This window comes from Shewanella marisflavi, from assembly GCF_002215585.1.
Classification (GTDB): Bacteria; Pseudomonadota; Gammaproteobacteria; order Enterobacterales; family Shewanellaceae; genus Shewanella; species Shewanella marisflavi.
Map to the genome: position 1 here is coordinate 1325272 of NZ_CP022272.1, position 115343 is coordinate 1440614.

Consider the following 115343-nt stretch of genomic DNA (forward strand, 5'->3'; position numbering starts at 1 on the left):
CTTGATTCGATATGCCGATATTGCCATGTACGTGTCTAAGCGAGAGGGACTGCAAAAACTGGTCTATTTCGAGCCCAAGATGCTTGAAGACAATAGCCAACAGCATACGGAGTCTTAACCTTGAGTTGTGCCAGCAAACCTTGAGGCTAACCTTAGGCCAGCATTAACTCGCAAATTGTTGTTCAAACATGAGTTCAAACTTGGCGCCACCTAAGCTCTTACTCTCATCTATGGATAGTGAGCCCTGATAGCTGTCCACCAAGTCACGCACTATGGCCAACCCGATACCATGGCCCTTTGCATAGGTGTCGGCGCGTTTTCCCCGTTCTAAGATGGTTTGCCGCTGAGCCGGGCTAATGCCTTGCCCATCATCTTCGACGCTGATAATGAGCTTGCCTGAGCGGCTTTCAACACTGAGTTCGACTCGTGATTGCGCGGCTTTACAAGCGTTATCCAGCAGGTTACCCAACATCTCGGTCAGATCGCTCTGATCGCCATAAAAGATATCTTGGTTATCAGGCACCTTGCCATAGTTCAGTTGCACATCAGGGTGGATCTTGACCAATGTACGCAGCAGTTTATCTGAGACTTGATTGACCTTAATCCCCAGATGCCAGGCGTTACCAGCCGCGCTCTGCGCCCGTTTGAGCTGATGGCCTATGGTGCGGTTAATCTGACTCACCTGTTCCTGTGAGGTCGCACTGAGATCTTTTTGACTTTGAATCACGGCTAAGGGGGTCTTCAGGCTGTGGGCCAAATCAGAAAGTGCATTACGATAGCGGCTGCGCTGGCGCTGCTCGGTACTGAGTAGGGTGTTGAGCTGTTTGGCCACATCCTGCAATTCGTTGGGGTAGTGACCGCTGAGCTGCTGCGCCTCGCCGCGCTGTACTTGTCCAAGCTCCTCTTTAAAGCGGGCCAGGGGTTTTAGTGTCCAGGCCAGCCAGGCAAATTGCGTCGCCAGCAAGACGGCCGTCAAGATAAACAGCCAGGTCCAGAGGTGTTGACTAAAGGCCTGTTGTTGCTGCTCGACACCAGCCAAGTCTTTGATGATGTGGACGGTAATGGGGGCACTTAATGATTGCGGCTCAGTCGGGGCAAAGCGCACGCTAAAGCTGTAGATGAGATGGGGTTTGCCTTCCACCGTTATATTGCCAAATTCGCTGCGTCCCACCTTAGGGTGTGGCAGTGGTGCTGTCAGGCTAAGGCCAAGAAAAGAATTAGATGACCAAAGGGGGGCATTGTCAGTTGCGCCGTCGCCCTGACGGTCGCTATCAGTTAGGTTATTGTTCTGACGAACAATAATGGCATAAAGGCCAGAGCCGATAACATTAAATTGATTTTCCAGCAGCGCCTCTGGCATATAGAGTTTGCCGTCTTCCATCTCAGTCACGGCTAATACCGAATAGAGGTAGGCGCTCAGCTGCTCATTGACGTTATTAAGCACCTGTTGTTTAAAGGCGTTATTAAGAGTAAAGCCGATGGTGGGTAACAGCAGCAGGATTAATAGCAGCGCGCTGATGATCAGGCGAACCCTGAGGGAGTTAAGTTTGCCCTGTGGGGCTCGCTGACTGCTCATGCAATGGCCTCGGCTTAGTTGTCGTTGTCCAGTGGTTTGAGGCGATAACCCTGGCCACGCAGGGTCTCAATCAGACCATACTGACCGTCTGGGTCGAGCTTTTTGCGCAGGCGGCGGATAAAGACCTCGATAACATTGGAGTCGAGATCGAAGTCCTGATCATAGATATGTTCGATAAGTATGCTCTTGGACTTCACTTCACCGATATGCAGCATGAAATACTCAAACAGTTTGTACTCTGAGCCGCTTAGACTCACGTTTTGTTCGCCAAATTTAATCTCATGGCTGCTGGTATTTAGGGAATAGGGGCCATTTTGGATTAAGGGACTGGACTTGCCTGCCGCCCGGCGGATCAGTGCCTTGAGGCGAGCGATCAGCTCTTCGGGGTGAAATGGCTTGGTTAGATAGTCATCGGCGCCAGCGTCTAACCCTTCAACCTTGTCCTGCCAGTTGTCGCGGGCGGTGAGTATCAGTATGGGATAGTCTATGCCCTGTTGCCTAAGTTGTGCGATGAGGGCGATACCGTCTAGTTTAGGCAAACCGACATCGATAATGGCTGCGTCATAGGGATATTCCTGACCCTGAAACAGACCCTCTTCACCATCGCTGGCGATATCTAAGGTGTAGTGGGCATCGAGCAGGTGCTGCTTCAAGTTTTCCTGCAGGGCTAAATCGTCTTCAACCAGTAGTAATCGCATTAGCGTGTCCTTTGTTGTTATTCAGGCTATTGCCTGCGCATCTGCCCGGTAACCGCGTCGATGGCGACATAGAAGACGACACCATCTTGGCTGAGCAATTTAGCGCGGTAGCCGGGATTGCCGTTGACTCGCGTCGATTGTACGCTGAGTACTTTGGCGTTATAGCGTCCCTTTACCATCTGTGTTGCCTGCTGACGATTCTTAACTCTTAGATTTTGATGAGTATTTTTTTGAGCAGCGATTAACATGCTGCTCGTCGACGCCGATATGCCCAAGCCAGAGGCATGCCCTTGCAGTGGCAATATCAGCGAAAGGGTAGCGAGCAAAATTAAGGCTGTTTTCATCAAAATCACCTGTGTTGAATTCTCCGAACAGTGTAAAAGATCCTATAAAAATAAGAAACATATGCCTTCAAACGCGATGTGAGTTAAGAGGTTGCGGGCAAAGGTTAGCAAGCATTATGGCTAGCGCCAGATGAACGCTACCTGAATGCTGTCATTGTCTCCATCTTATTGAATCGGTTAATTTTTAATGTTCAGCTTATGTTCATTTTCAATCCTTTCTAATGGCCTTAAGCAAGGCGAAAGCCATTTGATGGAGATTGATTATGAACAGATTCACGATTGAAAATAGTGCGGCCACGGCGGATAGCTCTCGCGTTGGCCTGGGAAAGCTGGCAAATGCTGTGCAGACAGCGGCCCTACTCGTGATGCTGGGCAGTGGCGCTGTGATGGCGGCGGATGATTGGGTAAGCTCTGCATCGGTCAGTGTGGCACAAGATCAGCAGACGTTGTCACAAGGTTTTAGCCGCGCCGCACAGGTGATGACTGACACCCAAAAGGCAAGCGCCGAACAGCTTAAGTTACAAGCGGTGACACCGGCGCAGCGCAAGACCCGTGATCAGGTGATTGCCGAGCGCCAGGCATCGACACAAGTCGCCGGTAAGACGTTAAAGTCGTCGGCCCAGCGGCTCGAGGCCGGGATTTACCATGAATTTGCTATCTACGAGGCCAGTAGTCGTCTGTTTGAAGATGTTGACTATGACGGCTTCTATCGCACCTTTAGTGTGACCTTCGATGCCGACGTGCATAGTTATTATCTGGGCGAGCATGCCAATGTTTATGCCGATCTCTATCTGAGCCGTAATGGCGGGCCTTGGGAGCTCTACCACACCACTGATGTATTCACTATTGTGGATGATGCCAGTGACGATGACTTTGAAGTGTTAACCACATTACATGCTGGCTATCCAACGGATCATTATGACGTGTTGATCGATCTCTATGAGGTGGGTTACAGCGATATCGTGGCGACCATCAGCAGCGACGATGTGGATGATCTCTATGGTTTGCCGCTAGAAAGCGCCGACCGCGACCAATATTTTGTCGATGAGGAAGTGGTGGTGAGTGGTGGTAGTCTTTCTATGGGATGGCTGGCGAGCTTGCTGGGAGTCGTGGGCATGAGTTATCTCAGACGTCGCCAGCAGGGCTAGTGGTCGCTTTTGTTCATTAGCTCATTTAATCACTGAATCCAATACTCGGCTAAACCAATCGGACAAGGCTAGATAATCATGAAAATATTGTGGTTATTTAGCCTGCGAATGAAGCAAATTTCACAAAATTTTGCCCATGACAGGCGTATATTACCTATCACTAGGTACACGTCTGTGAAATGGGGGAGACGATGACACAAGAGATTAGGGCCGAACAGGTGAAGGTATACAAGGTGTGGGACAAACCCACGCGTATTTTTCACTGGGTTAATCTTGCATTGGTTATGACGATGATTTTTATCGGCTTTGTGATGCTATTTAAGGGGGAAATAGGCATCAGCGGACTCGAGGCTAAGATAGGCTTGAAGACGCTGCATGTCTGGGTTGGTTACTTGTTTGCGGTTAACCTCACCATCAGGCTGATCTGGGGGGTTATTGGCAGCAAGAGTGCTCGGCTGAGTCAATGCTTGCCGGATCTCAAGGGGTTAGCCAAGTATAAGGCCAAGCTGGCTAAAGGGCAGTCACCTCAGTATTTAGGCCATAACCCTATGGGGCGTTTGGCGATATTTGCCATGATGTTATTGTTGGTGACCATAATGCTAACTGGATTGGTGCGCGCCGGAACCGATATCTATTATCCACCATTGGGCGGCGCGATCAGCGAGTATATCGCCCAGCCAGGTGTGGATGGTGCCAGCATTAAACCCTATGACGATACTGGCGTCGATGCGCAAAAAGTCGCGATCTTAAAACCTTTTAAGTCACTGGCTGGTGAGATACATGTGTATAGTGTTTATCTTTTGATCTTGATGATAGCCCTTCATGTGGCAGGGGTGATCGTTGCCGAGCTAAAGCATCAGCCAGGATTGGTTTCTGCAATGATCTCTGGCAATAAGGGTCTTACTAAGCCTGCCGAGGATGAGGAGCTGTAAACCTCTTGCCGGTCCAGCCACTATCCTATGGCTGAGTCCTATTTAAAATTTGCAGCTCAGGCTGCATTTTTTATGACCAGTCACTTGATCAGATTTGGGTGAGTTAACTCCGTGGTGGTATTTTGCACTAGGTGGAATTAAAGACTTAATTTTATGCGATTTTTGGTCTAGTATGTTAGCTACTTGTAAATGTTTCGTTTCCGGGGGAAGCATGAAGCGCGCATCTTTGCTGGCACTGTCTTTGGCAAGCCTTATCGCATCAGGATCTGCGATGGCGGTTGCCGATATCAAGGGATATTACTTAGGAGCCATGGCGGGGTATTCCCAGCTTGAGGCGGGAGATTTTGACGAGTCAGCCGTGAGTTACGGTCTCTATGGCGGTTACTACTTCAGTAAAAACTTCGCCTTGGAGAGCACCTATGTGCTGACCGATAATTTTGTCGATGTGGGTGATGTGAAGGCCAATCAACTATCGCTCGCCGCTAAGTTTCATCACTATTTTGATAATACCTATTCGATGTTTATCAAGGCGGGGATGGCGGCCACTAAGGTCGATGCCGATCTCGACTATGATGGTGATGGCTGGCTCTGGGGAGCAGGATTTAATATGGCGTTTAAAAATGGCGTCAATGTTCGTATCGCCTACGAGATGCTCTATACAGATCTTGATGCCAGCGGGCTTGAACAGCAGGTTGAAAGCGATTGGGGCAATGTCTATCTGGGCGTACACTACCAGTTCTAGTTCGAGAGGATGATGTAAAAAACGCAGCCAAGGGCTGCGTTTTTTGTGTTTGTTCGGCTCAATTGAGTGCGTTATTTACCCGGTAAGTATTTAAATCTGGCCATCTGTTCGCCGTGATGCTCGACGATTTTCGCGACCTGCTCATCACTCAATACCTGACGCCACTGATTCTTACTGCCTTGGCGGAAGAAGGATTTAGCGTTTTCATGTTTTTCGACGAATCCTCGCTTGGTTTCTTGAGCCTTGAGCTGGGCAAATGAGGAGTGCTTAATGGCATTCTTGAGTCGGTTGGGGTCTTTCTTTAGCCCGAGGAAAGACTCTATTTTGCGAAACACCTTCTTGGGGTTATCTAAGATATCTTCATAACGCAGGATCAGCTTGGCGTCTTCGGGATCTTGAGTCCAACTAGAGACATGCATCGACCAGGAGGTGATGACCTGGGGCACGTTTTCGGGTTCGTTGGGTGTGCCTGTCATCTCTTCCGCCATATAGGCGATGGTTTCATCTAGGCTGTAACCAAAGTAGTTAGCCATAGATACCGTCACATCCAAGGGGTTTCGCACGATATAGATGGAACCTGAAGTGACCGTGGAGTTATGCAGCGGGTGATCATTAAAGGTTCCCAGGTAGTTATGGGTCTTTACAAAGGTGGTGCCGTGGGCCTGTCTGGCGATATCGGCCTGCACTGTTGGTCTCAAGGCGCAGATCTCTTCCAGGCTAAGATCGGTTGTCTTGCGACCGTCCTGAAGATGGGCTTGAAAACGGTGTGCTGCTGACTCTGCGGTCGAGATAGTGTGCATTGTGTTGATATCTATCCCTTGCTCGGCATTTTGAATGTAATTCTCAAGAAACGCACGAACCCAAGTGTTGCCTGATTTGGGATAGGAGGCGACCCAAAGTATATTCCCCATCAATAAGTCCTTTCATTATTCTTATGACCAGCTGGACGTAGGTGTGTCCGAGTACAGGGATAAGAAACTACCGATTTGCCAGGCAAATGGCAAGGGAGAGTAAGGTAAGCCTTTCTTTGCTGTGGCGCTTTGCCTGCTAATTCATGGCTAACAGATTGGTTTCATGGCAAAGAGTGGTTATGCTGGATCTCTTTCGGACCATTTTTCGGCAAGGGAGTTAACAATGTTAGGCCAAATCATCCATAAGCCCAGTTTATTGGGCGCCCTGTTTGCTCTGACCGTGAGCCCTAGCCTTTGGGCGCAAGGCAACGAGTTGGCGCTGTCGGTCAAGCAAGCCATGCCGGTGCTCTCCAGTCTCTATCTCGAGCTGCATCAACACCCTGAACTTTCCTATCACGAACAGCAAAGTTCGGCGCGAATAGCCGCCGAATTTGACGCTTTAGGGATGTCGGTTACCCGTGATTTTGGTGGCCATGGCGTAGTAGGCATCTATCGCAACGGCAAGGGGCCGACCGTGATGATCCGCGCCGATACCGATGCCTTACCCATTGTCGAGGAGACGGGTAAAGCCTATGCCTCTAAGGTCACCACTCTAGACGCACAGGGCAATCAAGTTGGTGTGATGCATGCCTGTGGCCATGATGTGCATATGACCAATCTGGTGGGGACGGCTCAGCAGCTGATCAAGGCAAAGGATAAATGGCAGGGGACCTTGATGCTGGTGGCCCAGCCTGCCGAAGAGGTGGGCGGCGGGGCTAAAGCCATGTTGAAACAGGGACTGTTTAGTCAGTTCCCACTCCCTGATCATATTCTGGGGCTACATGTCAGTGCCTCTGTCCCTGCTGGTAAGGTGGCCATCGCCCCGGGTTATGCCCTGGCGAATGTCGATTCTGTGGATATCAGTGTCAAGGGGCGTGGTGGTCACGGTGCCTATCCGCATACAACGGTCGATCCTGTGGTATTAGCGGCGCGCATTGTGCTGGCGCTGCAAACTATCGTCAGCCGCGAGGTGTCTCCCTTGGCACCCAATGTGATCACTGTTGGTTCAATTCACGGTGGCTCGAAACATAACATCATAGGCAACGAGGTAAAGTTACAACTTACGCTACGTTCTTACGATCCTAAGGTGCGTGAGCAGCAGATCGCCGCCATCAAACGCCTTACTCAGGGGATCGCCAGCAGTGCAGGACTGGACGAGGCCGAGTGGCCAGACGTATACGTGCATCAAGAGGAGAGTATTCCCTCGACCTATAATGACCCGAATCAAACCGCCTTGGTGAAGGCGAGTATTGCTAAGCAGCTCGGGGATGACAATGTCTGGGAGGCGTCGCCTGTGATGGCTGGAGAAGATTTTGGCTTGTATGGTCTAACCCCAGAGAAGCGCCCCATTACCCTGTTTTGGCTAGGGGCTGTGCCTGCGGATGACTATGCCGCCAGTCAGGCATCAGGTGCGATTTTGCCCTCGTTGCACTCAAGTAAGTTTGCGCCCGACTATCCGGTGAGCTTGGAGGCGGGAGTACAGGCGATGAGCCGGGCGGCGATCGATCTGTTTAACCACTAGCAGCCAAGGGCTAGAGGCCGGGAGGTGAAATTCCCGGCCAGATTTAAAGAGTTAGGGGAGGGTTGGTGTATCGAAGCCGTAACTGGCCAGAATTTCTTGCCCTTGAGGCGACAGAATAAATAGCGCCAGTTCGGCAGCGTGAGGCTGTGCTTCTCGGATCACCGTCAAGCCATAGTTAGCCCCCACACTCAAATGGTCGGGCAGTTGCACTATGTTAAGAGGTTTTACTTCTTTCTGGGCCAGTACGGCATTGGTGCAGTAAGTCAGAAAAATGTCCGCCCGTTTGTTTTCCATCACCCAGGCATAAGGATTACGCCCCTTGGGAGGCTTGGCGCTGTCAGGGCCGCCCGTTAGCTGCAGCGCCTTTGCCTCAAGCCGTTTCTGGGCGCCGACAGATACCTGCTCCGCCCGTTCAAACACTTTAAAGGCGTAGTCGCCAGCGGGATCTGCCTTGGGGGTTGAGGTGCCCAGGCGTATCTTGTTATCTAGCATCTGGTTAAGCAGGTTATCGCTACTGAGCTCAACCTCAGGCTGGGCTAATGCGCAGAGTTTGTTGCGGGCAAACATCACCACATCGCCGCTCAGTGATGCCTGACTCAGGGTTGTTGGATGTTTCATGTTAGCTGAGGCGAACAGATCGACCTTTTCGCCAGATTCTATCCGCTTTCGCAGCAATCCAGAGGGAGCAAAATCTGCTGTCACCACTGCGTGAGTCTTGCCTTGATAGGCGCTAATTATTTCCGTCATCGCGGCTTTTAGGCTGCCTGCGGCGCGAAATTCGATTGCAGCATCGTGTGCGGCGAGGTGACTGCTAAAACCGGAGCCGGCAATGAAAAGTGTGCCCAGAATCCACTGATACTTCATGAAGAAAATTCCCTATTACTCATTGAATGCCATATCAAATCATCAGATAAGGGCAGCAGCAATTGCCCGAACAGAGATAAGTTAGACTTTGTCGCATGGATCGCTAAATTAAACTGGTGGCGAGACAAAATGTCGCGCACTAGAGGGAGTCTGTCTTGAGCTTCTTGAATTTGGGTTACTCATTCACGTTTGTCTTATGCCAGCAATTTCTTTATTCCCGTGCTTTGATTTTATCTACGAGCTAATTCGAAAGGTTTAGCCTCGAGCTCTCACATTTGAATGTTCGGTTTGCAATGACGCTGTGTCTGAATATACTACGCCCTTTATAAAATCCATTCTTTCCCTTTTTTATCAATTGGTTAAGTTTGTTTTGTGTGTTGGGTTTTCGCGTTAAAAGAGAGTTGTTATGTTTACATTTTCGACAAAAAAAATACTTATGGCCTTTATTGGAGTAACACTTGTTGCCGGGTGCGCAACGGGTAATACGCCTGAGGCGAAGAAAGCTAATGCTCGCAAGGAGACACAAGAGGCTCTAGGCAGCATCTATGCTCAGCATCCTGGTGCAAAAAAGGCGGTAGCTAACTCAATTGCCCATGTGGTTTGCACTGGTAGTAATAGCTACCTGTTTGCCTTGTCGACTGGTGGCGGAGTTTGTGTACTTAATGAGGGGGGTAAAAGCAGTTACTACCGTTTCGCAACTGGGGGCGTTGGCGCGGGTATTGGTTGGAAGCAGGTTGCCTTTGTACAAGCCTTTATGAAGCGAGATGCTCTGCAAAGATTTAAAGAATCAGGCTATGAGGGACAGGCACAGGCTGAAGCCAGTGCGAAATATAAGGAAAATGATGAGCAAGTATCCGCCAATCAATCTGTGGATGTCGATGGCGTAAAAACCTATCAGGTTAACCTGTTGGGGGCAGCAGCTCAGGCAACGGTGCAAGGTTATAAATACTGGCCTACCGATTTCAGTGAAGATTTTATGCAGAACAAAGGATAGTCTGATCTAAGGTCATGAGCGCCAAGGCTGACAGTCTTGGCGCCAGTTAATTTGTCTCAATCAGGTTAGCTTTGGTAAAGCAATAGGCCGATCAGTTGGCCAAAAAAAAATGCCGTCATGCCTAATAATCCGAGTACCGCCAGTGCTAAAAGAGGTTTTAACAGCTCTGGGGTGGCGCTCCATACCTTAATTAGTGAATTCATACTCATCCTTTAGTCACCTTCCCGGGAATGTATTCCCCGAGAGACTGTCCGTTCATCCTGCGTTATATATTAGCCTTAGATCTTGCCATAATAAAGTGGCATTTATGTTAAATCTTTTCTTGGTTTAACTATTTCATCAATGCCTTACCGCCAATGATCTTAAACGCTGGAACACCGCGTATCAGCGTGTCTCTGGCAAAACACTGATCGCATTGGGGGCAGTGACAGGGAGTATGGGTATCGTCCTCGATAATCCGCTCCTTAAAGCATTTTACCAAGGCGCCTTTACCCCCTTTACGATACTTAAACAGCCTGGATTTGCATTTGGCGCAAAAGATCTCGACCGTGCGCTCCGGTGCTTTCTTGTTGGGTCTTGCCATAGGTTTAAAAGATGATGAACTATGAAGCAAGGTTAACAGGTATCGCGGACTAACTCGAATGGCACCTTGGGATGTCGAGGTTTGTTTGCTTGTTAACCTTAACCTAACTTGGCTATAGTAGTGGCCTGGGTTCAAGGATTGACGTTACTTCATGATAAAAATAATAAAACCTCTATTAGTTACATTTCTCTTTTTACTTTTTTTGCTTGCTATCTCGGTTTATGTGGCGCTTCATTTAAGTCTGCCTAAGTTGTCTGGCGAGGTGAGCAGTAGCAAGATAGCGGCTAAGGTGACCATAGACAGAGATCGCCTTGGCACCGCGGTGATCCATGGTGAGAATCGCCAGGATGTCGCCTTTGCACTGGGCTTTGCCCATGGTCAGGACAGGTTCTTTCAGATGGATCTGCTAAGGCGAAATTCAGCCGGTGAGTTGGCCGAGTTATTTGGTGAGCCTGCCTTGGCGCTGGATAAGTCGCGCCGTTTTCATCAACTTCGTCAACGCGCAGAGCGTATCTATGGGCAACTGCCTACGGCTCAGCAGCAGTTGTTGCAGCGCTATGCCGATGGCGTCAATCAGGCGTTGGCCGCGCAGACCCTTAAGTCGTTCGAGTATCTGCTGACCCGCGCCAAGCCAGCGCCTTGGCAACCTGCCGACAGCCTGCTGGTGATCTACAGCATGTATCTGGACTTGCAAGGCAACAGCCTCAAGCGTGACCTGACTCTAGATCATATCGAGCGCCGCTTCGGCAGCGAAATGCGCGCCTTTATTACCCAGACCTCAAATTATCAGGCGGCGCTGGATAACAGTCTGTTTCCCTCTGATCCGCCGCCTGTCCCGAGTATGACCTCTTTGGCTGACACCTCTTTGGCCCAGCGCCTGGCGCTGATGATAGATGAGCCGATTGAGGTGGGCAGTAACAACTGGGCGGTTACCGGTGAGATGACCCACACCGCCAGTGCCATGTTATCCGATGATATGCACCTCTCCTTTGCCGTGCCCATCATCTGGTATCGGGCGCAGCTTAACTATCCTGATGCCAAGGGCAATGCCGTGCAGGTCACCGGAGTGTCGCTGCCTGGCGCGCCAGCTATAGTGGTGGGCAGCAACGGTAGACTGGCCTGGGGCTTTACCAATGCCTATATCGACACCGCCGATTGGGTGGCGCTGGACAGTGACGAGCCGCTTGAGGTGGTCAACGAGACGATCAAGCTACCAAAGGGGGAAGTGGACTTTGCCATCAAGCTGTCGCGCTTTGGCCCTGTGCTGCAAAAAGGCGAGCGAGCCTATGCGCTCGCCTGGGTGGCCCATCAGGATTATGCGGTCAACATGGAGCTGATGGCGCTGGAGCAGGTCGATAACGTGCCTGAGGGACTTGCAATGGCCAGCGGCTTTGGGATTCCGGTGCAGAATTTGATGTTGGCCGACAGTCAAGGTCACGCCGGATGGCAGCTGGCGGGCGCCGTGCCCGCCAGAACCTTGACCAGTGATGTCGCACTAACAAGCGAGCAGATTGAGTGGGCGAAGTGGCAGCAAAGGGATAGCGAGTTACCTTCGCGTCTGGATCCGCCCGGCGGCCGGTTATGGAGTGCCAACGCCAGAGTGATGTCGACCCATGACGCGCAGCGTTTTGGCGATGGTGGTTATGCCCTGGGGGCCAGAAGCGCGCAGATCCGTGACAGATTGCTGGAGCAGGAGAAATTCGATGAGGGCGATTTTTATCGGATTCAGCTCGATAACGAGGCGCGCTTCTATCGTCCCTGGCAGAGCTACCTGTTAGATGCTTTGATGCGTGAGCCCAAGCGCTTCGCCAAGGATATAGTACAGATCAGAGACTGGCAGGGCTGCGCCTGCGCCGAGTCTGTCGGCTTTACTCTGGTAAAAGCGTTTCGCAGTCAGATCCTTAACAGCGCCTTTGCCCCCATCGAAGCCGAGCTGGCCAAGGAGCAACTGAGCCTGGCGGTGCTAAAACGTTATCTTGAGCCTGGTATCTGGCAACTGCTCAAACAAGCGCCCAGCGACTGGCTACCCAAAGAGGTCGCCAGCTGGGATGAGTTAGTGATCGCCAGCTATGTCGCCGCCCGTGATAAGCTGCTTAGCCAGTACAGTGACGATGGCGAGCTGAGCGCGCTCAACTGGGGGCGGGTTAATACCCTGACGATACAGCATCCTTTTAGCCGTCAGATGCCGCTCTTGAGTCGTTTCCTGGATATGCCTCAGGTGGCGGGCTTTGGTGACACCTTTATGCCAGCAGTGCAGCGCAAAAGTTTTGGCGCCTCCCAGCGCTTTATCGTGCAGCCAGGGTATGAAGAGCGCGCCATCATGACGATACCAGGCGGTCAATCTGGTCATCCCTTGTCGAAATATTACCGCGCTGGATTTGGTGAATATGCTCGCGGCGCAGTCACGCCGCTTCTTCCTGCTGAGATAGAGGCGAGTCTGAGCTTAATCCCCAGAGAGCGTACACATTAGTCAGATGTAAAAGTCAGCCATAAAAAAGCCACCGCAAGGGTGGCTTTTTATGGCTGAAGGGAAGCGTTAAGCCAGTGGCTCAAGGGGTTTGTAGCGCAGCAGTTCGGCCGGTAGCTTGACCCCTTGTGCGCTGATGGCGTTGATACGCGCCAGATAGGCGGCGCCATACATCAGGTGTTTGGCCAGATCCACCGCGTGACGCTTGCTGTAGTCGTCCAGGTAGCTGCCCTTGGCCCATTGGTTGAAGGCGCCAAGTGCGGGGCCTGCCCAGATCTGATAGTCCATCTCACGGCCTTGCTCACCTGTGTTTGACCAGCGGCTAGACAGCCCCAGATACCAGCGGAAGATGAGCGCCATCTTACGCTTGGGGTTACCCTCGGCGCGCTCTATCTGCTTAGGATCGCGTTCATTAAAGTGAGCAACCGTACCGGCCCAGATCTCATCTAGGCTCGCGCGAAACACCTGCTTCTCCAGCTTGTCGCGCTCATCAACGGGTATCGCCTCTATCGAGTCGTAGCGGCTGTAAATCTCATACAGCTTATTGGCGCGCATAGGGAACAGGGTGCCACGCTTGACGACCTGTAGCTTAACGCCCATCTCAAACATGTCTGCGGCCGGAGCCATGGTGACATCCGCCATTTCGGTTGTGGCCAGCAGCTTACGGGTGTGGTCGCTGGCGCCAGCCTCGACACAGGCTTGGTTGATTGAGCCCGTGACTATGTAGGCGGCGCCCATGTTAAAGGTGGCTAGGGCCGCATCTGGGGTGCCAATGCCACCGCCACAACCAACGCGCAGGGGCGTCTCATATTGATACTTGGCCTGGATCTCCTCCTTAAGCGCCAGGATGGTGGGCAGCAGAGTCACCAGAGGACGGTTGTCTGTGTGACCACCTGAGTCAGCCTCGGCGGTGATGTCATCTGCCATGGGCACCAGTTGAGCCATCGCCATTTGATCATGGGTGATCAGGCCTTCATCGACCAGCTTTTGCAGCATCTTGACGGGCGCAGGTTGCATAAACTTTTCTGCGACTTCGGTGCGGCTCACCTTGGCAATCACCTTGTTGCCGATAATGACGTGACCGTTGGCGTCGCGGCTCAGGCCTGCGGCGCGGTAGTAAACGATTTGCGGTGTTAGTCCCAGAAAGGCAGAGGCTTCTACTGTGCGTACCTTGTGTTTAAGGAAGAGCTCGACGCTGCCGCGCTCGAGCGCTGGCTCGCTGGGGCTGTGGATCAGGTTAAACATGTAGGGGCCATTAGGTAGCGCGGTCTGGATACGCTCGATAGCCTGCTCGACCCGGCTTGGGATCAAACCTGCCGCGCCAAAGGAGCATAAGATCCCCGCCTTGCCCAGAGCGATCACTAACTCTTCCGATGAGATGCCGTTGGCCATGGCGCCGGCGTAGTAGGCGTATTTGACGCCGTGAACCCGGCGGAAGTTGCTGTCGCCCAGGCTCTCTGTGCCCAGTGCCGGGGTGAAGGCGCTGACAGGATGACCGGTTGCCTGCTCGCCGGTCGCCAGGCTGGCCTCTGTGGCGATACCTACGCCTTGGTCGCCATCGTTGACCACATAGCAGGCGCGGCTGAAATCTTTAAGCTGGCTCGCCATGGTGGCGCTGTCAAAGCTTATCTTGCTGTCGCTTACCTGCCATGGCCAAGGTGAAAGCTGCTCGTTTGCGGTAGTTGGATTCATTTAAACAAGAACCTTATTTTATGATGGCCGACTTAGGCAGTGCCTTGCACCTCTCCTAAGCCAGCCGCTTTTATTATGATTATTGGCTGAGCCGGATATCGGTCCGCTCAGTATCCCCTTAATTACTGCGCTTCTTCGATGCAGATCGCGATGTCGGTGATTTCGTAGATCCGCAGGCCATCCTTGCTCAGGCTGGCGTTACCTGTGATCACTCTCTTACCGGCTTCCTCTTTAATGGAGGTGATGCTGACATCCATCGACATCTGTTTGTTCAGTGGGTTTATCTGACCACGATACTTCCACTTGATATTGGAGAGGATCTGACCAAATTTCGGGTTGGTAAACCCGGTGCCCAAGTCTTTGCTGATGGCATAAGTCTGCATGGTTTCTATGATAGCTTCAACGCCTAATGAACCAGGCATTACAGGATCCTGATGGAAGTGGAACTGGAAGAACCAATCGCTAGGATCTATGGTGCGCTCGGCGTAGAGATAGCCCAGGCCGTGGGTGCCGCCGTTATCGACAATCTCGACGCTGTCGATAAAGTTCAGCTGACCGCCTGCTAGACGATAGTGGGGCTGACCTGTCGGCGCATTGAAGTGACGACTCTGTTTATCCAGCAGGTTGACCTTGATATCTGGTGCTATCCCCTTGGCCTGATGCCAAGGCTGAGTGACCTTACCATTGTCTAATCCCAGCTGATCTTTAAGCGCCTCGGCCTTGAAATAACCAAACACAGCTGTGCCGCGATAGAAGGGTTCACCATCTGTGCTCAGCTCGAAGCTAAAGCTCTGAATGATGTTGGTGCCAGCCATGACAGTGGAAAGTAGGCGTGAATCATTAACGATCGTCTTGCCGCGAAGATCCACCTGACGCAGCAGTTCGCCACTACCGTCTAAGTTACGGAAGAAGAGCTCGAGACCAGGGAAACCGAGTGTGGTGCCCATGTAGCCCGAGATAAAGCCGTTTGGCTGCAGGGCGATCTCCATCATCACAGAGTAGGGCATCAGCGCCTGATGGCTGTTGTTATCGAAATACCATGCATCCTTGGGGACCTCATATTCGGCAATACAGCTGGCAGGGCGCTTGAAGTCGCCGCGCTGGCCGTTAACCTCTATCACACGGGTGGTGAGCTGCAGATCACCACAAGGAGTGCGCGGCGGGATCATGCCGCGGTAGATAGCAAACTCTGGACCGAAGCATTTTTCGATATCGCCGGTGGCAAACTCGAACAGATGATACGGCGTAAAAGGCACAGTGTCGGGCACCCGGTTCGGGTAGTCAGGGATGACAGGCGCCTCCACATGCGTTAGCGGGATCACGCCCTTGTTAGGGGCGGCGTTGAGATCGGGGATCTGAGCCATCAGCGGTGCATTAGTCATCAGCGGAGCATTAGTCATCAGCGGGGCATTGGCTGATGCACCTTGACCGCTTTTGGCCTGTGAAGCGCCTTGCTTCGTCTCGAGAGCTGGGTAGCGGGTGCACTCAGATTCTTCTTTGATCATTACCCCCAGATTCTGGAAGTCCACCACCACCTTGCCATCAAGCAAGATATCGATATTCGCCTTGGCGTAAGGGCGTGGGCTAAAGCCTATCTCGGTCACTTCCATACGGTAGGTGAGACGAGCCGATTGCGGCAGCACCTGACCACGGCAACGTACCTTCTGCGAGGCATTCTCCAGTGGCTGGAAACGACCATTTTGGGTTTGGGTGTGCATGCCAAGGTGCAGCATGTAGAATTGCAGTAACTGGCCACAACCTTCGGCCATCAGTGAGCCGGCCATCACCTGGTCACCCTTGAAGTGACAAGGGAAGTACCAGTGGTTAGGCTCGAGCTGCTTATGGCCTTCGACCAGTCCAAGGCCCCAGGCGCCGCCGTTTCGTTCTACCTTGCTGACCTCTTCGATCATCAAGAACTTCTCGGAGGCGAAGCAGAGTGAGGGTTGCGCCGGGCCTGCGTGGGATGGACCGAAACAGCCTTGAATATCGGCCGACAAGAGTTTGTGGATCGCAGCATAATCAAATTGGCTGCGCGGACAGTCCAGGAGTGGATTAAAGGTCTGCTTAGCGGCGCGGCTGCGAGCCAGCAGCTCCTCTTCGGTGCGGATCACCCCTTTGCCGTCAGCCAGCTCGGCGTCGGTGAAGAAGCCAGCGCAGCCGCCATCCATCTTGAGGATCATGGTATCGCCAACGAAACATTCGTAGGAGAAGAAGAACAGCAGGGTATCGCCATTTCGGGCGAAGTTGTTGATCTTAATCTCATACCTTAGGGTATCGCCGCCGCGGGGTAGGTCCCCTAAGAAGGTGAGGGTACAGTCAAGCAGGCGATAGACTCGCTCGCCCTTGTTCTCGAAGTCTATGCCCAGGTAGCTAATTAGCATGAGGTCACACTGACCCGATTCCACCGCGACCGCCCAAGGGATCTGACCATCGACCAGGTAGGGGGCATCCACTGGAATGTCGTATTCCGTGGTCATGGTGCTGGGCTTATATTCGCCCAGTTTGGCATCAAGCTCTGTAACCCGTGATACCAGCAGATAATCTGTAGTGGGCAGGCGCACACGGCGTGAATAACTGTCGATGACGTCATACTCTGGGCCGAATACTTTGGCAATATCGCCCTCGGCGTATTCAACCAGATCATGGTAGTCCCAGATGCAGGGCTTATGGGCTGGAACTGGCGCGCGGTAGGGCGAGACCAGATCATGCCTTGGCCTGAGTGGCATCTGGGTGACGCTTGAGGCCGCAGCTGACGCCGATGGGCTACCTATGGCTTGGGCCAGTTGCTGCTTAAGCAGCAGGTCGGCCACTTTCAGGCCTGATTCACGGCTCTTGAGGAAAGCGAGATGGGCCTGACGGGCCTTTTGTTGATTGTCATGAAAGGCGCTGAGATCAGGGTTGCTGATCGGTGAGCCTGGTGGCTGAGCTGAATGCTGGGTCATAGTGGGTAAGTTACCTGTTGCATCGCCTGTCATCGACGGCGTGGCAAACTGTGATTCTTGAGTCGTGTTCGAATTAACCTGGCCTAAATAGCTTATAAGCTTGGCCACTTTTTTCGGTTTAGTCTGAACTTGTCCTTTGGCCGCGGCCAACTTATCTTGCAGCGCTGACAGTTGCGTCAGCGGCTGGGTCAGTATGTGGTCTATGATGCCGGGTCCACCCAGGGTGACCCGCTTGATCAGGCTACGCCCCTCATGGGTGGTGAGATCCTGGTCTAGCCTTTGGGTCAGCGCGCTGCGTTGGGCATGAGTTTGAGTAAGGTGCACCAAGGCGCTCTGATCTTCGCTGAAGTTGGCGACCAAGGCATTGTCCGCGTTTTCTTGTGTCATGCGCAGCAGTGTGGCGATAAGGCTGGTCATGCCGGCGGCGGCAAAGCTGTGGCCCAGTTGTTGGTCGCTCTGCACCAGACGAGCCTGCGCCGTAGGCAGCTGCGCTATCAGCTGTTGGGGCTGATGCTGGCTGCAAGGCGCCACACTCATCTCGACCAGTGAGATCTGATCGGCATCTGTGCCATTGAGGGTCAATAGCTCATCGCACAGGCGCGCTAATTGATGCTGAGGACCAAAGTTGAGGCTCTCTATCTTGCCATAGGCGCTTGCGCCACGCTGGCTTTGGTGAGATGAGGTTTCCAGCACCAGGGCGCCGGCGCCTTCCGCCAGTCGCCAGCCGTTTGGATGGCTCTGACTGGCCACGGGGGCGATAGCATTTTTCAGCATCACCTGCTCCAGGCTGCCACAGAGATCGACCGCGGCGATCACCACGGCATCAAGCTGCTCCTGCACCATGATATTTTCCGCCACATCCAGGGCGCGGCCCACAGATTGCTCGCCAGCGGAGATGGTGAAGGCCGGACCGCTGAAGTCCCACAGGGAGGCGATACGCGAGGCCATGATGTTGCCGATAAAGCTGGTGTATTGGTTTAGCTTGGCGGCGTCGAGCACGCTGTCCATGGCTAAGGCCTCAAGCTCACGATACTGGCTGTCACTCAGGCTGGCGCCCATGGCATCCAGACTCTGTTTGAGCTGAGTGTGCAGGTTTACCCGTCCGCGGAACTGGTGCAGTTCCAGCTCTGTCTCCATGGCGACCAAGACGGCCACTTTTTGCCCTGGCTGTAACGCTGCGTCGCGTATCGCTTCGTCGGCGACTTTCATCAGCATCAGCTGTTGGCCGATAAGGCGATCGTCTTCATTGGGAGGCAGTTTAAAGCGCAGAAAATCCAGCTCGAAGCTATCTACATAGGCGCCTTGGGGGGCCGAGTCGAGGCCAAATTGTGCTAGCAGTTCTGGGTGCTGATCTAACCCTTTCCAGCGCGCTGGTGGCAGGGGCACAAAGGCCTCTTGCTCTTGGCGAATACAGGTGTCGAGTGCGTTAATGCTGCCAAGAGGGCCAAGATGCGCCGCAATACCACTGATCACAAATTGCGGTGTCGAGCCGTTGTGACAAGGCGCAGTTAACTGCGGCGATGTCACTGTGGTTGAAGGCTCGCACTCTGTGGGCGTATAGGATTCTAACAACAGATGAGCATTACAGCCGCCGAAGCCAAATACCGACACCCCGGCTAATCGCGCCGCGTTATCGGCCTTAACTGGCCAAGGCGTCACCTGACTGGGCAGGGTATGAGCGCCAAATAGACCATTTGGCGATTCGATGGCCTCACTGAGGTTAATTCCTGGCGGTAACACGCCCTGACGCATGGCGAAGATCATCTTCATGATTCCTGGCATGCCTGCGGCGGTAAGTAAATGCCCGAGGTTGGACTTGGCCGAGCCTATCATGGGCGCGCTTGCACCTTCGAGCCTAGGGGCAAAAAATTGCTCCATAGAGGCCAGCTCTACCTTGTCTCCCAGCGGGGTGCCCGTGGCGTGGCATTCGATCACTTCGATATGTTTGGGATCGACGCCGCCGTCGCGATAGGCACGCTCGAAGGCCTTGACCTGCCCCTTACTGTTGGGGCTGAGCACAAACTGTCCCTTGCCGTCATTAGACAGGCCGATGCCGCTGACAATGGCGTAGATCTTATCATTATCACGCTCGGCGTCTTCGAGGCGTTTGAGTGCCAGTACCCCAGCGCCTTCTCCGGCAAACAGCCCCTTGGTATTACGATCGAAGGGGGCCGAGAAGCCATGCTCTGGGTAGGCGTGGAAGATGGAGAAGCCCATGTTAATAAAGAAAGGGTCGGCGCCGGAGACGGCGCCCGCCAACATAAGATCGGCCTTGCCTGTGTTGAGATAGTCGCAGGCTAGTTTCAGCGAATAAACTGAGCTGGCGCAGGCGGCATCCAGGCTAAGCTGAACGCGCCCAAGGCCAAGGGCATCGGCCACTAGCTTAGAGGTGTTGTGGGCAATAGCACCATTGGCAACGTCTAAGGTGGTGGCAGCCGGACTATGGGCGTTGTAGTCGCTCAGGCTGAAGTCTGGACAGGCCAGCTTCTGCTTAAGGGCTTTTTCTACCGCCTTATGGTAGAGGGGCAGAAACAACTCATTCGATTTTGCCGTAGGGAAAGAGAGGGTGCCCATGATGATGCCGCAGCGTGATAGCTGAGGAGAGTCCAGGGCAATGCCCGCATCGAGCAGGGCATTGCGACTGGTGTCCAGCGCCCACAGCAGGCTATCGTCCATCCCCTGAAGTTGTTCGGGCGGCAGCTTATAGCCATAGGGATTAAAGTGAAAATCTTCAATATACCCGCCCTTATCGCAGTAGAAGCGATCGGCCTCGCCCTGTTCGCCACGATAGTCGGCTAAATGGGCGCCGAGCTTGTCATCGCTGAGTTGGGTACGAGAGTCGCGTTTGTCGAGCAGGTTTTGCCAAAACTGCTTAGGGGTCTTGGCGTCCGGGTAGAGGTTTGCCAGACCCACGATGGCAATCTTGCCATGACCTCGGGTCTTGCTTGGCGCTTGTTTGGCAGAAGGCGCTTCATTTGAAGGCATTAGACTTCCTCTTGAAATAGGGTATTGGCGAGCGGGGGCTCACCTTGAGCGCTGCGCTGTTGCAGCTTAGCCAGTTCACGCTTGAGTCCCAGTTGCAGCACAGTGAGGCTGACGGGAACTCTGTGGCTGATCAGTGTGCCCAAGGCTTTGAGCAGGGTGATCACCTCGTTTGCGCCGCGGGCATTGACCGGCACGCTGACGTGGGGTGTCTCGCTGGCTTTTAGAATTTTATCTATCAGGGTGCAGTTTTGTCTGTCGGCACCGACCTCGACAAATAGCGCTGCGCCCTGATGGGTTGCGCTCTGGATGAGCGACTCAAAATCGAGGCGATGGCAGAAGGTCTTGGCTATCGAGGTCGCGATAGCTTCGGCACTCAGGGCCTGAGTCTCGTTGACGGCGCCATCTTGGCCATCGATGAGGCTGGCGGCGCTGATAAATTTGACCGGATGCTCGGCGGCTTCGGCCATGAGAGCCTGATGATAGAAGGCCTGCACCTGCGACTGCAGGCTTAAGGCCGGTGGCGTATGCATGGCGGTCACTCGATTGGCGGCTATGCCACGCTTACCCAGTTCCTGTAACAGGGCCTGGCAACTGGCCTGACAGCCAGCGATCACGCAGGTATCCCCCTGAGTGATGGCAAGATAGGCTCTGGGGTAACGCTCCAGCAAAGGCTGAATATCATCGCCTTGGCATCGCACCAGAAAATTGTTCCATTCGAGAGGGTCGTTCTCTGACAGTTGCCAGTGACGACGAACCGCCTTGAGCGGACCTGAGATCTCCTCGGTAAACAGGGGATCGCTCAGGGTCTTATCGATCAAGCTATGGGGATCTTGCCACACATCCAGGCTTGCCCACATGGCGGCTTCACCCATGGAGTAACCCAGGGCAAAGTGAGGCTGCACTGCAAATTCATCCACCAAGAGCTTGGTCAGCAGGTAGCTGGCGCCCACACCGGCAATAGCCATCTTGCTTAGAGGCATCTGCTGAGTGCCAGCCTTATCATCTTGATAGATCATATCGGCCTGCAGCATCGCCTTGAGATCTCCTTGCTGCTGCAAGCGGCTAAACAGGGCCGGAAAGTAGCTGTGCAGCTCATGCAGCATATCTGGGTAGATGGTGCCAACGCCGGGATAAACGAAGGCCAGCTTGGCCTGACCCAGCGGCGCGGTGCTGAAATAGCTACCCGATGGCGTACGGTATTCCCCTTTCTCCTTACAGATCTTGGCCAGCGCCTGGCTCATGGCGGTGATCTCCTGCCCAAGCGCCTCGATACTTATGGCCTGTAAACAGATCACAAAACGTGTCGGGCCGCTGGTGACAAAGGCATCGAGATTTTGCTGCATCAGCTCAATGATCGCCATCTCCCGCGCTAAGGGCTCGGTCTGTGATAAGGCGAGCTTATCCAAGGCCGCCGCCAGGGCCCATAGACCTTGGTTGAGCGTGGCTTCACTGCTACCGGGTAGCAGAAAGAACAGCTGGCTGGCCGATAGTAGCGAACGCGCCTTGAGCCGGCCTGTGCCCTGTGTCAGCACCATGGCCAGATGAGTTTGCGCTTTCCCTTGCTGAGGCTGGGTATTCTCCAGGGTAAGCGTCGCCACTCGCCCTTGATAGGGCTCGGTAAACCAATAGTGACGCCGAGTATCTGAACGCCTAATGGTTCGCTGAGCAATATCAGCGATCAGGCGACACAAGGCGTCGAAGCCCTTGTTCATGTCATTGATATGCGCTCTGCACTGAACACTATCCGGTTGGCGTTTGGCCTGTGCCAGCGCGCCTTGCAGTGCACTGCTCTGGCTTTGACCATATTGCAGCGCCGCCAGATGGGCATGAGGGTGCAGCTTGTGCTGCGCCGCCTTGAGCGCTGGCATCAGCAGCAATGTTTGCTGGGCGCCTTGCAGGCAAACCAGATCGCCTGTGGCGACCCAGCTCACTGCCTGCTCTAGTGTCTGAGCCAGCTTATTCTCAGTAAGGTCAGTCTCAGTTTGGTCAACTTGCAGCTCTCGAACTGGCTGATTGGCTAAGGTATCGGGCAAGGCTGCATCTTTTGGCAACAGCAAGAGGGCGACCCGCAGTGGGGTCGCGCCTTCGCTGTTAGCGTTAGCATTGCTTACCTTTTGGCCAAACTCCTGGGTCACTGCGTCGCCTCCTCGTTGGCCGTTTCACCGCGCGCGCCGTGTGGCACGAAAGCGGCATTGAGGGTTGAGCTTATGGTGATCCTGGCCCCTTTCATCAGGGCGCTCAGGCGGCCATCTTGATGGTAAAGCGCCACATCGGCCGTCAGGCTTCTGCGATTGCTCTTGACCACGTTCAGCTCGATATAGCCGGTTTCGCCGCCGTGCATCGGCTGCACACTGATGAACTCGTCGATGGCCGATGGCAAACTGGCCGCCCCATAGCTGAGCCTTGCCCAGACCAACATGGCTTGGAGCAAGAGATCCTCAGCAAAAGGCTGACAGCCTGCGCTGCTTAGGCTAGGTATAAACTCGCCGCAGTCGGCTTCGCGCACCTGGGGCAGGCTAACAGAGGCGATAAGGCCCTGCTCATCGAACTTAAGTACCTTATCTAATCCCTGCAGTCTTGGCCCATGAAACAGGGTGCCGTCACTGTAGAGCGTGCTGGCATCGGTGACCGCCTCGTTATTGTACTGCCCCTCGAAGGCCTTGATTGGCGCCGAGCTGTCCTCGCTATCCATCAAACAAAGGCTCGCCTGGTACTGCGGCCGTCCCTCGCTGCTTATTGAGGCCTGAATGGCCGTCAGGCTATCGCCCTTATATTCTGGGGTTAGCGTAAGCACTAAGGTTTGCGGCGCTTCGGTGTCGAAAATAATGCCTTTGAGCAGCTTATAGCTGCGCACCTTTACCGGGGCGCCAATGTGCGCCCGAGCGGCTTCACGCATCCATTGGATAGCACAAACCGTCGGTAATACCGGGTTACCGCCGATCACATGGTCTGAGACAAAGGCCATGGTCGCGGGCGTTAACTGGCGCGTTAAGGTGACAGGCGGCAGCGGATGCTGTGCGACGTGCACCTCATCCGCATCAGGCTTTTTTACTGAGCTTGCCTCATCGGCTTTAGCTGTGTTGCCTTGCATATCACTGCCTACCAGCAGCTGCGCGCCACTTGGGCTTAGCAACTTGGTGGCAAACAGCTCGGCACCCGCCTGCAGTGGGATCACATAGACGCCGCGCTCGACAAACATCTTCTTCAGCGCAGGATTGACCATGCCGCCATCCCAAGGGCCCCAGTTAAAGCTCATCACCTTGGTCTGCTCGTTTAACTGAGTCAGTTGCAGTGCCGCCTTGTTGAGGATCTCGTTCGCCATGGCGTAGTCACTCTGGCCTGTGTTGCCATAGAAACCCGCCGCCGAAGAGAAGAGGGCAACCAGTTTAAGCTGTGTCATATCAAGTACAGAGAGCAGAGCTTGTAAGCCTCTAACCTTAGTGCCATAAACACGCGCTAGCTCGTCGAGCTGCTTGTCTTGAATATGTTTATCGGCCAATACACCGGCGCCGTGGATAAGGCCTGTGATAGGGCTTATCTGGGTGATGATCCCCAGCGCATGGGTGATAGACTCGCTGTTGGTCACATCCATGGCGAGATATTCGGCCGATGCACCTACCGCCTCGAAGGCTTTCAGGGCGGCGTCAATCTCAAGGCTGCTCTTGATCGGCCAGATTAAGGCATCTATCTGCTTAGGCGTTGGCTTGTCACCGCTAGCCATAATATGGGCGATAGCAGCCTGCTTGAGTTGATCGACAGACTTACCTTGTGCCCAGCTTGGTCTTTCTGCCGCCGAGAGATGTTGGCTGCGACCTGCGAGGATAAAGTGCGACTGACAACGCTTGGCCAGCGCTAAGGCGCATTCGAAGGTCACCCCTTTTGCACCCCCGGTCACCAGTATTTTATCTGTACTGTCTAGGTTGGCGGCTTGGGTGTGTATCGCTGCCTGCCCTGGCTGTAAAGCGTGGCGGGACAATTGTCCGTCGGTATCGACACTGATACCCACCTCGCTAAGCTGGGTCTGTGCATCGAATAACTCAGCCACTATGGCATCGCCCAGCTGAGCGGCGCTCATCGTTGGGGCGAGATCCAGCGCGCGGCAGAACACCTCAGGCCACTCGTGGCTTAGTGTCTTAGTCAGGCCCGACAGTGCAGCCTGATTGAGCTCACTCTTGGCCAGCAGTTCAGGTGACAGGTAGCCGAAACCGCCATCGATACGGCTGACGCTGAAGAAACAGCGGCGTCCAGTTTGTTGACTCAGTTGACCATGCAGGTGCTTAGCCCACAGGAAGGCTGAGCTGAGATGGTTAAACCCTGTCTCGGTTAGCGAAAGCGCTGGCGTGGCCTCACTGTCAGCCATGGGCTGCAGGTGAACAAAGCCTTTGATAGCGCCATGCTCGGCTAGGATCTCAGCCATGCTCTCCTGAATGTCGGCTTCGCTTAACCCTTTTGGCTGCACGCTAGACACGGCGCTGCTTAGCGGTGACTGTGGCATCCCCTGAGGAAGTCGCACCACCACGACATTGAGCCCTTTGTTGCTGAGTTTCTCGGCCAGTACCCCGGCATTGTGACCATCATCTTGGATCACCAGGGTAGCATTGGCGGCGAAACCCTCGGCATCAGGCTTCGCCGCTTCAAGCTTTTTTAGCGCCACCTCGCTGTGAGGCGGTAACTCGACTAAAGGTTCGGCGGAGATGGCTTGCACCTGGTTAATCGTGGCGCTCTCCTCTTGCTTGCCTGTCGTTTCTGCCATAGCGCCCGCGGCGGCTTGTTGGCCATGATCGCCCGCGGCGGGCAGCTTGCTGTTCATGTAAGCGACGATTTCACCCAGAGTGCGGCACTCGGCCAGATCTTCTGGGTTGAGATCCGGTAGTCCCGGTAGCTCATCCTGAACTGTGCCTAAGATCTCGACCCGTTTAATTGAGTCGATGCCTAGGTCGGCTTCCATATCCATCTCAAGGGCCAGCATTTCAGTTGGGTAACCTGTCTTGTCGGCCACCACGCTCAGCATGGTCTGCTGCACCTGTGATGATGATAAGCCAGCTTGAGTTTGTGCTGTCGGCTGTTGGCTGGTCATAGCGCCCGCGGCGGCTTGTTGAACATGAGCGCCTGCAGCTGGCAGCTTGCTGTTCATATAGCTAACAATTTCACCTAGGGTGCGACACTCGGCCAGATCTTCTGGGTTGAGCTCCGGTAGTCCCGGCAGTTCGTCTTGAACTGTGCCTAAGATCTCGACCCGCTTGATAGAGTCGATGCCTAGGTCGGCTTCCATATCCATCTCGAGGGCCAGCATCTCAGTCGGGTAACCTGTTTTATCAGCTACCACGCTCAACATGGTCTGCTGCACCTGTGATGATGACAAGCCAGCTTGAGTTTGTGCTGTCGGTTGTTGGTTGGTCATAGCGCCTGCGGCGGCTTGTTGAACATGAGCGCCTGCAGCGGGCAGCTTGCTGTTCATATAGCTAACAATTTCACCCAGGGTACGGCACTCGGCCAGATCTTCCGGGCTGAGGTCTGGCAATCCTGGCAGCTCATCCTGCACTGTGCCTAAGATCTCCACCCGCTTGATAGAATCGATACCAAGGTCGGCTTCCATGTCCATCTCAAGGGCCAGCATCTCGGTTGGGTAACCTGTCTTATCGGCCACCACGCTCAGCATGGTCTGCTGCACCTGTGATGATGACAAGTCATTAGCAGGCGTAGCGCTTGCTTGTTGAATATGGGTACCTGCAGCTGGCAGCTTGCTGTTCATGTAGGCGACGATCTCACCCAGGGTACGACACTCGGCCAGATCTTCTGGGCTGAGTTCAGGCAGTCCTGGCAGCTCATCTTGTACTGTGCCTAAGATCTCCACCCGCTTGATAGAATCGATGCCAAGGTCGGCTTCCATATCCATCTCAAGGGCCAACATCTCGGTTGGGTAACCAGTCTTATCGGCCACCACGTTCAGCATGGTCTGCTGCACCTGTGAAGATGAAAGGCCGTTGACTGCTGCGGTGCTTGTTTGAGCTTGTACTGATGGCTGCGTGCTAATCGTAGCGCTCGATTGTTGACTATGAGAACCTGCGGCGGTTTGTTGAACAGGAGCGCCTGCGGCGGACAGTTTACTGTTCATATAGTCGACGATTTCACCCAGGGTGCGGCACTCGGCCAGATCCTCTGGGCTGAGTTCGGGTAGGTTTGGCAGCTCATCTTGTACTGTGCCTAAGATCTCCACCCGCTTGATAGAATCGATGCCAAGGTCGGCTTCCATGTCCATCTCAAGGGCCAGCATCTCGGTTGGGTAACCGGTTTTATCGGCTACAACGTTTAGCATGGTCTGCTGCACCTGTTCACTGCCCAGATTAACACTTGGCGCCATGCTCACTGGCTCAATGGCAGGTGATTGCGCAGGTGCCATTGGTTGAGGGGCGATAGGCTGCACAGTTTGCTGCACTTTAGCAGGTGTAGCCACTGGCGGATTAACCGTCGCTTGTACCTGAGGTACTGGCGTAACTGCTGGCGCGGCCGGCGGCACAGTGGCTTTTACTGGGGTTGGCGCCGAAGTCGATGCTGGCGTGAATGCAACCTGGCTAGGCGTGCTCGCCTGCTCAGCCACAGCTCCTTGGCTGAGCAGGCTTAAGGCGCTTTGATGGCTTTGGGCTTGCAGCTCAAGGAACTGGGTATGGCTCTGTAGTGTCTGGGCCTGGTGTTGGTGGAACTGCTCCATTGAACGTTGCAGACTCTCAGGGATCGCCACACCTGCGGCGGCCATTTGAGCTTGCGCCGTCATCAGCTGAGTGAAGGTGTCACCATATTGCTGAGGAATGGCGAGGAACTGCTGATGCAGCTGGGCCGTTTGTTGCTGCGCCGCGAAGAATTGGCTCAGGGCATCGCCATTGCCTGCTTGTAGCTGACTGCTTGCTTGGGTGTGGCTCTCGATGGCTGTTTGAGCCGGAGATACCTGCTGTGCTGGGACTGATTTTTCCACTATCTTCTCTACTTCTACAATTTTTTCAACTTCGACCAGTTTTTCCACTTCCACGATCTTTTCTTCGATCAGGGTATTGGAAGAAATAGTGCCTGCATGGAGTGACTTTTCCATCTTGGCTTTGGTCGCCGGACTAATATAGTTGGTCGCGTTGAGGGTGATGTTCATTGGCGATGCTGGCTCAATCGGCGCCGGCTCGGCGCAATAGGGATCCAGTTGCTCGAGCGCTATGCCGTTGACGGCCAGCTGAATCGCCGCCTGGCGAAGTTGCAGGTCGCTGTCGCCCTTAGGGTTAGGGTTTAGGCTGATGGTACTAATGGAGTCAAGCTGCTCGCTCAAGGTACCCTCGACCAATTTTTGCAGAATATTCTTAGGGCCAAATTCGACAAATATCCGCGCGCCATCGTCATACATCGCCTTTAACTGCTCGCTAAAGCGCACCGATTGCAGCATGTGCTGCTTAAACTCACTCTTGATGGTCTTGGCGATATTGGCATAGCGACCACCGCTGGCATTGGCATACACAGGGCGCTGCGGCTTAGTAAACTTCACCTTATCGATCGCCTTGGCAAAAGGTGCCTGTGCATGGCCCACGAGTGGGGTGTGGAAAGCGCCGGAAACTGGCAGGGCAATTGCTTTAAAGCCGAGTTCGCTCAGGGCGCTGGCAGCTTGTGCCGTGGCCTGGGTTGGACCTGCGATGACCAGTTGAGTCGGTGCGTTGTAGTTGGCGACCTTAACCCCCTCAAAGGCGGTAAGGGTTGATTCCAGTCGAGTCAGATCTTCGGCGGTTTTGGTGATGATGGCATACATGGCACCGCGATCGGCACCCTCGGCACTTTGGCTGGCCATGGCATCGCCACGGGCAAATGTCAGCTGGTAGTAGTCTTCCAGGCTGATCACGCCGCTAGCGCACAGGGCGCTAAGTTCACCAAAGCTATGACCGGCAAGCATATCGGCTTCAAAGCCCGCGGCGCTCAGCAGAGCATATTGCCCCATGGAGATGGCGCCGATGGCGCTCTGGGCATTAGCGGTATTGGTCAGTAGTGCCTCTTGTGCCTTGCGCTCCTCAGTCGTGAAGACTGGCACCGGGTACACCAGTTGCGACAACGGCGTCTTATCCTGGCTGGCAAACACCTTGTCGGCCAGTACAAATTGCTCGCGCATCTCAGGGAAGTGGCAGGCAAGCTCAAGCCCCATATTGAGGTATTGGGCGCCTTGACCGGCAAACAGGGCGGCAACCTTAGCCTCTGTTGGCGCGGCGCGGCGGTAATATACGCCTCCCGGTAGTGACCATTGTGCCTGGTCATCGCCTTGTAATTTGGCCTCGGCCTGACTCAATAGTTTATTGAGTTCATCTCTGTCTCGTGCAACCAGACCCAGTCGCGGCGCATCGGCCGTCAGGGCGCGCAGCGGGTGTTGCTTGGCCAGGATTTCCAGAGACTCACTTGCGTTTGCCGTTAACAACTGGCGCAGGTTTTTGAGCAGGTCAGCCTTATCGGCGCCGCTGATCAGTAAGCTTTGAGGCACGGCGCGCTGGCGGAATTGGGTCAGCTTGCCCTGATCTCGGCTATGTTCGCTCTGGTACTCTTCGAGCACAAAGTGGAAGTTGGTGCCACCAAAACCGAAAGAGCTGATCCCGGCGCGGCGTGGCGTGCCATCGGGACGCGGCAGCCAAGGGCGGGTCTCGGTATTGAGGTAGAAGGGCGACTGCTCAATATTTAGCTTAGGGTTAGGCAGATTCACATTGATAGTGGGCGGTAACACCTTGTGGTGTAGCGCCAGCGCCGCCTTGATAAGGCCAGCGGTACCCGCGGTGGACTTAGTGTGACCTATCTGAGATTTCACCGACCCCAGGGCAATATGTTGTTTGCTGTCGCAGCCTTCGCTAAACACAGAGGTCAGGCCGTTAAATTCGGCCACATCGCCAGCGGCGGTACCAGTGCCGTGAGCCTCGACAAGGCCGAGAGTGTGCGGCGCAAATCCCGCATCATCATAGGCGCGTTTCAGTGCCTTGGCCTGGCCTTCTGGGCGCGGTGCATAGATAGATTTAAACTTGCCGTCCGATGAGGCGCCAACGCCTTTGATCACCGCATAGATGCGATCGCCATCGCGCTCGGCATCTTCCAGACGCTTAAGCGCCACCATGCCAATCCCTTCGCCTATCATCATCCCTTTTGAATCGACATCAAATGGTTGTATCGTTTCGTTGGTGGTAAAGGCTGGGGTCTTGGAGAAACTCATGTACATAGAGGGTGAGTTATCTGTGCAGACGCCGCCGGTGATCATCATCTCAGAGCGGCCTTCTACGAGTTCGCTGAGCGCCATACGCATGGCGGCCAGAGAGCCGGCGCAGGCAGCGTCGACTACGCAGTTCATGCCGCCTAAGTCAAAGCGGTTAGCGATACGTCCGGCGATCACATTACCCAGAGAGCCGGGGAAAGAGTTTTCTTCCCAGTGGATATATTGATCCTGGAACTTCTTGATCAGCATCTCGCTGTCGGCGTCGCTGATGCCGCTGTGTTTAAACACCTTTTTGAGCACAGGATATTGCAATCTGGCATTGAGGCTGTGGCTGATCTTCTGACCACCGCCCACCCCTAAGGTGATACCTATCTTGTTTCTGTCATAGTCGCCAGGCAGATTAGCGTCGGCGAGCACCTCTTTGGCCACAATGAGGGACAACAGCTGCGAGGTGTCGGTGAGCTCCAAAATGTTGGGCGGCAGACCAAACTCCATAGGGTTGAAGTTAACCTCAGGCATGAAACCGCCACGCTTACAGTAGCTCTTATCGGGCGTGGATTTGTCGGCATCATAGTAATCTTCTGCCTGCCAGTGGGTGTCCGGCACCTCGGTAATGGCATCTATCTTGTCGCAGATAATATCCCAAAACTTGTTGAGATAGCGCGAGTTGGCAAAGATGCTGGCCATGCCAACAATGGCAACGGGCATATCTTTTAGACGCTTATTGAGTCGCTTGTCTTCGCTGTGCGTCGAGCTTGTTGTATCGGTTTGGCTCATTATGAGTCTCCGTTAACCACCTGAAGCTCAGGTGTTTGAATGTCAGCGCCGGGTGTTAGCTGTGCCATGGTGGCACCGGGGAAGCGCTGTAAAAATGTGTGGTAGTTGCGCACCAATAACTTACGCAGATGAAAGGGGCCAAAGCGCAGTACATGTTTAATGTAACGCTTGGTGGCCTGGGTATTACCGTCTTGATAGATATCTAAGTAGATCCAGTCACTATCGGGATCTATGCCCAGCAATACAGAATTTGGTTGTGCGTCTGTGAGCTGAGGCGGTAGCGTGAGCGAGGCCACCTGCAACACGCTGTCGCCATCTGCTTGGGGCAGGGCTAAGGTGCGAGCCAGTGTCTCTGGATTTAAGGTATAGGTGACTATGTCGCTGCCCTGAGCGATAGGTAGCTGGTTAAAATAGTGCTCGGGCACCTGAGGGGGTTCGATACTGCCGATGCGCGATACGCCATAACGTTTGAGGCAACGGGCGAGTCCAGAGCGTGACACATTGGGATTGATAAACTCCTGGGTCACCTTCAGTAGTCTGTCCAGGGGCATCTTAAGCTGATAGCGCAGGCCGACCACCACATACTCCTGCATAGGGGTCAGCGTGGTATTGAGGTGATGGGGCGTATTGGGTGTGTCGTTGATCGAGTCACGCCTGCGCCATTTACGCACCGTTGCCTCGCTGATATTGAGCACTTTTGCCAGCTGACTCACAGGTAGATCTGAGTCCTGAATAAAGCGTCTCATCTCGGGCGTGGTGGTGGCATTCTTGTGCCGGTACTCACTGGCGCTCAGTTTACCCCCGCTAGAATGGGTCTCGGCGGGTGGCGTCTTGTGATTGGGCTTTTCGCGCATAGATATTATCGGTTTCCATCAATAATCTATTGGGACAAATCATAAATCGGCCTATGTTACCGAGGACGAATTCCCCTAGGTATTTTCGCCTCTGGCCGTTTGTTCTATCGCTAATAGAGCAGCAGACTACAGTAGCTTGCTGACCAATACAATCACCTGGGACTTAAAAGTCATCAAAGCTACTATTTTGGCTTACACATGTTCACTATTTGTGACGAAAGTTGGCAAAATTCTTCCTGTGAGTTAAAGCGTGATCTCGATCAAAAGTCCTTGCTGTTTACAGGCCTATACTGGTTGTTAATAGACCGATTACAACTCTCTGTTTTTGTTTGCAGCTAACACGATTTTTAGTGGCAGGTAAGGAGGTCGTGGTGCTGTTACCTATTGGAATAACAGATCAAGGAGGCCAATATGGCTGAGTTTACCACCGAGCAGATTCGGAATCTGGCGGTGCTCGGACACACAGGGGCGGGCAAGTCCACTTTGTTAGAGGCACTGCTGTTTCAGGGAAATGCGATCACTCAAAAAGGCAGGGTGGACAAGGGCACAAATCATGCTGATTTCACTGCCCAGGAAAAAGACCACCGACATAGCCTAGAACCTTCCTTCCTCAATCTCGATTTCGACAATCATCACATCAATTTTATCGACACCCCGGGCCTGCCCGATTTCTTCGGCCGAGCGCTCTTACCCCTCAGCGGTGTGGAGTCTGTGCTCTTGGTGGTTAATGCCGCAACTGGCATAGAAACCATCACTCAACGTGCGTTCGAGGCCGCGAGAGCCCAGGGCAAGGTGGTAATGATCGCCATCAACCATATCGACGGCAATGGCGCCAATCTGCCTGGGCTGCTCGATGAGATCCAAACCAAGTTTGGCCATCGCTGCTTGCCGGTCAACCTGCCCAATGTGGCGTTGGATGATGTGATCGACTGTTATCTGCATCCGCAGCCCGAGTTGCAGGGCCAGGCGCTGTTTCACGATGTGGCCAGTGCCCGTGATGAGCTGGTGGATACTGTGCTAGAGGAAGATGATGAGCTGATGGCACTGTATCTGGAGCAGGGGGAAAACCTGACACCCGAGCAGTTACATGAGCCGCTGGAAACCGCTCTGCGGATGGGACACCTTGTGCCAGTTTGCTTTACCAGTGCCGAAGAGCAGGTGGGGATTGGCGCGCTGCTGGAGCTGATTATTAAACTCAGTCCTAATCCGTTAGAGGCCAACCCTCCGCAGTTTATCAAGGGACAGGGTGAGTCGGCATTGCCTGTGGATGTGACGCAATCGAGTGATGATCATGCCCTGGCGCATGTGTTTCGGGTGGCGATCGATCCCTTCTTCGGTCGTATGGGGGTCTTTCGGGTTTACCAGGGCACCATCTCTCTGGGGATGAAGTTGTTTATTGGTGATGGTCGTAAACCGATCAAGGTAAGTAACCTGTTTAAATTGCAGGGAGATAAGCAGATCAGCGTGACCTCAGCCGTGCCGGGCGATATCTGCGCCATCTCTAAGGTGGATGAGCTGACGGTGGGCGCCGTGCTTCACGACAGTCATGATGAAGATGAGTTTCATCTGCCTGAGCTGGTATTGCCCCAGCCGATCTTTGGTTTAGCGGTATCGGCCAAGCGCCGCGGCGATGAGCAGAAGATTGCCGAAGTGCTTAATAAGCTGGTGGTGGAAGACCCGAGTTTGCATATCGCCAAGAATGAGGCCGAAGGGCAAACCATATTACAAGGCCAAGGGGATCTGCATCTGCAAATCGCCCTTGAGAAAGCCCATGACCTGTTTAATGTCGACATGGAAACCGATGTGCCAGCCGTGGCCTATCGTGAAACCATCACCCGCAGCGCGACGGCGCGTTACCGTCATAAGAAGCAGTCTGGCGGCGCGGGCCAGTTTGGCGAGGTGGAATTAACCGTTGAACCTTTACCAAGAGGAACAGGGTTTGAATTTGTCAGCAAGGTGGTGGGCGGTTCGGTGCCCAGCCAATATATCCCAGCGGTCGAGAAAGGGGTCAAGGAGGCGATGAGTGGTGGCGCCTTGGCGGGTTTCCCGATGCAGGATGTACGGGTGTCTCTGCTCGATGGTAAACACCATAGTGTCGATTCGAAGGAGATCGCCTTTGTGATGGCAGGCAAGAAAGCCTTCCTGGAAGCAGTGCAGGCGGCCAATCCTGTGATATTAGAGCCCATTGTTGAGATGCAGGTACAGGTCGCCCAAGAGCACGTGGGCGATATTACCGGCGATATCAGCGCTAACCGCGGCATCATCTGTGGCACTCAGGCTCAGGGCAATGGCAAGGTGGAAGTTGAGGTTGAGGCGCCGCTGGCGACCGTCGACGACTACTCGACCCGACTTAAATCCCTCACCGGTGGTGATGGGCAGTTTGCCATGACCTTCAGTCGTTACGATGTGGTACCGGATCATGTGCAGAAGTCACTGATCTCTGAGGCCAGAAGCCATTAGCGGCTCGATGAGATCAGGAGCCATTAGCGGCTCGATGAGATCAGGAGCCATTAGCGGCTCGATGAGATCAGGAGCCATTAGCGGCTCGATGAGATCAGGAGCCCTTGGCGGATCTCTAAGGTAAAGAGCCCTTAGCGGATCTTTAAAACAAAGAGCCATTAGCCAATAAGGCATAGCCGTAAGGTCGAAGAGGAGGAGCTTGGCTCCTCCTTTTTTATTGCGCTTGCCTGAGCGGCCGATTAGGGTGCTTACTCACGGTAGTCGATGACGAGGAATTGGATGATGGTGATAAGCAAAGCGAGCGCCGAGCATTATCAGTGGGGTGATGAGTGTGATGGTTGGCATCTGGTGAAGCGCCCGGCGCTTAGTGTGATTCAGGAGCGGGTGCCGGTGGGGCGAGGTGAACAGCGCCACTATCACAGCGTGGCCGAGCAGTTTTTCTTTATTCTGTCTGGCTACGCGCTACTTGAGGTGGAGGGCGTTGAATATCGACTCTCGGCCCATCAAGGGCTACATGTCGCGCCGGGTCAAGCTCATTGCCTGCGTAATGGTGGTGAGCAGGTACTGGAATTTCTGGTGACATCGACGCCGCCAAGTCATGGTGACAGGGTAAATGTCTAAATAAAGACCTAAGTAAAGACCTAAGTAGAGGCCTAGAAATAAAGCGGCTCACACTTTCGACGGTTTCCTTTTAGGACAAGTAGTTATAGTCTATTTTTAATAAGCCAGCCTGGCACTTAGGCTATGATGGTTGGCAGTCATCGGGAGGTTTTATCATGGAAGGAGTAAGACCTTGGCGCTTTGGGTTATTGGGCCTTTTGCTAGGGCTCATGCTGTGCCTGGCACCAACAATAGATGCTCTAGCCAGCGATGAAAGTGTCACTGCCGAGCAGGCCCGTGAGATAGTGCGCCGCGCCGATGAACAGATGCGTGGTAATTCCAGTTACGTGGTGGCGACCATGAATATCGTGCGGCCGAACTGGACGCGCTCGATGAGTATGAAGAGCTGGACCAAGGGGCAAGATCTCTCCTTGGTACTGGTGACGGCGCCCGCTAAAGATAAGGGTAGTGTGTCGCTCAAACGCTACCGTGAGATGTGGAACTGGGTTCCCGCCATCGAGCGCATCATCAAGATAGCCCCCTCTATGTTGAGCCAGTCGTGGATGGGCTCTGATTTTACCAATGACGATCTGATCAATCAGTCATCCATTGTGGTCGACTATCGTCATCAGCTAGTGAAGCGCGAGGCGATTGAGGGCGACGATTGTTTCGTTATCGACGCCTTTGCCAAACCCGATGCGCCAGTGGTGTGGAGCCGCATCCGTTTATGGATCTCGACGTCTCATTATCTACAGCGCCGGGTTGAGTTTTTCGATGAGTTTGACGACTTGGTCAATACCCTGACAGCCTCTGATATTCAATCTATGGGCGGACGTATGTTAGCGGCCAAGATGGTGATGATCCCCGCCGATAAGCCGGGGCAGCGCACCGAGCTTATCACCCATGAGGCGGCCTTTGATTTTGAGATTGGGGATGACTTTTTCTCGAAGCAGCAGATGAAGGCGCTGCGAGACTAGCGTTACCCCAGCAACAGGAGACAGCTAAGCATGTTAATCAAGCTGGCATGGCGTAATCTCTGGCGGCAGAAGCGGCGTACCTTGCTGACCGCCTTTGCCCTGTCGTTGGCGCTGTTTTTATCGCTCTTTACGCGCAGTATGCAAGAGGGAAGTTATGAGCATAATATCGATAATAGCGCCCGCTTCTCCACTGGCTTGATCCAGCTGCAATCTCCCGAATTTGCCATTACAGAGAGCATCGAAGACTTGCTGCCCGGTGATGATGCGTTTATCGCGCCGGCAAAAGCCTTACCTCACATCACTTTTACCCTGCCCAGAATCGAATCTTTTTTGTTAGCATCGAGTGACGAGCGCTCTAAAGGGGTAATGGTATATGGCGTGCGCCCCGAAGCTGAAAATGCTTATTCAGGCATAGCGGATAAGTTGGTGGCTGGTGAGTACTTAACCCCGAAAGCGCCACAGGTGTTGTTGGGGCAGGGGTTAGCCGAGTACCTGAAACTTGGTGTGGGTGATGAGCTGGTGCTCTATGGTCAGGGCTACCATGGCCAGACGGCGGCGGGTGTCTACCTTATCGTCGGCATACTGCGTTTTCCCTTGGCCCAGCTGGACAATCAGCTGGTGTATATGCCGCTCAGTGCGGCGCAAGAACTGTTCTCGACCGGCGAACAGGTGACGCAATGGGTATTGCATAGCGATAGGTTGGATCAGGTTGACCAGCTGACGCAGCAGCTGTCGCACCACTATGGTAGCGCGGTGAAGGTGCGCGACTGGCAGTCGTTGGCGCCTGAGATGGCGCAGCAGATCGCCTTAGACAGGGCCGGCGGCCTGTTTATGATCTGTCTGCTATACCTTATCGTCGGCTTTGCCCTGTTTGCGACCTTGCTGATGATGACCTTGGAGCGCCGACGTGAATTTGGTGTCATGTTAGCCACCGGCATGGGGCGGTTAACCTTACTGCGTTTGTTGGTGATTGAGTCGGGCATGATCGCCTTGCTGGGTATGGCTATGGGCCTGCTGGTTAGCCTGGTAGTGATAGGTTACTTCTATTTTCATCCTATTTCTCTGACAGGTGAAACCGCCAAGATGATGCTGGAGATGGGCTGGGAGCCGGTGATCCCCATGAAGGTGTCCCTTAACCTGGTTGGTACACAAGTCTTGATTGTTTTGGCGCTGATGACGCTCTGTCTGCTCTATCCACTGTGGCGGACCCAGCGTCTCGTGGTGGTCGCGGCGCTTAAGGGAGGTGACGATGCCCAATAGAGCACAAACTCGTCTGCAGCCGCCCATGTTGCTCCTGCTGGCCTGGCGCAATTTATGGCGCAATCGCCTGCGTACCAGCATCATGTTGTGCGCCATGGTGGTAGGCTTGGTGGGCGTGGTGGTCATGATAGGCTTTCTGACGGGCATGTACGCCAACATGATCAATAATGCCATCGCCTGGCAGACCAGCCACCTGCAGTTGCACCATAAAGAGTATCTCATCGATCCTGACATCACTTCCCGAGTGACGGCTCCTGCCCCCGTGTTGGCTAAACTGGCTCAGCTTCCTGAGGTGACAGGCGTTTCGCCGCGATTCTTGGTGCAGGGGATGCTGGCCTCGCCTAGAGCGAGCCGCGGCATTCGCATCAATGGCGTGGACCCTGTCGCCGAGGCTCAAGTGACGCCCATCGCTGGCAACATTATTGAGGGCGACTGGCTCAACGCCACGGGACGCCACCCCATAGTGATCTCAGAGAAAACCGCTAAGCGGCTCAAGTTAAGACTTGGCGCCAAGGTGGTGCTTACCTTTAGCAATGCCGATAAGGCAGTGAGCGGTGCGGCCTTTCGGGTGGTTGGGCTGTATCGCTCGCCCTCTAGCAGCTTTGATGACGGCAACGCCTATGTGCGCCGGGAGGAGTTGTCGCAGATAGCGGGTTTGGATGGCGTACATGAAATCGCTATTCGCCTTAATGATGCCAATACCTTATCTAACAGCGCCGCTAAGGCGGTGGCGAAACAGCTGGCAACTGCGGTGGCCCATGAGGATGTCGTGCGCGACTGGCAGCAGATCCAGCCCATGTTGGCGACCATCATCGCTCAGATGGGCACCAGCAACGGTATCATTTTGTTGATCTTCATCTCTGCCTTGGGGTTAGGGATAACCAATATCATGTTGATGGCGGTGTTTGAACGAACCCGGGAGTTTGGCGTCTTGATGGCGATAGGTATGGTGAAGGGCAAGCTGTTTCGACTGATTTTATTGGAGTCTTTACTGCTGGGGCTTAGTGGCGCGCTATTGGGGCTGGCGCTGAGTATAGTGGTGATAAGGATACTGGCCCATACCGGCATCGCCCTGGGCAACATGGCCGAAGGCCTGGGCGCCTTTGGGGTGTCGACGACCCTTTATCCTCAGGTGTCGCCCGGCCAGTACCTGGCGACCCTGCTGATGGTGGTGATCGTCAGTCTGCTAGCGGCCCTCTATCCGGCGCGGCAGATCATAAAGCAGCGACCTGTGGATGCCATGTCGCAAAAGCACTAACACTATGACTACTGACGTTGAATATTGATGATGAATAGTTCTTGGAGTCGAATGAGATAATGACCATAGCAACCAAAGGATTAACCAAGGTTTATAACCCGGAGAGCGATTTTCCCGTCACCGCGGTTAAGCCGCTGGATCTGACCATAGCTCAGGGGGAGTTTGTTGCCATCATGGGGCCGTCTGGTTCGGGAAAAACGACACTGCTGAACATGATAGGTGGCATCGACAGTCCCAGCAGCGGCGCTGTGTTGATTGACGGTGAGAACATCGCTAAGTTGGGTGAGCAGGCATTAATCGCCTTTCGCCGCGATCACGTGGGCTTCATTTTTCAGGACTATAGCCTGTTGCCTGTATTAACGGCGCTGGAGAATGTGGAATTTGTCATGCAGCTGCAAGGGCGCAGCGAAGCCGAATGTCGCAAGCGGGCCACAGAGCTGCTCACTCAGGTAGGGCTTGAGAGTCAGATGCATAAGATACCGGCCAAACTCTCTGGCGGGCAGCAGCAGCGGGTGGCGGTCGCGCGGGCCTTAGCGTCTCGTCCCAGATTTGTAATGGCCGATGAGCCCACCGCCAATTTAGATGCCAAGAGCACCGCCGAATTACTGGATATCATGCAGCGATTAAACGAGCAGGAGGACACGACCTTTATCTTCTCAACCCATGATCCCAGGGTGATTGCCAGGGCGAAACGGGTCATTGTCTTTGAAGATGGTCAGTTGGTGGAGGACAGATGTCAGTGACGCGCAGCGCCTCGGCGCTGTTTGGGCTCTTGACCTTAGGGCTGGCCTTGCCATCGCTGGCATCGCCTATCCCGGGTGTCGCCCCTGAGGAGGCCTGGCAACTTGATGGTTATGTGAGTTACTTAGGCTCTGTCATTGACCCAGATAATGGTGACGCGCTGTGGGATAACCTGATACATCAGCGGCTTAATCTGGAATATCGTTGGGATGCAGGTGTTAGGATGAATCTGGGGCTGCGTAATCGCCTGACGGCGGGTGACTCGGCCCGATTGCCCGGTTATGGCGAGCTCTTGGGCTGGGATCCCGGCTACTGGGATCTGTCACTCAACTGGCTCGACAGGGATGGTTGGGTTGGTAATAGCCAGTTAGATCGCGCCTATCTTAGCTGGCAAGTCAATGCCGATTGGCAGCTAAGTGCGGGCAGGTTCAGAGTCAATTGGGCCATGAGCACCCTGTGGAACCCAAACGATATCTTTAACGCCTATTCGATTTACGATGTCGATTATGCCGAGCGCCGCGGAGTCGATGCCCTTAAGGTCAATCGCCGTTTGGGCGTTGCCAGTCACCTCGAGCTGGTTTATAGCCAGTCAGGGGAGCAGAACCATTACTACGCCGGTCGCTATCTCGGTCATTACTCGGGGTGGGATTGGCAGATTATTGCTGGCAAGGCCGCCGAGGATATCGTCTTGGGCTTTGGGTTTGCTGGCGATATTGCCGGGGCAGGGTTTCGCGGCGAATATAGTCATTTCGAGCCTCAAGAGGAGTTATCGGTTCAGTCAGGCCCTGATGTTGTGCCTTTGGGGAGCGTCACGCACTTCTCGAGTTCGGTGGCGACGTTAGAGCTTGATTACAGCTTTGCGTCTGAGGCCAATTGGCGCGTGTTTGGCGCCGCGCTCTATATCTCTGAACCCTTAGCCATAGATAATGCCTTGCTGTATCTGAATCTGCCGTTAACTGCGCGCACGTTGAGTTTTACGCCGTGGACCTTTTACCTGGAGACAGGTTTGGATCTGTCGCCGCTGAGCCGCCTTAATGGCGCAGTAAGCTATTATGATGACGGCTCCTATTTCTACGGCGTCACCTACCAGTATTCCCTGGCCGATGATTGGCAGTTAAGTGTGATAGGTCAGCGTTTCGATGGTTCGCCCGTTAGCCTCTTTGGTCAATCGGCGTCTACTTTGGGCTATCTGCAGCTCAAATGGAGTTTTTAGGGGAAGTCCTGTTTTTAGTGAAAGTGGTGTTCCACTTGTCCGAATGATACCCTTGAGTCGACGCTATTTTTGATGGATACCCCAGTTTTTGAACACCTCTCTCGCTTCTTCGCTGCCCGTTAACCTATACCTATGTGAGTTGTCACAGCCTATTGGCGAGGACACGAAGCAGGCGCTGCGCCAGTGGTTACCCCAAGATGAGCGCAATAAAGTAGATCGCTATCTGCAGCCTAAGGCTCGAGAGAAAGCGCTGCTGGTGAGGTGTTACCTGCGCGCGCTGCTCTCTGAGGTAGATGCGCGCCAGCAAGCCGATGCCAGTCTGGCAATTAAACCTGATGCATGGCGTTTCGATTATCTGGAGAAGGGTAAGCCTGTGTTAGCCAGTGATTGCGCCGAACGCGCGGGGCTGATATTTAACCTCAGCCATAGTGGCGACTATTTGCTGCTGGCTATCACTCAAGGAACTGATGCCTTGGCGTTGGGAGTGGATATCGAGCGAAAGCGGCAAAACACCAACATCCATGCCATTCTCAATCATTATTTTACCCCCCAAGAAACCCAGGCTTTGTTGGCTTTGCCCGAGCATCAGCAGCGGGATCGTTTTTTCGATCTCTGGGCGCTTAAGGAGTCGTATATCAAGGCGAAAGGAATGGGGTTGGCCTTATCCCTAAAATCTTTTTATTTTGAACTCGCTAGCATGCAATCTCAGACCTTAAGCTTTGTTGGGAGAGAGCCGCAAACGGCCGGTATAGCGCAGTCGGTAAGCCTGTTTTTGCAGGGGGATGAGGGGCGGGGTATTCCAGCAGGTCAATGGCAGAGCTGGCTCGGGCAACTTGAGCGGGAATATCGTTTTGCGCTTAGCATTAAGACGGAGCGTGAAATTACCTGGCATTGCCACAGCGTGGGTATCCAACAACTGCTGTTATCTTGTTAAGTTAAAAAAGCAGGAAAACCTCAGTTTTCCTGCAAAAGGGAGTATTGGCGGCCTGCCACCCCTTAGGGCGACAGGTTAAGGCTTAGTAGTTCGCTTGGAAGGTTAACCAGAGTTTGTCTGTGTCGTTAGAGAAGCCATAACCTTCATCGGCGCCGCTGAAGCTTGCGTATTTCACACCGACACTGTAGTGATTGAGGAAAGGATAGGTCGCCGATACGCCCCATTCCTTACCCATGTCCACGTCACCGTAGTCGGAATCGAATTTGTGGTATTTGGCCAGCAGCTTGAGTCCGGCAACTTTAGCCGTGAGGATAAGGTGGGTATCTATGATACCGTTTTCCCAGTTCCCTTTGCCGCCGAAGAGGAACTTATCTGTCCAACCGTTGAAGGCATGTAGGGTCGCCAGTGGGGTAATGAAGCCCGCCTTGCCATCGTCAGAACCTAGTACCTCGTAACCAATTTTGGCGCCAAAGAGATCCAAGTCCACTCCCGCCCCAAGTTTATAGTAAGCCGCTGAGTAGCTGACAGGGTTATCGCCGCCTTCAGACTGCTGGGCGTATTCAGCTTCATAGTTGAACTTTAGTTTATCGAGTTTGATATCGCCCGAGGCACGCAGACCATAGGTGTCGGTCGAGAAGGCTGCTACATTGACGTTGTCGATCAAGTAGGCGTAGCCACTGAGCTTGATAAACTCTAACCCTTTGTAGTTAACATTAACTAGGTGAGTCTTATTCTTGTGCTCATCTTTGCCAGAATCTTCGGCGAAGATGCGATTTACGTTATTCACATAGGCGTAGTAAGCCGTTAGTCCTGCAACCTCAGTGTTCTTCACCGAGAAAGCATCATAGGTCTGTTCATTTTGGCGGAAGCCAACACCACCGACGAAACGCTGGTTGTCGAGCAGGATGCGCTGACGACCATATTGGGCCAAGGTGTTAGCTGGGCCACGATAACCGATAATGGCCTGATTAATCTGTGTATATTCATAGTCGGCAATCAGAGGTTCGTCGTCGGTAGAACGCACATCGTCCACTTCAGCCAAGGCAAACAGCTTGTAGAAGTCACCAGTTTGATAGGTCAGGCGCGTGCGCAGTGTGGTTTGGTTTTGCTGGTCGACATCGGCTAGATCCACATCTTCATAGCGAAGGCGAAATTTCACTTTCACCTGAGAGTCATCGATAAAAGCCTTTTTTAGTGGGTCAACACTTTCTGCGCTGAGGGCTGAGGTTGAAAGACTGGCAAGTACGGCGAGGCTGAGGGCGTGAAGTTTCATTAATTGTAATCCTTTTGTATGGTCATTGCTCCTGGACTGTTATAGGTCTGCAAAAGGATTGATTTGTTGATCTAAAACAATGTTACATTGTGATTGATTTTTTCTGTTAATAATTGTGATAAAGATCATTAGCTTATACTTAATTAGAGGTATCTCCAAAGTGGTATGTGTGGCGGCAATTAAATAATTCTGCTTGTACTCTAATAGTGCAGTTGGAAGGGGGGCTTGCTTTTCATCTGCAAGAAAAGTGACTGTATGAGGGGAAAAAGGGATGGTGTGGATAAAAAACAGCCCGCTGTTGCGGGCTGCTGATTGCTATTGCCTTGCCAAACGATGGTTTTCCGGCGGATTTTCAAAGTCGCTACGATAAGGATTGATGTCTAAGCCGCCACGCCGCGTATAGCGGGCATAAACAGTCAGTTTAGCGCAGTGACACAGACGCTTGAGATCGACGAAGATCCGCTCGACACATTGTTCGTGAAACTCATTGTGTTGTCTGAAGGAGATCAGATAGCGCAGCAGTTTTTCTCTATCAATCTTGGGCCCTTGGTAGCGAATCATCACGCTGCCCCAGTCAGGTTGCGAAGTAATTAGGCAGTTTGATTTCAAAAGGTTAGAGGTTAGTGTCTCGGCCACTACACTCTTGTCATCAGTGCTATCGATAAGATAATCGCTGCTGAAATCGTAGTCATCGACTTCGATATCCAGATCGTCGATACAGGTTCCTGGTAGCTCGACCACTCGTTGATGAGCAAACTGTTTCGGCTCGATGATCTTAACCACTACTTCACCGCCAGCGCAGGCGGATAAATCTTTAGCCAAGGTCTGTTGCACCGCTTCGATAGACTCAAAACGAGTCTGGTTAAAGCTGTTGAGATAGAGCTTGAAGGATTTAGATTCGATCAAATTGTCGCTGTTAAAGTCGAGGATAAACTCGGCTATGGCGACCATGGGTTTGCCCTTGGCATTCAGCCAGGAGAGTTCATAGCCGGTCCAGATATCGGCGCCATGGAAAGGCAGGGTATCGCCTAAGGCTATGGCGTCACGATTGAGCTTGCGTGGTACACCCTGTAACAGTGAGGCATCGTAATTAGCCTGATAGCCAGTCGATTTGCCTAAGGTTAGTTGGGATAACGCGGGAGCGTCGTGATAAGGGTCATGAACCTGTGTCATCAATCGTTTTTCCATGTCAAAATAGAGGCACATTATACTTAAATTTTGGGTAACTGCTAAGTGTCTTCTTTGTCTGCGTTGGATCAATTTTTTACGCTTTATCATCAAGTCTATAGCGACAAACTGGGTGAGTCTCCTCGATATTATCCCTTGGGCGAAGCTTCTCCCTGTGTGCTTGAGTGTGATCTCGATAGGGTCACTCAATCGCCTGAAAACTCAGTGCAGTGGCAAGCGATAAAACGCGAAGATGAAGGTCAGTTTGACAATATTGAGCATGCATTATCCATGAAGTTGCACCCCAGTATTCAGCCATTTTATGGACGCTATTTTTCGGCTCCTGTGATGTTTGGCTCGGCATTTGGCGAAGGTGAGCTGTTACAGGCCTGGAATCAGCAAGATTTTGAGTATCTGCAGCAGAATTTAATTGGTCACCTTATGATGAAGGCGAAGTTAAAACAGCCGCCGACCTGGTTTATCGGTGTCCTCGGGGAGGGCGATGAGATGTTGGTGGTCGATAATGAAACTGGCGGCGTCTGGATAGAGGTGCCGGGTGAACTGCCCCATAGGCAACTGGCGGAAAGCCTGGATGCCTTCATTGAAGGCCTGACGCCTAGAGTGAGTCCAGCGCAAAAGCCTCTCGAGGAGTCGCTGCCTGAGACCGATCATCCTGGGATCTGGCAGCGATTAAAGATGATGTGGCGTCACCTGCGCCCCAAGAAGTAAGGGGTTAAGCAGGCTAAGTGCAGGCTAACCGTCTAGAGATGATCCCAAGAGATGTTGGAGACGATACGGCAGTTATCGCACTTGAAATGGAACAGATCTAACAGCGGCGATGGTTGAAGCCAGTCCGGATTACCGCAGCGCGGACAGGGTCTTTGTTGCTCAGAAGCCAGACTCTCACCACCCACTCGATACAGATAGTAATAGGTCGGGATTTTGGTGAGGTATTCAATGCGTCCGCGCAGATCCCAGCCGCGGCGAAACAGGTCACTGTCGCAGCGGCTCAGTTCATCGAGGGCGGCGAACTCTGCCTTAGTAGCGGCGGCCATCTGCAGTTCATCACAGGCTTGCCATTCGGTTTGCCATTTGATCACCCGTTTATGGTCGCCATTAAAGGTGGCCGGGATCTGATACAGAGGAATAGGCTGCAGCGTATCGCCGTTGCGAAGGGGTGAGCACATATGCACATAGCTGGTATAAAGCAGTTGCCAGCTAGGGGGCTCAGTGCTGCTAACTTCTGAGTTAATATCCTGGCCAATATACTTCTCTCTGGGGTGCAGCAGCTTAGCTTGAGTGAGTTCATCTAGGGCAACATTCACCCAGGGACTGTTGAAGCGCTTCGCCAGACTGCTCTTTTCTGGTAACAGCAGACGGACTCTAAACTCCCCCTCGTTAAACGCCACGGCAAATTCGCGTCCTAATACCTGACCGTTGGCTCGGTAGGCTTCGAGCAAACCGTTGATTGCACGTTCGGCTGCGGTGATCGTGGTGTTGTCAAAACACTCAAATCTGAGTTCTACCACGTGCATTAAGAAGCGTCCTCATTGTTGAGTCGCGCTTCAAGCTTGGCGATACGGTCCATTAGGGTTTCTTGATTAGCACTTAGGCGGCTGACTTCTTGCTGCAGCGCAGCGAGTGTGGCCTCCTCTTGAGGGGACTGTGTAGGCGCTGCAGGCGTGGCATTATTCAGTATTATGTTGGCGCGATCTTCGCTCGACATAGCCTTAAATCGTTGTAGGCCTTGTACCAGGATGGGCATGGGAAGAGAGTTACCCAAGCTCGCCTTAATCAGTGCCAGGCTGGGAGACTTACCAGCCAGACTTAATTTTTGTGCGGCGGCGAGCACCTGTTCGATAGGACTCATGGTTAAATTCCTTACTTTTTAGCATAGCTGACACACACTTAAGGATGAATTGTTCGTAACTTGTTGATATTTAAGTTTTTACTTTTTTGGCATAAGCTTTGCTTTATCTGTGTCCAGTTATAATAGATAAACAGGACGTGAAAGTGAAAACAAAATTAATAACCGCATTAGTCTTCGGTGCTACTAGTTTAGCGCTATCTGGGTGTGTATTAAACGTGGGTGAAGGCGACAAAGGCTGGAGCAGTGGAAACTCTTGGGAGCGTATTCAAGAGCAAAATCGTGCCAATTTGTCTAAATTGACACTGGGGATGAGTCGAGATCAGGTGATGACCTTAATGGGGACGGCAGACTTCAATGAGGCTTATACCAAGGAAGATAAGGCGATCAATGTGCTTTACTACCGTACTCAACGCACGCGCGGAGACGGCACCACAACCAAGGATGAGTGTACGCCAGTCGTGATTAGTGATGATCGCGTTGTGGGCTGGGGCGAGAAGGCCTACCACAATATGTAATGTAAGCAGCTAATTAAAAGGCAAGCCTTTCGAGCTTGCCTTTTTTGATCGGTCAATATCTTACATCTATATTGGTGTCAGCGTTTTTATCTTAATTGGAAACCTGATTAGGCGCGCAGCTGAGCGTCTAAGTGATCGATCACCTCTGTCCATTGGGCATCTTCGGCCAAGGCTTCGGCTAAGAAGTGACGCTGAGCGGTATTCCAAAAAGGAGCCTGCGCAATATGTACGCCTTGGGCGATCGAGTGTTGTTTGAGGAATTCCTCTATGGCGTCGGGGTCACTCGATAGCCCGAGTTGGTCAAATAGGGCGGCTAGATCCGGTGGTGTAATATCCATTTTTCCCTCACTTAATTAATTGAAGAGGCGCTCTCATAAGTATGCAATAAATTGATAAAGTGTCGAATCGATTAAAGTTTGCACTTTTTTACAAGCTTGTTACATTGAGTGTTGTTGATCTGAATCAAGGAATAACAGCAATGACGCCAACAGACATCCCACCTGTTCAAGAAACCTATAAAGCTGTCTATTTAACTGCTGAAGACCTAAGGGTTGCCGCTTCTATTCTCTACAATGCCTACCATGATGATCCCTTTTTTATCGCCGCTCTGCATAAGGGGGACAAGGCGCAATATGAGCAGAAGTTGCGTGGTGCTATCCGTGAAGAGTTACACACCCTTTGGCAGGAAGAGCAGGCGCTGATAGGTCTGTTTGACGAAGATCGCTTAATCGGCTTGGCCTGTATCGTAACTCAGCAGGTACCGCTGGGAGAGGCCAGATATTGGCATTGGCGACTCAAGATGCTGTTAAGTACGGGGTGGCAGTCGACCCAGGCTTTAATGAGAAAAGAATCATCGATTCTTGAGCATCTTCCTAGCACCCACTGCGGTATCTTGCAGTTTATCGCCGTGACCCCTATTGAGCAGAAAAAGGGGTTAGGAAAGCGCCTTATCCAGGCGGTGATGAGTTGGTGTGATGAGCAGCCTGAGTTAGAGGGAGTAGGTGTTTATGTGACCCATGATGAGCATACACACCTATTTTCAACCATGGGTTTTGCACCCATAGAGCGATTGACCATAGGCAGCGTAGAAGGTGAGCTGCTGTTTTACCGGAGTCCTGAAGTTGAGTAAGCAATATAAGAGTTTTAAGGCGTTTTATCCTTTTTACCTGTCGCAGCATAGTGATGCCAGATGCCGCGGGATGCACTATTTTGGTAGCCTCTTGGTGTTAGCTTTACTGCTGACGGCTCTATTATCATCCAGCTACTGGTTGCTCTGGTTATTGCCTGTTGTGGGTTATGGTGCAGCTTGGATTGGACACTTTGTGTTTGAGCGCAATAGACCGGCGACTTTCGAGTATCCCTTGTATAGCTTTTTAGCCGATTGGGTCATGCTGGTGCAGTGGTTAACCCGCCGTCGAGATCAATAGTTGTTTGAGTAAGCTCACATTTAGCCTGGCCTCTTGTGAGAGATCGCTTACAAATGTGTGAGCTATTTTCCAGATATCCTAGCTGTTTATGACTGAGGATAATGTTTATTCTTTTATTTTCAATAGCTTAAGCATCGAACTTTGATTGGTTAAGAATCAAGCTATTCACAATTGTTTCTTATGGCGTACATTTTTAGATTGGTCTGGTTATACTGAGTCCAAGTTAACCAGCTTGCTTTAATCACGCAGATATTGATGTTCTAGGAGATGAAAGTCATAGCGTGTCAGGGACGAACAAGGATATGGACGGTGGCATGGAATGACACCGCTATGGATGAATAAGCGTCAGGGATACTAAGAGCTAGCTGAAATAAAGGACTATAGTGCAGGATGCGCTGGATCCCATAGGATATGGGAGTGCGGTTAAATGAATTAACCGTCCAGGGATGATAAAGACAGGACGTTTCAGGAGTTTGGGAGACGGCAGGATGTCGATGTGATCAGGATGATGCAGGGAGCACGGCGAAAGCAGGAAGGCTTACACAAGAGTATAGAAAAGGCGCACTTTTATCAGTGCGCCTTTTCTATTTGTGGCCTTTGATCATATGTGATCAGCTCTGTTGTCTTTTGCCTTTAAGTTTTAGCCATTATAAATGCCCGTCATCGTGTGAGACATTTCTTACATTAATGTGCGACATAAAGCTGAAGGCAAGCTGATTATATCTGCATAAAGATATATTTTAAAATTATATCAATGGCTTATTTGATTTTGTTGATATGACAATCATGTGGCAGTGATTATAGTGTTTTGCGAGGTACTTTGTTTTGTTGCGGCCTTCGCTAGAATTAACAGTGTTCAGGGATGAATGGTTAGGGAAAGGTCAGGAAGACCTAAACATCATCAGGAAGATGATGGCAAGGATGGTACCAGGATGGACGCTCAAGGATGAGTGGTAACTAGGGAAGGTCAAACATTCACGGATGATTGAATTCTGCTCAGGATGGCAGATAACACGGAGTGTATGGAATGGAATCCCATGGAAGAAACTGGACATGCTTAAGGATTAAGCATACTTGGTAAATGGATCACCAAGCACAAGGAAGGTACCTTAGCACTGATAATAAGTACTTTAACGAGTATTTAAGTGTTAACAGGTACAAGGAATAAAGGGACCAAGGAAGATGCAAGGAGCATAAATTCGCAAGGATGGAGCAGGGAGCACTTTCATAGCTGGATTGCTTAGCGAAAAGATAGAAGGCGCGACTCATGATTGAGCCGCGCTTTTTCTTTGCCCAGAATAAGGCATTGTACGTGAAGACTTGTCTGGGTTATTTACAGCCGCCTGGCTTACAACCACCGCGACTGCCGCAGCCGCCACCAACCGAGCCTCTTGCCTCTGGGGCCTCAAGCCATTCCGGTTCCGGGAATATAGGCCATTGAATTTTTTCTACTTTCTTACCATGCATCCATATGTGCGCGCGATATTGATTAAGGCCGTCAGTACTAAATTCCAGCAAAAACTTTGCTTTCCAGGTCAAGCCGCTGCTGCCGCCTATGCTAGGACGGGCAGACTCCATGGCTATGGCCAGGAGTTGTACTCGCTGTTTTTTACATTCGCCGTTGGCAAAAAGGCGGCTTAGCTCTGCCATTTGTCTGAGTTGCCAGAAGAAAGCGGCAATGACCACCAAGGCGGCGATCATTAAAAAATCTGTCATCATGCTTTGGTTACCTTAAAGAGTCCGCCGATGGCATTGGCTAGGTTGGGACTACGCTCAGGATCTCTTAATGCCATCAAAAACTGAGTTCGTATTGCTGGAATAGCCACGATATCAGCAAAGATCTGATTAAAGAAGGCCTGTGGTTGTTTTGCTAAAGCTTCGAGATAGATCTTGCGAGTCTGATCGTCTTTTAATGCCGTCCAGTTTCTACCTGCGATGGTAACTAAGGCGACGTCATCTAACGCCTCTTGCTCATCTAAGTATTGAATCGCTTCTTGAGCCAATGCAGGCATAGAGGCTAAGGCGCGCAAATAATAGAGTCGATGTTCGCCGCTAGCCTGATAAAACTCACTAAGCAAGCGCTGAGCGAGGGGCTCGCTTAGCGTCAAATGTTCAAGCTGCTGACAGAGGGCAATTTTCACCTCAATGGCACTGTGATCAAAGGCGCTGAGTAGCTGAGCGTCGTGGTCAAGTTGATTGGCACGCACGCAGATATCAGCCAGGCCCTGTAAACCGACATCTTGCCACCGCTCAGGGGAAACCTGTCTTGACAGATATTGGTAGGCAAATTCATATTGCGCCGAAGCTGGCAGTCCTAACTGCTTACGTACCAAGGCATTGAAGAGCGCCAGCTTTTCTGCATTGGGTTTGAAAGCAAAAGGGTGGTTAGCCAGCTTATCTTGTTGCTCCTGAGAAAGTGTCTGAGTTGGGTCGCTGCCAAGGGCTTCGAGTACCATGCGAATAAATTGGGTTCTTGGTGCCGGTGACAGCAAGCCTCTCTCATCTAAAGGTAATTTGAGAAACCAGATGTAGTGTTGATTGGAGTTATCCCAGAAGACGATGGCAAACTGTGCGTGCCCCTGAATCGGCGACGGATAAGGTGCTGCCAAAGCTTCTATCTGAGAGAAGGCCATCATGTCGATATGCTGCACCCGACGGCCCAGATCATAGACTTGGAATTGAGTATTTGCCGTGCTGAGAAATTGAGTAAGGGTCGTGATTTCAGTCATTAGAATGCCGTTTGCTTACAGGGGACAGAATAAATGGCGCTTATTATAGGGAGAACTTAGGTGAGATGGTACAATTTCCCGAGAATTAGCCTGTGGTCACGCGGGCAAAATGGCGTTAATCATTATAGAGGTGAGTGTGTCTCTCTACAGCGAAAAACAGTTATGGCTTATCGAGTCGGAGTTAAAGCGATTGGAGCTTTGGCAAGAGACGCCACCTTCTCCAGAGGCGATGGCGGATCCGACGCCATTTGCCTGTGAGACGATGGCCTTTGAGCAGTGGCTACAATTTATCTTCTTGCCAAAGATGAGGGCGCTCATTGCAGCGCGAAGTGCACTGCCCACTAAGATTGCACTGGGCCCAATGGCCGAGCATGTATGGCAAGGTAGGGCAGAGATGGCTACGTTAATTAACATTATTATTCAATTAGATGAGCATTTGAGTGGATCCAATTAACCCAGCAGATTCAGCATTAGCGGCGACCGATAGGCCGGCCAGTACAGATGAAACGATAGCAGAGCAGGCTGCACCGAAGATTGAGATCCTCTACGAAGATGAGGACTTGGTGGTTATTCATAAGCCAGCAGGATTGTTGGTGCATCGCAGCTATCTTGCGCGGCGGGAGAAGTATTTTGCAATGCAGATGACCCGAGACATGGTGGGGTGTCATGTGTTTCCCGTCCATAGGCTAGACAGACCCACCTCCGGGGTACTCCTGTTTGCCAAGAGTAGTGAGATGGCGAATCAACTGTGCGAGCAATTCGCCACTAAATCAGTGGAAAAGCATTATCTAGCGCTTGTGAGGGGTAATATGCACACCGCTGGCCTGCTAGACTATCCGCTTAAACAGGAGCTGGATGAGCTTGGCGATAAAGATGTCGACCCAAACAAGGCTGCTCAAGAGGCACAAACCAGTTATCGGCCCCTGCTTAACAGTGAGATTCCTTACCCATCGGGGCGCTATGCTAGCAGTCGTTATGCTTTAGTGCATCTGACGCCGCATACTGGCCGTAAACATCAGCTTAGGCGGCATATGGCGCATTTACGCCATCCTATTATTGGTGACACCACCCATGGCGATGGTAAGCAGAATCGTTTTATGCGCGAGCATAGTGGCATTAATCGACTGTGGCTGATCGCCAAGAAGCTAGCTTTTAACCATCCCAGAACCGGCGAACGTATCAGCGTTGAAACTGAGTTGGAAACCGAGTGGCTTGAATTGTTTGCGCTTTTAGGTTGGGATGAGACGGCGTTAAGCGGCGAACAAGCTCAGTTGATCTGTTAGGCTCGATATTCTTAACGTAAATGGCGCCAGAAGGCGCCATTTTTTGCTATTTGGAGAGCACGCAGGCAGATGTTACCGCCTTAAGGGGCGTGACTCTATCCTCTGATGGATCAGTTTCTGAAGGGGGATGCGGGTTGAGAGAAAGGGATTGAACGGTTCGGAAATAACACATACGTCTGATGTGCGCGCTACGCTGAACATGCTTTAGATGTTTCTGTCGGCTCGAGTGTCGCATCTAATTGATCCTTGAAACTCAATAACCTAGTGTAGCTATCAAGCTTTCAATAAAGTATGTTTAGAGTATAAGTAAATATTGGGCTGAGGGCTAAGTAAAACATGAGAAAAGTGAATCTGGTTTTTGGAACTGTTTATGGTAATGCGCAGTTTGTTGCTGAAACCCTGCAGGAGGAACTGAACGCTGCCGGTGTAGAAGTGACCTTGATGGCGCCAGAAACTCTAAATGGTTTTGTTCCTCCTCAAGAGGAGTTATTGCTGGTGGTGACCTCGACCACAGGCCAAGGCGATCTGCCCGATGATATTAGCCCTTGGTTTGAAACGTTAAGGGGTGAGGCGCCCTACCTGCCAAAGTTGCAATATGGTGTGGTGGCCTTAGGAGATTCGAGCTATGAAACCTTCTGCAATGCCGGAATACGATTCGATGAACTGTTAGCTGAGCTAGGTGCAACCCGCATAGGTAAACTACTCAAAATTGATGCCTGCGAGACGATGGAGCCAGAGGTCGAAGCAAAAGCATGGTTGAAACAATGGACCCAACAAGTCAGCGACAGCAAGGCAGAGTAAGCCGCATAAGTCGTCAATGGTTTAAGTTTGCCCAGCGGCTGAGTCAATCTCTGCTGCTGCCCATTGCTATCTTGCCCGCTGCTGGGGTGATGATTGGCCTGGCGACTAACCCTATCCCTTTTATCTCCGCCGATGTAGCCACCCTAATGTGGACCGTGGGCAATCTAATCTTTTCCATGATGCCCATGTTGTTTGCGGTAACCATCGCCATCGGGTTTTGCCGGGATCAGGGGATAGCCGCCTTTAGTGCCGTGTTTGGCTATGGCGTGTTTTTTTCCAGCCTATCGGCGCTGGCTAAGATCCATCAACTGCCGACAGAGGAGATATTGGGTCAAGCCACCATAGATACTGGCATTGCAGGGGGCATGATTGTCGGTGCCTTTACCTGCCTTGCGGTCAAATACAGTGAGCGACTTCGTCTGCCTGCTGTGTTCTCCTTTTTCGAGGGGCATCGCTCGGCGCCGCTCCTTATGTTGCCTGTGGCAATGTCACTCGCCTACCTGTTTCTCTTGCTTTGGCCGCTTCTATCTCAGTGGATTGAGCAGATCTCTAATTGGACAGTTTATCAAGAGCCTGCTGCGGCATTTGCCGTCTATGGAACGGTTGAGCGTTTATTGATCCCCTTAGGATTACACCATATCTGGAATGCGCCTTTTTACCTGGAAATGGGGCAGTACTTTAATGGCGATGAATGGGTTCGTGGTGAGGTGGCACGGTATCTGGCAGGCGATCCTATGGCGGGTAATCTCGCTGGTGGCTACCTGATTAAGATGTGGGGCTTGCCTGCGGCGGCGCTGGCGATCTGGCGCTGCGCCGACAAGCATGAACGCAATCGGGTGGCCGGCATTATGCTTTCTGCGGCAACGGCCTGCTGGCTAACCGGGGTGACTGAACCAGTCGAGTTTGCCTTTATGTTTGTCGCGCCCCTGCTATTTATTCTACATGCCTTGATGACAGGTATTGCCTACGCTATTACCATCTCATTGGATATCCACCACAGCGTGGTATTTTCCCATGGCTTAGTTGATTTCAGTCTATTGCTGGCTCAGTCAAGAAATGTAGAATGGTTTTTGATACTCGGGCCCCTCACCTCTGTGATCTATTACCTTGTCTTTCGCGCGTCGATATTGGCCTTTAACCTGAAGACCCCAGGACGAATGGAGGCCGATAGCGGTCAGCGAGCAGGGCTTATCTCTATGATATCGGCCCTTGGCGGACAAGATAATATCCTTGAGTTGACAGCTTGCCTTACCCGACTGCGCATCAGTGTTAAACGCGCTGAGCTTGTGGATAAGGCTCAGTTAAACAAGCTAGGTGCTAAAGGCGTAGTCTTGGTTGGTCATGGCGTGCAGTTGGTCTATGGCACTAAAGCAGAGAGTATCAGGCGTTTATTGCAGCGCTATTTAGACAGGCACAAATCGTGAAAAATTGAAGATAGAGGTAGATAAAATGCAGCAGAGAGTGTTAATCACAGATTGTGCCGATGCGCCAGGGCTTATCACTAAGATCACTGGTGTCTGTTATGCTCACGGGCTCAATATCGTTAAGAATAGTGAGTTTGTTGATAATGCCCAGGGGCGTTTTTTTATGCGCACCGAGTTGGAAGGGACCTTCGATGAAGCGCAATTTCTTGCCGATATCGATGAGGTTCTGCCAGAGCAGCGACATCGAACCTTGGTGGCCAAGGGAACTAAACGTGTCGTGGTGATGGTAACCAAGGAAGCCCACTGTTTGGGGGATATCCTGATGAAGGCCTATTATGGTGGCTTAGATGTGGAGATCGCCGCCATCGTAGGTAACTATGACACCTTGAAACCTTTAGCTGATAAGTTTGATGTGCCTTTCTATGACGTGTCCCATGAGGGGTTGACACGTCATGAGCATGAACAGGCGATGTTGACCATTATCAATCAATATCAACCAGATTATCTGGTATTGGCCAAGTTTATGAGGGTGTTAACCCCTGAGTTTGTCGAGCAGTATCCCAATCGCATCATCAATATTCATCACTCTTTCCTGCCCGCCTTTATCGGCGCGTCACCTTATCGTCAAGCGTGGGAGCGCGGAGTGAAGATCATTGGCGCGACGGCCCATTTTGTGAATAACTGCCTCGATGAAGGGCCCATCATCAAGCAAGATGTTATTCCTGTCGATCATAGTTATAGCGCCGAAGAGTTAGCCAAGTGTGGCCGAGATGTCGAAAAAAGCGTGCTTAGCAAGGCCTTACAATTGGTGCTTCAAGAAGATGTGATAGTTTATGGAAACAAAACCGTGGTGTTTTAGTTTCTTAAGCAAGAAAAGAAGCAATAAAAAAGAGCCTTAAGGCTCTTTTTTTACGCTAAATGATAGGCTTAGTAGTTAACCGCTAGAATCTGATCGTCACCATAATTCATAGTGATATCTTTAATGGTTACCGTACCTAAGGTGTAACGTTCAATCTTGGCTGCGGTGCGATCAGCGCCGTTGCTCAGGGCAAACTGGTGGAAGCTCTGATCGTTACAAACCAGGCGAGGGAAGACGCGTTGCTTATTGATACGGTACTCTTTCAGTGTGCCGTTAAATTCAATCATGCTGTTACTTGCGCCAGCTTTGCAGACTGCAACTAAGGTTTTTTCCATCTGAGGCGACATGGCGGCTTGTGTAGAGAAGGCCAGTGGGGCTAAGGCGATGGTGGCAATCGTTAGTAACTTTCTCATTTCGTGCTCCTAGCATATTTTCGTTGGGATCGAGTATGAGTAAAGCGCGTTATTAAATGAAAAGCTGTTATCCATTTGTCGCGAAATGTATCGGTATGTGAGGAGTGGATCGGCATGTGTCTAGGCGTAACAGAATATGTCTGCATACCTCTTTAGGTATAAAAAAGCCAGGTGGATACCTGGCTTTTACGTTTATTGGCTGCGGAGATTAGTCGACAATACGCAGTAGTTCGTTGATACCGACCTTGCCACGTGTCTTAGCATCGACCTTTTTAACGATGATTGCAGCGTATAAGCTGTAAGTTCCGCACTTAGAAGGCAGGTTGCCTGACACGACTACAGAGCCCGCAGGAACACGGCCATAATGCACTTCACCAGTTTCACGGTCGAAGATACGGGTGCTTTGACCAATATAAACACCCATTGAAATAACTGAACCCTCTTCGACGATAACGCCTTCGACGATCTCAGAGCGCGCACCGATAAAACAGTTATCTTCGATGATGGTTGGGCCGGCTTGCAGCGGCTCTAAAACGCCACCGATACCCACGCCACCAGAAAGATGCACGTTTTTACCTATCTGTGCACATGAGCCGACGGTAGCCCAGGTATCGACCATAGTGCCTTCGTCAACATAGGCGCCTAGGTTCACGTAAGAGGGCATAAGGACAGTATTTTTACCGATAAAAGAACCCTTACGCACGGCGGCTGGCGGAACCACGCGAATCGCTTCCTGTTTGAAGCGGGCTTCATCATAGTCGGCAAACTTCATCGGTACTTTATCGAAGTATTTGGTTTCAGCACCATCGATCACTTGGTTGTCGAAGATACGGAAAGAGAGCAGTACCGCTTTTTTGAGCCACTGGTGTACATGCCACTGGCCGTCAATTTTTTCAGCGACGCGCGCTTCACCTGTATCAAGCAGGCTGATGGCTTTTTCAACGTCGGCGCGAACACTTGGTTCAACCGTGCTAGGGGTAATCTCTGCGCGAGCTTCAAAAGCTGCTTCTATACGTTGGCGTAAAGCCTCCATTAACGTCTCCCAATTATCATGAAATAGTTTGTTAATTAAACATGGTTTTGCGTATCGAGCGCCTTGACCAGTGCCTCACTGAGCGCCTCTTGTTGTGTCTCGTTCAGTTGCTGCCCATCGTCCGTTTGCAACATAAAGAAGTCTTCGGCGCGCTCACCTATGGTGGTGATCTTTGCCGCCAGCAAGGTAATCTGACAACGATAGAAAATATCCCCCACCTTAGCCAGTAGGCCAGGGCTGTCTAGGGCGATCAGCTCCATCATGCTGGTGCCTTGCTTGCGTGCGGGTAAGAAGCTGACCTGAGTCGGCACCCTGAAAGGCTTCATCTTACGGGGAAGCTTCTTAAACTTAGGCAGTTTTGCCGTATCACTGCTCAATGCTTTAACCAAGGCCTTTTTCAGTCCGTGGATACGCGAAATCTGCGACACCGGGCTGCCATCTTGCTCTAAAATGACGAAAGAATCCAGTGCATAGCCATCTTTTGAGTTCATAATACTGGCGTCATGAACGTTGATATTCTTGTTATCTAATACCGCCATCACTGTGGCGAACAGCTTGGGTTTATCTGGGCTGTAGATAAAGAGCTCGGTACCGCCCCGTGTGGTGTGTTTCGAGATTAAGACCAAGGCCTCGTCATGTTTATGTTTTAAGATGGCTTCGGCGTGCCAGGCGACCTGATTGGGCTGGTGGCGCAAGAAGTAATCGGCCTTGAATCGCTGCCAAAGTGTATCCAGGCTTTTTTCCTTGATGCCGCGGCGTAGCAGTTCTTTTTTCGCCTTGGCTTGGTGCTCCCGCACGCGGGCGCGAATATCCACCGGCTTCTCTTTACCTCTTGCCAGTACCCTCTGGGTGGAGAAATAGAGATCCCTCAGCAGTGAACCTTTCCAGTTGTTCCAAGTCTTTTCGTTGGTCGCGCAGATATCGGCCACGGTCAGGCAGTAAAGATAACTCAGGTGTACGGCGTCGCGCACGCGATCGGCAAATTCGGCGACCACATCGGGATCGGAAATATCCCGTCGCTGGGCGGTGACCGACATCACCAGATGATTTTCGACCAACCAGCTCACTAGACGGCCGTCGTGTTTGTTCAGTCCATGTAGATCGCAAAAGTCTTGGGCATCGACGGCACCGAGCTTACTGTGATCGCCACCGCGTCCTTTGCCTATGTCGTGGAAAATGGCGGCGAGCACCAGCAGACCCTTTTTAGGCAGTTGGTTGATCAATATCGACCCGAGGGGGAACTCATCTTTTTGCTCGGTTTGTGAGAAGCGCTCGATATTGAGCATCAGCCTGTGGGTATGCTCATCGACGGTATAGGCGTGGAAGAGGTCAAACTGCATCTGGCCTTCGATGTTGCGCCAAGCAGGCAAGTACGCCGATAAGATACCATGACGGTGCATCAGTGAGAGTGAGGCAATGCCTCGTGGATGGCGCAGGATTTCCAGAAACACCTTGCGACAGGCCTCGTTGTCCATCAAGGGCTCGGTCAGTGCACGTCTGGCGCGTCTTAGGCTGCGCAGAGTAGGGGCGTAGATCCCTTTAATATTAGAGTTACGCGCCACATGTAAAAACACCCGCATGATCTCGACAGGATCGCTGAACAGGTCTGTCTGAAGCGACTCGATAAAACCGCCGCGACGTTGGTACTCATCATCGATGGGCTGGATCTTAAGCTCTTTGGTGTGCCCCAAGGTGGCGCGCTTAAACAGCTGCAGCAACATCTGGTTTAGCTCCATCACCCGGCGCACGGTGCGGTAATAGCGCTTCATCATCTGTTCGACGGCTAGCTGGGTTTCATCTTTGTAGCCGAGTAACTCTGCGACCTGGCGCTGCAGATCGAACAGCAAGCGGTTTTCGTCGCGACCCGAAATCAGGTGCAGGGCAAAGCGCAGTTGCCACAGATAACCTTGACACTCTAGCAGCTCTTCAAGCTCGTCTTGCTCCAGAAAACCATGAGCGACCAGCTCTTCGGCGCAGCTGGCGTCAAAATAGCGCATGGCGACCCAGGTGATAGTTTGAATATCTCTTAATCCGCCTGGACAAGATTTGAGATTGGGCTCTAGGTCGAAGGCGCTGGCCTTGGCATGACGGGTCACCTGCTCATCGCGTTTGGCGACAAAAAATTCGCTGGCAGGCCAGAAATCCTGGGCGCGCACCATGTCATACAGGGTATTGAACATGGCTTGAGGGCCACAGAGCAACCTGGCTTCGAGTAGGTTAGTGGCTATGGTGATATCGTCTTTGCCTTGGGCTATGGTCTCATCCAGCGTTCTGACACTATGGCCGACCTCGAGTCCAGCATCCCAGAGGAAGGCGATAAACTGGCTCAGTTTCCCTTCATCAGAGGTGCTAAGGTTTGCTTGGATCAGAAAGAGTAGATCGACGTCTGACTGAGGGTGCAGCTCGCCCCGGCCATAGCCGCCAACGGCAATTAAGGCAACGGGGGAGGTATCGAGTTGATGAGCTTGCCACTGCTCAATTAGCAGTTCATCGACGAAGCGGCAGCGTTGATTCACCAAAGCGGTGACGGATTCGCCAGCACTGAAACGTTCGAGTAGTTCTTGATTTTGTTGTTTTAAGGCGTTTTTTGCTGTTAGCGCTGTGTTCATTGCAGTCCTTAACCTGAGAGCAAGAATAGCAGGCCGAGCAGCCTGCTATTCGAGTAAACCACAATTTAGCCTAGGGTGCGATTAGTGGTTGATGATGCGGGGGAAGTTTTCCTCTTCACGCAGGGTTAGCACCTCGACACCCGTTGGGGTGATCAGTAGCGTGTGTTCCCACTGGGCAGAGTTTTTGCCGTCAGAGGTGGTGACCGTCCAGTTGTCGTCTTTGTCGAGCACGCTGGTGTGGCGACCGGCGTTGATCATCGGCTCGATAGTAAAGCACATGCCAGGACGCAGTACCGTCTTGTCGTTGTTCTTGTAGTGCATTACCTGAGGCTCCTCATGGAAGCCCGCGCCAATACCATGGCCACAGTAGTCAGTGACTATGCTGTACTTCTCTAGGCCCGTCTTCTTGCTCTTCACATATTTTTCGATGATGGTGCCAATCTCGCCGAGCTTCATGCCAGGACGCACCTTTTTGATTGCCTCATAAAGACTCTCTTGAGCCACGCGGCACAGACGCTTGTCTTTGGCGCTGACATCACCGATCAGGAACATCTTAGAGGTATCGCCATGGTAACCATCTTTGATGACCGTGATGTCGATATTGATGATGTCGCCATCTTTAAGGGCGCGGTCGCTGGGAATACCGTGGCAGATGACTTCGTTGATAGAAGTACAGATAGATTTTGGAAAGCCGTGGTAGTCAAGCGGTGCCGAAATTGCGCCTTGCTCTTCCGTGTATTTAGCGCAGATATCATTGAGTTCATTGGTGGTCACCCCGGCTTTGACATAAGGGGCAATCATCTCTAATACCTCGGCGGCAAGTTTACCCGCCGCGCGCATTTTTTCGATCTCTTCGGCTGTTTTTATCACTATACTCATTAAGCTTTCTCTGTTGTGTCTGTCGTCAATTTTGAGACGCCTCGGGGCGCTAAAAATTTGTGTTGGCGTCGATATTATGGTATAAAGCGCGCCGTTATGTTTGACTCTTGTTGATGACATCGCTTGATGCATCATTAAAGAGTGAATGTGGCGGCCATTATACATGGCTATGACTAAATACTAAATCACACACGTATCGACACGTTCTTCGGGGTGCCTATTTAGGTCGGAGATATGGGATGCGTGGAGGTCTAACCCCTAATTTTTAAGGTAAAAAAATGACTACAGTTTCAATGCGCGACATGCTTCAAGCCGGTGTTCACTTCGGTCACCAAACTCGTTACTGGAACCCAAAGATGAAGCCTTTCATCTTCGGCGCTCGTAACGGTGTACACATCATTAACCTAGAGCACACTGTGCCTATGTTCAATGAAGCACTAGCGTTCATCAGCAACGTAGCATCTAAGAAAGGTAAAGTACTTTTCGTGGGTACTAAGCGCGCTGCAAGCGAAGCGATCAAAGAAGCAGCAATTTCTTGTGATCAATTCTACGTTGACAACCGTTGGTTGGGCGGCATGTTGACTAACTGGAAAACAGTTCGTCAATCAATCAAGCGTCTAAAAGACCTTGAAAGCCAGTCTGTAGACGGTACTTTCGACAAGCTTACTAAGAAAGAAGCGCTAATGCGCACTCGTGAGCTTGAGAAGCTAGAAAAGTCTCTTGGTGGTATCAAGAACATGGGCGGCCTACCTGACGTTATCTTCGTTATCGGTGCTGACCATGAGCATATCGCTATTAAAGAAGCTAACAACCTAGGTATTCCAGTTGTTGCTGTTGTTGATACTAACTCTTCTCCAGACGGCATCAACTACATCGTTCCTGGTAACGATGATGCGATGCGCGCTATTCGTCTTTACGTTGAGTCAGTTGCAGCGGCTGCTAAAGCAGGTCGTGGTCAAGACCTAGCTGTACAAGCTGAGCAAGACGGTTTCGTAGAAGCTGAATAATAAAGGCGAGATGAATTTCATCGCCCTTATTAACCAAAGATAGTTTATTGGTGAACAGGGGCCCTTAAGGCCCCTGTTTTTTCACATTTGATTTGTAGAGTTACCTATAGAGGATTTAACAATGGCAATTACTGCTGCCCAAGTTAAAGAACTACGCGAGCGTACTGGCGCTGGCATGATGGATTGTAAAAAAGCGCTAACTGAAACCAATGGTGACATTGAGCTAGCGATTGAAAACATGCGTAAGAGCGGTGCTGCGAAGGCTGCTAAGAAAGCGGGTAACATCGCTGCTGAAGGTACTATCCTGATCAAGCAAGGCGAAGGTTTCTCAGTACTTCTAGAAGTTAACTGTCAAACTGACTTCGTTGCAAAAGACTCTAACTTCCTAGCATTTGCTAACGAAGTACTGGATGTTGCTGCAGCTGGCAAAGTATCTATTGCCGACCTACAAGCTCAGTTCGAAGAAACTCGTGTTGCGCTAGTTGCTAAAATCGGTGAGAACATCAACGTTCGTCGCGTTGAGTACATCGATGGTGCTAGCCAAGCTTCTTACCGTCACGGCGACCGTATCGGTGTTGTTGTAACTGGTGAAGCTGACGAAGAGACTCTGAAGCACGTTGCTATGCACGTTGCGGCTTCTAAGCCTGAATACGTTAACCCAGAAGACGTACCAGCTGAAGTTGTTGAAAAAGAGAAAGCCGTTCAGATCGAAATCGCGATGAACGAAGGCAAGCCTCAAGAGATCGCTGAGAAGATGGTTGCTGGTCGTATGAAGAAGTTCACCGGTGAGGTTTCTCTGACTGGTCAAGCTTTCATCATGGAGCCTAAGAAGACTGTTGGCGAAATCTTAAAAGAGAAAGGCGCAACAGTAACTAACTTCATTCGTTTAGAAGTTGGTGAAGGTATCGAGAAGAAAGAAGAAGATTTTGCTGCTGAAGTTGCAGCGCAAATCGCCGCTTCTAAGGCGTAATCGCCAGTTGTAAGATACCCTAAAAACCGCAGCATTCGCTGCGGTTTTATTATGCCAATTAGATTACTGCACAGCGCACTTTTTTCGATATAATTGGCTCGTTACCCATCGGCATTTATCAGGATAAACAACTATGAGCACAAATCCAAAACCTGCTTTTCGACGTATTCTTCTCAAACTGAGTGGCGAAGCCTTAATGGGCGAAGAGGGCTTTGGCATCGATCCCAAGGTGCTAGATCGTATGGCACAAGAGATTAAAGAGCTGGTTGAGCTTGGTATTCAGGTAGGTGTTGTGATTGGTGGTGGTAACCTCTTCCGTGGTGAAGGCCTGGCAAAAGCGGGCATGAACCGTGTAGTGGGTGACCACATGGGCATGTTGGCTACCGTAATGAATGGCTTGGCGATGCGTGATGCGCTGCACAGAGCCTATGTAAACGCGCGTCTGATGTCAGCAATCCCGCTTAAAGGTGTCTGTGACGACTACAATTGGGCTGAAGCGATCAGCTTGCTCAAGTCTGGTCGAGTGGTGATTTTTGCGGCCGGTACAGGTAATCCTTTCTGCACTACAGATTCTGCGGCATGTTTACGTGGAATCGAGATTGAAGCCGAGGTTGTGCTCAAGGGGACTAAGGTTGATGGTGTTTACTCCGACGATCCAGTCAAAAACCCAGAAGCAGTAAAATATGATGAGATGGGCTATGGCGAAGTGCTCGAAAAAGAATTGAAAGTGATGGATCTTGCTGCATTTACCCTTGCAAGAGATCACGATATGCCTATCTTAGTCTTTAATATGAACAAGCCTGGTGCGCTTCGACGTGTTATTATGGGTGACCATGAAGGTACGCTTATTAGAAGTAGCCGTAAGACTGCCGAATAAATAAACCTGATACGAACGAATTAAAGGATATTAAACGTGATTAACGAAATCAAACAAGATGCCAAGAGCCGTATGGCGAAATGTGTTGAAGCGACTAAGAATCAAATGGCTAAAGTACGTACTGGTCGTGCTCATCCAAGTCTGCTTGATTCAATCAAGGTGCCTTACTATGGCTCGCTGACACCGCTTAAGCAGGTAGGCAACGTTTCTATTGAAGATTCTCGTACTTTGGCGATTACCGTTTTTGATACCACAATGATCGCAGCGGTAGAAAAGGCCATCATGAGTTCAGATCTGGGCCTAAACCCTATGTCTGCCGGTACGACTATCCGTATTCCACTGCCAGCATTGACTGAAGAGCGTCGTAAAGACCTGATCAAAGTGGTTCGCGCTGAGGCCGAAAACGGTCGTATCGCGGTACGTAACGTACGCCGTGACGCTAACTCTGACGTGAAAGCGCTAGAGAAAGAGAAAGAGTGTACTGAAGATGATGTACGTCGCACTGAAGATGAAATTCAGAAGTTTACCGATGCGCACATCAAGCAGATCGATGAGATCTTGGCGGCAAAAGAAGCAGAGTTGATGGAAGTCTAATCTCCCTGTTTCGTTACTAGAGTTCGCACGCCGTGTAGGGGTATACTACACGGCGTTTGCTATTTTTAAGGGTTGTAATAGATGTCAATCGAATCTCAATCTGGCTCTGAGTTATCTAATGAAGCACTCACAGAGTTAGTTAAACAGTCGATTCCCAAGCACGTGGCTATCATCATGGATGGTAATGGACGCTGGGCACAGGCGCAGGGTAAGCCTCGCGTTGTCGGCCATAAGGCTGGTGTGAAGACTGTTCGTCGTGCCGTAAGTATGGCGCGAGAGATGGGGATAGGTTCGTTAACCCTGTTTGCGTTTTCCAGTGAGAACTGGCGCAGACCCGAGAAAGAAGTCAGCCTCTTGATGGAGCTGTTTTTTACCGTGTTGCAGCGGGAAATCAAACTGCTGGATAAAAACGGTGTACGGTTAAACATCATAGGGGATACCAGTCGTTTTTCTGCCCGATTACAGAAGCAGATCGCCTCGGCGATGGAGAAGACAGCGAATAACGATGGCCTGATCCTTAATGTCGCTGCCAACTACGGTGGCCGCTGGGATATCATGCAGGCGGCGCAAACCTTAGCCCAAAAGGTGGAATCTGGTGAAATGAGCAGCAGTCAGTTCACCGAAGAGGCGCTAAGTCAGCATTTAAGCATGCAAAATCAGCCGGAAGTTGATTTAATGATTCGAACCGGTGGAGATTTTCGTATCAGCAACTTCGTGTTATGGCAGGCGGCTTATGCGGAGTTAGTCTTCACTGATGTATTATGGCCAGATTTTGACGAGCAAGCCTTTAAAGATGCGGTAGCCGTATTTGCTACCCGACAGCGCCGTTTTGGATTAACGGGTTCTCAAGTTGAGACTTTACAGGCTGAGTAAATAAGAATAGAGGGAAAGTTTTGCTAAAACTTAGAATAATAACAGCAGCATGGTTAATCCCATTGGTGATGGGGGCCATTTTCTTTTTCCCTGTGGAGTATTTTTCATGGGCCCTGGTTGCGGTGTTTCTGATTGCTGCAAAGGAGTGGGGGCGCATTATCGACAAGCGCTGTAATGTGACACAATGGAGTTTTACGCTAACCATAGGTATTTTGTTGGTGGCACTCAACCTTCTGGTGCCAGCACAAGAAGTCTGGTTTAAAGGTCAAATGCATCCCGTCTACCTGGCGATCACTTTGATTGGCGCCATGTGGTGGGCTATCTCACTGATATTGGTACTCACCTATCCTAAGAGTTCCGCCCTGTGGGCCAAGAGCCACATGCTAAAATCCATGTTTGGCCAATTGACCTTAGTTCCCTGTTTTACCGCGCTGATTGCGCTAAAAGCCCTGAGTTCGGCGAGTATGCCCTATTATGGCGGCGCCTTGGTCTTTTTGGTGATGCTCACCGTATGGGCCGCAGACTCTGGTGCTTACTTTGCCGGTAAGGCGCTCGGTAAACATAAGCTGATGCCGAATGTTAGCCCAGCAAAAACCCTTGAAGGGCTGATTGGTGGATTGGTCACTACTATGATTGTGGTTGCCGGCATCATGATGGTCTCACCCGAGCAAGAATTAGCCTTAGTCATAGGGGTAACCTTGTTTGTGGCATTGGTCTCGGCCCTTGGCGATCTGTCTGAAAGCATGTTTAAGCGTGTGGCCGACATCAAGGACTCGGGGACCATATTACCGGGTCATGGTGGTGTGCTGGATCGTATTGATAGTCTGACCGCGGCGCTGCCTATATTTACCCTTATTTATATCGCATTTTGGATGTAACCATGCAGAATATGGTGATTCTTGGCGCCACAGGTTCTATCGGTGCCAGTACCCTGAGTGTTATCGAGCAAAATCCTGAAGACTATTCGGTGCATACCCTAGTGGCGCACCGCAGTGTCGACAAGATGCTGGAGTTGTGTCTTAAACACAATCCATCGATAGCCCATATGGTCGACCCTCAAGCCGCTGCCGAATTGCAGCGTCGTTTACCGCCGCATATGGCGATAACTGTTTCATCGGGCGAAGATGAACTGGCAAGCATAGTGGCTTTGCCAGAGGTTGATACCGTGATGGCAGCAATTGTCGGCGCAGCAGGTCTACCTTCTACGCTAGCGGCAGTTAAGGCGGGGAAAAGGGTACTGCTGGCTAACAAAGAATCACTGGTGATGTCTGGGCGATTGTTTATCGATGCCATGCAAGCTTCTGGGGCAACCGTGTTGCCAGTCGATAGCGAGCACAACGCCATTTTCCAGTGTCTGCCAGAAATTGTGCAGCAATCTGTTGGTGTGTGCGATCTCACCTCGGCGGGTATTTCTCATATTTTGCTGACGGGATCTGGTGGACCTTTTCTCACCTCGGATCTTAATACCCTTAGCCAGATGACGCCCGATCAGGCGTGCAAACACCCTAACTGGTCTATGGGGCGTAAGATTTCGGTCGATTCCGCCAGCATGATGAACAAGGGGCTTGAGTATATCGAGGCGCGCTGGTTGTTTAATGCCACCAAAGCACAATTAAAGGTTGTGGTGCATCCGCAAAGCGTGATTCACTCAATGGTGCAATATAAAGATGGTAGTGTGCTGGCCCAGATGGGTAACCCGGATATGCGCACCCCTATTGCTCATTGCATGGCCTATCCAGAAAGAATTTTGGCCGGTGTTGAACCTTTAGATTTTTTCAAAGTCGGACAGTTAAGCTTTCTTGAACCCGATTTTACGCGTTTCCCCTGCTTGAAGTTAGCCATAGATGCCTGTGAGCAGGGACAGGAAGCCACCACTGTACTGAATGCGGCCAATGAGATGTCGGTAGCGGCTTTTTTAGCTGGCCAGATACGCTTCACCGATATTGCGCGGGTAAACGAGTATTGCCTGACTCAATTGGCGCAGCAGAGTTTAGACAGCATAGAAGATATATTGGCACTGGATACCCAGGCCCGCCGAGTGGCGAACGAATACCTGAACAGGCTGTAATAACGGCCTGGCTATAAGCAGAGATAAGGAGAGGAATGCTAGACTTTTTGTGGAACTTAGGCTCATTTATTATTGCCTTAGGAATGCTTATCACAGCCCATGAATATGGCCATTTCTGGGTGGCCAGACGATGTGGCGTGAAGGTCGAGCGTTTTTCTATCGGCTTCGGTAAGGCTATTTGGCGCAAAGTGGGCGCCGATGGTACCGAATATGTCGTGGCCATGATCCCCCTTGGCGGTTACGTCAAGATGCTCGATGAGCGGGTCGATACTGTGCCAGATGAATTGAAAGAGCAGGCGTTTAACCGTAAGTCTGTGTGGCAACGCATCGCCATAGTGGGTGCAGGTCCTATGGCCAACTTTGTGTTTGCCATTTTTGCACTCTATATCATGTATCTCATCGGTGTTCCCTCGATTAAGCCCGTCATTGAGTCGACTCAAATTGACTCGCCCGCGGCGGTTATTCAGGTAAACAAACCTTTGCAAGTGATTGCCGTTGGCGATCGCAGCGTGCGTAACTGGGAAGAGGTGACCTATGCCTTAGTAGGTCATATCGGCGATGACGCTATCGATGTGACTCTGGCGCCGCTGTCTGGCGTAATGGGCGAGGAGCGCACCTATAAGCTTGATACTCGCAACTGGAAATTTAATCCAGAGACAGAGTCTCCCATCACCTCTTTAGGGCTCAATGTTTTTAGGCCCGCTATCACACCTAAGTTAGGCCTTGTCGCTGAAGATGGTGCCGCCTACGATGCCGGCATTCGAGTGGGTGACACCTTAGTGGCGGTGGATGGCGAGCGCTACGGTGACTGGGATCAGTTTGTTGCCAAGATAAAAGCCTCTGCCGATAAGCCGTTGACGGTTACCGTCAGACGCGATGGCGAGCAGTTACGATTGAATGTGACCCCTAAAGCCAGAACCATAGAAGGTGGCAAGGTGGAAGGCGTGATAGGGGTTGCGCCCACTCAAGCTCCTTGGCCTGAAGAGATGCGTTTGCAACTCGAATATGGCGTAGGTGAATCCCTATGGGTGGCCGCAGATAAAACGTGGCAACTTGTATCGGTCAGCATTAAGATGATTGGCAAATTATTTACCGGTGATGTATCGGTGAAGAATTTGAGTGGACCTATCTCCATTGCGCAAGGAGCAGGGAATAGCGCTAACTATGGTTTAGTTTACTTTTTGGGATTCCTGGCATTAATCAGCGTGAACTTAGGCATTATTAATTTATTGCCTTTACCCGTGCTTGATGGCGGGCATCTGTTATATTACTTCATCGAAGTGATCACAGGCAGGCCTGTACCGGAAAAGGTGCAGGAAATTGGATTCAGATTTGGGGCAGCCTTGCTGCTAATGTTGATGAGTATCGCCCTTTTCAATGATTTTTCCCGACTCTGAGCAAGGACACACACATAATTAGAAGTGCTCTATGAGATTGAATAAAATTTTTGCCTCGATGTTATTAGTCGGTGCGTCTTTATCAGGGAAGGGTTGGGCCGACACATTCCAGCCTTTTGAAGTGACCGACATTCAGGTTAAGGGACTGCAACGCGTTGCGCTGGGTGCAGCTTTGCTCAATATTCCGATCAAAGTCGGTGATACAGTGGATGAGATGCGCCTGCAGCAGGCGATCAAGAGTCTGTATTCTTCGACTAACTTTGAGCATATCGAAGTCAGTCGCGACGGTAGCGTATTGGTGGTGACGGTCAAAGAAAGACCCACTATCAGCATTGTTACCTTTGAAGGCAACAAAGATATTAAGGACGAGCAGCTTCAAGAGAGTCTCGACGGCAGTGGCGTTAAGACGGGTGAGTCGCTGGATCGTACCATGCTCAGTGGTATTGAGAAGAGCCTGCAGGATTTCTACTATGGTGTGGGTAAGTATGGCGCCAAGGTTGAAGCCCAGGTGATCAACTTGCCACGTAACCGTGTCGAATTGAAGTTTAAGTTTACCGAAGGTTTGGCGGCTGAGATTCGCCAGATCAACGTGGTCGGCAATACAATATTTAGCGATGCTGAGCTGATCGGTATGCTAGAGCTGAAAGACTTTGTGGCGTGGTGGGATCTCTTTGGTGAGCGTCGCTATCAGAAGCAGAAGCTCCAGGCTGACCTTGAAACCATCAAGACCTTCTACCACAACCGGGGTTATATCCGTTTCGATGTGACCTCAACTCAGGTTGCTATGACGCCGGATCGTAAAGGCCTCTATATCACGATTAACGTCAATGAAGGTGAGCAGTATAAGGTTAAGGAAGTTAACCTGACTGGTGATCTCATGGGCCGTGAAGAGGTGATGCAGGCGATTTTGCCAATTAAAGCAGGTGACACCTATAACGGCGCAGACGTTACGTTTACCGAAGAGATGTATGGCAAATATCTGGGCCGTTTCGGCTATGCCTACCCTGAGGTGAAAACCTATCCAGAGATTGACGATGAGACCAAAGAAGTGGCCCTCAACGTTAATATCAAGCCGGGTAAGCGCGTCTACGTGCGTAGCATTAACTTCACTGGTAACCAAGTGACCAAAGATGAAGTGATGCGTCGTGAGCTGCGTCAGATGGAAGGCGCTTGGTTGAACTCGGCGCAGGTCGAGCAGTCCAAAGCCCGTCTTAACCGTCTAGGTTATTTTGAGACCGTTGATACACAAACCGTACAAGTGCCTGGCACGGACGATCTTGTGGATGTTGATTTTACCGTGAAAGAGCAGCCATCAGGCTCGTTTAACGCGGGTGTGGGTTATGGTACCGAATCAGGCTTAAGCCTACAGTTTGGTGTACAACAGAGTAACTTCTTAGGTACGGGTAACCAGGCCGGGATTAACCTCAATACCAACAAGTATTCTAAGAACGTCAATATTAACTATACCGACCCGTACTTTACCAAAGACGGTGTGAGTTTAGGTGGTAGCATCTACTGGAACGAGTTTGATGCGCAGGAAGCGAACCTTGAGCGCTATAAGAACAGCTCTTATGGTGTGGCGCTTAACTCAGGTTTCCCGATCAATGAATACAACCGTCTCAACGGTGGTATCGGTTATCGTCACAACAGTATTTCGGAGATCTCTGCCTACGAGCAGGCGCTGCGTTTCTACAACATCTACCGTGATGCTAACGATCCAAATGCTGATCTGTCGTTCGATAACTTTGAGCTAACCGCAGGTTGGTACCGCAGCACGCTAAACCGTGGTACTTTCCCAACCGATGGCTCATCACAGCGTCTGAGCGGAAAGATGACGATTCCAGGTTCAGATCTGCAGTACTTTAAGGCCGATTTTGATACCAGTTTTTACTGGCCAATCAACCGCAGCCACAGCTTCGTGCTCTTAACTAAGGCGCGTCTGGGTTACGGTAACGGTTATGGTCAGTATAATGATAACGATCAGATCCTACCTTTCTGGGAAAACTACTACTCGGGTGGTTCGAGCTCACTGCGTGGCTTTAAGTCTAACTCAGTGGGTCCGCGTTCATTCTATCTCTATCGTGGCAGCGAGCCTTGTTCGCCAGATCCAGCGGGTGATACTTGTACCTTGCCTGGGGATCCAAACCGTGTCACGGTAAGTGACGGTCGCTCTATTGGTGGTAACGCCATCGCGACGGCAAGCCTCGAGATGATTGTACCAACACCTTTCTTGGATGAGGCGTACACCAACTCGGTACGTACCAGCTTCTTTATTGATGCGGGTAACGTTTGGGATACTGAGTTCAACTATGACGCTTATCGCTTCCTACCTGTGGAGCAATTTGACAAATTAGAGGACTATTCCGATCCAGGGCGTATTCGTGCATCGGCAGGGATGAGCGTCCAGTGGTTGTCGCCTATGGGACCTATGGTATTTAGCCTTGCATGGCCAATCAAAAAATATGAAGATGACGATACAGAGATCTTCTCGTTCAACATTGGTAAAACTTTCTAAAGTAGAACTAATTTAATTTATAAATCATCGGCAAGTTTTGCTGATAATAAGGAGTTTATTTTGAATAAGATGTTTAATCGCGCAATGATGGTTTTGGTTCTTTTAGGTGCTCCTCTGGCGGCACAAGCTGAAAAAATTGCCGTAGTCGATATGCAGGCGGTTTTTGAGCAGCTACCACAGCGCGAAGAAGTGAGCAAAACACTGAAGACTGAGTTTGGCGATCGTGTTGCTGGTGTTCAGAAGATGCAAGAAGAGCTTCGTGGCATGCTTGAAAAGCAACAACGCGATGCAGCGCTGATGAGTGAAACACAAAAAACTGACATGTTGCGTCAAATGGAATCTCTCAAGGCTGAGCTACAGCTAAAGGGTAAGGCCCTTGATGAAGATATGCGTCGTCGTAACGGTGAAGAGCAGAACAAGTTGCTGGTTAAAGTACAAAAGGCGATCAGCGAGATTGCCGAGAAAGAAAAGTATGACGTAGTACTTCAGCGTGGCGCTGTGATCTATGTTAAGCCTGAATCAGATATCAGCAACAAGGTTGTTGAAGTCCTGAGCAAAGGCTAATACTCGATGACAAGTTATACATTAAGAGAGATAGCGACCCATCTTAATGCTGAGGTAAAGGGTGACGACACTTTGGTAGTTCATCGTGTCGCCACGCTGGAAAAGGCTCAGGAAGGAGAGATCTCCTTCCTGGCAAATGCGAAATACCAGAGTCAGCTAGCTGGCACAAGTGCATCGGCGGTATTGCTATCACCAAAGATGGCCGAGCAATTTGATGGCAACGCCGTCATCTTAAATGACCCCTATGTGGGTTTTGCTCGTGTTGCGCAGCTGCTCGATACCACCCCAAAGGCGGCCGAGGCGATTCACGCTACCGCCGTGGTCGATCCCAGTGCTCAACTGGGTGAAGGCGTGGCCATTGGTGCCAATGCAGTCATTGGTGCCAATGTTATCTTGGGTGAGAATGTTCAGATAGGTCCAGGCTGTGTCATCGGCCAGGATGTGATCATTGGTTCTAATACTATCCTCTGGGCCAATGTGACCCTATACCATGACGTACATTTGGGCACGGATTGTATTGTTCATTCGGGCACAGTGATCGGCTCAGATGGTTTTGGTTATGCCAATGAGCGTGGTCAGTGGGTTAAGATCCCGCAGACCGGTGGGGTACGTATCGGCAATCGCGTGGAAATCGGGTCTTCTACCAGTATTGACCGCGGCGCGCTGGATCATACAGAGATCCACGATGGTGTGATTATCGATAATCAGGTGCAGATAGCCCATAACGTGATTATTGGTGAAAACACGGCATTGGCCGGTAGTTCTACCTTTGCAGGTAGTTGTACCATAGGTAAATACTGTATCATAGGCGGCTGCAGTGCAGTGGCCGGGCATCTTTCGATTGCTGACGGTACCCACATCTCAGGTGGCACCAATGTGACGAGTGTTATTCGAGAGCCTGGTGTATACTCTTCTGCTACTATTGCGATGGAGAACAAGTTGTGGCGACGTAATACCGTCAGATTCAGGCAACTTGATGAGTTGTTCCAGCGCGTGAACAAGCTTGAAAAAAACGTTAAATCAGATGATTAACTGCCTGAGGGCAGCTAAGGAAGTTATTGAGTGTCAAATCAATTAAATACAATGGATATCAAAGAGATCCTGAAGTTTTTACCTCACAGGTATCCGTTTTTATTGATCGATAGAGTCCTGGACTTTACGCCAGGTGAAACACTGCATGCGATCAAAAATGTCACCATCAATGAGCCGTTTTTCCAAGGCCATTTCCCTGTAGCGCCCGTTATGCCAGGTGTCTTGATCCTTGAAGCTATGGCCCAAGCAACCGGTCTGTTAGCGTTTAAAACCATGAGCGACGTGCCTTCTAACGATACCTTGTACTATTTCGCCGGTATCGACAACGCTCGTTTTAAGCGTGTGGTCGAGCCAGGTGACCAACTTCATTTCGAAGTTAAAATGATCAAAGAGCGCCGCGGGATTGGCGTATTCACAGGTGAAGCTAAGGTCGATGGTGAACTAGTTTGTTCAGCAGAGATCATGTGTGCCCGCAGAGAGATAGCCAAGTGATTGATAAGTTAGCATTTGTACACCCAGATGCCAAAATCGGTAACAATGTTACCATCGGCCCTTGGACCTACATTGGCCCAGATGTAGAGATCGGTGACGATTGTCATCTGAGTTCCCATGTGGTGGTTAAAGGCCCAACGGTTATCGGTAAGGGTAACCGAATTTTTCAGTTCGCCTCAGTGGGAGAGGATTGTCAGGATAAGAAATATGCTGGCGAACCGACCCGACTCATTATCGGCGACAACAATGTGATCCGTGAGTCTGTTACCATTCACCGTGGTACTGTGCAGGATAACAGCGAGACCCGTATCGGCTCCAACAACCTATTTATGGCCTATGTGCATATCGCTCACGACTGTGTGGTGGGTAATAATGTGATTATGGCCAATAATGCCTCAATCGCCGGCCACGTACACGTGGGTGATTGGGCGATTTTGGGTGGCATGACAGGTGTGCATCAGTTTGTACATATCGGTGCCCATGCCTTTACTGCTGGTTGCTCACTCGTCCTGCAAGATGTGCCGCCTTTCGTGATGGCATCGGGTCAACCTGCTATCCCTCGTGGCCTGAACAGTGAAGGCCTCAAGCGCCGTGGTTTTTCTAAAGAGAGCCAACTGGCCGTGCGCCGTGCATACAAGACCTTGTATCGTAAGGGCTTGACGGTTGAAGAAGCGGTTGCCGCTCTGGGAGAAGATGCCCAGGATGAGCAGGTTCAGTTACTGATGGACTTTGTGGTCAACTCGAACCGAGGCATTATTCGTTAATCGGTCGCGTTAATCGGTATTAGTTATCGAAGAAAAGCTCGTGTTCACGGGCTTTTTTTATTTTCAGTAATAGCAATGACAGTAAGTTAGTGATCAGAAATAGCGCAGGAAAAACGCTTGAGAACAAAGCAGGATTTTTAGATAAGTAGTTATTCTACAATTAAAAATACTAATGCCGTTATCGAGCATTTTAACAAGCAAGAATGATCCATTATTTATTACGATTGGTATAAGCAAGTAACAGAAGATGAATCAGAGCAATCAAAAAGTCTTTGCCATGGTGGCGGGGGAGCTATCAGGCGATATTCTCGGTGCAGGCCTGATTAAGGCGCTGAAACAGCAATACCCGGATGCACGTTTTGTTGGCATTGGTGGCCCGCAAATGGACGCTTTAGGGTTTGAGTCCCTGTTTTCTTTCGAAGAGCTTGCAGTAATGGGGCTGGTTGAGGTGTTGTCACGCCTGCCGCGCCTGCTTAAGGTAAGAAAAACCCTCATTGAAGAGATCACCAGCTTAAAGCCTGACTGCTTTATTGGAATCGATGCGCCTGACTTTAATATCGGTTTGGAGTTGAAACTCAAGGCTCAGGGAATCAAGACGGTTCATTATGTCAGCCCTTCTGTTTGGGCCTGGCGTCCTAAGCGGATCTTCAAGATAGCCAAGGCGACCAACATGGTGTTGTCTCTGCTGCCGTTCGAGAAAGCCTTCTACGATGAACATAATGTGCCCTGTACCTTTGTTGGCCACACTCTGGCTGACGATATTCCGCTACAAAGTGATAAGCTCGCTGCCCGAGAAGTGCTGGGGTTAGATGCTCATGCCGAGTATCTCGCGATTTTACCTGGCTCGCGTGGCGGTGAACTTAAGCAGCTGGCCGAACCTTTTGTGCAGGCGGCGGTAAAATTAAGGCAAAAGTATCCTGACCTTAAGTTTGTGACTCCGCTGGTAAATGCCAAGCGCCGCGCTCAGTTTGAGCAGGCCCTTAAGGCCCACGCACCGGATCTCGACATTCATTTGGTGGAAGGCCAATCACGCACAGTGATGGCGGCTGCTGATGCAATTTTGCTGGCCTCGGGCACGGCGACATTGGAGGCCATGTTAGTCAAACGCCCCATGGTGGTGGCCTACCGCGTATCGCCAATAACCTACCGTATCGCCAAAGGAATGATGCAGATCGAGCATTATTCGCTGCCCAACTTGTTGGCTGGCAAAGAGATCATTCCTGAACTGATTCAGGCTGATTGCACTGCCGATAAGATAGCCGATGCTGTTGCCAAGCAGCTTGATGGCGATCATCAGCCGCTGATAGATACCTTTACCGCGCTGCATCATCAACTCAGATGTGATGCCAGCCAACGGGCCGCTCAGGCGGTTGTTACACTCGTTGAGGCAAAATAGATGGCTATATATAAAGATATTACCCAGGCGCAGATCGACGAGCTGTGCTGCGGATTTTATGCCGGCGTCGATGAGGTGGGCCGTGGTCCCTTAGTCGGTGATGTGGTGACGGCCGCCGTGGTGCTGGACCCCAATAAACCGATAGCCGGGCTTAACGACTCAAAAAAGCTGTCTGAGAAGAAGCGCGATGCCCTCTATGAGGCGATCTTGGCCAATGCGCTGGATGTCAGTGTCGGGCGCTGCTCACCACAGGAAATCGATGAACTCAACATATTACACGCCACCATGTTGGCGATGCAGCGCGCCGTGGCAGGCTTACGTGCCAGGCCCGATAGGGTGCTGATCGACGGTAACCGTGTGCCAGCATTTGAAGATGCGAGCCTTGAGGGACACGCAGTGATCAAGGGTGACGGCTTAATCCCGGCCATCAGCGCCGCCTCGATCGTCGCTAAAGTCGTGCGTGACCGAGAGATGGAAGTCCTGGATAAACGCTATCCAGAGTATGGCTTTGCTCAGCATAAGGGTTATCCCACCAAGGCTCATTTCGAGGCGCTTGAGGCCCATGGGGTATTGCCCGAACACCGTAAGAGTTTCCGCCCCGTCAAGGAGCGTTTAGACGCTTGTTAAATGGCGAAGTGCCCTCGGCCCGCGACTGGTGCCTGGGGCGCGACTCTGTTACTCTTTCAAGGCGATAACCTGCCGATAAAAAAAGAAATTAGCTAACTATGTCAGAACCTCGTTTCGTGCACCTGCGCGTCCACAGTGATTTTTCCATGTCTGATGGCCTTGCCAAGGTCAAGCCTATTCTCGCCAAGGCGACCGAATATGAGATGGCGGCGCTGGCGCTGACCGACAATACCAACCTGTGTGGTTTGGTTAAGTTCTATAGCGGCTGTCATGGTGCGGGGATCAAGCCCATCGTGGGTTGTGATTTCGCTATGCTGGTGCCGGGGTTTGACGATGAGTTTTGCTCGCTGACCGTGCTGGCGATGAACAATCAGGGTTATAAGAATCTCACCTTGTTGATCAGTGATGCCTATCTGCGTGGTCATGTTAAAGATAGGGCGGCGATCGACCAGGCCTGGCTTGAAAAATACAGCGAGGGACTGATCTTACTCTCGGGCGCCAAAGATGGCGATGTGGGTAAGGCGCTGCTTAAGGGAAACCGTGGCCAGGTCGAGTCCCTGGTGGATTTCTATCAAACCCATTTTCCAAATCGATACTACCTTGAGCTGATCCGTACCGGTCGCCCTGATGAAGAGCGTTACCTGCATATGGCGGTCGAGCTGGCGGGGCAGAAAGACTTGCCTGTGGTCGCCACCAACCAGGTGGTGTTTATGCAACCCGAGCAGTTTGAGGCCCATGAGATCCGTGTGGCCATCTCAGACGGCTTTACTCTAGCGGATCCTAGGCGACCTCGGCGTTACAGTGAACAGCAATATTTCCGCAGCCAAGATGAGATGTGTGAGCTGTTTGACGATATTCCCGAGGCGCTGCAAAACAGTGTGGAGATCGCCAAGCGTTGTAACGTCACCGTGAGGCTAGGAGAGTACTTCCTGCCTAATTTCCCCACGGGCGATCTCTCCATCGAAGACTTTCTGGTCGAGGTGTCCAAGAAGGGCCTTGAGGAGCGTTTGGAGTTCCTGTTTCCCGATGAGGCGGAGCGCGCCGAGAAACGCGGCGAATATGACGAGCGTCTTGATGTCGAGCTCACCGTGATTAATAACATGGGCTTCCCCGGCTACTTCCTTATCGTAATGGAGTTCATCCAGTGGGGTAAGGACAACGGTATTCCTATCGGGCCGGGGCGTGGTTCGGGTGCGGGGTCCTTGGTGGCCTATGCGCTGAAGATCACCGACCTGGATCCGTTGGAATTCGATTTGCTGTTCGAACGTTTCCTTAACCCCGAGCGTGTTTCCATGCCCGACTTCGATGTCGACTTCTGCATGGACAGGCGAGACGAGGTGATTGACCACGTAGCCGAACTCTATGGCCGCGACGCCGTATCACAGATCATCACCTTCGGTACCATGGCGGCTAAGGCCGTAGTGCGCGACGTGGGCCGTGTGCTTGGCCATCCTTATGGTTTTGTCGACCGCATCTCTAAGATGATCCCCGCCGAGCCGGGCATGACTCTGGCTAAGGCCTTCGAGGCCGAGCCAGCGCTGCCCGAGGCCTACGATGCCGACGAAGAGGTGAAAGATCTCATCGACATGTGCAGGGTGCTCGAAGGGGTGACCCGTAACGCCGGTAAGCACGCGGGAGGCGTGGTGATCGCGCCGACCGTGATCACCGACTTTGCGCCGCTCTATTGTGATGCCGAGGGGCACAACCCGGTCACCCAGTTCGATAAAAACGATGTGGAAACTGCAGGTCTGGTGAAGTTCGACTTCCTAGGGCTGCGTACCCTGACCATCATTGACTGGGCGCTGCAGATGATCAATCCGTATCTGGCGAAACAAGGTAAAGAGCCAGTGCGCATCGAGGCGATCGCCTTGGATGACCCGGCGTCTTTCCGCCTGTTGCAGCGCTATGAAACCACCGCCGTGTTCCAGTTGGAATCCCGCGGTATGAAAGATCTGATTAAGCGTCTGCAACCAGACTGCTTCGAAGATATGATCGCTCTGGTGGCCCTGTTCCGTCCGGGGCCCTTGCAATCGGGCATGGTAGATAACTTCATCGAACGTAAGCACGGCCGTGAAGAGGTCTCTTACCCCGATATTCAGTGGCAGCACGATAGCCTTAAGCCTATCCTAGAGCCGACCTACGGCATCATTCTCTATCAGGAACAGGTGATGCAGATCGCCCAGGTGCTCTCTGGCTATACGCTGGGCGGCGCGGATATGTTGCGTCGTGCCATGGGTAAGAAGAAACCCGAGGAGATGGCCAAGCAGCGTAGCATCTTCAAAGAGGGGGCGGAAAAGAACGGCATCGACGGCGAGCTGGCGATGAAGATCTTCGACTTGGTGGAAAAATTTGCCGGTTACGGTTTCAACAAGTCGCACTCGGCCGCTTACGCCTTGGTTTCCTATCAGACCCTTTGGCTCAAGACCCATTACCCGGCGCAGTTTATGGCGGCGGTGATGTCTGCCGATATGGATAACACTGACAAGATTGTTACCCTGGTCGATGAGTGTGAGCGCATGGGGCTGCCGCTGCTGCCGCCTGATGTGAATAAGGGCTTGTTCCGTTTTACCGTGGATGACGACCTTAATATCGTCTACGGCATCGGCGCCATCAAGGGCGTGGGTGAAGGGCCGGTAGAGTCGATTCTCAAGGCCCGTGAAGATGGTCCATTTGTGGATCTGTTTGATTTCTGTGCCCGGGTGGATCTGAAAAAGCTTAACCGCCGGGTGATTGAAAAGCTGATCTGCGCCGGCGCGCTGGATAACCTGGGGCCGCATCGCGCGTCCATGATGGCGACCTTGCCTGAGGCGATCCGCGCGGCCGACCAACATGCCAAGGCTGAGGCGATCGGCCAGCACGATATGTTTGGCCTGCTCAACAGCGAGCCAGAAGATAGCAAGCAGCAATTTGTTCAGTGTACCCCTTGGCCCGATAAGATCTGGCTCGAAGGGGAGCGGGAAACCTTAGGTCTATACCTGACAGGTCACCCGATCAATCAGTACCTGAAAGAGCTTAAACATTACACCTCAGGCAGGCTTAAGGATGTCCATCCTACCGAGCGCGGCAAGACCACTAAGGCGGCAGGCCTGGTGGTGGCGACGCGTGTGATGATGACCAAGCGTGGCTCTAAGATGGGGTTAGTGACTCTGGATGATAAGAGTGCGCGCCTCGAGGTGATGCTGTTTACCGAGGCCTTTGAGAAATTTGGCGAGCTGCTGGAGAAGGACAGAATATTAATCGTCGAAGGCGAAGTGAGTTTCGACGATTTCTCCGGCGGCAATCGCATGACGGCGCGTAACATTATCGACATGGGTGAGGCTCGCAGCCATTTTGCCCACGCGGTTGAGGTGGATCTGGACGGCGCCAGTGTGACTCCTGAGTGGCTCAGTCAGTTCCAGGCGGCCGTAGAACCTTGGAAAGCGGGCAGTGTGCCCGTGGTGATTAATTATGCCCAGCCGACGGCGAAGGCGCAGTTCAGGCTTGGGGATGAGTGGCGAGTGAACCCCACGGATGAGCTGATGTTGGCGCTTGAGACGTTGACCGGCTCAGATAAGGTCAGGATCCTCTTCTAAATGGCTATCGACAGCTTCTGCCCGTTTGATGCACTAAGCAAACTGGTTGCCCAGATAGCGCCGCCGGCTGGCACTAAGTTAGTGCTGGCTTACAGTGGCGGCGTCGACTCTGAGGTGCTTGCCTATGGGCTGAGCCAATTGAGCAAGGTAAAGAGCGAGCTCAGTTATCAGCTGGTGCATGTCCACCATGGCCTAAGTGATAATGCTGATGGCTGGCAGTCGCACTGTGAGCGGCGCGCCCGTGAATATGGGCTGCCAATTGCGGTGAAACGTGTCACTGTGGCGAGCGGCGCGCGTATTAGCCTGGAGGCAGCGGCGCGGGACGCCAGATATGCGGCGCTTAGGGAGGAGCTTAGCCCAGGTGATATCCTGCTCACCGCTCATCATCAGGACGATCAGCTCGAAACCTTGCTGCTGGCGCTTAAGCGTGGGCTAGGCCCCAAAGGCTTAGCGGCCATGGGAGAGGTGCAAGCCTTTAGCCCGGATAACCTAATGCTCAGACCCTTGCTTGGGGTTGCTCGCGCACAAATTGAAGCTTTCGCTAAGGCCGCAGGACTGACCCATATTCAAGATGAGAGCAATCTCGACAGTCGATTCGATCGCAACTTCCTGCGCCTTGAGGTGCTGCCGACATTGACCGCTCGCTGGCCCGCCTTTGCCGCGACAGCCAGCCGCAGTGCCCAGCTTTGCGCCGAGCAGCAGGCGTTGATTGACGAGGAGGTAAGCCTTCGCTTACCTGCCATGCTGGTAAGCGTGCCCCATGCTGAGTATCAGGTGTTAGATCTTAAGGCCCTGGCCAATGAGCGAGCGCTATGGCGACCTCATCTGCTGCGAGGTTTTATCGAGTATCGGGGCTTTGCCTTGCCCTCGGCGGCGCAGCTTGGCGAGATCCTTAATCAATTGCTGGCGGCGAAGGCCGATGCCCAGGTGGCGATCCGCATTAAGTCGATGCAGCTGAGACGCTTTCAGCATCATCTTTATCTGGATCCTGTCGTGCTTGAACCTAGAGTCGGGAGAAGGCTTACTGGTGTTGGCCCTCATCCCGATACGCCCGAGTTAAGCTGGCCAATCGATAGCCGATTGCAGCTGCGGGCGAGCTGGGCTGAGACTGGGCCCAGGTTAACCCTTAATGAATCTTTGCCTTTACGGCTGGCGTTTGGCGCACCTGGCGGGCTGCGCTGTCATCCGCATTCGCGGGATAAGGGAAGAGAGCTAAAGAAACTGTGGCAGGAGTTTGCCGTGCCGCCATGGGAGCGTAGTCGCGTGCCGCTGATATTCGCAGGCGATAAGTTGGTGGCCGCCGTGGGTTGTTGGGTCGAAAAGGGTTTTCTGGCCAGTGAAGGCGAAGGGGGCTGGCAGTTCACGCTTGCGTGTTCAACCTGGCCTATTGCTAACCCTTGACTCTGAGCCTCAATCTCAGGCCTCAAGCTCTAGCCTTAAGCAGGGGGCTTACCCTCGAAGCAGAAGCCCTCTAGGCAGGCAGCTTCAGAGCACAATCTTCAGTGCAGCGTCTTTGGCGTATAACCTTCAGTGTATAGTCTTCAGCGCTGAGTGGGCTATCTTTATGAGGCTTGATCGATACGGTAGCAACGACGCCCGGCTGCCTTAGCGTGATAAAGCGCCCTGTCGGCCCGCAAGTAAAGCGCCTCAGCATCCTTGTCTCCATGCCACTGAGCTGCCCCAAGGCTGCACTGTACCTGAAATTTGTTTAGCAGGTTATCCTGAGCCATTAGGGCGAGGATACGTTCACACAAGATTCTTGCCGCGGCGGCATCCCCCTCGACGATAAGCGTAAATTCATCTCCGCCGATGCGAAATGCCTGATCGCTATCTCTGATCGCTTGATTCAGGGTTTTGCCGAATTGACACAGCACCTCATCGCCTACCAGATGGCCATACTTATCATTCAGACTCTTGAAGTTGTCTAAATCCAGCACCACTAGTGTGATCGCATCATCATGGCGCAGTGCGCGGGCCATAACCTGCTTGAGGCTCTGTTCATAGTAGCGACGGTTACCCAGCTGAGTGAGCGAGTCGTGCATCGCCTGTTTCGCCATCTGTTGGTAGGCGATGGCATTGACCAGAGGGCTTAGCAGCAGAGATTGCAGCTGATACAGCAGCTCTGTCTGGGGCTTGACCAGAGGCGCCGACAGACGATAGGCGATCACCGCGTTCAAACCATCATGGCTAAGGTTTTGTTTTATTAGTAGACCTTGCTCAGTGCCCCAGCTTAGCTGATACTCTTTATAGACAAGGCTGACACCTTGAACTGGCAAGTATTGTCCCATGAGTTTGCCGTAGCAGGCAAAAACCGTCCGTGGATCTAGGCTCTCATGCAACTGTTGCATAACAGAAACCAGATTAGGGACACTGGCTGAATTGTGATGGTGATCTGGCTGATAGCGATATTCGTCAAACGAAAATTCTGTCGCTAAGGCAAAGTCCATAATCTTTACTCCACAATGTAACGGACCTGAGATAATGTTTGTAAAGCAAAAAACGTGCCTAATACTAAATGATGACTTTGTCTTTATTAGTCATTAAGTTAGTCTGTAAGAGGTGAGTTCTTTCGTGGTGACAGTATTTTGACTTCGGTGAAAACTTGACGCTTTGAACTCATGCTCTGCGGCGATATAGGGGAATCCGACCTGGTACTTGGTCGGTAGCAGATAATGGAGCGTTAATGGAACACGGCATACTGGTTAAGATCCTCTTGATGTTAATGATGGCTATCGTCGCGATTGCCCTCTTTAGACGTGCTGGGTTGCCGGCGATCTTGGCTTATTTGATCACTGGCGTGATCAGTGGTCCTTCCCTATTCAATTGGTTTACTCAGCAGCAGATCCACTCGGTAGCAGAGCTGGGGGTCGTACTATTGATGTTCTCCCTCGGTCTGGAATTCTCTCTGCCCAGGCTATGGGCCATGCGCCGCACCGTATTTGGATTAGGCTCAGCCCAGATGACGGTTACCGTCGTTTTAACCATGTGTATTAGCATGTTATTCGGGCTTAATCTTAGCGAATCTATCGTGGTCGGTTCGGCCATCGCACTGTCATCCACAGCCATTGTACTGAAACTCCTTAACGAGCGTGGCTGGCTCAGGCGTCGCCATGGTGAGTTGTCAGTTAGTGTGCTCTTGTTTCAGGATCTCGCGGTTGTGCCTTTGCTGATCCTTATGCCATTGCTGGCCTCCGATGGTGAGGTGTTAAGCTGGCAAGAGATCGTACTCGCTATGGGGGAAGGGGTTCTGGCCTTTATCGCCTTGATGGCCGTGGGTAAGTGGGCGCTTCCTAAGGTGTTTGATGAAGTGGCACGTTCGCGCTCCAATGAGCTGTTTGTGCTGTCGACCTTAGTGGTCGCTTTAGTCACCGGGGCATTAACTCAGTGGCTGGGACTTTCTATGGCATTGGGCGCCTTTATTGCCGGTATGCTGCTGGGCGAGAGCCAATACAAGCGTCAGCTAGAGGCTGACATTCGTCCCTTCAGAGATCTCTTGATGGGACTGTTTTTTATCTCTATCGGCATGTTGCTCGACTTTAGCCTGGTATTAGCCTTCTGGTGGCAGGTGCTGCTCTTGGTCGTGGCAGTGATCATCACCAAGGCTCTGATCGTTTTCGGTCTGTTGAGGGCGGCCAAGGAGTCGTTTCGTACCTCGGTGGCGACCGCCATTAGTCTGGCTCAGGTGGGGGAATTTAGCTTTGTCGTGTTGGCACTGGCGGTCAACTACCAGCTGTTGGAGATCACTGTCAGCACTAAGCTGGTGATGGTGGCGGTACTCTCTATGGCGGTGGCACCTTGGCTGGTGCGTCATAGCGTGGAGATCGCCAGACGTCTGCATGGGGCGAGATCGGCGCCGCTGGCCGATGGCGAGACGATACCGCCGATGGAACAGAGCAGCGAGCTGGTGTTGATCTTAGGCTATGGCCGGGTGGGGCAAACCATTGCCCGTTTTATGAAGAGTGAGGCGATCCCCTATCTGGTGCTCGACAGAGACCCGACAAGGGTGACCGAGGCGCGCCGGGCTGGTGAACCTGTCTATTTTGGCGATGTGGCCAAACGGGCGATCCTTAAGCAGGCGCAGATAAAGCAGGCCAAGCTGATTGTGCTCACTTTTACCAGCAGTCATGTGCTCGATGAAGTGTTACCCCTGTGTCGTCAGCTGGCACCAGAGGCCAAGATCTTGGTCAGAACCCGTGACGACGAAGGCATGGAGGCTTTGGAGGAAGCTGGCGCCAGCCAGGTGATACCTGAAACCCTAGAGGGCAGTCTGATGCTGGTCTCTCAGGTACTCTATCAATGTGGCGTCCCCCTGACCCGAATTCTTAAGCGCCTGGAACATGAGCGCCGTAATCACTATCAATATCTGCACGGTTTCTTCTCCGGCGAGGAAACAGATTTTACCCTGGAGCTGCTACATGCTGTCGCGCTACCCAAAGGGGCACAGGTGGTGGGTCAGCCGCTATCGGCTATTCCCTGGGAGCGACTTAGGGTAGAGCTGAGGGCGGTGCGCCGTAATGGTGCCGAGGTGGAAAGCCCTGAGCTGGATTGGCTAATTCGCCCCGGTGATATTCTGATCATTCTGGGTAAACCAAGGCGTATTGAGAAGGCCGAGCACTATCTGTTACAGGGCTAAACAGTTGTTATGCGGATGGTAAGACGTTATAGCTTGCTGATTTTGATCTCGCCCTTGCTGTTAGCACAGGCGCTGTGGGTCAAATGGCGAACACCTAAATTGCCCGAGCCTTCTGGCCCAAGACGCGGTGAACTCGGTGAAGGGCCAAAGTTACGTCTGTTGATTTTGGGAGATTCGGCCGCCGCAGGTGTTGGAGTGATGACTCAGCAGCAGGCGCTGGCGGGACAAGTTGCTACACGTTTGAGCTGTCATTATCGCCTCCATTGGCAGCTTGAAGCCAAATCAGGCATGACCACGGCGCAAACCCTGGCGGTACTTGAGCGCTGTCAGCTAGAGGTCGACTGGGTGTTAATCTCACTTGGGGTGAACGATCTGCTGTCGCCTTTAGGCGTCAAACGCTGGGTATTTAATACAGAGACATTGGTAGAAACCCTGCTGCAAGCCTCTCCCAGCGCCAAGATCTTACTGACTCCCTTGCCTCCACTTGGGCACTTTCCCAGGTTTCGTCAACCGTTAGCCGGCATGCTGCGTCGCCGTGAGGTGCTCTTTAATCAGGCATTAAGGGACTTTTGCCGTCGGCATAGGGCCTGTGAACTGCTCGCCTTGCAGCTGCCATTGACCTCAGATGCCTTGGCCTGCGACGGTTTCCACCCCAGCGCCATGAGTTATCAAGTGTGGGCTGAGGCCGCCAGTGACCAAATCTTAGCGCTACATCCCCGCAGCTAATCGATATTGAAGAAAGCTTTTATCTCATCGATTTGGCACATGGCATCTTGATAACCCAAGTTAATCAGCGCGCTACAGTAGGGCTGCTCAAACAACAGATAGGAGACGATACTCGAGTCCGATTGTTGATTGATGCCGATTAACCTCAGCAGCAGTTTGACCGCCATCGGCATCTCATGATAGTGCTGAGCGGCGATCAGGCTGAGATCTTCGCTGGGTTTTATCACTAAGGTGTTTATGGTCTTGAGCGACGCCTCATGTTTACGCTCCTTGGGGATCAGGTTGAGGGTGCTATTGATCCGCTGCAGGCGTTCCAGATCGCTATTTAGGGTGTCGGAGAAGATGGTATCGAGCAGGTGACCTGCGATAGTAGCCGTCTTAGGATGATGCTCAAACTCTTTGTGGACCTGCTTATGGGGGCTCTCTAAATTGATCACCATGATCTTCTCTGCGCCCAAATGAATAGGGCTGCTTAAGGGAGCCAACTGGTGCACCGAACCATCGCCATAATAGCCGCGATTAAGCTTGATAGAGGGAAACACCAAAGGAATAGCGGCACTGGCCAGCAGATGTTCTGTATTGAGATGCGTGCGCTGGCCACCTCGCCGGGCACGCTTCCACTCATCTATCTCCTTGGCTGCCTGAAAGAAGCTCACCGAACGTGAAGAGTTATAACAGGAGGTATCGACACTCAGGGCATGCAGGGCGCCGCTGGCAATATTGCGATCGATTCGTTCAAAGTTGATCAGGTTATTGAGCAGATCACGTAGCGGGTCGTTGTTGAACAGGCTGCCGGCATCGGTATTAATCTTTGCATCTTGCAGTCCCATCAATGCCATTTGCGCTAAATGAGAAAAGACGCCGCCGAAAGAGGAGCGGTAGACCTTGTGGGTGTTAAAGTGGCGCCAGACCCATTCGAGTTTGCGTACGCCGAGATGGAAACAGGAGGCGTGAGTCGCGATAGAGGTGCCATTGATGGCGCCAGCAGAAGTGCCGCAGATGATTTTGAAAGGGACGCCATGATTGCGGGGATAGAACTGAACTATCGCCTTGAGAACCCCTATCTGGTAAGCGGCGCGTGCGCCGCCGCCCCCTAACACCAATGCTGTTTTATCTGGCAAATGCGTTTCCCCTGTGTCCCAAAACTACCTGAGGCAAGCTCGCTCTATCGGGTTTATGCAACTTTATCTATTCGTACCTGTTTCGTGGGTAGCGTCCAAGACAGTGCTTCTTATTGATTAGAATATGTGAGCCCAGAATCTTGTTCAAGCAGGCCTATATGTCTGAACTTTTGCTCTGCTTTTGTGCGCCATTTTAGTCAAATAAGGTGAAATAGGCGGCGTTAACCTCTTCTCTAGCATAAATAATACGGTGGCAATCTAGATAATAAGTCTATATTGACCTGGGCTCAGATATCGGCTTTTCACCGCGATATATCTCTATCTACTTGTAATGTAAATGTTAACTGACAAAGCTGCACAGATACAATGATTTTGGGTCGGTTTGATAATCTTTAAGGTTCGCGTAGACTGAGGCTGAGTACATATGAGGGATCAAAAATGTTACAGCCACTAAAAATAATAATAGCTGATGATCATCCACTGTTTAGGCAAGCACTCGTTAATACCTTAACCACTCAATTCGATCAGCTGATGCTGTTTGAAGCGGAAACGGTAACGGCCCTGGATGAGATTTTACAGCAGCATCAGGATGCAGACCTGCTTTTATTGGATCTGAATATACCCAATGCTCATGGATTTAATACCTTAGTTAATATTCGCAACACCTATCCCCATATCGGGATTGTGGTGATCTCCGGCCAGGAAGATAAAGTCACCGTGGGCAAGGCGATGTCCTTCGGTGCGGCCGGTTTTATTCCTAAATCCTCCTCGGTCGAGCAGATGGTCAAGGCGATTAATGCTGTCATGGCTGGTCGGCAATGGACACCGCCGGGGTGTGACGATCTCAGCGCCATCACCCTAGACAGCGTGAGCAGTAAGATTGCCAGCCTGTCACCCCGTCAGCACAAGATCTTGATGATGTTTGCCGATGGTCTGCTCAATAAGCAGATCGCCTATGAGTTGGGTTTGTCAGAGGCCACCATCAAGGCCCACGCCAGTGCCATCTTCCTTAAACTTGGTGTTCATACCCGTACGCAGGCGGTGATCGCCATGAGCCAGCTCTATCTGGAAAAGACATCGCTAACCACAGAAGTGGAAGAAGCCTAGCTTTCGAGAGTAATGAAAATGCCCCGCAGTGGTTTAAGTCCGCTGCGGGGCGTTTGCTTTTAATCGCTCAGGGGATCCACCAGGCTATAATGGGGATTAGCTTGGGCCGAGTAGTTGTTATGCAGGCTATTGGCCAGGGTGGCGCTCATCACGGCGCGCAGGGCGATAGGCTTGATGATCTTACGCAGATAACCATAGCCCAGGGCCTTGGTGCGCTGCACCACCTCCTCGTCAATCGTAGCTGTGATCAGAATGGCCGGAATAGGGCGGCTGGATAGGGCTTGCAGCTCTGCCATAAGGTCTAGGCCATTGAGGTTATTATCCAGTTGATAGTCCATCAATACGATATCGATTTTACTGGCGAACTGGTTAACGCAGGCCTTGGCTTGCTGCGCCGAAGAAGCCGTATGCACCTGACACTTCCAGCCTTTTAATAACTCCTCCATGCCAGCCAGCACATTGGGGTCGTCATCGACGCACAGCACCCTGACGCCATTGAGGGTGAGAATATCGGGCTGGGTTGCTTGTTCATCTTGCTGCTGAGGTTTCACTGCAGCCAGGCTCAGGCTAAAGATACTTCCCTGATTGACTTTCGATGACAGGGTGAGTCTGTGTTGCATCAACTCGGCGAGTCCCTGAGCGATATTCAGCCCCAGACCCAGACCATTAACCCCTTCATGTCCCGAGTGCTGTAGGCGGGTAAATTGCTCGAAGATCACCGCCTGCTTGTCATCAGGGATACCTGGGCCATCGTCCACCACTTGAATGGCCACAGTGTCACCGTGACGGCGACACCCCAGCAGAATACGTCCACCACCGGCGTAGCGAAAAGCGTTGCTGATCAGGTTCTGTAAGATACGTCTGAGCAGCACCTTGTCGCTGCGTACCCAGAGTTTGGTCTTGATGCACTTAAAATCGGCCTGTGTGGTGCTGGCCATGGCGCTAAACTCCTCCATCAGCGAATCCAGTACCTCTTGCAGGGCAAACTCGGTGATCTCGGGCACCACAGTGCCTCCTTCGATACGCGACACTTCATTGAGATCCAGCAGCAACTCGTTGGCCACCTGTAGGGCATTATCGATATAGCCTATCTGCTGCTTCTGTTTGTTTGACAGCTGCCCGCCCTGTACGAACGCAGAGGAGAACAATCGCGCGGCCGACAGGGGCTGCAGCAGATCATGGCTACAGGCCTTGAGGTATTGGCTCTTCTTCTGATGCGCCTGCTCTACTTTTTGCAGCGCTTCGGCCAGTTCGGCGTTAGATTTGGCCAGCTGTAGATTCGCCTGTTCTAAGCGCTTGGTGCGCTCAAATACCCTGGCTTCTAAGTCTAAGTTTTTCTCCTTTAGCAACTTTTCCGCTTCGCGGTACATGCTGATGTCGGAGAAGATCATCACAAACCCTCCACCTGGGATAGGGTTACCCTGGATGCGTATTGTCTTGCCATCGGGCTGGATTCGCTCTGTGCTGTGGCGGCTGCCCTGGCGCAGGAAGTTGAGGCGCCGCTCAATCTGCTCATCCAAGTTAGGCACATAGCCCTTGCCAAATTTGAGGTTGTATTCAATCAGCTGCCTCACCGGGCAACCGATATAGACAAGATCATCGGGATAATTAAACAGGCTCAGATACTGCTGGTTCCAGGCCACCAGATTAAGATCTTTATCGATAACTGAGATCCCTTCACTGGCGTTTTCGATGGCGCTGTGCAGCACGCTGCGGCTAAATTCCTTACGGTGACTGGAGGCTTCCTCTACCAGTTGTGCCACATCTTCGATAGCGATATCACGCCCATGCAGGGCGCAAGAAAGCACTAAACGCGCCGACGCCGAGCCCATAACGCTGGCGAGCATATTTTCGGTGAAGAAGATCAGCGCTTGGTTATGGGCATTTTTATCTAAAATGGGCTGGGGCTGACAGGATAAAAAGGAGTAAAACCCCTGAGCCGCCTTGTCTTTGCCTACAAAGCGAGCCACCAGAAGTTCGAGTTCTGTTGGGTTCACATGCTTAGGTACGTCTGGCAGTGCCTTGTCCAGCTCAGGACGTTCGATAAAGTGACCTATCTGCATCTGCTCATGCACGCTCTGGCGGGTAAAGGAGGAGACCAACCAGATGGCCGTGACGTTGACAAACAGCCCCACCAGGGTGGATAGGGTGGTCATCGAATACTCACTACCGGCAAAGGGATGGCCGTAGAGCCCAAGTTGTGGCAGCAGGTTGAGCACCAGCCATAGGGCGAAGCCACTGGTGATCCCCACCAAGACACCGATCAGCGTGACCCGGCGCCACAAAAAGGCGGCAAACAGGGCGGGGCCGATTTGGGCTATGGCGCCAAAAGCCACCTCGCCAAGGGAGGCCAGGGTGTCGGGCGGGGCGATGAGAAACATGCCATAGCTCATAAATATCACTAACAATACCAAGGCTTTACGGATATTTAGCAGGTGCGAGCGAAACTTATGAAAGTCGTTGCTCTGGATATTGTTGATCTTAAAAAGGGTCGGGAAAACAATCTCGTTACTGAGCATTGTGCTTAGGGCGATGGTTGAGATGATCACCATGGAGCTGGCGGCCGAGATGGCGCCAAGAAAGCTAAACAGCCCCAGCCAGATATCGCCGCTGAATACCGGCAGAAACAGCACATAGGCATCGGCTTCCAGCGAGTCACCATAGAGAATGTTGCCCGCTTGCCCCAGTGGGGTAGCGAAGAAGGCAAACACCAGCACATACAGGGGAAAGGTCCAGCGACTCCAGAGCATATGTTTCTGCGATTTTAGCTCGACGATCATCACCTGAAACTGTCTTGGCAGACACAGAAACGCAGACATCACAATGATCAACAGGCCAAACAGCGAGATTAAATTGGGGTAAGTAAACTCATTTTCCATGGGATTGATCGCTGTCGCCTGACGCCAGATATCCATGGGGGAGTCGAAGAGAAAGAAGGAGACAAAGATCCCTATGGTGAGGTAGGCGATAAGTTTCACTAAGGACTCGAAGGCGATGGCCAGCATCATGCCCGGATGGCGCTCGGTTACATCGATAGCCCTTACCCCAAACACTATGGTGAAACCAGCGAGGATCAGGCTCACCACTAAGCCTAATTGCCAGGAGGAGAGCAGGTGGTCTTGGCGCAAGATCTCATAGGAGTTCACTATCGCCTTTTGCTGCAGCGCGATATAGGGCAGGGTGCCAAACAGGGCAACGAAGGTGACGACTACGGCCAAGAGGGGCGACTTACCAAAACGGGCCGCCAGCAGATCGGCGATGGAAGTGATATTGAGCTTAAGGCAGACACGGATCACCCGCTGAATAAAGGGCCAGGCAAAGATAAACAGCAGAATGGGCGCAATATATACGGGCAAATAGGAAAAGGAGTTATGGGCGGCCTGACCGGCGGTGCCGAGAAAGCCCCAGGAGGTACAGTAGACGCCTAGGGAGAGAGAGTAGATGATGGTGTGCTGTCCGGAGAACCACTTGCCACGGTACTTATCACCCAGAAATGCCATGATAAACAGCAGGCCGATATAGCTGATGCTGATGGCAACCAATAGCCAATTTGGGAACATCTATTACTTTTCCTATATTTTCAGGAGTTTATGTAAGCCATCCCGGCTGACTCCTTTTATTTTGTTATTCAAGTCAACATACCACAGTTGGCGCCAAAGTCGGCATTTCCCCACCATCGACTTAAGTATTAGTGCTGACGGCTTAAGCCTCAGGTCTTGCGCCTTTTGGTCTACTACCGCTGCATTACTACCTATTCCCAATTGAGGCCAAGCGGGCATTTCTCCATCTTGGAGGCAACCAAAAAAGGGGATAATCAAGATGATATCAACAATAAAAAAACTCACACTTGCAACTTCACTCGGCCTGATGGCCAGTTCTGCCATGGCCGGCTACGACTTTAATGTTGGTGACGATGGCAAGCTGTCCTTTGGCGGCTACCTTAAGGTGGACGCTCGCTATGTTAACGGCGATGTTGCCTATCGTGACTTCTGGATTGGTACGGGGGTGCCGCGCGAAGAGAGCGCGTCACAGTTCCGTATCTTCGCCAACGAATCCCGCTTCAATACCAAGTATGTTCATGGCGATGTGATGGGCTTCATCGAGATGGATTTTCTCGGTGGCGGTGGCAATCAGGTGGTGTCGAATTCGGCTAATCCGCGTCTGCGTCACGTCTTTATCAAGTACAAAGATCTTACCGTGGGTCAAACCTGGACCACCTTTATGAACACCAGCGCTATCCCTGAAACCGCTGATTTTGCTGGCGCTACCGTAGGTCTGGCTTTCGTGCGTCAGGGACAGATACGTTACGACATTGGCGGCTTCCAGGTCTCTATCGAGAACCCTGAGAGTCACGGCGGCGATACCGACAATGACGATCTGCCAGATGTGGTGGCCCGTTATAACTTCAAGGGTGATTGGGGTAACGTTTCTATCTCGGCCCTTGGCCGCAATCTCAATACCTTGGGTGGCAACAGTGAAACCGCCATCGGTGGTTCGATAGCCGGTCGCATCAACACCTTTGGTAAAGACGATCTGCGCTTCCAGTTCCACCAAGGTGAGGTGGGCCGCTACGTAGGTCTGGGCGTGACCAAAGATCTTATCGGTGAAGAGGTGGAAACCAGCACCTCTTACCTAGCAGCTTACCGCCACTACTGGACAGATACCCTGCGCAGTACCTTCCTCTATGGCCGCATCGAAACTGACGAGTCAGATGCCGACCGCAGCCAGTGGAGCGTCAACCTGTTCCAGAACCTGACCCCAGCATTGGCGGTGGGGATCGAAGTGGGTAACTTCGCCCTGGATGACCAGAACGTCGATTCCAACTACGCACAGTTCTCAATGCGATATGCCTTGTAAGTGCTCTTAGGGGAGGCTCTCTCCCCATTTTTTTTCCGTTTCATTTCGCCAGGGGCCATGCCCTTGGCTGCCACCGCCGAGACACCCAGGCATTGCCGTTTAAAGGAGTAGGGTTGTGAAAGATACCATTTTAAGTGTGGATCAGATCTCGCTGGCATTTGGTGGGGTAAAGGCCCTGACCGATGTGAGTTTCGAGGTCGAACGAGGCGCCGTGTTCTCGATTATCGGTCCCAACGGGGCGGGCAAGACCTCAATGCTTAACAGCATCTCGGGTCGCTACCGGCCTCAGAAGGGAACCATCCATTTCGATAACCAAGATGTGACCCATCTTAGACCCAATGCCCGCGCCGATCTCGGCATAGGGCGTACCTTTCAAAACCTGGCGCTGTTTGGCCACATGTCGGTGCTGGATAACATTATGGTGGGTCGTCATCACTTGATGAAGAACAACTGGCTTACCGGCCCCCTTTACTGGGCCTCGCCGGCACAAAAAGAGGAGTTGGCTCACCGTCGTCAGGTGGAGGAGATCATCGATTTTCTCGACATCTCCCATGTGCGTAAGTCCATTGCCGGCACCCTCTCTTATGGTCTGCGTAAAAGGGTAGAGCTGGCGCGTGCCATGGCGCTTAACCCTAAACTCATCCTGCTCGATGAGCCGATGGCGGGGATGAACCTGGAGGAGAAGGAGGATATGGCCCGCTATATCCTGGATCTCAACGAAGAGTTTGGCATTACCGTGGTGATGATTGAACACGACATGGGGGTGGTGATGGATATCTCCCATGAGGTGATGGTGCTCGATTTTGGTAAGAAATTGATCTCAGGCCTGCCCGAAGCGGTGATGGCTAACGAGCACGTGAGACAGGCCTATCTAGGCCTTGAAGATGACGAGCAATTACAAGAGGTTGGCTAATGACACAGGTAAATAATGCGTCGACGGCGCGGGCCTTCGACATGGGCGATCTCGATACCTTTCCCAAGATCTTACGCCACAATGCGGCCAATTGGGGTAAAGAGGTGGCCATGCGCGAGAAGGAGTTCGGCATCTGGACCGAATTCAGCTGGCAAGATTATCACAACCGGGTGAAGTGGATGGCGCTGGCCTTCGATCATCTGGGCATCAAAGCCGAGAGCACCATAGCCCTGCTCGGCGAGAATCGCCCCGAGTGGGTCTGGGGCGAGGTGGCCGCCCATGCGCTGGCCTGCTTCTCACTGGGGATCTATCAAGATTCGCTTCACGAAGAGGTGGCTTATTTGCTTAACCGCAGTGAGGCTCAGGTGATTGTCGCCGAAGATGAGGAGCAGTGCGATAAGCTGCTGGAGCTGGGCGACAGCATCCCCTCGGTGAAATATATCGTCTACTGCGACCCACGTGGTATGCGCAAGTATGACGACCCACGTCTCATCAGTGTCGAGGAGATCTATCGCCTCGGCCAGGAAGTGGATAACACCCAGCCGCGCCACTACGACAACCTGGTCGATGCGGGCAAGGCGGAGAACATCGCCATCTACTGCACCACTTCGGGCACCACTTCTAAGCCCAAGATTGTCTTGCTGCAGGGCAGCAAGTTTATCGACCACTGCTGCTCTTACCTCAGGGCCGATCCGCGTGCGCCGGGCGACAACTATGTCTCCGTGCTGCCGCTACCCTGGATCATGGAGCAGGTCTACGCCGTTGGCCAGGCGCTTATCGCCCGTCAGATCGTGAATTTCGTTGAAGAGCAGGAAACCATGATGGCGGATCTGCGCGAGATAGGCCCAAGCTTCGTCTTGTTAGCGCCTAGAGTGTGGGAAGGGATCCTCGCCGATGTGAAGGCGCGCATGATGGACTCGACCCCGCTCAAGCAAAAATTGTTCGACTTTGCCATGAAGCGCGCCGAGCAGCGACTTGCCGATGGCGGGCGTTCCAAGCTTGCCGACATCCTGCTGATGAAGGCGCTGCGCGATCGCTTAGGTTTTTCCTTCTTAAAATCGGCGGCCACCGGCGGCGCGGCTATGGGGCCTGATACCTTTAAGTTCTTCCAGGCGATCGGCGTGCCGCTGCGTCAACTTTACGGTCAAACCGAGATGTGCGGCGCCTACACCATACATGAAGAGCATGATGTGGATTACGACACTGTGGGGGTGGCCTTCGATACCGCCGAGCTTAAGGTGATCAACACCGATAGCGAAGGAGTGGGTGAGGTGATTGCCAAGACGGTAGGCATGTTCAACGGCTATCTGGGCGATCAGGCCGCTTATGACGAAGACGTCAAAGATGGCTGGATGCACACGGGGGACGCCGGTTACTTCAAGCCATCGGGCCATCTGGTGGTGATCGATCGTATCAAAGACTTAGCCAAGACCAGCCAGGGTATTCAGTACTCGCCGCAATATATCGAAAACAAGCTGAAGTTCTCCTCCTTTATCGGTGAGGCAGTGATCTTAGGTAAGGATAAGCCGTATTTGTCGGCCATCCTCTGTATCCGATTCAGCATCGTCTCCAAGTGGGCCGAGCAGCAGGGACTGGCCTTTACCAACTACACCAATTTGTCGAGTCTGCCCGAGGTCTATGAGCAGCTACAGGCCGAGGTGGAGCGGGTAAACGAGACCCTGCCTGATGCGCAGAAGATCAACAAGTTTATCTTGCTTTACAAGGAGCTGGACGCCGATGACGGCGAGCTGACCCGTACCCGTAAGGTAAGACGTGGGGTGATTGCCGACAAGTATGGCGAGATCATCGAAGCCATCTATGACGACCAGTCCCATGTGGATATCGACACAGTGATCACCTTCCAGGATGGCACTAAGTCGCGCATCAAAACCCAAGTTAAGGTGGCGACAGTGATCGCGCCAAGCCAGCCCATCGAGGGCGAGGCGAGTCAAAGGAGAGCATCATGAATTTTGAACTCTTAATTCAACTTATCATCAATGGCCTGATCGTCGGCCTCTTGTATGGTGTGGTGGGCATGTGTTTCGTGCTGGTGTACAAGTCGACCCAGATCGTTAACTTTGCCCAGGGGGAGTTTCTGCTGGTGGGAGCCTGGGTCTGCTGGGCGTTTCTGACCTATTTCCAGCTGCCGTTTTTTATCGGCTTTATTCTGACCCTATGCTTTATGGCGGTGTTCGGTATCTTGCTGCAGATGATAGTGCTACGCCCCATGATAGGTGAGCCCATTATCTCGGTGATCATGGTGACAATTGGCTTGTCTATCTTCTTCCAGTCGCTGACCAAGTGGATCTTTGGCGTCTCGCCCCAGAGCTACCCTCAGGTGTTCGATACTCAGTCCATCGCCATCTTCGGTCTGAACATAGAGCTGGCCTATCTGATGAGTACTGTGATCGCGATACTCATCATGGCGGCCTTCTTCATCTTCTTTAAATACTCCAAGCATGGTCTGGCGATGCGTGCCACCGCGTTTGACCAGCAGGTGGCACAAAGCCTGGGGATCTCGGTTAAGCAGGTGTTTGCCATGAGCTGGGGCATCGCCGCCACAGTATCGGCGACGGCCGGTGTGGTGATCGGCATGGTTAATGGCGTGTCAGACTCCCTCTCGACCATAGGCATCAAGGTGTTCCCTGCGGTGATCCTGGGCGGACTGGACTCCATCGTCGGTGCCATCGTTGGTGGTGTGGTAATTGGCGTGCTGGAAAACATCGCCGAGTTCTTCGACAGCCAGTGGCTGCATATCGGCAACATGTACGATATCGCGCCTTTCTATGTCTTGCTGGTGATTCTCTGGTTCAAGCCCTATGGCCTGTTCGGTACCCGTGATATCGAGCGAATTTAAGGAGTACGGCTGATGACACACCTAATTGCGTTCGACCTTATTGCAGCTCAAGGAGTTTTCTATGTCTAGTTTAGCGATGCGCCCGTGCGGGGATTTTCGCACCAGCTATAAAGCTGACAACACGATTTTTGAAACCAAGACCATACGCCTGGTGACCTTTTTGGTGATCGCGCTGGCCTGCGCCGCGCCCTTGGTACTGGATGGTTATTTTCTGACCCTGTTTATTCAGATCTCATATCTTGGCATCGCTGCACTTGGACTGAATATCCTGGTGGGCTTTACCGGGCAGATATCCTTAGGTCACGGCGCCTTCTTTGGCTTTGGCGCCTTCGCCTCGGCCTGGCTTAATACCAGCTTTAATATCCCTGTGGTGTTTTGTATCCCCTTAGCGGGCTTTCTCACCATGGCGGTGGGCATGATGTTTGGTATGCCAGCGGCGCGTATTAAAGGGCTTTACTTAGCCATCGCCACCCTGGCGGCCCAGTTTATCATTCAGGACTTCTTCGGCCGCGCCGAGTGGTTCTCGGGTGGTTCCTCTGGGGCCATGGCGGCGCCGGTCAGCCTGTTTGGTTTCGATTTCGACACAGATAAGAGCTTCTACTTTATCGCTCTGTTTGCCCTGGTGTTTATGTATATCTGGGGTTGTAACCTGATGCGTAGCCGTGACGGCCGCGCCTTCGTGGCGGTGCGTGACCACTATCTGTCGGCCGAGATCATGGGGGTTAAGCTCAACAAGTATCGCCTCTTGTCCTTCGGCATCTCCTCTTTCTATGCCGGTATTGGTGGCGCCCTGTACGGCCACTACCTGGGGTATGTCTCTGCCGAGGGCTTCACCATCTTAATGTCGATTCAGTTCCTGGCCATGGTGATCATCGGCGGTTTGGGCTCTATCAAGGGCACCCTGATGGGGGTGGTCTTTATGGTGCTGCTGCCCGAGGTGTTAGAGGGCATGGTGGGACTAATGAAGTACACCGACTTTGGCAATCTGCCCATGGTGACCGACGGTCTGGCCTATATCAAAGAGATGGCTATCGGCCTAGTGATCATCTTGTTCCTCATCTTCGAACCTGAGGGGCTGGCCCACCGCTGGGGACAGATTAAGAACTACTGGAAGTGTTACCCATTCGCCTATTAAGTCGAGCACTGATAAGGGCGAGGACAAATAAATTTGATGTAAAACCGACACAGTTTGAATAGCAATGAGCGTTGATCCTGGCTGTAGCGCTGCCTTAACCGCATTCAATCTAAATGGATCATGTTGAAGGAAGATAACGATGACTAAAAAAATATTACTTAGCACCACGCTTGCTTGTTTCGCCTTTGCCTCGGGGGCTGCCCAGGCCGAGGATAAGGTTTTTGTTGGCCACCTGGCCGATATGTCTGGCCCTACGGCCTTCGTGGGTAAGCCGTATGCCGACGGTGTGCGTGATGCGCTGGCTTATATCAATGCCAATGGCGGCATCGACGGCACTAAGCTGGAATATGAGACCATAGACTACGCCTACAAGGTGCCTCAGGCGATCGCCTCTTACAAGAAGTGGTTGTCGCGTGAAAACATGGTTGCCATGCAGGGCTGGGGAACGGCCGATACCGAGGCGCTGATCTCTTTTGCCGCCAAGGATAAGACGCCTATCTTCTCTGCCTCTTACTCGGGCCACTTGACCGATCCTCAGGGCAAGAACCCTAAGACGACTAAGCCTGCGCCTTATAACTTCTTCTATGGCGCCTCATACTCAGATGCCTGCCGCGGTCTGGTGCAGTGGGCGGCCGACGACTGGAAGGCCAAGGGCGGCCAGGGCAAGCCTAAGTTTACCCATATCGGCGCCAACCACCCTTTCCCGAACGCGCCTAAAGAGGCCTGCGCCGAATACGCCACCGAGTTGGGTTTCGACGTACAGCCCTCTGTGGTGATCTCCATGAAGCCGGGTGATTTTAAGGCTCAGTGTTTAAGCCTTAAGAGCTCGGGGACCAACTATGGTTATATCGGTAACCTGGGGGGCTCGGTGCAGTCGCTGATCAAGTCATGTGACACGGTCGGTACCGATATCCAGTTTATGTCTAACATCTGGGGCGGCGACAAGCTGGTGTTTAAGGCTGCCGGTGAAGGGGTGAGGAACTATATCTTCCCAACCATGACCCCCTTCTGGACCGATGATGTACCGGGTATGAAGCTGGTTCGCGAGATCTCTAAGATGTCTGACAGCTCGGGTCAAGAGGAGCGTCTGCACCACTATATTCGCGGCGTCTGCTCAACCTATTTCATGAAAGAGTCGATGGAGTGGGCCAAGGCCAACGGTGGCATTACAGGCGAGAACGTGAAGAAGGGCATGTACGTGCACAAAAACTGGGTGCCTAAGGGGCTAGAGGGCGTCTGCCTGGCTGCCACTTGGACACCGGAAGATCACCGTGGTATCAACCAGGTCAACATCTACAAGGGTAACTTTAACGATGGCGACATTAAGGTTGAGAAGGTTAATCAGGTGACCCTTGAGCGTCGCGTTGACTGGTTAGGCTATTAATCTCTTTTCCATCTGCCGGGTAAGCGAGTCTTGCCCGGCCCGCTTCTTGACCTTGGAGTTGTTATGACACAAGCAGTGCAGTTAAAGCCCGAGACACCACTTCTCTCGATCAACAATATCGAAGTGGTCTATGACGATGTGATCCAGGTGCTACGTGGCGTGAGTATCGATGTGCCACAGGGCGAAATCGTGACCTTGCTGGGGCCCAACGGTGCCGGTAAGTCCACTACCCTCAAGGCGATCTCTGGTTTACTTAAAACCGAAAACGGCGAGGTGTCTCGCGGTGACATTCACTTCATGGGCGAGCGTATCGATGTGAAAAACGCCGATGAGGTGGTGCGCTCTGGCCTGTTTCAGGTGATGGAGGGGCGCCGGATTATCGAAGATATGACGGTGATCGAAAACCTCAAGCTGGGGGCCTATACCCGCCGTGATGGTCAGGTGAACCAGGATATCGAGATGGTGTTCAACTACTTCCCGCGCCTCAAGGAGCGCACCGGGCTGGCGGGTTACCTGTCGGGCGGTGAGCAGCAGATGCTGGCCATCGGCCGCGCCCTGATGGCCAGGCCTAAGATGATTTGCCTGGATGAGCCCTCTATGGGGCTGTCGCCTCTGCTGGTGAAAGAGGTGTTTGGCATCATAGAGAAGATCAACCGCGAGCAGGGTATTACCATGCTGCTGGTGGAGCAGAATGCCAACTACGCCCTTAAGGCCGCCAACTATGGTTACATCATGGAGTCAGGCAAAATTGTGCTCGACGGCACTAAGGCGCAGCTGCTTAACAACGAAGATGTGAAGGAGTTCTATCTGGGGGGCGGTAACGAGACCCGTAAGAGCTTCAAAAACTTAAAGTCGTACAAACGCCGCAAGCGTTGGTTGTAGGGAGGCATGATGGCCGAGTATTACAAACCCGAAGAGACGCTCGCCCCAGAGCTGCGCGAGCAGCAGCTGATGGCGGCGCTGGCAGAGCAGCTCAGCCACGCCAAGGCAAACTGTAGCTATTACGCCGAGCTACTGGCAGATATTGAGTTGACCAGCATCGAAAGTCGCGAGGCGCTGGCGACCCTGCCCATTACCCGCAAGGCAGATCTTATCGCCCTGCAGGCCAAGCAGCCGCCCTTTGCCGGCATGACGCCAAACAAGCCGAGTGGGCGTATCTTCCAGTCGCCAGGGCCCATCTATGATCCCGAGTGTGATGGCCATGATTGGTGGCGTATGGGGCAAGCCTTTTTCGCCGCTGGGTTTAGAGCTGGCGATCTGGTGCAGAACTGCCTGTCTTATCACCTGACGCCAGGTGGCTTTATCATGGACTCGGGCGCGAAGGCCTGTGGCTGCACCGTGATCCCGGCGGGCCCAGGTCAGAGTGAGATGCAGCTGGATCTTATCGCCTCGCTTAAGCCGACTGGCTACTGCGGCACTCCTTCGTTTCTTAATATCTTGCTGGAGAAGGGCAAAGCTTTAGGTAAGGACACCAGCTCTATTACCAAGGCCCTAGTATCGGGCGAGGCGTTAACGCCCTCCCTCAAGGCCAGCTTCGAGGCGGCGGATATCAATGTTAGGCAGGCCTATGCCACCGCCGATCTCGGCCTGATCGCCTTCGAGAGCGTCTCGGGTGAAGGCCTGGTGGTCGCCGAAGGCATCATTGTCGAGATAGTGCGACCCGGTACCTTAACCCCTGTGCCTGAGGGCGAGGTGGGTGAGGTGGTGGTGACCAGCTTTAATCGTGACTACCCACTGGTGCGCTTTGCCACTGGAGACTTGTCAGCCATTTTGCCGGGCGCTAGCCCCTGCGGTCGCACTAATGTGCGCATCAAGGGCTGGCTAGGCCGCGCCGATCAGACCACTAAGGTGAAGGGGTTGTTTGTGCATCCCGAGCAGGTGGAGCGGATTCGCAGTCGTCATCCAGGCATTGCTAAGGTGCGCTTGGTGGTGAGCCGTCAGCAAGAGAATGATGTAATGCATCTGCTGTGCGAGGTGGACGAGGCGATGCGACCTCAGGTCGATATTAGCGCGGTGCAGGACTCGATCCGTGCCGAAACCCAGCTGTCGGGGGAGGTGGCCTTGGTGGCACCTGGTGCCTTGGCGGATGATGGGGTGGTGATCGAGGACCAAAGATAATGGTCTAGGCTTCGTCTAGCCTGACTTTGAGGATAATGCCCGGCCTTGGATGAGGTTGGGCATTTTTGTTGTTTAACTATTAACGTCTAACATCTACCGGAGTTTATGTTGGAAGGATATTTGAAGGTCGCACTTTCATGGCAATCTAGCGCCTGTCCGGCGGGGATCGTGCAAACACTATTTTGGCTCGCCACGAGCACTTCCTTGTGGGCTCTGCGAAATCATCCCTGATTTCGAAGGCCAAAATCGTGTTTGAACTGGGTATCTAACGTCTCTTCGATTTGGCGGTGTTGGTGTGTTTAAGGTATAAAAGCTAACTGATTTTTGCCCCAAAGCTTGTTAGGCAAGGGGTCGACGGAGTTGTAACGAATGGACTTTCTGGTCTGGTAATTTTCATCGCTACACCAGCGTAATGTAATTCACTACTCCCCAACCAAAAAAACTGGATAACTATACAGTCATATTAAAATCATAAGGATTTTGAACGATTTTCATCCGGTATTTGTGCGCGTTTTCACATTCTCGTTTAAGTTAACGAGATTAAAATCAACCATTTAATCTATTCGTTAAATAGATAATAGGTTTGGAAAACGCGCATGCGCGTTTTTGTAGATGGTATATTTGGAAAAATGCTGATAAGTTCATTATATACAGATAGTTAACTGTGCGCGTTTTCACTGGTCCAACGAGGTAAACGCGCATGCGCACTAATAAAATGTTATGTGCTCGGAGGGAATATGGAAATTCAGAAGGTCCTAAAATCTGACTTAGAGGCAGTGACAAGGCTTGTTTCAGAGGTCTCAGACAAGGATGTGCTTCCATTGTTTAATGAACAGGGAAAGCAAGAGTATAAGGACAGAGTTTTACCTGACCTAGTGACAACTTTTGACCATGAGAAGTTTTCATCTGTTAAGGCCGTATCAGGTGGGGAAGTCCTTGGTTTTGCTGCTTTACGTGATGGGAATTATCTAACACATTTATTTGTTGCTAATTCACAGCAAGGTTCAGGTTTAGGTCGTGCTTTATTGAATCATCTGCTCAATCAGACAGATGCTCGTGAAGTTAGCCTGCGTTCATCGGTGAATGCTGTTGAGTTCTACAATCGCAATGGTTTCATAGCAACAGGTGAAGAAGCCGAGTTCAACGGAATTAGGTTTGTACCCATGTCTTTAGTACGCACATAACAAGTGACTGTGGTGTTTAGTCAATATATTTATCCATTTTTTGCGCACCACAGTTCCTCGCTTTTAAGCATGGTATTCAAGATCACGATGAGCTTTCGCATGCAAGCTATCAGTGCTACTTTCGGCATTTTGCCAGCGGCTTTGAGACGCTGGTAATAGCGTTTAAAGACAGGATTACATTGTATGGCTGACATCATCGCCATAAACATGACTGTGCGTATTCTGTGGCGACCACCACGGATTCTGCGTTTACCCTTGTAAGAACCACTTTCGCGGTTCATGGGAGCGACACCAACTAGGGCGGCAATTTCTTTTCTGTTTAGTTTTCCTAATTCTGGCATTTCACTAAGCAGGGTGTAGGAAAGCACTTTCCCCACCCCAGGAACACTCGTCAATATTTCCGATTTGACGCGCCACTCTTTGACCTGGGCTACGAGCTTATCGAGCTTTTCCGTAAGTTTATCTATTTGCTGGTTAAGTGATTTAAGCAAAGTATTAATTGATTTATGAAGCTCTTTAGGCATGATTTGGAGACGATTTTTTTCCATCGTTGCCATTTCAAGTAGCTGGGTTCGTCTGATTAATAAGTCTTTGATTATTTGTGACTGTTCATCCGGAAGTTGCTTTATCTCAGGTTTAATGACTGCCGAAAATTGAGCGATGACTGAAGCATCAATTTTATCTGTCTTTGCCATGACACCGATAGCTTGGGCAAAGCGACGAACCTTGATTGGGTTGACGATAACAACAGGTAAATTAGCCTTATCACAGGCAAAGACAAAGGCATGTTCATAACGGCCCGTCGCCTCAGTGACGATACGTTTTACCGGATGCTGCTTAAGTACCTGAATGACTTTCTGGATATGCTCAGGGTCATTTGGGATAGATAAATGTAAGTCGAGTGGATGTAGAACTATATCGAGTTGTGACTTACCGACATCAACGCCGACATTGATTTCAGTTTGGTTTTTATAGTTGTTCATTATAAGCTTACTCTGCCTTGCTATACGGGCTCGAGGCCCCAATGACTGTTCGAGTTATTGCTAGGAGTTATGCAGCGCTACCCACTTGTTACCGGTCTCTCGTAAGAGGAGCCGCCATTCAATCGAGCTACTGCATAAAGACCCTCAACGGCCATTGAGGGTGGGCCTCCAATTTACCCTAAAATGGAACAGGATTAACCATACAAAGCATTTAAGAGTGATTCGCGACGCTTGGCAGTTTTGCTTCGCTCAAGTATAGCCAAGCGCCGCTCACACCTTAATGCGGCGTTAAATGGAAAAAGTAGAATGAAGGCGAATCTAAAACTGTGGGCACTATTGTTAGTTTCTCATTCGGCATTAGCGGTTATCCCTAGTTTTATTGTAGAGAACAAATGGACGGTATTTATCCCATATCATTCTGTATTTACGCCGTTAGAAATATTCAAAATTTTAGGTTTGCCTGTTTATGGTCAGGCTGGTGAAGATATGTTTATGGCACCAATCACTGTTTTAGGTTGGTGTTTGGTGGCCGCTTTGTGGCTAGTTATTCATTATGGTTTTGCTGTAGCTCTAAGCCATTTAACAAGGCGCTCAAGCAAGGACGGGCTAATGCCCGCTGCTTAGCTTGGCGTTACCAATACTTTTCCTAATCCTTCAGTCTACCTTTAGAGTGTTTGCGTTAGCGCATTTCTGTCCAGATACGGGTTAGTCTGGCTGAATCATTTCTGCCCTTCGGTATTGAAGTTGAACATCTAAATATTTTTGGGGATAGACTTTGACTTACCTTGCTCTAATCAATTTTAAACTGAATTTGTCTAGCAAACTTGTTAATGGAGTAAATCTCTGAATTTGTGTTTATGTGGCTGATATTTAGTGATTTTATTGTTTTTGTGCCGTATTCGTCATTTTGTTCTTTTTGGGCTGCCATGATTTTCGATGCAACTGTGTGTGTTGTTGAATAATTGAATATAATTTATTGGTGGTTATATCAGGCTAGGGAAAGGTAACGGGGTCATTTAACGTTACGTCAATTATCTTGTTGTATCTGATTTTCGGAGTATCTTAGTCAAAGACTATTAAGCGTTTATTGGTACTAAATGACACCGTCGATAGCTCTCTTGTTCTCCGCGATGCATGGTACCGGTAGTTCAAACCCAGGAAGGTTAAAAGGAGACATCTAGTATGAAACGATTTTTGGTCAACATAGCTTCACTGACGCTGTTGTTAAGTAGCTCTGCCCTCTTTGCGCAGAATGAAAGCGAGGTGACCCTATTTACTAACGTCAATGTATTCGATGGCATTCATGAAAATCTTATTCAGAACGCCAATGTTGTCGTCACAGGCAACCGAATCACCGAGATATCTACAGAGCCTCTCGCCGTCGCTGGCGGCAAAGTTATTGATGGTGGTGGTCGCACCCTGATGCCTGGGCTTACCGATGCTCACTTTCACATCATGCATGCCCATATTGCGAGTAGGCAAATTCTTGTCAATGACCTAGGTTATCTGACACTGGCGGGGGCAGAAGCCGCTGAAGCAACGCTAATGAGGGGCTTCACAACGGTTCGCGATCTTGGTGGCCCGGTTTTTGGCATCAAGAAAATGATTGATGAGGGCAGATATATAGGGCCTAGAATATACGCTTCTGGCGCTTATATATCTCAAACTTCCGGCCATGGCGATATGCGTTTTCCTACGTCGATACCAAGAAAAGAGGGCAGAGAGCTTCTTGATGCAGAAATTATGGCGTGGACCAGTATCGCTGACGGAGTCCCTCAGGTGCAAAGACGGGTACGTGAGAACCTAATGAGAGGCGCGACTCAGATTAAGGTTATGGCGGGTGGTGGCGTCGCTTCGTTTAGTGACCCACTGGATGTAATGCAATATACCTATGAAGAAATGAAGGCCGCTGTGGATACAGCAGCAACTTGGAATACTTATGTCACCGTGCATGCTTATTCCGATAATGCGGTTCGAGGTGCCTTGGAAGCTGGGGTTCAATGTATCGATCACGGACAGATGATGACCGAAGCCACGGCAAAACTGATTAAGAAAAAAGATGCCTGGCTGAGTTTGCAGCCTCTACTCAATGATGAAGATAGAATTGTCTTCCCAGAGGGCTCTTTCGAACAACAAAAAATGTTAGCTATGACCTCTGGAACAGAGAAGGCTTACGATTTGGCCAAAAAGTATGATCTTAAAGTTGCCTTTGGTACAGATTTGCAAAACGGCCCTGAGATTGCCGCTAAACAGGGTAAAGCACTGACTAAGCTAACAAGATGGTATGAACCATGGGAAGTGTTGAAAATGGCAACCAGTACCAATTATAAGTTGTTCAAAATGTCAGGCCCTAGAGATCCATACCCTGGTGAAAATGGTGTGATCAAGAAAGGCGCTTTGGCTGATATCCTTTTGGTCGATGGTAACCCGCTAAAGGACATCAAGCTGATTGCCGATCCTGAGAAGAACTTTGTCGTCATCATGAAAGACGGGAAAATCTACAAAAATACACTCAACTAATTGGTCTTAACCCTGGTCCTGTCGTAAAACTGCTAGTCATAGGTGGAGTTACGGCAGGTACCACTCTATTTCCGCAATAGACAGAATTCTGAGTTAAGTGATTTTGCCATACTTGTAGTTGTTCATATCTCGATAGTCTAGAAAATATCGCTGGCAACTTGTTGCCTAAATATGATTTGGTTTTTGATTGTTGCGGATACTGAAGTCGCTAAATCGAAGAGACTGATAACCAGATGTAGATACACTGGTGAGCCTGTGAAACAACGCCACTCTTTGACATTTATGTCAACACGGCGTTTATGAGTCCATGTACATCAGATCTTTTGCCAGAGCCTGCAGGATGTACTCAAACAAGATCCTTGTCTAACTGCCTGTGCTGCAGCCATTCCTCTCGTTTGTTAGCATTAAGCTAAGTTTACCCTCTCATAAGCGTATCTGTACGTGAGGTCATTTCTTCACACTGACTCTTTCACATCTGGCCCTTTCATATCTGACCCTTTCATATATGATCTTTAGGGATATGGGAAATGTCGGCGTGATCTAGGGAGCATCACCGACCCTGTACTCACGACATTGGTGAATCCATCCACTGCATCTGTGGCAGGCAATTGATACACAGCGAAGCCATGGTTACGGCTATCTTGCCAATCCGTAATGCGGCTAGATGCTAGAGCGTATTATCTCTCTACGCTTCTACTCTCTTAACTCCAATGTGACTAAATCGCCTTGATTTCGGTGACGATGGGAAGAGGTTTCGAGCGATATCGGCGTTGTCGTCAACGTATCCCCGATAAGTTGGTTTATACCCTGGTGACAATCACTTTCTAACCCATAGTAAGGCAGAGGCCAACCAGGAGATTATCGGCTGGTTTAATCGGTATTTGTAGCGCCTCTGTTTTTAGAGTCTCTGTTTTTAGAGTCTGTTTTTAGAACCTGTGCTTAGAGACCTTGTATTTAGAATAACTATTTTCGAGAGTTTATGTATAAAGAATTTAGTTTTAAAGAACTTTTTGATGACTCATGTGTAGAAATCTGTCGTTGTATTCTTTTCCCTATCAGATGATGATGTAATTTACAAATTTTTATGAAGTATCTTTAAATAATCAGGTGCCCATTAAAGGTGTGGTTGCAATATTGGTTTGGCGTGAATTTTTACTTAAATTAAAGGTTGAGGTTTTATAGGGGCTGTTTTCGCGATAAATCCAGTGTTGATTTTTTATGCCTTCATTTAAGAGGGGGTATTCACATTGACATTGATTTCATTCAATCCTTTTGAGAATGGAATAATCTATAGCGTTAATGCTGTGTCGGTGGGGTGTTAATGTATTTTCTTGGTTAAAATAGCTGATGCTTATTAAGGTGGTAATTAAGTTTGTGCCATCTTAGGTGGTATTCCTTTTGCATTTTAAAATCTTCTTGCTCAACCAGATTTAGTTATCACTAAATCATCTTAAATGTGGCTATTCCTTTTTGTTCCAGTTTCTATATAAATTCATACCCGCTTGCTCTAAGTTCAGGCATGACCTCTATCTCACTGTTTAATTCTCCCTTACTCCATCTTCATGTGGGTTAATCTTTTTAGTGTTTTAAAACAACCGCTTGATGTGTTATGGCGCACTTTGAATATAGTCGTTTAGGAAATTCATGACCCATACAACACTATTTATCTATGCAAGCTGTTAGGGGAGTTGGTTTGTCAAAACGCCAATGGATTTATCAGTAAATCAGCGTTAATTAATTAAGGTTTTGATGTAGTAAAAAAATCTTATGGATTTTTATAAAAACAAGATCCAGCTCATAAAATGACCAATGCCATTAGTGTAAGTTCAACCCGAATAAGTAACAAAGTTGTTAGCCATTATTTAAAGGTCTCATGAATTATGTCTACTTGGATTGTTTTGTTTTAACGGGCGTTAAATAAGCAGGCTGAAATATATATGACGTCGAGCGTAATAGGTCGGCTTACGACTCGATATATAAAGTAAATGCCGACAATCATAGCCGTTAACTGCGGTTTTAATTTTGGAAAAGACAATCGTTGAATTGAGTCTTTCAGATAAGTGCACCCTAAATAAAAGTGACGCTGTGAGTGACTGTTGTAGGCAGTGTTTTTTTAGCAGCCACTTTATTGAGTGTAACTGATGCTGAGGTAATAAAGACTTAAGCCTGTAATTTAGCGAATGAGTTAAATCCATAATTAAAGGTTAATAAAAATAAAATGGAGAAAGATGATGAGTAACACCAAAGTATCAGGATGCATAGGCTTGCTGGCCTTAATCCTAACGCTTCCGGCAAGCGCCGGAAAACCGATAGACAATGATGGAGATGGCTACAACGCCAATTTAGATTGTAACGACAACAACTCACTCGTCTGGGAGGTCAATTCTTGTGGCGTCTGCGAAGTTGAGCCCTTAAATGGCTGTAATGCTTCCAACCCGCACTCGGATTTGAGTTGGACCGACTACCCGACCGCTTGTATAGACTGCCACGATGGTGGGGTAGCGGGTTCACAGTATGAGGAGATGTTTGGCTCTACCCATTACCAATGGACGGGCGATACACCGGATATGGTTAATCAGGGCGGCACACTGCAAGGTAAGTTGACCAATGCGGTTAACAGCTATTGCATCAATATCGAGGGAGATTGGCCTGTTTGTGGTTCATGTCATGCTGGCCGAGGGGTCAAGCCTGGCGAAGGCGATACCAAAGCCAATGTCGACTGTTTGATGTGCCATAACAAGGATTACGCGCTAAACCGCGTCAGAAAGCCAGACGGCAGTATGGGGCCATCGGATGGTACAGCGCAGGCCACGCTTGATACTTATGTGCAAAATATTGCCGCACCGAGTAGAAGTAACTGTTTGAAGTGCCACGCCTATGCCGGTGGTGGTGATGGGGTGAAGCGTGGAGATATCTCCTCTGCATTGGTTGGCAACTCAGATATGCACTTTGATGTTCATATGAATGTCGCTGGGGCAAATTTGGAGTGTCAGGACTGTCATAAGTTTGAAAGCCACAGAGTGATAGGTAAAGGCTCTGATCTACGTCCGACCGATGATGTTGTTCGCGGTTCTGAAGTGACCTGTAGCAGCGGTACTTGTCACCAAGGTATGGATTCAGGTTCAGGACATGCGAGCTCAGGTCGTCGTGGTGAGCCCGATCGTCACGTGGCCAGAGTGGCTTGTCAGTCTTGCCATATTCCAACCTATGCCAAAGATTTAGGTGATCCTTCACACGTGCCAACAGAGATGCACAGAGACTGGCGTTTCCATCATGACGGTACACCAGCGGATGGTGTGTCAGGCTCAGGTCACCCCCATGTCGATAAGCTGGCAAACCAGACCCCAGAATTTAAGTTCTGGAATCGTAAGAGTGATAACTACTTACTGCATGACTTAGGGGTTATCGATCCTGCTACCGGCCGATACCCAACCTCTCGCCCTATGGGGGATGTGAACGATGGTAAGTTAACGCCATTTAAGTACAAGACCGCGACTCAGCCTATGACGGTTGCCGATGAGCGTATGATTGCCTTGGATACTTTCGAGTACATCAAAGGCTCGGGTGATGCGGTTACTGCAATCGAATCTGGTTTGGTCAACATGGGCTACCCTGTTAATGAACCCTACAAGTGGATAGAAACTGATACCTATCAGGTGATTAACCATGGTGTTAACCCAGCCAGTGATGTTGCGGCTTGTAGCCAGTGTCACGAGGAGACGCTGGATTTAACGACAGACTCTAAGCTAGATGCCTTGGGTTATCGCCTCAAGGGGCCGAAAGAGCAGGTATGTGCCCAGTGCCACGACGGTAGTAAAAACTTACCTCGTACTTGGGATCGCATGCACAATCATATTAATAAGGGCACCACTGGCATAGGTTGTAACTTCTGTCACGATATAGAACGTGTCGAGCGTAACCTATGTGATCCATGCGACTCCTCTTGTTCCATTGAATATGTCGATAACATTGCTTATCCGCATCAGTGTAATTAAATTAAGGTCGTTCAATAGAGAGTAATGAGTAAAAGGCTGGCACTGTGTCAGCCTTTTTTCTGCTGAAGATATTGTGAGTATTTAGCCTAGCCTTAATAGATATGCTGGGTAGATAGCCATGCAGGGCTGTGGTTTGCGCCAGCTTAAAGATTGTCGCCACGCCATCTGCATTTATGCTGCGATTTGAATATGTTATTGCTTTATAATGGATGGCTAAGCTAGAGATCGGATAAATATTGCACGGAGGCAATCATGCTAGGCGCTTCAATTAAACCCAAAATACCTCTGCTATTTCTTGTCAGTGTGTCCGTCTGGTGGGCGTTTTACTATCAGAGTGATGGCCCTTTAAATGATTATGGCGAGGCTAACTTTGAATGGCTCTATCTGCTCGATGCCCTAATCGTCGCGCCGCTATTATGTTTCTTCTGTATTAGAAACAAGAAGGATGCGCTCATTAAGGCGCTAGCGTTGCTTTGTCTTGGGGTATTGCTTGGTAGCTATATTGTGCCGGAGCAAAACAAGTTTATCTGGCATCATCTGGAGCAGGGACGTTATTTGGTCGTTGCCGTCATAGTGCTTTTCGAGCTAGTGGCGATAACGAGTGTTATCTTGGCCATAAGTTCGGCTCTTGGTCAGGGCAGAGATCCTGACCTGGCGATTGACGAGCCTATAACTCGAGTCCTTGGTACAGGTGCAATAGCCAATCTGTTACGTTTTGAGACTCGTATGTGGACCTACGCTCTATTTGCCTCTCGTATCGATAGGCATCATTTTAGCGGCACGCAGCATTTTACCTACCATCAAAAAGAGGGGGCGCAGAGTAATCTACTTGGTTTTATCTTAGTGATCGCCTTTGAGGCACTGCTGATGCACCTGTTGCTGCACTACCTCTGGTCGCCCTTGGCTGCCAACATTATCAGTTTACTAACACTGCTGAGCTTAGTGTTTTTTATTGCAGAATATCGTGCCCTGTCCAGACGGCCCATTTCTCGTTGTCGCAATGAACTCATTATTCGCTGCGGCCTCTCTTCGCCCATGGTGATCCCCCTTAGTAATATATTGCACGTCGCGCCCAACCAAGCCTTTGTTAGGCGATCAAAGCAGATTAAACGCTATAACTATGCTGGTACTCCCAATGTTGAAATCAGTTTAATCAGGCCCATGAAACAAGTAGAAAGGGTGTATCTCGGCGTGGATGACCCTGAGGGGTTTATCTTAGCCATGCAGCCTGAATAACCAAAGTATTCAACACTTTTAATCCATGAGTGGAGAGCTTGTTTGCTAAAGACGGGTCATCTTTCCAATCAATAATAAGTAGCAGTATTAATCTATATATGAGTATTTTTCTAAAATCTGCGCCGTGTTCGGGTGACACAGTGATGCTGCAGGGTTTTCCTGCCTATTTCCTCGCGCCACTGCCCGTGATGTCATCTCCTGGTGCTCCCTTGCTTCCCCCCGAGTTGATTCTGCGCCATGACGAGGTGACTCTGGATATAGGTCAGGGAAAGGCCGACAGGGATATTGCCTTTCAGGTGCGATGCGTCATCGGTTTTCTCTACCTGTTTAGCGCGATTTTTATCGCGGCGGGTCTGCAAGACGGTGAGCTCGAGCGACTGGAAACTATTCTTATCCTAATTGCTCTTTCAATCGGTTTATTGGTGTCTGGGTTGCTGTTTAGCTGGCAGGTGATGCGTCGTCGGCAACGCCCTATGATCCGCTTTAATCGGCAGCGGCGTGAGCTTTGTTATTGGAAGCCTGGTTGTGGCACGCCGCGCTTCGTGCCCTGGGAATCCCTCGTGGCTTATGTCTATGCTGGTGAGGCGCTGGGGGCGACGGCCATAGGTAAACCCATAAAGATGGATGCCCACAGTCTGCGTTTGGCAGAATATAGAGAGCAGGATAGATCGCTGCACTGTTTCTATAAGGGGGAGGGCAACATAATCGTTAACTTTGCCTTGGAAAATTGGGAGGCCATTCGGCGATTTATGGATGAGCCCAAAGAGTGCTGGCTAAGCGTGAAGCCCTTACCCGATAGGCAAAGCTTCCTCAATCGGCGCCGTGGCTTATGGCAGCGCTTTGTGGCTAATCCTAACAAGCGTTGGTTGCATATCAATCTGCGGGGTTACAGTGAGTCCTGGTTAGTCATGGGCTGCTACTATTTGATTCATATGATTTTTTGGTGGCAGGTGCCCTATCTGATCTCTGCTTGGTATTTGCGACTTGCGGTGTTCAGGCCCTGGCCGCAAGCCGTGCAGCAGTGGTGTAAGCCATTACCTGAGCACCAATGGGCTAAACCTAGTGAACAGTATCTAAAGGCGAGAGCGGCGTTTTTAGCCCGGAAAGAGCATCAATAAATGGCTCATAGGATTAAGGAAAGCATTACAAACTAAATAAAAACGCCCGGCATTTGCCGGGCGTTTGTGTAAGCGAACTCTTGTTTGAGCGAACTTGCGGGTCTTAGTTAGCAGACTTGATGAAGTCGACGATCTCCTCGAATGGGATCTCCTGCTTCTCGCCGGTGCGACGATTCTTGTATTCGAATACGCCGTTGTCTATGTTGCGATCGCCAATTACGATGACGTGCGGCAGACCAATAAGCTCCATGTCGGCAAACATCACGCCTGGACGCTCTTTACGGTCGTCGAACAGGACTTCGATACCGGCATCGTGAAGATCGCTATAGAGCTTCTCGGCCATATCTTTAACACGATGTGACTTGTGCATGTTCATCGGCAAGATACCCACCTTGAAAGGTGCGATGGCGTCTGGCCAGATGATGCCACGATCGTCGTGGTTCTGCTCAATGGCTGCGGCCACGATACGGCTCACGCCGACACCGTAACAACCCATCAGCAGAGTTTGTGCCTTACCGTTTTCATCCAGTACGCTGGCGCCCATGGCTTGTGAGTAGTTAGTGCCCAGTTGGAAGATGTGACCCACTTCGATACCGCGTAGCAAGCCGATAGTACCTTGACCACATGGGCTAGGCTCACCTTCGATAACGTTACGCAGATCGGCAACCTCTGCTTGTGGCAGGTCACGTTCCCAGTTGATGCCCACATAGTGCTTACCGTCTTGGTTAGCACCGGCTGCAAAGTCGCTCATCACGTTGACGCTGTGATCCACATACACAGGGATGGTCATGCCTACTGGGCCAAGTGAGCCAGGGCCTGCACCTAAGGCGGCGCGGATCTCAGCTTCGTCGGCCATCTCGAACGGTGAAAGTACCGCATCGAGTTTTTCAACTTTGACTTCGTTCAGTTCATGGTCACCGCGAACGATCACTGCAACCAGTGGTGTGTCTTCGCTGGCACCTTTAACGATAATGGTTTTCACCGTCTTCTCGATGGCGATACCGTGCTGCTCAACCAACTCTTCGATGGTCTTGGCGTTTGGCGTATCAATGACGCTCATTTCCATGGTGGCGGCGCCGCGTGGCTCGGTCGGTATTGGTGCCTCCGCCTTTTCGATATTGGCGGCGTAATCGCTCTCGGTTGAGTAGGCGATCAGGTCTTCACCACTGTTCGCCAGCACGTGGAATTCATGTGACATGCTGCCACCGATAGAGCCAGTGTCGGCCAGTACCGGACGGAAAGCCAGACCCATGCGGCCTAAGATGTTGCTGTAGGCGGTGTACATGGCCTGATAGGTATCATCCATGGTTTCCTGATCCAGATGGAAAGAGTAGGCATCTTTCATCAGGAATTCGCGTGAGCGCATCACACCAAAACGGGGACGGACTTCGTCGCGGAATTTGGTCTGGATCTGATATAGGTTCAGCGGCAACTGCTTGTATGAGTTAACCTCTTTACGAATGATATCTGTGATCACCTCTTCGTGAGTCGGGCCCAGTACGAAGTCGCGGTTATGTCTGTCTTGGAAACGTAGCAGCTCAGGGCCAAATTTTTCCCAACGGCCAGTTTCAACCCAAAGATCTGCCGGTTGCACCATGGGCATTAAGATCTCAACAGCACCTGCATTATTCATCTCTTCGCGAACGATCGCTTCGACTTTGCGCAGCACACGTAAGCCTGTCGGCAACCAGCTGTATAGGCCAGAAGCGTTACGACGTATCATACCGGCGCGTAGCATTAATTGATGACTGATCACCTCAGCGTTTGCCGGGGTCTCTTTTTGTGTTGAAAGCAGGTACTTGCTAACTCGCATTCCCAATATCCACTTGTGTTATGAAATAGGCCGACATTTTAGCACCCTGACGTTTGATGTCACCTAGTTTGTTGGCTCGACGCCGCGGGAGATTTGTGTCGGCCTGTCAGGATGGCAGCCCCATGTTGTCTGTTTATGCCGCAAGCTGGAGGTGATTTATACAAGGCCGAGTTTAGTGAGGTGTGATGAGTCGATATAAAGGTGTGATAAGCCGGCAGAGATGGCCTTTAAGAGCCGCCCCAAGGGGGCGTAGAAACGCGCTCGGTTATTATTGTCCCGAATGCGCGTAATCTAGAGCAATCACCGTGCGCTATTGCCTACCTCAGTGCTCACTTCACAGGTCACCTGGCAAGCAAAACCCGCTTAGATTAAACAGAATTTAACCTGAAACATTAACAGCTCCTAGTGATCAACGCGGATAAATGGCGTAAAGTACTGGGCTTTTCGCAAACTGTCTCTGGCCAGTAAAGTGGCCTGTAAAATGGCCTGTAAAAGGTAGACAAAAAATGGAAGTGATCGCGCAAATCTATCCCGATCGTATCGTGCTAAGTAAAGGCTCGCAGCAAACGGCCCTGTCGCCGAGTGCGCCATTTACGACGAGGCGTTTGCTGGTGGGCAATTTTGCCCCAGCCGAGCAGTGTCTCAAACAAGGGCTGACTGAGCTGGGTTGCCTTGGGCTGTTTAAGCGGCCAAAACTTGTCATCCAGCCGATGGCCATGTGTGAGGGCGGGCTGTCTGAGGTCGAGGAGCGCTGCCTGATGGAGCTTGGCCTGAGCGCCGGCGCCCGTGATGTCAGGATACAGGCTGAGTGATTATGCCAAGTTTCCGGCCAATGGACGCCGGAAAGAGCTGGCTGTATTCACCTGCCATTTAGGACAGTTATTTAGGCCGTTATTTTAAGGCAGTTATTTTAAAGGCAATTGTTTTTAAGGACAGATATTTAAGGATAGCCATGAAAGCAAAATATTTTATCGTCATCGCATTGATCTTAGGGGTCTTAGTGCTAGTGCCCAGACTCGAGACCACCTATCAGAAGGTGACTCTGAGCAATGATAAGGGCGAGACGGTGGAGTGCGAGGTCAACTGGACCGGCCTTGGTTTTGGTGACACGCAATCAGATAGCGACTATCAGCAATGTATTGATGATTATGTTGAGCAGGGATATGTGATCAGTCGTAACGAGAAACGGGTTGAGAAGGTCGGCGCCCAGCTGCTGAGTTTTTAATATTGGCCTTTTCAAATTGCCCCTAAGTACCAGACGCCAGACAAAAAAATGCCAGCCTATTCTAGGGAATAGGCTGGCAAAAGGCTAGCTGGGATCGCTAGTTGCAGTTGATCGCCTCATACAGTTCCTGATACATCATCTCGCGCATCTTGAATTTCTGTATTTTACCGGTCACCGTCATGGGATACTGTTCGACGAACTTGATGTATCTCGGCACCTTGAAGTAGGCAAATTTTTCGGTGAGGAAGTGACGTATTTCCTCTTCGGTGACGCTGGCCCCCGGTTGCACCTTGAGCCAGGCACATACCTCTTCACCATATTTCTCACTCTTGACGCCGAAGATGGCCGCATCTTGCACTTGCGGATGGGTGTAGAGCTTCTCTTCGATCTCCCTTGGGTAGATGTTCTCACCGCCGCGGATGATCATATCCTTGATGCGACCGACAATTTTGACATAGCCTTCGCTGTCCATCTCTCCTAAGTCGCCCGAGTGGAGCCAGCCTTCGGTGTCAATGGTAGCCGCTGTTTTCTCGGCGTCGTTCCAGTAGTATTGCATCACGCAGTAGCCACGGCTGCAGACCTCACCAGGCTGACCAACGGGTAGCACTTCGCCAAACTCATCGACTATCTTCACCTGGGTGTGGGCCAGGGCGCGGCCAACCGTAGTGACGCGTTTTTCCAGTGACGAGCCAATCTCTGTCATATTGTTGATAGGGCTGCACTCTGTCTGACCATAACCGATCAACACCTCTTTCATATACATGAGATCTTGCACCCTGCGCATCACCTCCTCTGGGCAGGTGGCGCCCGCCATAACACCTGTGCGTAGCGTGCTGAGATCGAAGCGTTTAAATTCTGGATGCTCAAGCTGGGCGATAAACATGGTCGGTACACCATGCAGCGCAGTGCAGCCCTCGGCTTCAACCACTTCAAGGGTCGTTAGGGGATCGAAGGAGTCGCTCGGATAGATAGCCGAGGCGCCAACAGAGATGCAAGAAAGGTTACCCAACACCATGCCGAAACAGTGGTACAGGGGCACAGGGATACAGAGCTTATCTTCGAGGCCTAAGCGCATCGCCTTGGCGACCAAGAGCCCGTTATTCAAGATATTGTGATGGCTCAAAGTAGCGCCCTTTGGGCTGCCCGTAGTCCCTGAGGTGAACTGAATATTGATGGCATCGAAAGGAGATAGCTGGGCGGCGGTATCTTTGAGCGCCTTGCGGTCGCTCTCGGTCAGCGGGCGCTTGAGATGGCTAAAATTGAGCATGCCGGGAGACGCCTCATCACCCATACGGATCACAAACTCCAGGCTCGGCAGGTTGGCCGATTCCAGTTGACCCGGTAAGCAGATATTCAGTTCAGGGGCTAGCTCGTAGAGCATGGAGAGATAGTGGCTGGACTTAAACTTTTCGGCGCAGATGATGGCGCGGCAACCCACATTGTTGAGGGCGTATTGCAGCTCCTCTGGGCGATAAGCCGGGTTAATACATACCATGATGGCGCCTATCTTGGCGGTAGCAAATTGGGTCAGACACCACTCGATATTGTTGGGTGACCAGATGCCGACGCGATCCCCTGGTTTTATGCCGATGGCCAGCAGACCCGCGGCCAGTTCGTCGATATGAGACTGGTATTCCTGGTAACTCCAGCGGATCCCTTGATGATGCATGACGATGGCGAGTTGGTCGGGGTGCTTTGCTGCCATCTCATCCAGGTAATGACCTATGGTTTGTTCGATTAGCGGCGTGCTGGTGTCGCCGTTAAATTGGCTCAGTTGTAAGGGAAGTTGGTTTTCAATTGCAGATGTCGTTACAGCAGACATAGAGCCTCCGTGCTTAGGGGGTGTCGATTGTGGTTTGATCACACACTACCCAAAGCCTCGGGGGACTCACAAGTGAAGATTGACCGATATAGACTAAAGAACTAAGGTCGGATAAGTCCGCTAAAGGCCCTGTAAATTGGCCTTTTTTATCAATAAAAACAAGATCAAAACAGGAGGCCTGAGCCTCCTGTTTCACCGTGTCATCTTAATGAGGGGACAGCTGCCAATTTAGCGACCATCTTGGGCGCGGCGGGTCTTAAAGTCCGACGCTTCGAGCCATTTTGGCCAGTCATCATTGTTGGCGAGCTTCTCTAGAATATCGCTGATCAGCGCTAGATCTTGCTCGACGCCACCTAGGGTCCAACTGGGATCATAATCGTCGGCGCCCTGGTGGTACTTGTGGGCGATATAGTCTGGATCTGTATCCCCCAGGCTCATAAACATCAGGCCGGGGACACCTTGTTTGGCCAGGGCGAAATGATCCGAGCGGAACATCAAACCGTTTTGCGGCCGTGGATCGGCCTTAACCCAACGGCCTTGGGCCTTGGCAGCGGCATCTAGATAGTTTTCCAGCTCAGAAACGCCTTCGCCATAGCGCAAGATATAATCGACTTTGTTGCCGACATTCATACCGTCTATGTTGAGGAAGGCAACCAGCTGCTTGGTGGCCACAGGTGCGTTTTCGGCAAAATACTGGGCGCCGATGAGGCCGGTTTCCTCGGCGGTAAAGGCGCTAAACAACATGGAGCGCGCAGGCGGCTGTGTCGCACTTAGAGACTTGAAGTGACGTGCCAGTTGCAATACGCCCGCTACGCCTGAGGCGTTGTCCACCGCGCCATTGT

General features: G+C 51.4%; 90 protein-coding genes (2 of these 90 only partly in view). 60 read left to right on the forward strand and 30 right to left on the reverse strand.

Annotated features, from left to right (window positions below; genetic code table 11):
- Positions 1-118, forward strand: partial view of a diguanylate cyclase domain-containing protein gene (locus CFF01_RS05905; protein ID WP_088904180.1) — the 3' end only. It extends 1196 nt beyond the left edge of the window; 118 of the gene's 1314 nt are visible here — the last part of the coding sequence; the start codon falls outside the window, past its left edge; its stop codon occupies positions 116-118.
- A 45-nt stretch (positions 119-163) separates the two neighbouring features.
- Here the strand turns inward: CFF01_RS05905 and CFF01_RS05910 are convergent, their stop codons facing one another.
- The 3 genes from CFF01_RS05910 to CFF01_RS05920 are packed head-to-tail and all read right to left on the reverse strand — an operon-like array spanning position 164 to position 2618.
- Positions 164-1576 (reverse strand): ATP-binding protein, encoded by a 1413-nt coding sequence (locus CFF01_RS05910; RefSeq protein ID WP_088904181.1) that lies wholly within the window; start codon positions 1574-1576, stop codon positions 164-166.
- Positions 1577-1590: 14 nt separating this feature from the next.
- On the reverse strand, positions 1591-2274 hold the full coding sequence (locus tag CFF01_RS05915) for a response regulator transcription factor (RefSeq protein WP_088904182.1): 684 nt from the start codon (positions 2272-2274) through the stop codon (positions 1591-1593).
- Between the two features lie 26 nt (positions 2275-2300).
- Entirely contained in the window at positions 2301-2618 is a 318-nt protein-coding gene (locus CFF01_RS05920; protein WP_198387130.1) for a PepSY domain-containing protein, read from the reverse strand.
- Between the two features lie 263 nt (positions 2619-2881).
- Here CFF01_RS05920 and CFF01_RS05925 point away from each other — a divergent pair, with 263 nt between their 5' ends.
- The 3 genes from CFF01_RS05925 to CFF01_RS05935 all read left to right on the forward strand — a co-directional run bounded on the left by CFF01_RS05925 (position 2882) and on the right by CFF01_RS05935 (position 5440).
- Positions 2882-3766, forward strand: coding sequence for a choice-of-anchor H family protein (locus CFF01_RS05925; protein WP_198387132.1), 885 nt, complete (start codon positions 2882-2884; stop codon positions 3764-3766).
- A gap of 191 nt (positions 3767-3957) precedes the next feature.
- Positions 3958-4698, forward strand: coding sequence for a cytochrome b/b6 domain-containing protein (locus tag CFF01_RS05930; protein ID WP_088904183.1), 741 nt, complete (start codon positions 3958-3960; stop codon positions 4696-4698).
- Between the two features lie 211 nt (positions 4699-4909).
- A complete protein-coding gene (locus CFF01_RS05935; protein ID WP_088904184.1) occupies positions 4910-5440 on the forward strand; it encodes an outer membrane beta-barrel protein in 531 nt (176 codons plus the stop codon).
- Between the two features lie 71 nt (positions 5441-5511).
- On the opposite strand, the gene CFF01_RS05940 is transcribed toward CFF01_RS05935, so the two are convergent.
- Positions 5512-6351, reverse strand: coding sequence for a sulfotransferase domain-containing protein (locus tag CFF01_RS05940; RefSeq protein WP_088904185.1), 840 nt, complete (start codon positions 6349-6351; stop codon positions 5512-5514).
- Between the two features lie 223 nt (positions 6352-6574).
- Here CFF01_RS05940 and CFF01_RS05945 point away from each other — a divergent pair, with 223 nt between their 5' ends.
- Positions 6575-7912, forward strand: coding sequence for a M20 metallopeptidase family protein (locus tag CFF01_RS05945; RefSeq protein WP_088904186.1), 1338 nt, complete (start codon positions 6575-6577; stop codon positions 7910-7912).
- Positions 7913-7963: 51 nt separating this feature from the next.
- Here CFF01_RS05945 and CFF01_RS05950 read toward each other — a convergent pair whose 3' ends face one another.
- Positions 7964-8776: a molybdate ABC transporter substrate-binding protein gene (locus CFF01_RS05950; RefSeq protein WP_088904187.1), complete on the reverse strand. Its 813-nt coding sequence runs from the start codon at positions 8774-8776 to the stop codon at positions 7964-7966.
- A 406-nt stretch (positions 8777-9182) separates the two neighbouring features.
- On the opposite strand from CFF01_RS05950, the gene CFF01_RS05955 reads away from it, so the two are divergent.
- Positions 9183-9770 (forward strand): lipid-binding SYLF domain-containing protein, encoded by a 588-nt coding sequence (locus CFF01_RS05955; protein WP_033537526.1) that lies wholly within the window; start codon positions 9183-9185, stop codon positions 9768-9770.
- A gap of 65 nt (positions 9771-9835) precedes the next feature.
- Here the strand turns inward: CFF01_RS05955 and CFF01_RS19125 are convergent, their stop codons facing one another.
- Positions 9836-9973, reverse strand: coding sequence for a hypothetical protein (locus CFF01_RS19125; protein WP_157704951.1), 138 nt, complete (start codon positions 9971-9973; stop codon positions 9836-9838).
- A 128-nt stretch (positions 9974-10101) separates the two neighbouring features.
- The gene (locus CFF01_RS19285) at positions 10102-10353 is read right to left on the reverse strand and encodes a hypothetical protein (RefSeq protein ID WP_088904188.1); all 252 of its coding nucleotides are present in this window, start codon (positions 10351-10353) and stop codon (positions 10102-10104) included.
- Positions 10354-10504: 151 nt separating this feature from the next.
- Between CFF01_RS19285 and CFF01_RS05965 the strand changes: the two genes are divergently transcribed.
- On the forward strand, positions 10505-12823 hold the full coding sequence (locus CFF01_RS05965) for a penicillin acylase family protein (RefSeq protein WP_088904189.1): 2319 nt from the start codon (positions 10505-10507) through the stop codon (positions 12821-12823).
- Between the two features lie 66 nt (positions 12824-12889).
- On the opposite strand, the gene pfaD is transcribed toward CFF01_RS05965, so the two are convergent.
- The 5 genes from pfaD to CFF01_RS05990 form a co-directional block, all read right to left on the reverse strand.
- A complete protein-coding gene (gene pfaD, locus CFF01_RS05970; RefSeq protein WP_033537530.1) occupies positions 12890-14512 on the reverse strand; it encodes an eicosapentaenoate synthase subunit PfaD in 1623 nt (540 codons plus the stop codon).
- 122 nt (positions 14513-14634) lie between these two features.
- A complete protein-coding gene (locus tag CFF01_RS05975) occupies positions 14635-20439 on the reverse strand; it encodes a hotdog fold thioesterase (RefSeq protein WP_088904190.1) in 5805 nt (1934 codons plus the stop codon).
- Positions 20439-22574 (reverse strand): PfaB family protein, encoded by a 2136-nt coding sequence (locus CFF01_RS05980; RefSeq protein ID WP_088904191.1) that lies wholly within the window; start codon positions 22572-22574, stop codon positions 20439-20441. The genes CFF01_RS05975 and CFF01_RS05980 overlap by 1 nt, the downstream gene beginning before the upstream one ends.
- Positions 22571-30427: a type I polyketide synthase gene (locus tag CFF01_RS05985; protein ID WP_088904192.1), complete on the reverse strand. Its 7857-nt coding sequence runs from the start codon at positions 30425-30427 to the stop codon at positions 22571-22573. Before CFF01_RS05985 ends, CFF01_RS05980 begins: the two co-directional genes overlap by 4 nt.
- The gene (locus CFF01_RS05990) at positions 30427-31281 is read right to left on the reverse strand and encodes a helix-turn-helix domain-containing protein (protein ID WP_033537532.1); all 855 of its coding nucleotides are present in this window, start codon (positions 31279-31281) and stop codon (positions 30427-30429) included. Before CFF01_RS05990 ends, CFF01_RS05985 begins: the two co-directional genes overlap by 1 nt.
- A 411-nt stretch (positions 31282-31692) precedes the next feature.
- On the opposite strand from CFF01_RS05990, the gene fusA reads away from it, so the two are divergent.
- The 8 genes from fusA to CFF01_RS19365 all read left to right on the forward strand — a co-directional run bounded on the left by fusA (position 31693) and on the right by CFF01_RS19365 (position 40724).
- Positions 31693-33741: an elongation factor G gene (gene fusA / locus CFF01_RS05995; RefSeq protein WP_088904193.1), complete on the forward strand. Its 2049-nt coding sequence runs from the start codon at positions 31693-31695 to the stop codon at positions 33739-33741.
- A gap of 279 nt (positions 33742-34020) precedes the next feature.
- Entirely contained in the window at positions 34021-34362 is a 342-nt protein-coding gene (locus tag CFF01_RS06005) for a cupin domain-containing protein (RefSeq protein ID WP_088904195.1), read from the forward strand.
- A gap of 155 nt (positions 34363-34517) precedes the next feature.
- On the forward strand, positions 34518-35318 hold the full coding sequence (locus CFF01_RS06010; RefSeq protein WP_181404203.1) for an outer membrane lipoprotein-sorting protein: 801 nt from the start codon (positions 34518-34520) through the stop codon (positions 35316-35318).
- Between the two features lie 30 nt (positions 35319-35348).
- The gene (locus CFF01_RS06015) at positions 35349-36578 is read left to right on the forward strand and encodes an ABC transporter permease (RefSeq protein ID WP_088904196.1); all 1230 of its coding nucleotides are present in this window, start codon (positions 35349-35351) and stop codon (positions 36576-36578) included.
- Complete coding sequence (locus CFF01_RS06020) at positions 36568-37836, forward strand: ABC transporter permease (RefSeq protein WP_232479514.1); 1269 nt, start codon at positions 36568-36570, stop codon at positions 37834-37836. Before CFF01_RS06015 ends, CFF01_RS06020 begins: the two co-directional genes overlap by 11 nt.
- A gap of 59 nt (positions 37837-37895) precedes the next feature.
- Positions 37896-38579 carry an ABC transporter ATP-binding protein gene (locus tag CFF01_RS06025; RefSeq protein ID WP_088904197.1) on the forward strand — a complete coding sequence of 228 codons (684 nt, stop codon included), beginning with the start codon at positions 37896-37898 and terminating at the stop codon, positions 38577-38579.
- Positions 38570-39790: a hypothetical protein gene (locus CFF01_RS06030; RefSeq protein WP_088904198.1), complete on the forward strand. Its 1221-nt coding sequence runs from the start codon at positions 38570-38572 to the stop codon at positions 39788-39790. The genes CFF01_RS06025 and CFF01_RS06030 overlap by 10 nt, the downstream gene beginning before the upstream one ends.
- Before the next feature lie 88 nt (positions 39791-39878).
- A complete protein-coding gene (locus CFF01_RS19365) occupies positions 39879-40724 on the forward strand; it encodes a 4'-phosphopantetheinyl transferase family protein (RefSeq protein ID WP_269768275.1) in 846 nt (281 codons plus the stop codon).
- Between the two features lie 82 nt (positions 40725-40806).
- Here the strand turns inward: CFF01_RS19365 and CFF01_RS06040 are convergent, their stop codons facing one another.
- The gene (locus tag CFF01_RS06040; RefSeq protein WP_088904200.1) at positions 40807-41997 is read right to left on the reverse strand and encodes an alginate export family protein; all 1191 of its coding nucleotides are present in this window, start codon (positions 41995-41997) and stop codon (positions 40807-40809) included.
- A 315-nt stretch (positions 41998-42312) separates the two neighbouring features.
- A complete protein-coding gene (queF, locus tag CFF01_RS06045) occupies positions 42313-43170 on the reverse strand; it encodes an NADPH-dependent 7-cyano-7-deazaguanine reductase QueF (RefSeq protein ID WP_198387134.1) in 858 nt (285 codons plus the stop codon).
- 60 nt (positions 43171-43230) lie between these two features.
- On the opposite strand from queF, the gene syd reads away from it, so the two are divergent.
- A complete protein-coding gene (gene syd / locus CFF01_RS06050; RefSeq protein ID WP_088904201.1) occupies positions 43231-43893 on the forward strand; it encodes a SecY-interacting protein in 663 nt (220 codons plus the stop codon).
- Between the two features lie 32 nt (positions 43894-43925).
- On the opposite strand, the gene CFF01_RS06055 is transcribed toward syd, so the two are convergent.
- Both CFF01_RS06055 and CFF01_RS06060 read right to left on the reverse strand, forming a co-directional pair.
- Positions 43926-44699, reverse strand: coding sequence for a Zn-ribbon-containing protein (locus CFF01_RS06055; protein ID WP_088904202.1), 774 nt, complete (start codon positions 44697-44699; stop codon positions 43926-43928).
- Entirely contained in the window at positions 44699-45034 is a 336-nt protein-coding gene (locus tag CFF01_RS06060) for a hypothetical protein (protein ID WP_033537541.1), read from the reverse strand. Before CFF01_RS06060 ends, CFF01_RS06055 begins: the two co-directional genes overlap by 1 nt.
- A 143-nt stretch (positions 45035-45177) precedes the next feature.
- Between CFF01_RS06060 and CFF01_RS06065 the strand changes: the two genes are divergently transcribed.
- Positions 45178-45549 carry a DUF3192 domain-containing protein gene (locus CFF01_RS06065; protein ID WP_081953753.1) on the forward strand — a complete coding sequence of 124 codons (372 nt, stop codon included), beginning with the start codon at positions 45178-45180 and terminating at the stop codon, positions 45547-45549.
- Positions 45550-45656: 107 nt separating this feature from the next.
- On the opposite strand, the gene CFF01_RS06070 is transcribed toward CFF01_RS06065, so the two are convergent.
- A complete protein-coding gene (locus CFF01_RS06070; protein ID WP_033537542.1) occupies positions 45657-45887 on the reverse strand; it encodes a DUF2789 domain-containing protein in 231 nt (76 codons plus the stop codon).
- 140 nt (positions 45888-46027) lie between these two features.
- Here CFF01_RS06070 and CFF01_RS06075 point away from each other — a divergent pair, with 140 nt between their 5' ends.
- Both CFF01_RS06075 and CFF01_RS06080 read left to right on the forward strand, forming a co-directional pair.
- A complete protein-coding gene (locus CFF01_RS06075; protein WP_088904203.1) occupies positions 46028-46678 on the forward strand; it encodes a GNAT family N-acetyltransferase in 651 nt (216 codons plus the stop codon).
- The gene (locus CFF01_RS06080) at positions 46671-46976 is read left to right on the forward strand and encodes a DUF962 domain-containing protein (RefSeq protein WP_088904204.1); all 306 of its coding nucleotides are present in this window, start codon (positions 46671-46673) and stop codon (positions 46974-46976) included. Before CFF01_RS06075 ends, CFF01_RS06080 begins: the two co-directional genes overlap by 8 nt.
- A 1329-nt stretch (positions 46977-48305) precedes the next feature.
- On the opposite strand, the gene CFF01_RS06085 is transcribed toward CFF01_RS06080, so the two are convergent.
- A complete protein-coding gene (locus CFF01_RS06085; protein WP_088904205.1) occupies positions 48306-48695 on the reverse strand; it encodes a DUF3301 domain-containing protein in 390 nt (129 codons plus the stop codon).
- Positions 48692-49705, reverse strand: coding sequence for a DUF3549 family protein (locus tag CFF01_RS06090; RefSeq protein WP_088904206.1), 1014 nt, complete (start codon positions 49703-49705; stop codon positions 48692-48694). The genes CFF01_RS06085 and CFF01_RS06090 overlap by 4 nt, the downstream gene beginning before the upstream one ends.
- A gap of 109 nt (positions 49706-49814) precedes the next feature.
- Here CFF01_RS06090 and CFF01_RS06095 point away from each other — a divergent pair, with 109 nt between their 5' ends.
- The 5 genes from CFF01_RS06095 to purU all read left to right on the forward strand — a co-directional run bounded on the left by CFF01_RS06095 (position 49815) and on the right by purU (position 54072).
- Positions 49815-50159 carry a YqcC family protein gene (locus CFF01_RS06095; RefSeq protein ID WP_198387135.1) on the forward strand — a complete coding sequence of 115 codons (345 nt, stop codon included), beginning with the start codon at positions 49815-49817 and terminating at the stop codon, positions 50157-50159.
- A gap of 55 nt (positions 50160-50214) precedes the next feature.
- On the forward strand, positions 50215-50988 hold the full coding sequence (gene truC / locus CFF01_RS06100; protein ID WP_232479548.1) for a tRNA pseudouridine(65) synthase TruC: 774 nt from the start codon (positions 50215-50217) through the stop codon (positions 50986-50988).
- A 336-nt stretch (positions 50989-51324) separates the two neighbouring features.
- Positions 51325-51789, forward strand: a complete 465-nt coding sequence (locus CFF01_RS06105) for a flavodoxin (RefSeq protein WP_088904208.1) — start codon at positions 51325-51327, stop codon at positions 51787-51789.
- Positions 51741-53213, forward strand: a complete 1473-nt coding sequence (locus tag CFF01_RS06110) for a PTS transporter subunit EIIC (protein ID WP_088904209.1) — start codon at positions 51741-51743, stop codon at positions 53211-53213. The genes CFF01_RS06105 and CFF01_RS06110 overlap by 49 nt, the downstream gene beginning before the upstream one ends.
- Positions 53214-53238: 25 nt before the next feature.
- Positions 53239-54072: a formyltetrahydrofolate deformylase gene (purU, locus tag CFF01_RS06115; protein WP_088904210.1), complete on the forward strand. Its 834-nt coding sequence runs from the start codon at positions 53239-53241 to the stop codon at positions 54070-54072.
- 68 nt (positions 54073-54140) lie between these two features.
- Here the strand turns inward: purU and CFF01_RS06120 are convergent, their stop codons facing one another.
- From CFF01_RS06120 to map, 4 genes are all read right to left on the reverse strand, one after another.
- Positions 54141-54485 (reverse strand): DUF3718 domain-containing protein, encoded by a 345-nt coding sequence (locus CFF01_RS06120; RefSeq protein WP_033537551.1) that lies wholly within the window; start codon positions 54483-54485, stop codon positions 54141-54143.
- 208 nt (positions 54486-54693) lie between these two features.
- The gene (gene dapD / locus CFF01_RS06125) at positions 54694-55518 is read right to left on the reverse strand and encodes a 2,3,4,5-tetrahydropyridine-2,6-dicarboxylate N-succinyltransferase (RefSeq protein WP_033537552.1); all 825 of its coding nucleotides are present in this window, start codon (positions 55516-55518) and stop codon (positions 54694-54696) included.
- A 35-nt stretch (positions 55519-55553) separates the two neighbouring features.
- Complete coding sequence (gene glnD, locus CFF01_RS06130) at positions 55554-58127, reverse strand: bifunctional uridylyltransferase/uridylyl-removing protein GlnD (RefSeq protein WP_088904211.1); 2574 nt, start codon at positions 58125-58127, stop codon at positions 55554-55556.
- 81 nt (positions 58128-58208) lie between these two features.
- Positions 58209-59036, reverse strand: a complete 828-nt coding sequence (gene map / locus CFF01_RS06135; protein ID WP_258311761.1) for a type I methionyl aminopeptidase — start codon at positions 59034-59036, stop codon at positions 58209-58211.
- Between the two features lie 248 nt (positions 59037-59284).
- Here map and rpsB point away from each other — a divergent pair, with 248 nt between their 5' ends.
- From rpsB to tilS, 17 genes are all read left to right on the forward strand, one after another.
- Positions 59285-60013, forward strand: coding sequence for a 30S ribosomal protein S2 (gene rpsB, locus CFF01_RS06140; protein WP_033537555.1), 729 nt, complete (start codon positions 59285-59287; stop codon positions 60011-60013).
- A 121-nt stretch (positions 60014-60134) separates the two neighbouring features.
- A complete protein-coding gene (gene tsf, locus CFF01_RS06145; RefSeq protein WP_088904212.1) occupies positions 60135-60983 on the forward strand; it encodes a translation elongation factor Ts in 849 nt (282 codons plus the stop codon).
- A 133-nt stretch (positions 60984-61116) separates the two neighbouring features.
- Positions 61117-61860 carry a UMP kinase gene (gene pyrH / locus CFF01_RS06150; protein WP_033537557.1) on the forward strand — a complete coding sequence of 248 codons (744 nt, stop codon included), beginning with the start codon at positions 61117-61119 and terminating at the stop codon, positions 61858-61860.
- Between the two features lie 36 nt (positions 61861-61896).
- Positions 61897-62454, forward strand: coding sequence for a ribosome recycling factor (gene frr / locus CFF01_RS06155; protein WP_033537558.1), 558 nt, complete (start codon positions 61897-61899; stop codon positions 62452-62454).
- An 81-nt stretch (positions 62455-62535) separates the two neighbouring features.
- On the forward strand, positions 62536-63327 hold the full coding sequence (locus CFF01_RS06160) for an isoprenyl transferase (protein WP_033537559.1): 792 nt from the start codon (positions 62536-62538) through the stop codon (positions 63325-63327).
- A gap of 20 nt (positions 63328-63347) precedes the next feature.
- Positions 63348-64205: a phosphatidate cytidylyltransferase gene (locus tag CFF01_RS06165; RefSeq protein WP_088904213.1), complete on the forward strand. Its 858-nt coding sequence runs from the start codon at positions 63348-63350 to the stop codon at positions 64203-64205.
- 2 nt (positions 64206-64207) lie between these two features.
- Positions 64208-65395, forward strand: coding sequence for a 1-deoxy-D-xylulose-5-phosphate reductoisomerase (gene ispC, locus CFF01_RS06170; RefSeq protein ID WP_088904214.1), 1188 nt, complete (start codon positions 64208-64210; stop codon positions 65393-65395).
- Between the two features lie 35 nt (positions 65396-65430).
- Complete coding sequence (gene rseP / locus CFF01_RS06175; protein ID WP_088904215.1) at positions 65431-66792, forward strand: sigma E protease regulator RseP; 1362 nt, start codon at positions 65431-65433, stop codon at positions 66790-66792.
- 31 nt (positions 66793-66823) lie between these two features.
- A complete protein-coding gene (gene bamA, locus CFF01_RS06180) occupies positions 66824-69307 on the forward strand; it encodes an outer membrane protein assembly factor BamA (RefSeq protein WP_033537563.1) in 2484 nt (827 codons plus the stop codon).
- 69 nt (positions 69308-69376) lie between these two features.
- Positions 69377-69871 carry an OmpH family outer membrane protein gene (locus CFF01_RS06185; protein WP_088905893.1) on the forward strand — a complete coding sequence of 165 codons (495 nt, stop codon included), beginning with the start codon at positions 69377-69379 and terminating at the stop codon, positions 69869-69871.
- Positions 69872-69877: 6 nt separating this feature from the next.
- Positions 69878-70903: a UDP-3-O-(3-hydroxymyristoyl)glucosamine N-acyltransferase gene (gene lpxD, locus CFF01_RS06190; RefSeq protein ID WP_088904216.1), complete on the forward strand. Its 1026-nt coding sequence runs from the start codon at positions 69878-69880 to the stop codon at positions 70901-70903.
- A 30-nt stretch (positions 70904-70933) separates the two neighbouring features.
- A complete protein-coding gene (fabZ, locus tag CFF01_RS06195; protein ID WP_033537565.1) occupies positions 70934-71395 on the forward strand; it encodes a 3-hydroxyacyl-ACP dehydratase FabZ in 462 nt (153 codons plus the stop codon).
- Positions 71392-72159 (forward strand): acyl-ACP--UDP-N-acetylglucosamine O-acyltransferase, encoded by a 768-nt coding sequence (gene lpxA / locus CFF01_RS06200; RefSeq protein WP_088904217.1) that lies wholly within the window; start codon positions 71392-71394, stop codon positions 72157-72159. The genes fabZ and lpxA overlap by 4 nt, the downstream gene beginning before the upstream one ends.
- 247 nt (positions 72160-72406) lie before the next feature.
- A complete protein-coding gene (gene lpxB / locus CFF01_RS06205) occupies positions 72407-73555 on the forward strand; it encodes a lipid-A-disaccharide synthase (RefSeq protein WP_088904218.1) in 1149 nt (382 codons plus the stop codon).
- Entirely contained in the window at positions 73556-74182 is a 627-nt protein-coding gene (rnhB, locus tag CFF01_RS06210; RefSeq protein WP_088904219.1) for a ribonuclease HII, read from the forward strand.
- Between the two features lie 98 nt (positions 74183-74280).
- Positions 74281-77754 (forward strand): DNA polymerase III subunit alpha, encoded by a 3474-nt coding sequence (gene dnaE / locus CFF01_RS06215; RefSeq protein WP_088904220.1) that lies wholly within the window; start codon positions 74281-74283, stop codon positions 77752-77754.
- Complete coding sequence (tilS, locus tag CFF01_RS06220; RefSeq protein ID WP_088904221.1) at positions 77755-79155, forward strand: tRNA lysidine(34) synthetase TilS; 1401 nt, start codon at positions 77755-77757, stop codon at positions 79153-79155. It begins immediately after the preceding gene.
- Between the two features lie 161 nt (positions 79156-79316).
- On the opposite strand, the gene dgcS is transcribed toward tilS, so the two are convergent.
- Positions 79317-80201 carry a diguanylate cyclase DgcS gene (dgcS, locus tag CFF01_RS06225; protein ID WP_088904222.1) on the reverse strand — a complete coding sequence of 295 codons (885 nt, stop codon included), beginning with the start codon at positions 80199-80201 and terminating at the stop codon, positions 79317-79319.
- Positions 80202-80437: 236 nt separating this feature from the next.
- On the opposite strand from dgcS, the gene CFF01_RS06230 reads away from it, so the two are divergent.
- Entirely contained in the window at positions 80438-82387 is a 1950-nt protein-coding gene (locus CFF01_RS06230) for a monovalent cation:proton antiporter family protein (RefSeq protein ID WP_088904223.1), read from the forward strand.
- Positions 82388-82396: 9 nt separating this feature from the next.
- Positions 82397-83113 carry an SGNH/GDSL hydrolase family protein gene (locus tag CFF01_RS06235; RefSeq protein WP_088904224.1) on the forward strand — a complete coding sequence of 239 codons (717 nt, stop codon included), beginning with the start codon at positions 82397-82399 and terminating at the stop codon, positions 83111-83113.
- On the opposite strand, the gene CFF01_RS06240 is transcribed toward CFF01_RS06235, so the two are convergent.
- A complete protein-coding gene (locus tag CFF01_RS06240) occupies positions 83110-84234 on the reverse strand; it encodes a patatin-like phospholipase family protein (RefSeq protein ID WP_088904225.1) in 1125 nt (374 codons plus the stop codon). The genes CFF01_RS06235 and CFF01_RS06240 overlap by 4 nt on opposite strands.
- A 438-nt stretch (positions 84235-84672) precedes the next feature.
- Here CFF01_RS06240 and CFF01_RS06245 point away from each other — a divergent pair, with 438 nt between their 5' ends.
- On the forward strand, positions 84673-85341 hold the full coding sequence (locus tag CFF01_RS06245) for a response regulator transcription factor (protein ID WP_088904226.1): 669 nt from the start codon (positions 84673-84675) through the stop codon (positions 85339-85341).
- Between the two features lie 59 nt (positions 85342-85400).
- On the opposite strand, the gene CFF01_RS06250 is transcribed toward CFF01_RS06245, so the two are convergent.
- On the reverse strand, positions 85401-88901 hold the full coding sequence (locus CFF01_RS06250) for a hybrid sensor histidine kinase/response regulator (protein ID WP_088904227.1): 3501 nt from the start codon (positions 88899-88901) through the stop codon (positions 85401-85403).
- Positions 88902-89160: 259 nt separating this feature from the next.
- On the opposite strand from CFF01_RS06250, the gene CFF01_RS06260 reads away from it, so the two are divergent.
- The 9 genes from CFF01_RS06260 to CFF01_RS06300 all read left to right on the forward strand — a co-directional run bounded on the left by CFF01_RS06260 (position 89161) and on the right by CFF01_RS06300 (position 99789).
- Positions 89161-90198: a DcaP family trimeric outer membrane transporter gene (locus CFF01_RS06260; RefSeq protein WP_088904229.1), complete on the forward strand. Its 1038-nt coding sequence runs from the start codon at positions 89161-89163 to the stop codon at positions 90196-90198.
- 115 nt (positions 90199-90313) lie between these two features.
- Positions 90314-91111, forward strand: a complete 798-nt coding sequence (locus tag CFF01_RS06265; RefSeq protein ID WP_033537577.1) for an ABC transporter ATP-binding protein — start codon at positions 90314-90316, stop codon at positions 91109-91111.
- On the forward strand, positions 91111-93078 hold the full coding sequence (locus tag CFF01_RS06270) for a long-chain fatty acid--CoA ligase (protein ID WP_088904230.1): 1968 nt from the start codon (positions 91111-91113) through the stop codon (positions 93076-93078). Before CFF01_RS06265 ends, CFF01_RS06270 begins: the two co-directional genes overlap by 1 nt.
- Positions 93075-93968, forward strand: a complete 894-nt coding sequence (locus CFF01_RS06275) for a branched-chain amino acid ABC transporter permease (protein ID WP_088904231.1) — start codon at positions 93075-93077, stop codon at positions 93966-93968. Before CFF01_RS06270 ends, CFF01_RS06275 begins: the two co-directional genes overlap by 4 nt.
- A gap of 61 nt (positions 93969-94029) precedes the next feature.
- Positions 94030-95103, forward strand: a complete 1074-nt coding sequence (locus tag CFF01_RS06280) for a branched-chain amino acid ABC transporter permease (RefSeq protein WP_033537579.1) — start codon at positions 94030-94032, stop codon at positions 95101-95103.
- Between the two features lie 139 nt (positions 95104-95242).
- On the forward strand, positions 95243-96487 hold the full coding sequence (locus tag CFF01_RS06285; protein ID WP_088904232.1) for an ABC transporter substrate-binding protein: 1245 nt from the start codon (positions 95243-95245) through the stop codon (positions 96485-96487).
- 63 nt (positions 96488-96550) lie between these two features.
- A complete protein-coding gene (locus tag CFF01_RS06290) occupies positions 96551-97369 on the forward strand; it encodes an ABC transporter ATP-binding protein (protein WP_033537581.1) in 819 nt (272 codons plus the stop codon).
- Between the two features lie 6 nt (positions 97370-97375).
- Entirely contained in the window at positions 97376-98605 is a 1230-nt protein-coding gene (locus CFF01_RS06295; protein WP_332459639.1) for a phenylacetate--CoA ligase family protein, read from the forward strand.
- A gap of 737 nt (positions 98606-99342) precedes the next feature.
- Positions 99343-99789, forward strand: a complete 447-nt coding sequence (locus CFF01_RS06300; protein WP_088904234.1) for a GNAT family N-acetyltransferase — start codon at positions 99343-99345, stop codon at positions 99787-99789.
- Between the two features lie 29 nt (positions 99790-99818).
- Here the strand turns inward: CFF01_RS06300 and CFF01_RS06305 are convergent, their stop codons facing one another.
- Positions 99819-100772: an IS110 family RNA-guided transposase gene (locus tag CFF01_RS06305; RefSeq protein ID WP_088904235.1), complete on the reverse strand. Its 954-nt coding sequence runs from the start codon at positions 100770-100772 to the stop codon at positions 99819-99821.
- Between the two features lie 306 nt (positions 100773-101078).
- Between CFF01_RS06305 and CFF01_RS06310 the strand changes: the two genes are divergently transcribed.
- The 5 genes from CFF01_RS06310 (at position 101079) to CFF01_RS06330 (ending at position 109641) form a co-directional block, all read left to right on the forward strand.
- On the forward strand, positions 101079-101396 hold the full coding sequence (locus CFF01_RS06310; RefSeq protein ID WP_157704953.1) for a hypothetical protein: 318 nt from the start codon (positions 101079-101081) through the stop codon (positions 101394-101396).
- A 558-nt stretch (positions 101397-101954) separates the two neighbouring features.
- Positions 101955-103292, forward strand: coding sequence for a metal-dependent hydrolase family protein (locus CFF01_RS06315; RefSeq protein ID WP_088904237.1), 1338 nt, complete (start codon positions 101955-101957; stop codon positions 103290-103292).
- A gap of 2228 nt (positions 103293-105520) precedes the next feature.
- Positions 105521-107287, forward strand: coding sequence for a hypothetical protein (locus CFF01_RS06320; RefSeq protein WP_232479515.1), 1767 nt, complete (start codon positions 105521-105523; stop codon positions 107285-107287).
- Positions 107288-107539: 252 nt separating this feature from the next.
- Positions 107540-108523, forward strand: a complete 984-nt coding sequence (locus tag CFF01_RS06325; protein ID WP_088904239.1) for a hypothetical protein — start codon at positions 107540-107542, stop codon at positions 108521-108523.
- Between the two features lie 98 nt (positions 108524-108621).
- Positions 108622-109641, forward strand: a complete 1020-nt coding sequence (locus CFF01_RS06330; RefSeq protein WP_157704955.1) for a hypothetical protein — start codon at positions 108622-108624, stop codon at positions 109639-109641.
- 103 nt (positions 109642-109744) lie between these two features.
- On the opposite strand, the gene CFF01_RS06335 is transcribed toward CFF01_RS06330, so the two are convergent.
- Complete coding sequence (locus tag CFF01_RS06335; RefSeq protein ID WP_088904241.1) at positions 109745-111454, reverse strand: proline--tRNA ligase; 1710 nt, start codon at positions 111452-111454, stop codon at positions 109745-109747.
- A 506-nt stretch (positions 111455-111960) separates the two neighbouring features.
- Between CFF01_RS06335 and CFF01_RS06340 the strand changes: the two genes are divergently transcribed.
- Positions 111961-112266: a hypothetical protein gene (locus CFF01_RS06340; protein ID WP_033537589.1), complete on the forward strand. Its 306-nt coding sequence runs from the start codon at positions 111961-111963 to the stop codon at positions 112264-112266.
- Between the two features lie 140 nt (positions 112267-112406).
- Complete coding sequence (locus CFF01_RS06345; RefSeq protein ID WP_088904242.1) at positions 112407-112679, forward strand: hypothetical protein; 273 nt, start codon at positions 112407-112409, stop codon at positions 112677-112679.
- Positions 112680-112776: 97 nt separating this feature from the next.
- On the opposite strand, the gene CFF01_RS06350 is transcribed toward CFF01_RS06345, so the two are convergent.
- Complete coding sequence (locus tag CFF01_RS06350) at positions 112777-114501, reverse strand: AMP-binding protein (protein ID WP_088904243.1); 1725 nt, start codon at positions 114499-114501, stop codon at positions 112777-112779.
- A 228-nt stretch (positions 114502-114729) separates the two neighbouring features.
- Positions 114730-115343 carry the final stretch of a M28 family metallopeptidase gene (locus tag CFF01_RS06355; RefSeq protein WP_232479549.1) on the reverse strand. The gene runs 940 nt beyond the window's last position, so 614 of the gene's 1554 nt are visible here — the last part of the coding sequence; its start codon lies beyond the right edge, outside the window; its stop codon occupies positions 114730-114732.

Excerpts from the sequence above, each read along its gene's own strand:
- glnD (WP_088904211.1), bottom strand. The coding sequence starts at position 58,127 with ATGAACACAGCGCTAACAGCAAAAAACGCCTTAAAACAACAAAATCAA.
- CFF01_RS06085 (WP_088904205.1), bottom strand. The coding sequence starts at position 48,695 with ATGATGACAGATTTTTTAATGATCGCCGCCTTGGTGGTCATTGCCGCT.
- CFF01_RS06020 (WP_232479514.1), top strand. The coding sequence starts at position 36,568 with ATGCCCAATAGAGCACAAACTCGTCTGCAGCCGCCCATGTTGCTCCTG.
- rseP (WP_088904215.1), top strand. The coding sequence starts at position 65,431 with ATGCTAGACTTTTTGTGGAACTTAGGCTCATTTATTATTGCCTTAGGA.
- CFF01_RS06110 (WP_088904209.1), top strand. The coding sequence starts at position 51,741 with ATGGTTGAAACAATGGACCCAACAAGTCAGCGACAGCAAGGCAGAGTA.
- dapD (WP_033537552.1), bottom strand. The coding sequence starts at position 55,518 with ATGGAGGCTTTACGCCAACGTATAGAAGCAGCTTTTGAAGCTCGCGCA.
- CFF01_RS06315 (WP_088904237.1), top strand. The coding sequence starts at position 101,955 with ATGAAACGATTTTTGGTCAACATAGCTTCACTGACGCTGTTGTTAAGT.
- CFF01_RS06105 (WP_088904208.1), top strand. The coding sequence starts at position 51,325 with ATGAGAAAAGTGAATCTGGTTTTTGGAACTGTTTATGGTAATGCGCAG.
- CFF01_RS06055 (WP_088904202.1), bottom strand. The coding sequence starts at position 44,699 with ATGCACGTGGTAGAACTCAGATTTGAGTGTTTTGACAACACCACGATC.
- CFF01_RS05935 (WP_088904184.1), top strand. The coding sequence starts at position 4,910 with ATGAAGCGCGCATCTTTGCTGGCACTGTCTTTGGCAAGCCTTATCGCA.
- dnaE (WP_088904220.1), top strand. The coding sequence starts at position 74,281 with ATGTCAGAACCTCGTTTCGTGCACCTGCGCGTCCACAGTGATTTTTCC.
- bamA (WP_033537563.1), top strand. The coding sequence starts at position 66,824 with ATGAGATTGAATAAAATTTTTGCCTCGATGTTATTAGTCGGTGCGTCT.
- CFF01_RS06325 (WP_088904239.1), top strand. The coding sequence starts at position 107,540 with ATGCTAGGCGCTTCAATTAAACCCAAAATACCTCTGCTATTTCTTGTC.
- CFF01_RS06010 (WP_181404203.1), top strand. The coding sequence starts at position 34,518 with ATGGAAGGAGTAAGACCTTGGCGCTTTGGGTTATTGGGCCTTTTGCTA.
- CFF01_RS06075 (WP_088904203.1), top strand. The coding sequence starts at position 46,028 with ATGACGCCAACAGACATCCCACCTGTTCAAGAAACCTATAAAGCTGTC.
- CFF01_RS06310 (WP_157704953.1), top strand. The coding sequence starts at position 101,079 with ATGAAGGCGAATCTAAAACTGTGGGCACTATTGTTAGTTTCTCATTCG.
- pyrH (WP_033537557.1), top strand. The coding sequence starts at position 61,117 with ATGAGCACAAATCCAAAACCTGCTTTTCGACGTATTCTTCTCAAACTG.
- fusA (WP_088904193.1), top strand. The coding sequence starts at position 31,693 with ATGGCTGAGTTTACCACCGAGCAGATTCGGAATCTGGCGGTGCTCGGA.
- lpxD (WP_088904216.1), top strand. The coding sequence starts at position 69,878 with ATGACAAGTTATACATTAAGAGAGATAGCGACCCATCTTAATGCTGAG.
- tsf (WP_088904212.1), top strand. The coding sequence starts at position 60,135 with ATGGCAATTACTGCTGCCCAAGTTAAAGAACTACGCGAGCGTACTGGC.
- CFF01_RS06250 (WP_088904227.1), bottom strand. The coding sequence starts at position 88,901 with ATGTTCCCAAATTGGCTATTGGTTGCCATCAGCATCAGCTATATCGGC.
- CFF01_RS06345 (WP_088904242.1), top strand. The coding sequence starts at position 112,407 with ATGAAAGCAAAATATTTTATCGTCATCGCATTGATCTTAGGGGTCTTA.
- CFF01_RS05965 (WP_088904189.1), top strand. The coding sequence starts at position 10,505 with ATGATAAAAATAATAAAACCTCTATTAGTTACATTTCTCTTTTTACTT.
- CFF01_RS05940 (WP_088904185.1), bottom strand. The coding sequence starts at position 6,351 with ATGGGGAATATACTTTGGGTCGCCTCCTATCCCAAATCAGGCAACACT.
- CFF01_RS06330 (WP_157704955.1), top strand. The coding sequence starts at position 108,622 with ATGAGTATTTTTCTAAAATCTGCGCCGTGTTCGGGTGACACAGTGATG.
- CFF01_RS06350 (WP_088904243.1), bottom strand. The coding sequence starts at position 114,501 with ATGTCTGCTGTAACGACATCTGCAATTGAAAACCAACTTCCCTTACAA.
- CFF01_RS06295 (WP_332459639.1), top strand. The coding sequence starts at position 97,376 with ATGATGGCCGAGTATTACAAACCCGAAGAGACGCTCGCCCCAGAGCTG.
- CFF01_RS06305 (WP_088904235.1), bottom strand. The coding sequence starts at position 100,772 with ATGAACAACTATAAAAACCAAACTGAAATCAATGTCGGCGTTGATGTC.
- CFF01_RS05920 (WP_198387130.1), bottom strand. The coding sequence starts at position 2,618 with ATGAAAACAGCCTTAATTTTGCTCGCTACCCTTTCGCTGATATTGCCA.
- dgcS (WP_088904222.1), bottom strand. The coding sequence starts at position 80,201 with ATGGACTTTGCCTTAGCGACAGAATTTTCGTTTGACGAATATCGCTAT.
- CFF01_RS05945 (WP_088904186.1), top strand. The coding sequence starts at position 6,575 with ATGTTAGGCCAAATCATCCATAAGCCCAGTTTATTGGGCGCCCTGTTT.
- CFF01_RS05990 (WP_033537532.1), bottom strand. The coding sequence starts at position 31,281 with ATGCGCGAAAAGCCCAATCACAAGACGCCACCCGCCGAGACCCATTCT.
- CFF01_RS06090 (WP_088904206.1), bottom strand. The coding sequence starts at position 49,705 with ATGACTGAAATCACGACCCTTACTCAATTTCTCAGCACGGCAAATACT.
- CFF01_RS06235 (WP_088904224.1), top strand. The coding sequence starts at position 82,397 with ATGCGGATGGTAAGACGTTATAGCTTGCTGATTTTGATCTCGCCCTTG.
- CFF01_RS06280 (WP_033537579.1), top strand. The coding sequence starts at position 94,030 with ATGTCTAGTTTAGCGATGCGCCCGTGCGGGGATTTTCGCACCAGCTAT.
- CFF01_RS05910 (WP_088904181.1), bottom strand. The coding sequence starts at position 1,576 with ATGAGCAGTCAGCGAGCCCCACAGGGCAAACTTAACTCCCTCAGGGTT.
- CFF01_RS05930 (WP_088904183.1), top strand. The coding sequence starts at position 3,958 with ATGACACAAGAGATTAGGGCCGAACAGGTGAAGGTATACAAGGTGTGG.
- CFF01_RS06095 (WP_198387135.1), top strand. The coding sequence starts at position 49,815 with ATGGCGTTAATCATTATAGAGGTGAGTGTGTCTCTCTACAGCGAAAAA.
- CFF01_RS06070 (WP_033537542.1), bottom strand. The coding sequence starts at position 45,887 with ATGGATATTACACCACCGGATCTAGCCGCCCTATTTGACCAACTCGGG.
- CFF01_RS06030 (WP_088904198.1), top strand. The coding sequence starts at position 38,570 with ATGTCAGTGACGCGCAGCGCCTCGGCGCTGTTTGGGCTCTTGACCTTA.
- CFF01_RS05950 (WP_088904187.1), bottom strand. The coding sequence starts at position 8,776 with ATGAAGTATCAGTGGATTCTGGGCACACTTTTCATTGCCGGCTCCGGT.
- CFF01_RS06300 (WP_088904234.1), top strand. The coding sequence starts at position 99,343 with ATGGAAATTCAGAAGGTCCTAAAATCTGACTTAGAGGCAGTGACAAGG.
- CFF01_RS06245 (WP_088904226.1), top strand. The coding sequence starts at position 84,673 with ATGTTACAGCCACTAAAAATAATAATAGCTGATGATCATCCACTGTTT.
- CFF01_RS06275 (WP_088904231.1), top strand. The coding sequence starts at position 93,075 with ATGAATTTTGAACTCTTAATTCAACTTATCATCAATGGCCTGATCGTC.
- rpsB (WP_033537555.1), top strand. The coding sequence starts at position 59,285 with ATGACTACAGTTTCAATGCGCGACATGCTTCAAGCCGGTGTTCACTTC.
- CFF01_RS06040 (WP_088904200.1), bottom strand. The coding sequence starts at position 41,997 with ATGAAACTTCACGCCCTCAGCCTCGCCGTACTTGCCAGTCTTTCAACC.
- CFF01_RS19125 (WP_157704951.1), bottom strand. The coding sequence starts at position 9,973 with ATGAATTCACTAATTAAGGTATGGAGCGCCACCCCAGAGCTGTTAAAA.
- rnhB (WP_088904219.1), top strand. The coding sequence starts at position 73,556 with ATGGCTATATATAAAGATATTACCCAGGCGCAGATCGACGAGCTGTGC.
- CFF01_RS06335 (WP_088904241.1), bottom strand. The coding sequence starts at position 111,454 with ATGCGAGTTAGCAAGTACCTGCTTTCAACACAAAAAGAGACCCCGGCA.
- CFF01_RS05955 (WP_033537526.1), top strand. The coding sequence starts at position 9,183 with ATGTTTACATTTTCGACAAAAAAAATACTTATGGCCTTTATTGGAGTA.
- ispC (WP_088904214.1), top strand. The coding sequence starts at position 64,208 with ATGCAGAATATGGTGATTCTTGGCGCCACAGGTTCTATCGGTGCCAGT.
- pfaD (WP_033537530.1), bottom strand. The coding sequence starts at position 14,512 with ATGAATCCAACTACCGCAAACGAGCAGCTTTCACCTTGGCCATGGCAG.
- CFF01_RS06230 (WP_088904223.1), top strand. The coding sequence starts at position 80,438 with ATGGAACACGGCATACTGGTTAAGATCCTCTTGATGTTAATGATGGCT.
- lpxB (WP_088904218.1), top strand. The coding sequence starts at position 72,407 with ATGAATCAGAGCAATCAAAAAGTCTTTGCCATGGTGGCGGGGGAGCTA.
- tilS (WP_088904221.1), top strand. The coding sequence starts at position 77,755 with ATGGCTATCGACAGCTTCTGCCCGTTTGATGCACTAAGCAAACTGGTT.
- CFF01_RS06270 (WP_088904230.1), top strand. The coding sequence starts at position 91,111 with ATGACACAGGTAAATAATGCGTCGACGGCGCGGGCCTTCGACATGGGC.
- CFF01_RS06120 (WP_033537551.1), bottom strand. The coding sequence starts at position 54,485 with ATGAGAAAGTTACTAACGATTGCCACCATCGCCTTAGCCCCACTGGCC.
- CFF01_RS06285 (WP_088904232.1), top strand. The coding sequence starts at position 95,243 with ATGACTAAAAAAATATTACTTAGCACCACGCTTGCTTGTTTCGCCTTT.
- CFF01_RS06320 (WP_232479515.1), top strand. The coding sequence starts at position 105,521 with ATGATGAGTAACACCAAAGTATCAGGATGCATAGGCTTGCTGGCCTTA.
- CFF01_RS05985 (WP_088904192.1), bottom strand. The coding sequence starts at position 30,427 with ATGAGCCAAACCGATACAACAAGCTCGACGCACAGCGAAGACAAGCGA.
- CFF01_RS06025 (WP_088904197.1), top strand. The coding sequence starts at position 37,896 with ATGACCATAGCAACCAAAGGATTAACCAAGGTTTATAACCCGGAGAGC.
- CFF01_RS06015 (WP_088904196.1), top strand. The coding sequence starts at position 35,349 with ATGTTAATCAAGCTGGCATGGCGTAATCTCTGGCGGCAGAAGCGGCGT.
- CFF01_RS06060 (WP_033537541.1), bottom strand. The coding sequence starts at position 45,034 with ATGAGTCCTATCGAACAGGTGCTCGCCGCCGCACAAAAATTAAGTCTG.
- CFF01_RS05925 (WP_198387132.1), top strand. The coding sequence starts at position 2,882 with ATGAACAGATTCACGATTGAAAATAGTGCGGCCACGGCGGATAGCTCT.
- queF (WP_198387134.1), bottom strand. The coding sequence starts at position 43,170 with ATGACACAGGTTCATGACCCTTATCACGACGCTCCCGCGTTATCCCAA.
- CFF01_RS06185 (WP_088905893.1), top strand. The coding sequence starts at position 69,377 with ATGTTTAATCGCGCAATGATGGTTTTGGTTCTTTTAGGTGCTCCTCTG.
- CFF01_RS05975 (WP_088904190.1), bottom strand. The coding sequence starts at position 20,439 with ATGCCTTCAAATGAAGCGCCTTCTGCCAAACAAGCGCCAAGCAAGACC.
- CFF01_RS06340 (WP_033537589.1), top strand. The coding sequence starts at position 111,961 with ATGGAAGTGATCGCGCAAATCTATCCCGATCGTATCGTGCTAAGTAAA.
- CFF01_RS19285 (WP_088904188.1), bottom strand. The coding sequence starts at position 10,353 with ATGGCAAGACCCAACAAGAAAGCACCGGAGCGCACGGTCGAGATCTTT.
- CFF01_RS06005 (WP_088904195.1), top strand. The coding sequence starts at position 34,021 with ATGATGGTGATAAGCAAAGCGAGCGCCGAGCATTATCAGTGGGGTGAT.
- CFF01_RS06290 (WP_033537581.1), top strand. The coding sequence starts at position 96,551 with ATGACACAAGCAGTGCAGTTAAAGCCCGAGACACCACTTCTCTCGATC.
- CFF01_RS06160 (WP_033537559.1), top strand. The coding sequence starts at position 62,536 with ATGTCAATCGAATCTCAATCTGGCTCTGAGTTATCTAATGAAGCACTC.
- CFF01_RS05915 (WP_088904182.1), bottom strand. The coding sequence starts at position 2,274 with ATGCGATTACTACTGGTTGAAGACGATTTAGCCCTGCAGGAAAACTTG.
- purU (WP_088904210.1), top strand. The coding sequence starts at position 53,239 with ATGCAGCAGAGAGTGTTAATCACAGATTGTGCCGATGCGCCAGGGCTT.
- CFF01_RS06260 (WP_088904229.1), top strand. The coding sequence starts at position 89,161 with ATGATATCAACAATAAAAAAACTCACACTTGCAACTTCACTCGGCCTG.